At 50.7% G+C, this 115,343-nt stretch carries 124 protein-coding genes, 1 tRNA gene and 1 pseudogene (2 of these 126 running past the window's edge); 13 read left to right on the top strand and 113 right to left on the bottom strand.

The window, feature by feature from the left end; genetic code table 11:
• The 11 genes from EXW96_RS09495 to EXW96_RS09445 form a co-directional block, all read right to left on the bottom strand.
• Positions 1-144: the 5' portion of an acyl CoA:acetate/3-ketoacid CoA transferase gene (locus EXW96_RS09495; RefSeq protein WP_137669744.1), read on the bottom strand. The gene continues 1,452 nt to the left of window position 1, outside the view; only the first 144 of its 1,596 coding nucleotides appear in the window; the start codon lies at positions 142-144; its stop codon lies beyond the left edge, outside the window.
• Positions 141-608: a MaoC/PaaZ C-terminal domain-containing protein gene (locus tag EXW96_RS09490; RefSeq protein WP_054817808.1), complete on the bottom strand. Its 468-nt coding sequence runs from the start codon at positions 606-608 to the stop codon at positions 141-143. Before EXW96_RS09490 ends, EXW96_RS09495 begins: the two co-directional genes overlap by 4 nt.
• 24 nt (positions 609-632) lie before the next feature.
• Positions 633-1,343 (bottom strand): ABC transporter ATP-binding protein, encoded by a 711-nt coding sequence (locus EXW96_RS09485; RefSeq protein WP_054817807.1) that lies wholly within the window; start codon positions 1,341-1,343, stop codon positions 633-635.
• On the bottom strand, positions 1,336-2,070 hold the full coding sequence (locus EXW96_RS09480; protein ID WP_062408810.1) for an ABC transporter ATP-binding protein: 735 nt from the start codon (positions 2,068-2,070) through the stop codon (positions 1,336-1,338). The genes EXW96_RS09485 and EXW96_RS09480 overlap by 8 nt, the downstream gene beginning before the upstream one ends.
• 79 nt (positions 2,071-2,149) lie before the next feature.
• Entirely contained in the window at positions 2,150-3,169 is a 1,020-nt protein-coding gene (locus EXW96_RS09475) for a branched-chain amino acid ABC transporter permease (protein WP_174350404.1), read from the bottom strand.
• A 1-nt stretch (position 3,170) separates the two neighbouring features.
• Entirely contained in the window at positions 3,171-4,040 is an 870-nt protein-coding gene (locus EXW96_RS09470) for a branched-chain amino acid ABC transporter permease (protein WP_062408812.1), read from the bottom strand.
• A gap of 94 nt (positions 4,041-4,134) precedes the next feature.
• Positions 4,135-5,394 carry an ABC transporter substrate-binding protein gene (locus tag EXW96_RS09465; RefSeq protein WP_062408813.1) on the bottom strand — a complete coding sequence of 420 codons (1,260 nt, stop codon included), beginning with the start codon at positions 5,392-5,394 and terminating at the stop codon, positions 4,135-4,137.
• 96 nt (positions 5,395-5,490) lie between these two features.
• Positions 5,491-7,017 (bottom strand): acyl CoA:acetate/3-ketoacid CoA transferase, encoded by a 1,527-nt coding sequence (locus EXW96_RS09460; protein ID WP_254611297.1) that lies wholly within the window; start codon positions 7,015-7,017, stop codon positions 5,491-5,493.
• Entirely contained in the window at positions 7,014-7,754 is a 741-nt protein-coding gene (gene fabG / locus EXW96_RS09455) for a 3-oxoacyl-ACP reductase FabG (protein WP_174350403.1), read from the bottom strand. Before fabG ends, EXW96_RS09460 begins: the two co-directional genes overlap by 4 nt.
• Before the next feature lie 65 nt (positions 7,755-7,819).
• Positions 7,820-8,998, bottom strand: a complete 1,179-nt coding sequence (locus tag EXW96_RS09450) for a thiolase family protein (protein WP_174350402.1) — start codon at positions 8,996-8,998, stop codon at positions 7,820-7,822.
• A gap of 42 nt (positions 8,999-9,040) precedes the next feature.
• Positions 9,041-10,045 carry a LacI family DNA-binding transcriptional regulator gene (locus tag EXW96_RS09445; protein ID WP_054817801.1) on the bottom strand — a complete coding sequence of 335 codons (1,005 nt, stop codon included), beginning with the start codon at positions 10,043-10,045 and terminating at the stop codon, positions 9,041-9,043.
• 593 nt (positions 10,046-10,638) lie between these two features.
• On the opposite strand from EXW96_RS09445, the gene EXW96_RS09440 reads away from it, so the two are divergent.
• Positions 10,639-10,857, top strand: a complete 219-nt coding sequence (locus tag EXW96_RS09440) for a hypothetical protein (protein WP_054817799.1) — start codon at positions 10,639-10,641, stop codon at positions 10,855-10,857.
• Between the two features lie 108 nt (positions 10,858-10,965).
• On the opposite strand, the gene EXW96_RS09435 is transcribed toward EXW96_RS09440, so the two are convergent.
• The 6 genes from EXW96_RS09435 to glgB all read right to left on the bottom strand — a co-directional run bounded on the left by EXW96_RS09435 (position 10,966) and on the right by glgB (position 18,124).
• On the bottom strand, positions 10,966-11,403 hold the full coding sequence (locus EXW96_RS09435) for a DUF2203 domain-containing protein (RefSeq protein ID WP_174350401.1): 438 nt from the start codon (positions 11,401-11,403) through the stop codon (positions 10,966-10,968).
• A 21-nt stretch (positions 11,404-11,424) separates the two neighbouring features.
• A complete protein-coding gene (locus EXW96_RS09430; protein ID WP_309225052.1) occupies positions 11,425-12,186 on the bottom strand; it encodes an NRDE family protein in 762 nt (253 codons plus the stop codon).
• Positions 12,187-12,337: 151 nt separating this feature from the next.
• Positions 12,338-13,765, bottom strand: coding sequence for a glycogen synthase GlgA (glgA, locus tag EXW96_RS09425; protein WP_074726827.1), 1,428 nt, complete (start codon positions 13,763-13,765; stop codon positions 12,338-12,340).
• 144 nt (positions 13,766-13,909) lie between these two features.
• Positions 13,910-15,019: a glucose-1-phosphate adenylyltransferase subunit GlgD gene (glgD, locus tag EXW96_RS09420; protein WP_074726826.1), complete on the bottom strand. Its 1,110-nt coding sequence runs from the start codon at positions 15,017-15,019 to the stop codon at positions 13,910-13,912.
• Positions 15,016-16,191, bottom strand: coding sequence for a glucose-1-phosphate adenylyltransferase (locus EXW96_RS09415; RefSeq protein WP_174350400.1), 1,176 nt, complete (start codon positions 16,189-16,191; stop codon positions 15,016-15,018). The genes glgD and EXW96_RS09415 overlap by 4 nt, the downstream gene beginning before the upstream one ends.
• Positions 16,184-18,124 carry a 1,4-alpha-glucan branching protein GlgB gene (gene glgB / locus EXW96_RS09410; RefSeq protein WP_217437319.1) on the bottom strand — a complete coding sequence of 647 codons (1,941 nt, stop codon included), beginning with the start codon at positions 18,122-18,124 and terminating at the stop codon, positions 16,184-16,186. Before glgB ends, EXW96_RS09415 begins: the two co-directional genes overlap by 8 nt.
• Before the next feature lie 424 nt (positions 18,125-18,548).
• Between glgB and EXW96_RS09405 the strand changes: the two genes are divergently transcribed.
• On the top strand, positions 18,549-19,412 hold the full coding sequence (locus EXW96_RS09405; protein ID WP_054817796.1) for a class I SAM-dependent methyltransferase: 864 nt from the start codon (positions 18,549-18,551) through the stop codon (positions 19,410-19,412).
• Between the two features lie 3 nt (positions 19,413-19,415).
• Positions 19,416-20,105 carry an RluA family pseudouridine synthase gene (locus tag EXW96_RS09400; RefSeq protein WP_174350399.1) on the top strand — a complete coding sequence of 230 codons (690 nt, stop codon included), beginning with the start codon at positions 19,416-19,418 and terminating at the stop codon, positions 20,103-20,105.
• Positions 20,106-20,363: 258 nt separating this feature from the next.
• Here the strand turns inward: EXW96_RS09400 and EXW96_RS28045 are convergent, their stop codons facing one another.
• Together EXW96_RS28045 and EXW96_RS09395 are read right to left on the bottom strand one after the other, a co-directional pair.
• A complete protein-coding gene (locus EXW96_RS28045; RefSeq protein WP_256380597.1) occupies positions 20,364-20,447 on the bottom strand; it encodes a putative holin-like toxin in 84 nt (27 codons plus the stop codon).
• Between the two features lie 151 nt (positions 20,448-20,598).
• Positions 20,599-21,012, bottom strand: coding sequence for a MarR family winged helix-turn-helix transcriptional regulator (locus EXW96_RS09395; protein WP_054817795.1), 414 nt, complete (start codon positions 21,010-21,012; stop codon positions 20,599-20,601).
• Positions 21,013-21,212: 200 nt separating this feature from the next.
• Here EXW96_RS09395 and EXW96_RS09390 point away from each other — a divergent pair, with 200 nt between their 5' ends.
• Positions 21,213-21,380, top strand: a complete 168-nt coding sequence (locus EXW96_RS09390; protein ID WP_171005809.1) for a hypothetical protein — start codon at positions 21,213-21,215, stop codon at positions 21,378-21,380.
• Here EXW96_RS09390 and gyrA read toward each other — a convergent pair.
• The 17 genes from gyrA to EXW96_RS09310 form a co-directional block, all read right to left on the bottom strand.
• Complete coding sequence (gyrA, locus tag EXW96_RS09385) at positions 21,377-23,812, bottom strand: DNA gyrase subunit A (protein ID WP_062408821.1); 2,436 nt, start codon at positions 23,810-23,812, stop codon at positions 21,377-21,379. The two genes, EXW96_RS09390 and gyrA, sit on opposite strands and share 4 nt — an antisense overlap.
• A gap of 76 nt (positions 23,813-23,888) precedes the next feature.
• Entirely contained in the window at positions 23,889-25,856 is a 1,968-nt protein-coding gene (gene parE, locus EXW96_RS09380) for a DNA topoisomerase IV subunit B (RefSeq protein WP_174350398.1), read from the bottom strand.
• Between the two features lie 62 nt (positions 25,857-25,918).
• Complete coding sequence (locus EXW96_RS09375; RefSeq protein WP_062408823.1) at positions 25,919-26,911, bottom strand: ABC transporter permease; 993 nt, start codon at positions 26,909-26,911, stop codon at positions 25,919-25,921.
• Positions 26,904-27,908: an ABC transporter ATP-binding protein gene (locus tag EXW96_RS09370; protein ID WP_054817794.1), complete on the bottom strand. Its 1,005-nt coding sequence runs from the start codon at positions 27,906-27,908 to the stop codon at positions 26,904-26,906. Before EXW96_RS09370 ends, EXW96_RS09375 begins: the two co-directional genes overlap by 8 nt.
• 21 nt (positions 27,909-27,929) lie before the next feature.
• Positions 27,930-28,847 (bottom strand): GDSL-type esterase/lipase family protein, encoded by a 918-nt coding sequence (locus EXW96_RS09365; RefSeq protein WP_174350397.1) that lies wholly within the window; start codon positions 28,845-28,847, stop codon positions 27,930-27,932.
• Between the two features lie 307 nt (positions 28,848-29,154).
• A complete protein-coding gene (locus tag EXW96_RS09360) occupies positions 29,155-30,570 on the bottom strand; it encodes a peptidoglycan DD-metalloendopeptidase family protein (RefSeq protein ID WP_254611296.1) in 1,416 nt (471 codons plus the stop codon).
• A gap of 315 nt (positions 30,571-30,885) precedes the next feature.
• Positions 30,886-31,434, bottom strand: a complete 549-nt coding sequence (locus EXW96_RS27410) for a hypothetical protein (protein WP_254611295.1) — start codon at positions 31,432-31,434, stop codon at positions 30,886-30,888.
• Positions 31,398-34,586, bottom strand: coding sequence for a dynamin family protein (locus tag EXW96_RS09355; protein WP_254611294.1), 3,189 nt, complete (start codon positions 34,584-34,586; stop codon positions 31,398-31,400). Before EXW96_RS09355 ends, EXW96_RS27410 begins: the two co-directional genes overlap by 37 nt.
• A gap of 57 nt (positions 34,587-34,643) precedes the next feature.
• Positions 34,644-34,916 (bottom strand): hypothetical protein, encoded by a 273-nt coding sequence (locus EXW96_RS09350; RefSeq protein WP_054818310.1) that lies wholly within the window; start codon positions 34,914-34,916, stop codon positions 34,644-34,646.
• 21 nt (positions 34,917-34,937) lie between these two features.
• Entirely contained in the window at positions 34,938-35,630 is a 693-nt protein-coding gene (nth, locus tag EXW96_RS09345; protein WP_174350396.1) for an endonuclease III, read from the bottom strand.
• Positions 35,631-35,804: 174 nt separating this feature from the next.
• Complete coding sequence (locus tag EXW96_RS09340) at positions 35,805-38,567, bottom strand: S-layer homology domain-containing protein (RefSeq protein WP_174350395.1); 2,763 nt, start codon at positions 38,565-38,567, stop codon at positions 35,805-35,807.
• Positions 38,568-38,613: 46 nt separating this feature from the next.
• Positions 38,614-39,198, bottom strand: a complete 585-nt coding sequence (locus tag EXW96_RS09335; protein WP_054818309.1) for a GerMN domain-containing protein — start codon at positions 39,196-39,198, stop codon at positions 38,614-38,616.
• Positions 39,199-39,211: 13 nt separating this feature from the next.
• A complete protein-coding gene (locus EXW96_RS09330; RefSeq protein ID WP_254611293.1) occupies positions 39,212-40,867 on the bottom strand; it encodes an N-acetylmuramoyl-L-alanine amidase family protein in 1,656 nt (551 codons plus the stop codon).
• 213 nt (positions 40,868-41,080) lie between these two features.
• Positions 41,081-42,580: an AAA family ATPase gene (locus tag EXW96_RS09325; RefSeq protein WP_062408830.1), complete on the bottom strand. Its 1,500-nt coding sequence runs from the start codon at positions 42,578-42,580 to the stop codon at positions 41,081-41,083.
• Positions 42,573-43,106 (bottom strand): hypothetical protein, encoded by a 534-nt coding sequence (locus tag EXW96_RS09320; protein ID WP_174350394.1) that lies wholly within the window; start codon positions 43,104-43,106, stop codon positions 42,573-42,575. Before EXW96_RS09320 ends, EXW96_RS09325 begins: the two co-directional genes overlap by 8 nt.
• A gap of 192 nt (positions 43,107-43,298) precedes the next feature.
• Complete coding sequence (locus EXW96_RS09315; RefSeq protein ID WP_309225051.1) at positions 43,299-43,796, bottom strand: cell wall elongation regulator TseB-like domain-containing protein; 498 nt, start codon at positions 43,794-43,796, stop codon at positions 43,299-43,301.
• 32 nt (positions 43,797-43,828) lie between these two features.
• Entirely contained in the window at positions 43,829-45,127 is a 1,299-nt protein-coding gene (locus EXW96_RS09310) for an amidohydrolase (protein WP_174350393.1), read from the bottom strand.
• 273 nt (positions 45,128-45,400) lie between these two features.
• Between EXW96_RS09310 and EXW96_RS09305 the strand changes: the two genes are divergently transcribed.
• From EXW96_RS09305 to EXW96_RS09300, 3 genes are read left to right on the top strand one after another with little or no spacing between them, the layout of a single operon-like run.
• Entirely contained in the window at positions 45,401-45,853 is a 453-nt protein-coding gene (locus EXW96_RS09305) for a DUF47 domain-containing protein (RefSeq protein ID WP_254611292.1), read from the top strand.
• Positions 45,854-45,866: 13 nt separating this feature from the next.
• On the top strand, positions 45,867-46,019 hold the full coding sequence (locus EXW96_RS27405) for a hypothetical protein (RefSeq protein WP_254611291.1): 153 nt from the start codon (positions 45,867-45,869) through the stop codon (positions 46,017-46,019).
• 51 nt (positions 46,020-46,070) lie between these two features.
• Positions 46,071-47,072: an inorganic phosphate transporter gene (locus EXW96_RS09300; protein WP_174350392.1), complete on the top strand. Its 1,002-nt coding sequence runs from the start codon at positions 46,071-46,073 to the stop codon at positions 47,070-47,072.
• A 46-nt stretch (positions 47,073-47,118) separates the two neighbouring features.
• Here the strand turns inward: EXW96_RS09300 and EXW96_RS09295 are convergent, their stop codons facing one another.
• The 14 genes from EXW96_RS09295 to EXW96_RS09230 all read right to left on the bottom strand — a co-directional run bounded on the left by EXW96_RS09295 (position 47,119) and on the right by EXW96_RS09230 (position 60,377).
• On the bottom strand, positions 47,119-47,742 hold the full coding sequence (locus tag EXW96_RS09295) for a redox-sensing transcriptional repressor Rex (RefSeq protein WP_174350391.1): 624 nt from the start codon (positions 47,740-47,742) through the stop codon (positions 47,119-47,121).
• A complete protein-coding gene (gene dinG / locus EXW96_RS09290; protein WP_174350390.1) occupies positions 47,742-50,591 on the bottom strand; it encodes an ATP-dependent DNA helicase DinG in 2,850 nt (949 codons plus the stop codon). The genes EXW96_RS09295 and dinG overlap by 1 nt, the downstream gene beginning before the upstream one ends.
• An 87-nt stretch (positions 50,592-50,678) precedes the next feature.
• Positions 50,679-51,320, bottom strand: a complete 642-nt coding sequence (locus EXW96_RS09285; protein ID WP_174350389.1) for a tetratricopeptide repeat protein — start codon at positions 51,318-51,320, stop codon at positions 50,679-50,681.
• Positions 51,321-51,440: 120 nt separating this feature from the next.
• Positions 51,441-51,824, bottom strand: a complete 384-nt coding sequence (panD, locus tag EXW96_RS09280) for an aspartate 1-decarboxylase (RefSeq protein ID WP_054818304.1) — start codon at positions 51,822-51,824, stop codon at positions 51,441-51,443.
• 28 nt (positions 51,825-51,852) lie between these two features.
• Positions 51,853-52,722, bottom strand: a complete 870-nt coding sequence (panC, locus tag EXW96_RS09275; RefSeq protein WP_062408836.1) for a pantoate--beta-alanine ligase — start codon at positions 52,720-52,722, stop codon at positions 51,853-51,855.
• A gap of 21 nt (positions 52,723-52,743) precedes the next feature.
• Complete coding sequence (gene panB, locus EXW96_RS09270; RefSeq protein ID WP_062408837.1) at positions 52,744-53,610, bottom strand: 3-methyl-2-oxobutanoate hydroxymethyltransferase; 867 nt, start codon at positions 53,608-53,610, stop codon at positions 52,744-52,746.
• A 272-nt stretch (positions 53,611-53,882) separates the two neighbouring features.
• Positions 53,883-54,854 (bottom strand): biotin--[acetyl-CoA-carboxylase] ligase, encoded by a 972-nt coding sequence (locus EXW96_RS09265; protein WP_062408838.1) that lies wholly within the window; start codon positions 54,852-54,854, stop codon positions 53,883-53,885.
• A complete protein-coding gene (locus EXW96_RS09260) occupies positions 54,851-56,161 on the bottom strand; it encodes a CCA tRNA nucleotidyltransferase (protein ID WP_254611290.1) in 1,311 nt (436 codons plus the stop codon). Before EXW96_RS09260 ends, EXW96_RS09265 begins: the two co-directional genes overlap by 4 nt.
• A gap of 14 nt (positions 56,162-56,175) precedes the next feature.
• Complete coding sequence (gene bshA, locus EXW96_RS09255; RefSeq protein ID WP_062408839.1) at positions 56,176-57,342, bottom strand: N-acetyl-alpha-D-glucosaminyl L-malate synthase BshA; 1,167 nt, start codon at positions 57,340-57,342, stop codon at positions 56,176-56,178.
• Between the two features lie 36 nt (positions 57,343-57,378).
• Positions 57,379-58,077, bottom strand: a complete 699-nt coding sequence (bshB1, locus tag EXW96_RS09250) for a bacillithiol biosynthesis deacetylase BshB1 (RefSeq protein WP_054818303.1) — start codon at positions 58,075-58,077, stop codon at positions 57,379-57,381.
• A complete protein-coding gene (locus EXW96_RS09245; protein WP_174350442.1) occupies positions 58,074-58,493 on the bottom strand; it encodes a methylglyoxal synthase in 420 nt (139 codons plus the stop codon). Before EXW96_RS09245 ends, bshB1 begins: the two co-directional genes overlap by 4 nt.
• A 100-nt stretch (positions 58,494-58,593) precedes the next feature.
• Positions 58,594-59,394, bottom strand: coding sequence for a 4-hydroxy-tetrahydrodipicolinate reductase (gene dapB, locus EXW96_RS09240; protein ID WP_054818302.1), 801 nt, complete (start codon positions 59,392-59,394; stop codon positions 58,594-58,596).
• Positions 59,395-59,431: 37 nt separating this feature from the next.
• Positions 59,432-59,950 (bottom strand): tetratricopeptide repeat protein, encoded by a 519-nt coding sequence (locus EXW96_RS09235; RefSeq protein ID WP_062408841.1) that lies wholly within the window; start codon positions 59,948-59,950, stop codon positions 59,432-59,434.
• Between the two features lie 97 nt (positions 59,951-60,047).
• Entirely contained in the window at positions 60,048-60,377 is a 330-nt protein-coding gene (locus tag EXW96_RS09230; protein WP_054818300.1) for a nucleotide pyrophosphohydrolase, read from the bottom strand.
• Between the two features lie 166 nt (positions 60,378-60,543).
• Between EXW96_RS09230 and EXW96_RS09225 the strand changes: the two genes are divergently transcribed.
• On the top strand, positions 60,544-61,413 hold the full coding sequence (locus EXW96_RS09225) for a YitT family protein (protein WP_062408842.1): 870 nt from the start codon (positions 60,544-60,546) through the stop codon (positions 61,411-61,413).
• Positions 61,414-61,424: 11 nt separating this feature from the next.
• Here EXW96_RS09225 and EXW96_RS09220 read toward each other — a convergent pair whose 3' ends face one another.
• From EXW96_RS09220 to EXW96_RS09180, 9 genes are all read right to left on the bottom strand, one after another.
• A complete protein-coding gene (locus tag EXW96_RS09220; protein WP_174350388.1) occupies positions 61,425-62,300 on the bottom strand; it encodes a sporulation protein YpjB in 876 nt (291 codons plus the stop codon).
• A gap of 45 nt (positions 62,301-62,345) precedes the next feature.
• Complete coding sequence (locus EXW96_RS09215; RefSeq protein ID WP_062408843.1) at positions 62,346-63,029, bottom strand: DUF1405 domain-containing protein; 684 nt, start codon at positions 63,027-63,029, stop codon at positions 62,346-62,348.
• Between the two features lie 62 nt (positions 63,030-63,091).
• Positions 63,092-63,985 (bottom strand): c-type cytochrome, encoded by an 894-nt coding sequence (locus tag EXW96_RS09210; RefSeq protein ID WP_062408844.1) that lies wholly within the window; start codon positions 63,983-63,985, stop codon positions 63,092-63,094.
• Positions 63,986-64,047: 62 nt separating this feature from the next.
• Positions 64,048-64,719 (bottom strand): menaquinol-cytochrome c reductase cytochrome b subunit, encoded by a 672-nt coding sequence (qcrB, locus tag EXW96_RS09205; RefSeq protein WP_054818297.1) that lies wholly within the window; start codon positions 64,717-64,719, stop codon positions 64,048-64,050.
• A 19-nt stretch (positions 64,720-64,738) separates the two neighbouring features.
• A complete protein-coding gene (locus EXW96_RS09200) occupies positions 64,739-65,284 on the bottom strand; it encodes a Rieske (2Fe-2S) protein (protein WP_174350387.1) in 546 nt (181 codons plus the stop codon).
• A gap of 244 nt (positions 65,285-65,528) precedes the next feature.
• On the bottom strand, positions 65,529-65,984 hold the full coding sequence (locus tag EXW96_RS09195) for a DUF2487 family protein (protein ID WP_174350386.1): 456 nt from the start codon (positions 65,982-65,984) through the stop codon (positions 65,529-65,531).
• Positions 65,985-66,099: 115 nt separating this feature from the next.
• On the bottom strand, positions 66,100-66,291 hold the full coding sequence (locus EXW96_RS09190; RefSeq protein ID WP_054818294.1) for an IDEAL domain-containing protein: 192 nt from the start codon (positions 66,289-66,291) through the stop codon (positions 66,100-66,102).
• Between the two features lie 45 nt (positions 66,292-66,336).
• A complete protein-coding gene (locus tag EXW96_RS09185; RefSeq protein ID WP_137669754.1) occupies positions 66,337-66,855 on the bottom strand; it encodes a gamma carbonic anhydrase family protein in 519 nt (172 codons plus the stop codon).
• A gap of 111 nt (positions 66,856-66,966) precedes the next feature.
• Complete coding sequence (locus EXW96_RS09180; RefSeq protein WP_062408845.1) at positions 66,967-68,085, bottom strand: hypothetical protein; 1,119 nt, start codon at positions 68,083-68,085, stop codon at positions 66,967-66,969.
• Between the two features lie 325 nt (positions 68,086-68,410).
• Between EXW96_RS09180 and EXW96_RS09175 the strand changes: the two genes are divergently transcribed.
• A complete protein-coding gene (locus EXW96_RS09175; RefSeq protein ID WP_254611176.1) occupies positions 68,411-69,280 on the top strand; it encodes a transposase in 870 nt (289 codons plus the stop codon).
• 46 nt (positions 69,281-69,326) lie between these two features.
• The gene (locus EXW96_RS09170; RefSeq protein WP_054820364.1) at positions 69,327-69,833 is read left to right on the top strand and encodes a hypothetical protein; all 507 of its coding nucleotides are present in this window, start codon (positions 69,327-69,329) and stop codon (positions 69,831-69,833) included.
• Between the two features lie 80 nt (positions 69,834-69,913).
• Here EXW96_RS09170 and EXW96_RS09165 read toward each other — a convergent pair whose 3' ends face one another.
• The 24 genes from EXW96_RS09165 to mtrB form a co-directional block, all read right to left on the bottom strand.
• A complete protein-coding gene (locus EXW96_RS09165; RefSeq protein WP_174350385.1) occupies positions 69,914-70,516 on the bottom strand; it encodes a histidine phosphatase family protein in 603 nt (200 codons plus the stop codon).
• 82 nt (positions 70,517-70,598) lie between these two features.
• Entirely contained in the window at positions 70,599-71,234 is a 636-nt protein-coding gene (locus EXW96_RS09160) for a zf-HC2 domain-containing protein (RefSeq protein ID WP_174350384.1), read from the bottom strand.
• Complete coding sequence (locus tag EXW96_RS09155) at positions 71,231-71,824, bottom strand: RNA polymerase sigma factor (RefSeq protein ID WP_062408848.1); 594 nt, start codon at positions 71,822-71,824, stop codon at positions 71,231-71,233. The genes EXW96_RS09160 and EXW96_RS09155 overlap by 4 nt, the downstream gene beginning before the upstream one ends.
• Before the next feature lie 443 nt (positions 71,825-72,267).
• Positions 72,268-73,356, bottom strand: coding sequence for a prephenate dehydrogenase (locus EXW96_RS09150; RefSeq protein WP_174350383.1), 1,089 nt, complete (start codon positions 73,354-73,356; stop codon positions 72,268-72,270).
• Positions 73,353-74,453 (bottom strand): histidinol-phosphate transaminase, encoded by a 1,101-nt coding sequence (gene hisC, locus EXW96_RS09145; protein ID WP_137669757.1) that lies wholly within the window; start codon positions 74,451-74,453, stop codon positions 73,353-73,355. The genes EXW96_RS09150 and hisC overlap by 4 nt, the downstream gene beginning before the upstream one ends.
• 45 nt (positions 74,454-74,498) lie before the next feature.
• A complete protein-coding gene (trpA, locus tag EXW96_RS09140; RefSeq protein ID WP_174350382.1) occupies positions 74,499-75,311 on the bottom strand; it encodes a tryptophan synthase subunit alpha in 813 nt (270 codons plus the stop codon).
• Positions 75,298-76,503: a tryptophan synthase subunit beta gene (trpB, locus tag EXW96_RS09135; protein ID WP_174350381.1), complete on the bottom strand. Its 1,206-nt coding sequence runs from the start codon at positions 76,501-76,503 to the stop codon at positions 75,298-75,300. Before trpB ends, trpA begins: the two co-directional genes overlap by 14 nt.
• Positions 76,496-77,173: a phosphoribosylanthranilate isomerase gene (locus EXW96_RS09130; protein WP_174350380.1), complete on the bottom strand. Its 678-nt coding sequence runs from the start codon at positions 77,171-77,173 to the stop codon at positions 76,496-76,498. Before EXW96_RS09130 ends, trpB begins: the two co-directional genes overlap by 8 nt.
• A gap of 8 nt (positions 77,174-77,181) precedes the next feature.
• On the bottom strand, positions 77,182-77,991 hold the full coding sequence (gene trpC, locus EXW96_RS09125) for an indole-3-glycerol phosphate synthase TrpC (RefSeq protein WP_174350379.1): 810 nt from the start codon (positions 77,989-77,991) through the stop codon (positions 77,182-77,184).
• A complete protein-coding gene (trpD, locus tag EXW96_RS09120; protein WP_375256443.1) occupies positions 77,981-79,051 on the bottom strand; it encodes an anthranilate phosphoribosyltransferase in 1,071 nt (356 codons plus the stop codon). The genes trpC and trpD overlap by 11 nt, the downstream gene beginning before the upstream one ends.
• A gap of 11 nt (positions 79,052-79,062) precedes the next feature.
• Entirely contained in the window at positions 79,063-80,604 is a 1,542-nt protein-coding gene (trpE, locus tag EXW96_RS09115) for an anthranilate synthase component I (RefSeq protein WP_174350377.1), read from the bottom strand.
• 305 nt (positions 80,605-80,909) lie between these two features.
• Positions 80,910-81,287: a chorismate mutase gene (gene aroH / locus EXW96_RS09110; RefSeq protein ID WP_062408854.1), complete on the bottom strand. Its 378-nt coding sequence runs from the start codon at positions 81,285-81,287 to the stop codon at positions 80,910-80,912.
• A gap of 3 nt (positions 81,288-81,290) precedes the next feature.
• Positions 81,291-82,388: a 3-dehydroquinate synthase gene (gene aroB / locus EXW96_RS09105; RefSeq protein ID WP_054818287.1), complete on the bottom strand. Its 1,098-nt coding sequence runs from the start codon at positions 82,386-82,388 to the stop codon at positions 81,291-81,293.
• A gap of 15 nt (positions 82,389-82,403) precedes the next feature.
• The gene (gene aroC / locus EXW96_RS09100; protein ID WP_174350376.1) at positions 82,404-83,567 is read right to left on the bottom strand and encodes a chorismate synthase; all 1,164 of its coding nucleotides are present in this window, start codon (positions 83,565-83,567) and stop codon (positions 82,404-82,406) included.
• Between the two features lie 200 nt (positions 83,568-83,767).
• Complete coding sequence (locus EXW96_RS09095; protein ID WP_171005810.1) at positions 83,768-83,938, bottom strand: hypothetical protein; 171 nt, start codon at positions 83,936-83,938, stop codon at positions 83,768-83,770.
• 88 nt (positions 83,939-84,026) lie between these two features.
• Entirely contained in the window at positions 84,027-84,806 is a 780-nt protein-coding gene (locus EXW96_RS09090) for a CheR family methyltransferase (RefSeq protein ID WP_062408856.1), read from the bottom strand.
• A gap of 150 nt (positions 84,807-84,956) precedes the next feature.
• Positions 84,957-85,931 carry a polyprenyl synthetase family protein gene (locus EXW96_RS09085; RefSeq protein WP_174350375.1) on the bottom strand — a complete coding sequence of 325 codons (975 nt, stop codon included), beginning with the start codon at positions 85,929-85,931 and terminating at the stop codon, positions 84,957-84,959.
• The gene (locus tag EXW96_RS09080; RefSeq protein ID WP_054818285.1) at positions 85,928-86,791 is read right to left on the bottom strand and encodes a menaquinone biosynthesis protein; all 864 of its coding nucleotides are present in this window, start codon (positions 86,789-86,791) and stop codon (positions 85,928-85,930) included. The genes EXW96_RS09085 and EXW96_RS09080 overlap by 4 nt, the downstream gene beginning before the upstream one ends.
• Positions 86,788-87,384 carry a UbiX family flavin prenyltransferase gene (locus EXW96_RS09075; RefSeq protein ID WP_054818284.1) on the bottom strand — a complete coding sequence of 199 codons (597 nt, stop codon included), beginning with the start codon at positions 87,382-87,384 and terminating at the stop codon, positions 86,788-86,790. Before EXW96_RS09075 ends, EXW96_RS09080 begins: the two co-directional genes overlap by 4 nt.
• Positions 87,381-88,253 (bottom strand): UbiA-like polyprenyltransferase, encoded by an 873-nt coding sequence (locus EXW96_RS09070; protein WP_174350441.1) that lies wholly within the window; start codon positions 88,251-88,253, stop codon positions 87,381-87,383. The genes EXW96_RS09075 and EXW96_RS09070 overlap by 4 nt, the downstream gene beginning before the upstream one ends.
• 7 nt (positions 88,254-88,260) lie before the next feature.
• Positions 88,261-88,995: a demethylmenaquinone methyltransferase gene (locus EXW96_RS09065; protein ID WP_174350374.1), complete on the bottom strand. Its 735-nt coding sequence runs from the start codon at positions 88,993-88,995 to the stop codon at positions 88,261-88,263.
• 13 nt (positions 88,996-89,008) lie between these two features.
• Complete coding sequence (locus EXW96_RS09060; RefSeq protein ID WP_174350373.1) at positions 89,009-89,872, bottom strand: heptaprenyl diphosphate synthase component 1; 864 nt, start codon at positions 89,870-89,872, stop codon at positions 89,009-89,011.
• 90 nt (positions 89,873-89,962) lie between these two features.
• Positions 89,963-90,484, bottom strand: coding sequence for a hypothetical protein (locus EXW96_RS09055; RefSeq protein ID WP_062408861.1), 522 nt, complete (start codon positions 90,482-90,484; stop codon positions 89,963-89,965).
• Between the two features lie 101 nt (positions 90,485-90,585).
• The gene (mtrB, locus tag EXW96_RS09050; RefSeq protein ID WP_137669762.1) at positions 90,586-90,807 is read right to left on the bottom strand and encodes a trp RNA-binding attenuation protein MtrB; all 222 of its coding nucleotides are present in this window, start codon (positions 90,805-90,807) and stop codon (positions 90,586-90,588) included.
• Positions 90,808-91,105: 298 nt separating this feature from the next.
• Here mtrB and EXW96_RS09045 point away from each other — a divergent pair, with 298 nt between their 5' ends.
• Positions 91,106-91,330, top strand: coding sequence for an antibiotic biosynthesis monooxygenase family protein (locus tag EXW96_RS09045; RefSeq protein ID WP_174350372.1), 225 nt, complete (start codon positions 91,106-91,108; stop codon positions 91,328-91,330).
• A 24-nt stretch (positions 91,331-91,354) separates the two neighbouring features.
• Here the strand turns inward: EXW96_RS09045 and EXW96_RS09040 are convergent, their stop codons facing one another.
• Together EXW96_RS09040 and EXW96_RS09035 are read right to left on the bottom strand one after the other, a co-directional pair.
• Positions 91,355-92,275, bottom strand: a complete 921-nt coding sequence (locus EXW96_RS09040; protein ID WP_074726809.1) for a phosphatase PAP2 family protein — start codon at positions 92,273-92,275, stop codon at positions 91,355-91,357.
• Between the two features lie 212 nt (positions 92,276-92,487).
• Positions 92,488-92,561 (bottom strand) — tRNA-Pro (locus tag EXW96_RS09035).
• A gap of 262 nt (positions 92,562-92,823) precedes the next feature.
• Between EXW96_RS09035 and EXW96_RS28040 the strand changes: the two genes are divergently transcribed.
• Both EXW96_RS28040 and EXW96_RS27400 read left to right on the top strand, forming a co-directional pair.
• Positions 92,824-92,958 carry a hypothetical protein gene (locus EXW96_RS28040; protein WP_302621111.1) on the top strand — a complete coding sequence of 45 codons (135 nt, stop codon included), beginning with the start codon at positions 92,824-92,826 and terminating at the stop codon, positions 92,956-92,958.
• 103 nt (positions 92,959-93,061) lie between these two features.
• On the top strand, positions 93,062-93,265 hold the full coding sequence (locus EXW96_RS27400; RefSeq protein WP_254611289.1) for a YbaK/EbsC family protein: 204 nt from the start codon (positions 93,062-93,064) through the stop codon (positions 93,263-93,265).
• Positions 93,266-93,302: 37 nt separating this feature from the next.
• On the opposite strand, the gene EXW96_RS09025 is transcribed toward EXW96_RS27400, so the two are convergent.
• The 28 genes and pseudogenes from EXW96_RS09025 to EXW96_RS08890 form a co-directional block, all read right to left on the bottom strand.
• Positions 93,303-93,452, bottom strand: a complete 150-nt coding sequence (locus tag EXW96_RS09025; protein WP_174350371.1) for a hypothetical protein — start codon at positions 93,450-93,452, stop codon at positions 93,303-93,305.
• A gap of 96 nt (positions 93,453-93,548) precedes the next feature.
• Entirely contained in the window at positions 93,549-93,998 is a 450-nt protein-coding gene (locus tag EXW96_RS09020) for an AAA-type ATPase lid domain-containing protein (protein WP_483874537.1), read from the bottom strand.
• Positions 93,899-95,410: a sigma-54-dependent Fis family transcriptional regulator gene (locus EXW96_RS09015; protein ID WP_174350369.1), complete on the bottom strand. Its 1,512-nt coding sequence runs from the start codon at positions 95,408-95,410 to the stop codon at positions 93,899-93,901. The genes EXW96_RS09020 and EXW96_RS09015 overlap by 100 nt, the downstream gene beginning before the upstream one ends.
• Positions 95,411-95,918: 508 nt before the next feature.
• The gene (locus EXW96_RS09010; RefSeq protein ID WP_174350368.1) at positions 95,919-96,686 is read right to left on the bottom strand and encodes an alpha/beta hydrolase; all 768 of its coding nucleotides are present in this window, start codon (positions 96,684-96,686) and stop codon (positions 95,919-95,921) included.
• A 228-nt stretch (positions 96,687-96,914) separates the two neighbouring features.
• Complete coding sequence (locus tag EXW96_RS09005; protein ID WP_074726807.1) at positions 96,915-97,391, bottom strand: flavin reductase family protein; 477 nt, start codon at positions 97,389-97,391, stop codon at positions 96,915-96,917.
• 124 nt (positions 97,392-97,515) lie between these two features.
• Entirely contained in the window at positions 97,516-98,586 is a 1,071-nt protein-coding gene (locus EXW96_RS09000) for an LLM class flavin-dependent oxidoreductase (RefSeq protein ID WP_074726806.1), read from the bottom strand.
• Positions 98,587-98,943: 357 nt separating this feature from the next.
• Positions 98,944-99,219 (bottom strand): HU family DNA-binding protein, encoded by a 276-nt coding sequence (locus tag EXW96_RS08995; RefSeq protein ID WP_062408868.1) that lies wholly within the window; start codon positions 99,217-99,219, stop codon positions 98,944-98,946.
• 196 nt (positions 99,220-99,415) lie between these two features.
• Complete coding sequence (spoIVA, locus tag EXW96_RS08990) at positions 99,416-100,894, bottom strand: stage IV sporulation protein A (RefSeq protein WP_062408869.1); 1,479 nt, start codon at positions 100,892-100,894, stop codon at positions 99,416-99,418.
• 256 nt (positions 100,895-101,150) lie between these two features.
• On the bottom strand, positions 101,151-101,879 hold the full coding sequence (locus EXW96_RS08985) for a hypothetical protein (protein ID WP_074726804.1): 729 nt from the start codon (positions 101,877-101,879) through the stop codon (positions 101,151-101,153).
• Positions 101,879-102,229 carry a 2Fe-2S iron-sulfur cluster-binding protein gene (locus EXW96_RS08980; protein WP_054818273.1) on the bottom strand — a complete coding sequence of 117 codons (351 nt, stop codon included), beginning with the start codon at positions 102,227-102,229 and terminating at the stop codon, positions 101,879-101,881. Before EXW96_RS08980 ends, EXW96_RS08985 begins: the two co-directional genes overlap by 1 nt.
• 45 nt (positions 102,230-102,274) lie before the next feature.
• Positions 102,275-102,889: a nucleotidyltransferase domain-containing protein gene (locus EXW96_RS08975; protein ID WP_137669765.1), complete on the bottom strand. Its 615-nt coding sequence runs from the start codon at positions 102,887-102,889 to the stop codon at positions 102,275-102,277.
• Positions 102,890-102,905: 16 nt separating this feature from the next.
• Entirely contained in the window at positions 102,906-103,085 is a 180-nt protein-coding gene (locus tag EXW96_RS08970) for a DUF2768 family protein (protein ID WP_062408872.1), read from the bottom strand.
• Between the two features lie 98 nt (positions 103,086-103,183).
• Positions 103,184-103,507: a stage VI sporulation protein F gene (locus EXW96_RS08965; protein WP_171005811.1), complete on the bottom strand. Its 324-nt coding sequence runs from the start codon at positions 103,505-103,507 to the stop codon at positions 103,184-103,186.
• 67 nt (positions 103,508-103,574) lie between these two features.
• Positions 103,575-104,624, bottom strand: coding sequence for an NAD(P)H-dependent glycerol-3-phosphate dehydrogenase (locus tag EXW96_RS08960; protein WP_174350367.1), 1,050 nt, complete (start codon positions 104,622-104,624; stop codon positions 103,575-103,577).
• A 25-nt stretch (positions 104,625-104,649) separates the two neighbouring features.
• Complete coding sequence (gene plsY / locus EXW96_RS08955; RefSeq protein WP_174350366.1) at positions 104,650-105,246, bottom strand: glycerol-3-phosphate 1-O-acyltransferase PlsY; 597 nt, start codon at positions 105,244-105,246, stop codon at positions 104,650-104,652.
• A gap of 14 nt (positions 105,247-105,260) precedes the next feature.
• Positions 105,261-106,583, bottom strand: a complete 1,323-nt coding sequence (der, locus tag EXW96_RS08950; RefSeq protein ID WP_062410956.1) for a ribosome biogenesis GTPase Der — start codon at positions 106,581-106,583, stop codon at positions 105,261-105,263.
• Positions 106,584-106,824: 241 nt separating this feature from the next.
• Positions 106,825-107,016 (bottom strand): capping complex subunit for YIEGIA, encoded by a 192-nt coding sequence (locus EXW96_RS08945; protein WP_174350365.1) that lies wholly within the window; start codon positions 107,014-107,016, stop codon positions 106,825-106,827.
• On the bottom strand, positions 107,009-107,233 hold the full coding sequence (locus EXW96_RS08940; protein WP_174350092.1) for a hypothetical protein: 225 nt from the start codon (positions 107,231-107,233) through the stop codon (positions 107,009-107,011). The genes EXW96_RS08945 and EXW96_RS08940 overlap by 8 nt, the downstream gene beginning before the upstream one ends.
• A 61-nt stretch (positions 107,234-107,294) precedes the next feature.
• Positions 107,295-107,795 carry a YphA family membrane protein gene (locus EXW96_RS08935; protein WP_483874536.1) on the bottom strand — a complete coding sequence of 167 codons (501 nt, stop codon included), beginning with the start codon at positions 107,793-107,795 and terminating at the stop codon, positions 107,295-107,297.
• A 191-nt stretch (positions 107,796-107,986) separates the two neighbouring features.
• Positions 107,987-109,042 carry a type 2 isopentenyl-diphosphate Delta-isomerase gene (gene fni, locus EXW96_RS08930; protein WP_174350363.1) on the bottom strand — a complete coding sequence of 352 codons (1,056 nt, stop codon included), beginning with the start codon at positions 109,040-109,042 and terminating at the stop codon, positions 107,987-107,989.
• Between the two features lie 48 nt (positions 109,043-109,090).
• Entirely contained in the window at positions 109,091-110,293 is a 1,203-nt protein-coding gene (gene rpsA / locus EXW96_RS08925) for a 30S ribosomal protein S1 (protein ID WP_174350362.1), read from the bottom strand.
• A gap of 84 nt (positions 110,294-110,377) precedes the next feature.
• Positions 110,378-110,959 carry a lysophospholipid acyltransferase family protein gene (locus EXW96_RS08920; protein ID WP_062408878.1) on the bottom strand — a complete coding sequence of 194 codons (582 nt, stop codon included), beginning with the start codon at positions 110,957-110,959 and terminating at the stop codon, positions 110,378-110,380.
• Positions 110,960-110,961: 2 nt separating this feature from the next.
• A complete protein-coding gene (cmk, locus tag EXW96_RS08915; RefSeq protein WP_054818268.1) occupies positions 110,962-111,642 on the bottom strand; it encodes a (d)CMP kinase in 681 nt (226 codons plus the stop codon).
• A gap of 108 nt (positions 111,643-111,750) precedes the next feature.
• Positions 111,751-111,990, bottom strand: coding sequence for a hypothetical protein (locus EXW96_RS08910; RefSeq protein WP_054818267.1), 240 nt, complete (start codon positions 111,988-111,990; stop codon positions 111,751-111,753).
• Between the two features lie 58 nt (positions 111,991-112,048).
• Positions 112,049-112,702: a flagellar brake protein gene (locus EXW96_RS08905; protein ID WP_174350361.1), complete on the bottom strand. Its 654-nt coding sequence runs from the start codon at positions 112,700-112,702 to the stop codon at positions 112,049-112,051.
• 144 nt (positions 112,703-112,846) lie between these two features.
• Complete coding sequence (ypeB, locus tag EXW96_RS08900) at positions 112,847-114,202, bottom strand: germination protein YpeB (protein ID WP_174350360.1); 1,356 nt, start codon at positions 114,200-114,202, stop codon at positions 112,847-112,849.
• A 330-nt stretch (positions 114,203-114,532) separates the two neighbouring features.
• Positions 114,533-115,225 carry a glutamic-type intramembrane protease PrsW gene (gene prsW / locus EXW96_RS08895; protein ID WP_174350359.1) on the bottom strand — a complete coding sequence of 231 codons (693 nt, stop codon included), beginning with the start codon at positions 115,223-115,225 and terminating at the stop codon, positions 114,533-114,535.
• Between the two features lie 16 nt (positions 115,226-115,241).
• Positions 115,242-115,343, bottom strand: a pseudogene (locus tag EXW96_RS08890) (glutamate dehydrogenase) (its annotated part continues 147 nt past the right edge of the window); the annotation flags it as partial.

Below are 115,343 nucleotides of genomic sequence, written 5' to 3'. Positions count from 1 at the left end.
CGGATGTCCCGTCTCCAGAAAGCTGCGCTCGATCTCGTTCAGAATGGTCCCGCAGGCCCCCATTAACGTGAATCCGACCGTGGCGAGCGTCGAACCGTCTTTCAAATAAGTCAGTACGTCGTTGGCTTTTACCACTTTATTCATGCGATCACCCCTTCGCTTGCGTTTCTTCTTACCATCACCGTTTGGATGCCTTCCTGTGTGACCGTACCGTCCTGATTAACCAGCTTCACAAAAAAATGAATAATCCCCCGGTCTGGTTTGCTCTTGCTTTCGATTTTCTCCTGCACCGTAACGATCCCGTGAATCGTATCCCCGAAAAAAATAGGCGCTGTAAATTTCCACTGATCAATGTTAAGCAGGGCAATGCCGGTGCCGTCGAATAAGCCCAGGCGAAACATCAGACCATGGGAGATCGACAATCCCAGCAGGCCTTGAGCCAACCGCTTGCCGAACGGGCTCCCTTTGGCAAATTCTTCACTCGTATGCAGCTCGTTCATATCCCCCGACATGGCGGAAAAATAAACGACATCCGTTTCCGTGATGGTGCGTGTGGGCGTACGAAAGGTTTGCCCTATTTGATATTCCTCGAAATAGATGCCAGGCATGATGCGACACTCCTTCCATACCTGTCAATGAAAGCCAAGATAGGCGGCCTTCACTTCGGGATCGACCATCAGCTCATTGCTGGTCCCCGACAGGTTGATCGATCCGTTCTCCAGTACATATCCCCGGTCCGCAATGGATAACGCGATCGGCACATTTTGTTCGACAACAAGCATGGCCATGTCGGAAGAACGGTGGATTTCACCCAGTTTCTCGTACATTTGTTCCACGATGATAGGCGCCAGGCCCGACGATGGCTCATCCAATATAAGCAGCTTTGGCCTTAGCATTAACCCCCGGGCTACGGCGAGCATTTGCTGCTCCCCTCCGGACATCGTTCCCGCCAACTGATCCTTCCTTTCCGCCAGGCGGGGAAAAAGACTGAAAACATAATCCAGGCTTTCCTTACGGCGGGCTTTCGCTTCCTTCACATAGGAACCCAGAATCAGATTATCCAATACCGACATCTCGGCAAACACTCTGCGGCCTTCCGGGACGTGGGCAACCGCCATATTCGCAATATCGTAGGCGTGTTTGCCGATCAGATTGACTCCTTCCAGCTCAACACGTCCCTGAAGCGGAGCCAAGAGACCGCAAATCGTTTTGAGGAGCGTCGTTTTACCCGCACCATTGCTTCCAACAATCGCCACGCACTCCCCTCGCTGTACATTCAAGGATATGCCTTGGAGAGCTTTAATCGCACCGTAGGATACATGCAGATTTTCCACATTAAGCATGCTGTGCAAACCCCTTCCCCAAATAGGCCTCGATGACGGCCGAATTGTTCATGACCTCTTTCGGAACGCCTTCCGCCAGCTTGGCGCCGAAGTTTAAGACGACAACCCGATTCGAGATGGTATTAATGACTTTCATCACATGTTCTATCACCACAAGCGTAACGCCGGCGTCTTTGACCTTCCAGATCAATTCGATCGCTTCCTCCACTTCCATGGCGTTTAATCCGGCCAAAGCTTCATCCAAAAGCAATAATGCAGGTTCGGTAGCTAAGCTTCTGGCAAATTCCAGTCTGCGTTGATCAATGATCGAAAGCGTGCGGGCTACAGCGTGTTTTTTATCGCCCAGTCCTACAAATTCGACCATCTCCAGAGCCTGCTGCTCGGCACGCCGGGGATTCGGCGTGTTCAGGAAAGCGCCCACCATCACATTCTGCAGCACAGTCATATCCCCGAAAGGGCGGGTCACTTGAAACGTACGGCTGAGCCCTTTTTTGCAGATTTCATTGGGAGATAACCCGGTAATGTTCTGGCCGTTCAGCTTCACCTCTCCTGTATCCGGGGAATATACTCCTGTGATGAGGTTAAAGGTTGTGGATTTCCCTGCACCGTTAGGCCCGATCACCCCCAGGATTTCGCCTTTATTGACATGAAAGCTCAAATCATTAACAGCCAGCAGCCCCCGAAACCGTTTCGACAAGTGGTTTACCTCCAGAATCGGTTGACTCATCTTTGACTGCCTCCCTTCGCTGCTTTTCCGCCCGGAAGAATATCAAGAAGCTTCGTGTACAATTTGGCCAGGGGGCTGATTAAACCGTTGGGCAGTACGATAACCACGATAACCAAGATAATACCGTACAAAAGTAATTGAGTCCTTGAACCGAGCTGAAGCCCAGCCAGTCGGTGATCGTAATTGCAATCTCAATGAAAGGCTTCATGACGATAGCGCCGATGACCGGCCCCATGACCGTACCTAAGCCGCCAATAATCGATACCATGGCAAACTCAACGGACAAAGGAATGTCAAACACCGATTTGGGCTCGATGAAATACATATACTGCGCGTACAATGTGCCGACCATGGACATCGTAAACGCACTGATCGCCAATGCGATATGCTTCACACGCGGAATATTCACGCCTACCGCTTTCGCCGCCTGATCGTCCTGCCCCATGGCCACCATATAATAGCCCAGACGGGAGCGTTCGATTTTTTTCACAAGGAAGAGCATCCCCACAAGAAACGCGAGAAAAATATAGAAATAAGGCAATTTGGTGGAAAACTGGAGCATCAGAAAGGATTCCATGTAAGGAACGGACAGACCCTCCGCTCCCCCGGTAAAGCCACGGAATTTGGTTACCAGCAGCAAAGCGACCTGGGAGAACACGATTGTTGCAATCGCAAAGTAATGGCCTCTTAGCTTCATTAGGCTCATTCCCATCACAAAACCGACAATAACCGAAAAGATTCCGCCGACCAGCATCCCGATCCATGGACTCACATTCAGCTTGACTAGCAATAACGTGGACGTATAAGCGCCAATCCCGAAGAAAAGCGCATGTCCGATCGAAACCTGCCTAGCATATCCGCCGAATATATTCCAGGAAACACCCGCTATGGAGAAAATCAAAATCATATTCAGTATATTTTGATAGTATTCGTTCACCGCCAAGGGGACCAAAGCGAACAGAATAAGTGCGATAACGGGTACGTACACCCTGGGCTCCGTAAGAGAAAACCGTTTCAAACCGGCCGTATCGGCCAGGTTGATTGACGCGTTTGATTTCATCGCCACGGCATCATTGAATTGCTCTTTTTGAAGGCTCATCTTATGTCGCTCCCTTTGAAGAGAATAGTCCATTGGGTTTGATCATCAATACAACAAGGAAAAGGATAAAGGCTGCAAGAAGACCGGAGTTTGCGCTAATATACTGAATGCCCATCGATTCGGCGATCCCCAGAATGAGTCCGCCTACAAAGGCTCCTTTTAAATTCCCCAGCGCGCCAAGAATGACAACAATGTAGGCCATGAGCCCAAAATGCGCTCCGGCAAGCGGCTGTACATACTGAAAAGTACCGATGGCCGTGCCGGCCGCACCTGTGAGAGCCGCCGATATGCCTGCTGCGATTAAGAAAATACGGTTCGTATTGATCCCCATCAGCATGGCGGTTTCACGATCCAATCTTGCCGCCTTCATCGCCTTGCCCAAATCGGTTTTGGAGAGGAAGAGGAACAGCAGCGCAGCCATGACGATCGAAAGCACGAAAGCGACCAGCATATTGACGGGAACAACGAACTCGCCGAACCGGATTACACTCTCTCTCCAGCCGAAATTAATGGCGCGGGTCGTTGACCCGAACATCATCAGGGCACCATTCTGTAAAGCCAACTGCAGTCCTACGGTCAAAAAGATTTGCGTTAGCGGGGGCGCCTTCATGATGTGCGTAAACAAATATTTCTGAATGACGACCCCGACGATAAACATGGCCGGAACCGAAATAAATAAGGTGACCAGCGGATCCATTCCGCTAAAGACCCAAACCCAGTAAGACGTGTACATCCCTAGCATAACGAATTCGCCATGAGCGAAGTTTACAATATCTACGACTCCAAACAGCAGCGTTAATCCGATACTGATCAGGGCATAGATTCCGCCGATTAATAGTCCATTGATCAGCACCTGCACGAATAATTCCATGATCTCACCGCCTGTACAGTTTCAGTTTCGTTTCATCTGGCCGGTCATCTTCCTTGCCTGACGGGGAGAGGAAAGTCCCCCTCCCCCGGTTTCCTTACTTAAATTGGGCCTTTGCATCGGATTCAGGATAAATCGTTTTGGGAATTCCTTCCTGCCATTGAATCAACACCGGATACACATTCTTATTCCATCCGGTCTGGTCAAATTCGATATTGCCGCCCGGCATGATGTTCCCTTTGTCATCTTCTTTTAATTGCAGAGAAGCTAAGGCTTCACGGATTTTTTGCGGGTCTGTGGACGCCGCTTTTTCAATCGCATGTGCGATGACCCACGTAGCCGAATAAGCTTCACCGGAATGTTCTGTGATAAACTCGCCGTTCTTTTCGGTGTAGCGCTTGTTGATATCCTCAATACCCGGTTTGTTCAGGTCCAGGTTCCAAGAGGCTACGGAAACAACGCCTTCTGCATCTTTGCCTAATTCCTTGTAGAATTCAGGCATCAGATAGCCGGCCCCTCCGCCAACGGTCGTAATGTTCAGGCCCAATTGTTTAACCGTTTTTTGGATCAGAATCGCATCCTGCAGATAAGAGACCGGGAACAATATTTCCGCTCCAGAAGCTTTGATTTTGTTTACCAGAGGAGCAGCGTCGGCGAAATTGGCATGATACGGCTCGGAAAGCACGACCTCAAGCCCTAATTCCTTGGCGGTTTTGCTTAGTCCCTCTGCAGTCGATGTGCCATAGCTGGTTTCTTCGAATACAATGGCAACTTTGGGTTGCTTGCCAAGCTTTTCTACGAGATACTCCTTCGCAAACTTCACCTGGGTGTTTCCGAACATGGAGCCTTTCGGTGAAATCTGGAACAAGTATTTCATTCCGCGGGATGTTAAATTATCCGATACGGAAGCGGTTACAAAAGGGATTTTTGCTCTCTCCGCCACTTCGGATGTGACCAGGGATAACGAACTGGAGTAATCTCCTGTCAGCGCCGATACCTTTTTGTTTTGAATCAGACGCTCCGTTGCCGATTTTGCCGTTTCCGGTTTGTCACCCGGATCTACGATTTCCAATTTAATTTTGGCGCCGCCAAGCGATTTAATTCCTCCGGCCGCATTAATATCTTCGGCAGCCAGTTCAACCGCCTTCAAGGCTGCGCCGCCTAAACGGGCCAAGCTTCCCGATGTGGGATAAAGCACCCCAATCAACACTTCATCCGCTTTCGCGCCTTCATTCGACGCCCCTCCGGCAGCATTCGGAGCGGAAGAACCCGAGCTCCCGGCACCGCATGCCGCCAAGCTTGCTGCCAACAGACCGGCAAGCGATACTGCCGTTGCTTTCTTAAACCACATTTTCATTCAGAACCCTCCCCAATTTTTGGTCTGCTTGATCTTTATCTTTATTACATTGGGCTGCGAGATGCATAAGACCCAAAGAATAAATTCGTTCATCCATTAATCTAAGATTGGGAGAAACCTGAGGAGCGAATTCCATTTGATCCAATACATTTTTTTCAAATCGATCCCCGGAGCAATCTCGATGAGCTCCATTCCCTGATCCGTCAGCTGAAACACCGCTCTTTCCGTTACAAAGAGAACCGGTTGTCGATGAGCCGTTGCAAACTTCCCGTTGAAGGTAATCTGCCGGACCATGTGAACGAACTTTTTCACTCTTCCTTCGCGCTTGATCCGGACCAGGCCGTTCTCCACTTCTATGACAAGCCCGCCTGTGGTAAAGGTGGAACAAAATACGACCTTTTTAGCGGTTTGGGTGATATCGATAAACCCCCCGCACCCCGGAGAACGATGTCCAAACTTGCTTACATTCACATTCCCCTCACGGTCGATTTCACCCGCCCCCATAAAGGTGATATCTACGCCACACCCGTTGTAATAATCGAACTGGTATGAATTGTCAATGATCGCTTCGGCATTTTTAGCTACGCCGAAATCGCCTCCGCCAATGCTTATCCCGCCAATGCTTCCCACTTCAATGGACAAAGAGAGCTGGCTGTCCAGCTTCTCCTCTCCAATGATGGCGCCAATCGAATCTCCGGGAATACCCACGCCCAGGTTCACGGTATCCCCGGCGTTCATCTCCAGCACGGCTCTTCGACCGATCAGCTTTTTCATATCGAGGTCCGTTACAGGATGAGAACTGCTGTAAGGCTCTTGTATTGTTCCTAACAAGTACGGATTATAATAGTCGGATGAAGTCATCCGGTGATTCTCCAACGGATTTTGGCAAACGACGACTTCATCAACCAGAATACCAGGGATAACCACTTCCTTCGGTGGCAGCGAGTGGCCTTTAACGAGCCGCTTTACTTGAAAAATGACCCTGCCGCCGGATGCTTTTACGGCTTGAACAGCCGGCATCACTTCCAGTTTGACGCATTCGTCTTCCATTGTGATATTGCCGAACTCATCTGCCGTGGTCCCCCTGCCAATGTACAAGTCAAAGGTCAGGCTTGGATAAAAGAGATACTCTTTTCCATGCAGCGTATAATTCTGAACGACTTCAAAACCGCTATCCCGGGCCTTCCGGTTCATCTTCCCTCCCTCAAACCGGGGATCGACGAAGGTTGCAAGTCCAATCCTGGACAGTACCCCCGGCTTTCCTGAAGCGGCCGCCTTGTACATGGAGAGGATCTGGCCCATAGGAAGGCAGAAGGCCTCCACCTGGTTTTGATGGATGAGATGTTCTAATTTTGGGGATAGCCCCCAATGAGAACCGATAATTCTCTTGAGCAGCGGGACGTGCGCCAAATGCTCCATGCCTCGCTTTGTATCGCTTTGGCCGGCCGAATGAACGAAGGTCAAATCCCTTGGAGAGCCTGTGTCCAGAAAGCGCTCCTCGATTTTTTGATAAATTTCCTCCGCCACTCCGATTAAACTGAAACCGGTGCTAAGGATCGTGCTGTTGTCTTTCAAGCTCGCCGCCACTTCCGCAGCGGTTGAAACTTTCACCTTCCGGGTCAAAGCACCATGCCACCTCCGATATTGATCACTTCACCGGTAATATAGGAAGCCGTGTCCGATGCCAAGAAGGCAATAAGGTTGGCTACATCTTCAGGAGCGCCCGCACGGCCCATTGGAATTTTGGAGATCATCAAGTCCCAAACCTTATCCGGTACGCCCCGGGTCATATCGGTATCGATGAATCCGGGGCAGATGGCATTCACGGTTACGTTATATTTGGCCAGTTCCCGGGATGCCGTCTTCGTCAAACCGATTACCCCTGCTTTGGAGGCAGCATAGTTCGCCTGCCCGATATTGCCCATCCAGCTGGACGAGGAAATATTGATGATGCGACCGCTTTTTTGTTCTCTCATCTGAATGCTCGCAGGCTGCATCGTGTTGTAGGTTCCTGTCAGATTTACGGCAATCACCTCATCCCACTGCTTGCGCTCCATTTTGTGAAGCATGGCATCCCGGTTAATGCCGGCATTATTGACGAGAATATCCAGCTTTCCGCGCTTTTCTGCGGTTTTCTCAATCAAGGCGCGTGCCGCATCCGCATTCGCGACGTCTAGCACGAAATAGTCGGCTTCCAATCCTCTTTGGCGAAGCTCGGACACCGTCGCGGACGCTATTTCTTCGCTAATATCGCAAATGGTTACTGCTGCACCCAGCTCGGCAAGCTTCACCGCGATCGCTCTTCCGATGCCTCTGCCCGAACCGGTTACAATTGCTGATTTTCCTGTTAAATTAATCATGCCTATCTCTCCTCTATCGATTTTTTATTTAGTATTGTAAACGGTTGAGGCCGGCCTTCTTGAAATCAGGCCCTCTCGAATAGCGTAGCTACCGCCTGGCCTCCGCCGATACACATGGTTACCACTCCGTATTTGGAGGCGCGCCGTTCCATTTCGGCCAGTATTTTCACTGTCAGGATACAACCGGTTGCTCCAATCGGATGTCCAAGAGCAATGGCTCCGCCGTTCACATTCACTTTGAGCGGATCGATCTCCAAATCCTTGATCACGGCCACCGCTTGTGATGCAAAGGCCTCATTCAGCTCCAGCAAGTCGATATCCTGCAAGCTTAATCCCGATTTTTGAAGCAGCTTCTTCACAGCGGGAGCCGGTGCAAAGCCCATGATTTCGGGCTCAACGCCAGCCATTGCCTGCTCGCGTATGTAGGCCAGCGGTCGCAGCCCTAACTCTTTTGCCTTATCGGCGCTCATCACGACGACGGCTGCTGCGGCATCATTGATGCCGGACGAATTGCCTGCGGTGACGGTTCCGCCCTCCTGGAAGGCCGGTCTTAACGCAGCCAGCTTTTCCAGCGTCGTCCCTCTTCTCGGATGCTCGTCGGTATCAAAGACAATCGCTTCGCCTTTGCGCTGCGGAATTTGAACCGGTACGATTTCCCCCCTGAATTTCCCCTGGTCGATGGCTGCTGCGGCCTTCATCTGGCTTTCAAACGCAAACTGATCCTGCTCCTCACGGGAAATATTAAAGCGCTTGCTGACAATCTCTGCCGTCATGCCCATGGGGTAATTCCCGAAAGGATCGGTTAAAGCGGTTAATAATCCGTCCTCCAATTGAGAGTGGCCGAAGGTGTAGCCATATCTCGCTTTTCTTACATAATATGGCAATTGGTCCATGTTCTCCGTACCGGCGGCGACAATAATTTCCGCTTCTCCCGCACGGATCGCTTGAGCGGCACTATTGATCGCCTGCAGGCCCGACCCGCATAAGCGGTTTACGGTATAGGCATTGCTATGGGTCGGCAGCCCGGCCCGAAGTGCGGCCATCCTTGCTATAAAAGCGCTTTCAGCAACCTGACCGACACATCCGACGATCACATCTTCAACCCATTCAGGCGACACCTGGGCACGCTTTAATGCTTCCTTGATTACGATAGCTCCCAGGTCCGCGGCGTGAACATCTTTCAGCGAGCCCCCAAAGGTTCCTATCGCCGTACGCGCTGCACCTACGATAACAACATCCTTCATTTTTTTCCCTCCAGAAAGTTTATTATGAAGCGACAGCCAGCTTTAAGCTGAGCTGCCGCAGCTTTCGCGTACAATCAATGACGGAGTTAATATAATTTGCCGGTGATGAATTTCATTCTGATTCTCGATCATCTGCAGCAGGAACTCCATCGCATTTTTCCCCATCTCATAGGTAGGGTGAGCAATGGTGGACAAGGGAACAATAAAGTTTTCAGAGAACGGGTTATTGTCGTTTCCCATCACCGCTATATCATCGGGAACCCGGATACCGGCCTCCCTCAAAGCCTTTACCGCACCGAAGGCCACGAGATCGCTTGCGGCACAGATGGCGTCCGGAAGCTCTTTCACTTCGCCAAGCATTTTCTTTACATTGGCATAACCGGATTCCTGGGTATAATCCCCATGAAAAATAAGGGTATCGTCGATCGGGAGCCCGTTCTGGTTCATTCCGCTGACAAAGCCTTCCCATCGTTCCCTTGCTGTTGAAACCTGTAAATCACCGGATAAATAAGCGATCCTTTTATGCCCCTGCTTAGCTAAATGTTTTACGGAAAGCTCGGTGGCCAGCGGATTGTTGATTCCCACATAATTTTTATCATAAGCAGGCGGCTTCCGGTTAAGCAGCACATATTTTAACCCCGTGCTCTCCACTTTTTGCAAGTCCTCTTGACTCGAGATATTGGCCAGAAGCAAACCGTCCACCCGCTTTTCCACCATCAGGTCCAGATAGGTGAGGAACCTTCCTTGCTCGTTGGAGGTGTTGCAAAGAATCAGACTATAGTTATTTTGGATGGCGGCATCATCCATCCCTTTGATGATTGTCGGATAGTAAGGGTTTAAAATATCCGACATGATCACGCCTACCGTGTTGGTGCTTTTCAATTTCAAGCTTCGCGCCACTGCATTCGGCCTGTAATTTAATTCCTCGATTGCTTTATTGACTCTATCCGTAAGCTCGGGGCTGACATATGCGGATTTATTGATTACTGCCGATACGGTCGCAATGGAAACCCCGGCCATTTTTGAGATATCTTTCATCGTCGCCATCGCCTAACCCTCCGATCAACCAGCTAAACGTTTAGCTAAACGTTTAGCTAACAAATTAAAAAATCAAACAAAATAGCGTCTTTTCACCCTATAACTTTCCATGCCCTATGGCAAATTAAGCGTAATCAATCCCATATTTATCGATCGTATAAAACCTGAATATAAACCTGTAAAAAAACTAATAAAATTGTTAACCAGCCCGGAAACGCTGCCCGAATAAAACCGCTGATAGATTTGAGCTCTTCTCAGCGAAACGTTTAGCTGATTTCTACTGCCATTATAATCAATCCCTTTATAAAATACAACATGTTTTTTCCATATTTTTTTTGCAATTGAACGTTTCAACCGAACGCAAAAAGAAGGATTCCTCCGAACCCCCCGGTTTGACTGGTTTTCGTTTAGCTTCATGCCTGCAGGTTTCCTCCGTCATTCGCTCCACTCCTTGCTGCAAGGATTTTACTATCGCTCCCTCTTTCCATGCAAAGTAAATACCGATGTGCTGTCATCATCTCCGCAGCGCACGCATATATTTATTCGTGTTCAACAGACGGGGTTACCGTAGAATGCAAAAGGAAAGGGATGGGTGATATTTCATGTGGGAAAGCGTGCTGAAGAAGGATCAGCTGGAATTACAAATGAACTCGAATGACAAATCGATCCGGTTTCGAGTATCCGAACAGAAAGAGACGGCAGAACGCATCGAGCTGGAGCTCAACCAATCGGAAATGTTTGAACTTCTTCATGCCTTTTTAACCATTAACCGCTCCTTCAACAAGGAGACGATGTATTATGACGAGGCCGTTCAGGCCTGATTTCCTATGCCGCCGCAAAGGCAGTCCGGGACGGGAGAGCCATTCCGGGCTGCCCGTTTTTTAGATTTACACCGTTCAGGAAGCCGGCCCGCAATGGGGATATCATCATCAGCTTATCCGGCTTTCAAATGCCCGTCGGGCTTCAGGATGCTTTTTCCGGCCGATAAACCCCTCATGCCAGCCGTGGTAATGTGTAATGCGCTCTTCCCCCTGCTTCCAGCAGATCAGCACTTCCTTCCCGTCCACTACCGCTGGAAAGTCAAGCAAACCGGGATTGATCATCTTCAGAAGAACGCCTTGCCGGGTGAAGTTCTCTATGAAAAGATCCACTTCGATCCGCATAAATTCAAGCTGACTTTCATCCTCGAAAAACGGGTCCTTCTCATCCTCCGTATGTATGAAATGTTTGTGCAGCGCCTTTTTCTTCTGCAGCTCCTGAAACTTGTCCTCAAACTGTCTTGTTAATGCCTGCAGCCGCAGCAGATCCTCGACCAATCGCGGCAGCATCGCGTTCGCCTCGCTCAAGGTAAATCGTTTATTGATCATAGCGTCTTCACTCCCCATCCCTTATCGTGTAATCGTATATTGCCGGTCGTTCGTTCCTTCCGTCGAATAGACCCGCTCCTTGACATAAATTTCTTTATCCGTCATCAATAAAACGGTGGAGCTCCTGGTTCCATAATGTTCACTTTGAATAAAAATAGGAGAAAGTAGGCGTTCCCATTCCAGGGAAATTCCTGTATCGGGAAGCAGGTCATCCGAAACGGGATCATCCTGCCGGAGCAAAGCCAAGATCCGTTCTGCCATATCCCCCCGGCCTCCGTTTATGATTTCAGCCAACCCTTCTTTCCCGCGCCGAACCTTGGGCCAATCGGTATTTAACAAGTGATTGCTGAGACCATAAATACCCGGACCCACCTTTTTTACCTTATTCTCGATATTGGAATAGTAATACAGCTCATCCGCATCCCCAGCCAGCAAATTGTAGCCCGGATAACGATCGCGCTTTTTCGCTGCTTCAAGCATGTAAGACTCAGGGGCCTGATGATCCTTCAAAAAATCGGCAACCAGCTCCCCACGCGAGCGTTTCCCCTCCAGCACTTCCTTCGGGTCGCGATAATTCGTTAAAGCCGCAAAACGTCCGGCGGTGGTCACCCCCATCCACGTCCCCATTTTGGACAAATCCCGGCCGGCAAGGATATGAGGATGGTCCTCCCAATAATGAACGGGACTTGTCGGCCGATCGTAAAATTCATCCCGATTGGCGGCAACGATCAGCTTGTAGGTTTCGTGTGCATGATAAGCAAACAAAATTAAACACAATGTCAAATCCCAGCTTTCATCTTTGTTGTTTCTTCTGTATCTTCAGTTTAATAAAGATAGGGTTATTTTACAATGAACCTTCCCTATTCCATCCTCCTGCCCTGCATATGCAAAAAAGAGACCTTTGAAGGTCCCTTTTTCCCGCAGCCGGTAACGCTTAATTCACCAGGCTTTGGTATAAGCCGGCGTACTGCTGAGCCGATTTGCGCCAGCTGAAATCTTTCTTCTTGATATTGCTTATCAAATTCGCCCAAACGTTAGGGTCGCGGTACAGCTTGACTGCACGCTCCACCGTATACAGCATGTCATGCGCATTATAATGGGTGAAGCTGAAGCCTGTACCCTCTCCCGTCTTATCGTTGTAAGGGATAACCGTGTCGCGCAGTCCGCCGGTTTCACGAACGATCGGAACGCTGCGGTAGCGCATGGCGATCAGTTGGCCGATGCCGCAAGGCTCGAACAGCGACGGCATCAGGAAGAGATCCGAACCCGCATAAATTTGCCTCGCAAGTCCTTCATCGAATAAGATTTGCGCGGACAGCTTGTCTTCAAAAGCATTGGCGGCCCAGCGGAACAATTGTTCAAAACGAGGCTCTCCCGTACCTAGAATGACCCACTGGGCATCCAGCGACATCAGCTCGCCGATGACCCGGTCGATCAAGGCAAGCCCCTTTTGATCCACCAGCCTCGTCACAAGCGCAATCAGAGGAATCTCTTTGTTTACAGGAAGTCCGAGCCGTTCCTGCAGCTTTACTTTATTTTGCTGTTTCTTCGCTAACGAATCGCGGTAGTTGATCTCCACATGAGGGTCCGTCATCGGATCGAATTCCTCATAATCGAGCCCGTTCAAAATCCCCGTCAGCCGGTGCGACTGGCTGCGCAGCAGACTGTCCAGATGTTCGCCGTAATACGGCGTTTGGATTTCTTCGGCGTAAGTCGGGCTGACCGTGGTAATGAAGTCGGAGTACAGCAATCCGCCTTTGAGAAAGCTTGCCCCTCCGTGCTGCTCCAGCGCATATCCATGGAAATGCTCGTCCCCCAAAGAAAAGTAATCCTTACATTGTTCTTTGCCGAACACGCCTTGATATTTCAAATTGTGAACCGTTGCAACGGTCTTCAGATGGGCATACGGCGGCTGGTAGCTGAAGTGGGCCCGGTACAGCACGGGGATCATCCCGGCTTGCCAATCGTGGCAGTGGATAATGTCCGGCATAAAATCGATGTGCTGCAAGGCATCCATCACCGCCCGGCAATAAAAGGCAAAACGCTCGGCATCGTCACCGTAGCCATAACAGCCATAACGCTTGAAATAATATTCGTTATCGACAAAGTAAAAAATAATGCCCTCGTGCTCCAGCTTCAAGATACCGCAAAACAACGATCTCCAGCCCATCTGCAGATCAAAGACGGCGACGGACTCCATCTTTTGCACGAAATGCTGCGGAATACCCTCATATTTGGGCAGGATGACACGAACATCAAGACCTTGCTTTGCAAGTGCCTTGGGCAGCGAGCCGATGACATCGGCCAGTCCTCCCGTCTTGATAAAAGGTACGGCTTCAGATGCGGCAAATAACACTTTCATGGCTTCCTCCCACTCCTTTAATTTTAGGCGGTCCGGAAAATAGGGCGAATCGGAGGTGACGCCTTATCCGGCAGCAGCCGCTGTAAAGTACGCTCCTGTCGAGCAACCGGCATCACGCCCATCAACCGGACACGCCGCAATATCCTATATCACCTTGGTTTTGGAAGCAATAAACGGTGCTTGTTTGTCACCCGTTAGCACACGGCCTCTGCTGATAAACACATCTTTGTCGAGAATGGCATTCTCAATGATGACATTCTCTTCAATCTCGCAGTTTTGCAGAATGATGCTGTTCTTGACGTATGCGCCCTTGCGGATTTTGACTCCGCGGAACAAAATGCTGTTCTCCACTTTGCCCTCGATCACGCAGCCGTTGGCAATAAGCGAATTCCGGGCATGAGCGTTCTCTGCGTATCTGGCAGGCGGTTCGTCTTTGACCTTCGTGTAGATCAGATTTTTCTGGAAAAACAGCTCCCGCCAGACCTTCGGATTCAGCAGCATCATGCTGTGTTTATAATAGCTTTGAATGGTGTTTACGATGCCGGTATACCCCTCGTGCAAATAGCCGTAAACCCGCAGCTTGCCGATATTTTTCATAATGCCGTCCCGCACAAGATGGTCATACCCCTGGGCAAGGCAGGATTCGACCATGTCGAGCAGCAGCTCTTTGCTCATCACATACGTTTCCATCGAGATGTTGTCGGTCCGAAGACGTCCCGAATAATCCTCGATCACCGTCACCTGCCCGTCATCCTTGACGGCCAAACGGCGGTGTTTGGCATACTCATCGCTCGCCGTTTTTGTATAGATAACCGTGACGTCAGCGTCCTTCTCCAGGTGAAAATCCAACACGGTATTATAATCGATATTGCATACAATATGGCTGCGGGAAATCACCACATATTCCTCACGGCCACGGTAAAAGTAATCGCGATGACTGTAAAACTGGAACAAATCCCCCCGGGACATTCCAGTGGTCTCATGAAGTATGGCCGGTAAAATAAACAAACCGCCGCGCTTCCGATCCAGGTCCCATTCTTTGCCCGAACCCAGATGGTCCATCAAAGAACGGTATTTGTGCTGTGTGAATACAGCTGCATTCTCAATCCCCGAGTTCACCATGTTCGATAAGGTAAAATCAATCAACCGGTATCTCGAACCGAACGGCACCGAGGCAACGCAGCGGGAATAGGTCAGTTCCTCCAAATCATCCGGTTCGTTGACCAGATTAATCACGCCCATCATTCGCTTCATGCAAAATCACCTCTCACCGAAGAAGTAGTCATCCTGATGCGTTCGTTACTGCCGATCAGAATGATGTCCTGATCGCCTTCCTCCTGAGGTTGCCCGATGATGCAGCCGTCCTCCACCAGCGTTCCTTCACCAATAATGGATTTATAAATCTTTACGTTATTCCCGATCTTGACGTTCGGCATAATGACCGAATCCTTAATCAAACTGCCTTCTCCTATCTCCACTCCATAGAAAAGCACAGAATGATCCACTTCACCGAATACACAGCAGCCTTCGTTCACCAGCGACCGTCTGATCTGCGCCGTCGGCGCTACATACTGCCCGGGCTGAAGCGGATTGACCGAGTAGATGCGCCACTCCCTGTCGTTGAGATTGAATTCGGGTTCATTCTCAAGCAGATCCATATTGGCTTCCCACAAACTTTGAACGGTACCGACATCTTTCCAATACCCCGCAAAAGGGTAAGCCATCATCCTCAAATTGTCGCGCAGCATAGCGGGGATGACATCCTTGCCGAAATCTTTGCTGGATCCGGTATCCGCCTCGTCCTTGATTAAGTATTCCTTTAACACCTGCCAATTGAATATGTAAATGCCCATAGAAGCGAGATTGCTCTTCGGCTCCTCCGGCTTTTCAACGAATTCGATAATGCATTGATCCTCATCCGCGCTCATAATGCCGAAGCGGCTGGCCTCCTCCCATTTAACTTCAATCACGGCAATGGTCACGTCCGCGCCCCTGCGCTTATGGAAATCCAGCATCACATCGTAATCCATCTTGTAGATGTGGTCTCCTGAAATGACCAGGACATACTCGGGATCGTACTGCTCGACAAACGAAATGTTGCGGTAAATCGCGTTCGCGGTACCTTTGTACCAATCTCCTCCGCTTTGCTCCATATAGGGAGGGAGCACGGTAACCCCGCCGTTCTTGCGGTCGAGATCCCACGGCGTTCCGATACCGATATAAGTATTCAGCACAAGCGGCTGGTACTGCGTCAGCACGCCGACGGTATCGATGCCCGAATTCGTGCAGTTGCTCAATGTGAAGTCGATAATCCGGTATTTTCCCCCGAAATGCACCGCCGGCTTGGCCAGCTTGTTCGTCAACAATCCTAGACGCCTTCCTTCGCCGCCTGCCAGCAGCATGGCTACACACTCTTTTTTACGCATCGGCTCTGCTCCTTCCTCGATTGGCTTTCGAACGCTTCCGCTTGATTTTGATCGGTTTGAAAATCACCGTAGCCAGCGGCGGCAAACCTATATGCAGACTGTCCGGGCGGTCATGCCAAGCAATTTCCTCGGTTTTCAGCTTGCCGGAGTTGAGCTTGCCGGAGCCTCCGTATTCGCCCGCATCGCTGTTGAACAATTCCACATATTCACCGGCATAAGGAACGCCGATTCGATAGTGTTCATGGTAAACCGGGGTAAAATTGCTCACGATGACAAGCACATCCTCAGGATCACTGGACTTCCGCATAAACGTGGCGACACTTTGCTTCTGATCGTGCGGATCGATCCAGGCGAATCCTTCAGGCTGATGATCTAGCTCCCATAAGGCCGCTTCCCGCAAATACAGGTGATTGAGGTCACGAACATAGCGGTGCATGCTGAGATGGCTGTCATAGCCGAGCATCTCCCAATCGAGATCTTCTAAATCCTTCCATTCGTCAAATTGACCGAACTCACCTCCCATGAAAAGTAATTTTTTGCCCGGATGAGACATCATATAGCCGTATAACACCCGCAAGTTGGCAAACTTCTGCCAGTAATCGCCCGGCATTTTGTTAAGCAGCGATTTTTTGCCGTGCACCACTTCGTCATGAGACAGCGGCAGCACATAATTTTCGGAGAAAGCGTACATAAAGCTGAATGTCAGCAATGAATGGCTGCCGCCCCGGAAGTACGGATCCATTTCCATGTACTTCAGCATATCGTTCATCCAGCCCATGTTCCATTTATAGTTAAAACCCAGGCCGCCGTCATGAACGGGAGCTGTAACGAGCGGCCAGGCGGTGGAATCCTCAGCCATCATCAGCGCATGCGGATCATAACCAAAGACGGTACGATTCAATTTTTTTATAAATTCGATCGCTTCGGGGTTCTCGTCCCCTCCGTGGGTATTCTTCACCCACATTTCGCGCGGTTTACCGAAATTGAGGTACAGGAGGCTGGCCACGGCATCCACCCGCAAGCCGTCTATATGATAGATATCCATCCAGAACAAGGCGTTCGAGATCAGAAAGCTGACCACTTCCGGCTTGGAGAAATCGAAGGAGAGCGTTCCCCACTCCGGTTTGTCGGCGCGTGCAGGGTCATTGTATTCGAAAAGCGGTTCTCCATCGAAGCGGCGAAGGCCATGGTCATCCTTCACGAAGTGCCCCGGCACCCAATCCATAATTACCCCGAGCCCCGCTTGGTGGCAGCGGTCTATAAAATACATGAAATCCTTCGGCGTTCCGAACCGGCTCGTCACCGAGTAGTAACCTGTCGCCTGGTAGCCCCAGGAACGATCATAGGGATGCTCGGCCAGAGGCAGCAGCTCGATGTGGGTATATCCCATATCTTTTACGTATTCGACCAGATCCTCGGCCAGTTCGCGATAGGTATAGTAGCCTCCGTCCGGCTTTTTCTTCCATGTGCCCAGGTGAACCTCATAGATGTTCATAGGGCCACGAAAGGCCGATGTGGTCTTTCTTTTCTCCCTCCACGCCTGATCCGCCCATTCGTAACCTTCGAGAGATGCGATGCGTGATGCGGTTCCCGGCTTCACTTCAGACCAGAAGGCATAAGGGTCTGCTTTGTGCAGCGTCGCGCCTCCCGAAGTCGCAATTTCGTACTTGTAATAATCCCCCTCTTTGACAGCGGGCACAAACAAGGACCAGACGCCCCAGAGGCTGATTTTTTGCATAACGTGTTTGGAGCCGTCCCAACGATTAAAATCGCCAACCACCCTCACTTCCCGGGCATGCGGCGCCCAAACGGAGAAGCGTACCCCCGAAACGCCTGCCTCTATCGTCAAATGGGCGCCGAGCATGCGGTAGCTCTGGAATAAATTGCCCTCATGAAATAAATACAAATCCTCCGGACCGGGGATCAAGCTCATTACCATTCATTCATCCCCTTTTCGTTTCATTTCTGTGTTCGATAACACCCCTACTGCATCTTTGAAAAATCACTTTCCTGATTTCGATTATCCTGCATAAAGATTGATAAAATGTAAGGAAATGTTTACGTAAGGAGCTGCACCTGCTGATGAATCCGCGGCATGGGCTTGCCGATTCAAACGATAAGTGAGAGGAACTCAGATTGAAGTATATTGCAACAAGCTCAAAGATATGTTTGAAGATGCGCTGAACGAAACCATGATAAAAAAGGAGAGGGATTCATGAGATACAGATATTTTCCCGGAAACGCTTCTTTTTTTACGCTCCGATGGATTCGGCCGTCCGAATCGTGTAGAATGTGAAAATGGATAACGGCTCAGGCCGGTTAAGCATAAGAACATAAACAAAGGATGGTCGCAATTTATGTATGCAGCACAAGATTGGAAAGATTACGAGCTTATCGATACCGGCGGAGGCGAGAAGCTGGAACGGTGGGGCAGCATTATTCTGAGACGTCCCGACCCGCAAATCATATGGCCTTTGGCCAAGGAAACCGGCGTTTGGCGCAATGCCGACGCACACTATCACCGCAGCTCCAGCGGCGGCGGCCGTTGGGAATACAAAAACGACATTCCGGAACGCTGGACCATATCTTATCACGGACTTTCCTTTCACATTAAACCTACAAGCTTCAAGCATACCGGTCTGTTTCCTGAGCAGGCGGTGAACTGGACCTGGATGATGGATAAGATACGCAGCGCCGGAAGACCGATCCGCGTGTTGAATTTATTCGCCTATACCGGAGGGGCATCGGTAGCGTGCGCTTCAGCGGGGGCTGAGGTATGTCATGTGGATGCATCCAAAGGCGTCGTGCAATGGGCCAAAGAAAATTTGCAGCTTTCAGGCCTCGGCCATCGTCCGGTTCGCTTCATCACCGATGACGTGTTCAAATTCGTGCAGCGGGAGCAGCGGCGCGGAAGCAAGTACGATGCCATCATCATGGATCCTCCTTCCTACGGCCGCGGCCCGAACGGCGAGACGTGGAAGCTCGAAACGAACCTGTACCCGTTTGTTGAATCGTGCATGAACATATTGACGGACAAGCCGCTTTTTTTCCTGATCAACTCTTATACGACAGGCCTCTCGGCTACCGTGCTCCATAACATTTTGTCGTTGTCGCTCGGACGTTCTTACGGGGGAACGATATCGTGCGGCGAAATCGGTCTGCCGATTACCGCCACCAAGCTTACGCTCCCCTGCGGAATTCTTGGCCGATGGGAGGCGTAACGAATGTCCGGCGCTTCTCATCCCTTACAGGTGCTGTATGAGGATAATCATGTGATTGTCGTCATCAAGCCGCCAAACGTGCCTACGCAGGAGGATGACTCCGGGGATCCCGATATGCTGACGCTGATCAAAGCCGATCTGAAGCAGCGTTATCAAAAGCCGGGCAATGTTTACCTCGGGCTGGTCCACCGGCTTGACCGCCCGGTCGGAGGCGTCATGGTATTCGCCAAAACCTCCAAGGCGGCATCGCGCCTCTCCGATGCCGTTCGCACCCGCTCGATTCGCAAGGTGTATACGGCGGTGGTTCACGGGCGTCCGCTGCCGCCGCAAGGTACGCTGAGACACCATCTGTTGAAGGACACGAAGACGAATACGGTAACCGTCGTTCCGCAGACCAAACCCGGTGCCAAAGATGCGATTCTTGACTATCGGGTTCTGGATCATCAGGACGGTCTTTCGCTTGTACAGGTTGAGCTGCAAACCGGCCGTCCGCACCAAATTCGCGTACAGTTTGCGGAGATCGGCTGCCCCTTGGCGGGAGATCAGCGGTACGGGGGACGCTTCGCGCGACCGGGACAGCAGATCGCGCTGTGGTCCACGATGCTCAGCTTCGAGCATCCGGTGACCAAAGAATCCCTGAGTTTTTCCTCCCGCCCTCCCGGTACGTATCCCTGGAGCTTATGGGATTATTGAGGCCAAGGTTATACGTTCGTCCTTCTCAACGCCTGCTTCATAGTACAATAGGTCGAACAAAATAGCCGAACGTCTTTTCAAAGCAGTCCAAAATGTGTTAATATAATCTTACATAACACCCTAACTGATAAATCTAAGAAGGACCGAAGATGTTCGCAGCATCCACGGTCCGGGGTACAATAGATTGCCCCAAGGGCGATCGGCACAAGGTCAAACCAAGAATGCTGGACCTCCTGGCTACCAAGGCTCAAGGGAGGTCTACTTCTTTTTCAAGTAGGAAAGCAAGGCGAGGATGAACATGCCGAACATGAACATCATGGTTACCGCATCCTTTACTTCCATGGCATCACCTCCTTCCAAGCCCGCTTTACGCGAGCCGGTAAGCTGCGAGGATCTGCCAACCGCCCTTGAGTGCCTATTCTATTGTCACCACATTATACCATATGGCGCTATAAATGAGAACATATTTTCGTATTTTACGAATGTAAACACTTTATGCATTTGCAACTTTTCCGAGCAAATAGACGAGAAGCTGCTGGTTATGCGACGAAATGCGGCTGAGATAAGCCTGAAGAAAGCGCTCCCGAATCTGTATGCCGCGTTCGCATTCCTCCCGCCCTTTATCCGTCACCAGAACCCATACGATTCGTCGGTCTTTCTCATCTCTTTCCCTGGAAATCAACCCGGATTTTTCCATGCGGTCAAGAAGCGTCGTCACCGCGGCCGGCGTTGTCGCCAAAACGTCGGTAAAATCCGATGGTTTCATTCGCTGCTGTCCGGAGAACATCAAAAGCTCCAGAACCGTAAGCTGCCCTTCCGTCAAGGTGGGGGCCAACTCCGTTTCCATATGCGTTCTCAGATCTTTTGACAATTTCCACCAGAGCTTTGCAAACTCTTGGGTTACCACATTCATCACTCCCGCAGAGCCATTTCTTACCTAAAATTATAACACTTCCGCTTGTGATTTTAAAGGTTAATATCATAAATATTTTAGGACATAAAACGATAAAAACAGGTACCATTTGACCTAGTTCAACATATAATGCACTAGGGACGTTCACCTATCGGCGGAGCTTGTCAAACCGTGTAAAAAAGGAGTGAGCTTCATTGGAAGATTGGAAGAAGAAAATCGGGGAAACCGCCTTGCAGAAGGGCATAATCAACGACCCACAATGGCTCGAAAAGCTGGACGATTCGATACCGGTGTGGGCCGTATTACAAATGATGCTGGAGCTGCTCGAAAAAGTGGAGCCGAACTACACCAGCTATGATTAAGTAAATTTGAGCAAAACGTTGACCGTATCGTTCTTGCCTAATGGAATGATCTGCTTCCCTGTGGACTTGCGCTCCTCAATCGGAGCTTGTTCTGTCGAGAATTCGGCTCTATCGCCGCTGCTTAAAACCGCGGTAATGTCGAACGGTTCTTTGACTACAAAAGCGCCGCGGATTCCTGTGCCGTTCGGCTTCACCCGCTTGCCTTCCTTGAATTCAAATGTAAAGACGCCTTTCCCCCCGCGGCCCTGCACGGGATAGTCGACAACGAGCGAGCGCTTGGCGTATCCCAAATCGGATACAACCAATACTTCTCCTTCGTCTCCATCCAGCCACTCGGCGGAGACCACTTCATCGTCTTCCTTCAATTGAATGCCGCGAACGCCTGCCGCGGCGCGCCCCATCGGGTTAACCTCGTCTTCATTGAAGCGGATCGCCATTCCGAGCCTGGTGACAAGCAGCAGCTCCTTGGAGCCGGTGCTCAGCTTGACATCCAACAGTGCATCCTGCTCCCCAATCTTGCAGGCAACAATTCCGGTGGAACGGTTCGTTGCATACTCTTTGAGCTCCGTCCGCTTGACTTGTCCTCTTCGCGTAATGAACAGGAGCGATTTGCCCGCTTCTTCAAAATCCTTCACGGGAAGCACATGAACAATCCGGTCATCTTTGGGAATCGGGATGATATTGACAATCGCCGTACCGTTCTCTTTCCACTTGAACTCCGGAATTTGATGTACCGGAAGCAGGAAGTATTGGCCCTTTTGCGTAAAAATCAGAAGGTTTTCCAGCGTATTGACATCCAGCAGGCTGCGGAGGTAATCGCCCTCTTTCAGTCCCGTTTTGTCAATTTCCCCGCCCGAACGAATAAAAGAGAGCTTACCGGTGCGCTTGATGTATCCCTCGTTCGAAAGCGTAACGAATACGTCCTCGGCGGTCACCATGACTTCCAGGTTGACCTTCAGTTCTTCTACTTCATCCTGAATTTTGGAACGCCTGTCGATTCCGTATTTATCCCGGATTTGCGAGATCTCCTTTTTAATCACGCCAAGCAGCTTTTTCTCGCTCCCGAGAATGCCCTGCAGATATTCAATCGTTTTTTGCACATCCGCGAGCTCTTTCTCCAGCGAATGAATTTCCAAATTGGTCAAACGGTACAATTGAAGCGTCAGAATAGCGTCGGCCTGGCGTTCTGTGAAGCCGAACTTCTCCACCAGATTGTTTTGCGCGTCTTGACGGTTCTTCGACGCCTTGATCGCAGCGATGACCTCGTCGAGAATATTCAGCGCCTTAACCAATCCTTCGAGCACATGCGCGCGGTCCGACGCTTTCTCCAACTCAAATTGAGACCGGTGTGTCACGACTTCTTTCTGGTGCTCGATGTAAGCCTCCAGCATTTCCTTCAAGCCGAGCTGCTTTGGCGTCTTGTTTACAATCGCGACCATGTTGAAGTTATAAGTGACCTGCAAATCCGTTTTTTTCAGCAAATACGCCAAAATCCCCTGCGCATCCGCATCCTTCTTCAGATCGACAACAATCCTCAGACCCTCACGGCCGCTCTCGTCACGCACCTCGGCAATGCCTTCGATTTTTTTCTCCAGACGGATGTTTTCCATCGCTGTGACAAGCCGGGATTTGACCACTTGATAAGGAATTTCCGTAATGACGATTTGCTGGCGCCCGCCGCGCACTTCTTCGATTGATGTAAGCGCCCTGACATAAATGCGGCCCTTGCCGGTCCGATACGCTTCACGGATGCCCTCCGAGCCCATGATGATGCCTCCGGTAGGAAAATCGGGCCCTTTGACGATACCCATCAGCTCGTCCAGCGTAAGGTCCGGCCGGTCGATCAGCGCAATGCAGGCATCGATCACTTCGCGCAGATTGTGCGTCGGAATCTCGGTTGCAAAACCGGATGAGATCCCGCTTACCCCGTTTACCAGCAGGTTGGGATATCGGGAAGGCAGCACTACCGGTTCCTTTGTCGTATTATCGAAGTTATCCTTGAATTGCACCGTACGCTTCTCAATATCTCGCAGCAGTTCCATCGCAATTTCGGACAAGCGGGCTTCCGTATAACGCATCGCCGCAGCCGGATCGTCATCCAGCGAGCCCCAGTTGCCGTGGCCGTCGACCAGCACATGACCCATTTTCCAGGGCTGCGCCATACGCACCATGCCCTCGTAAATCGACGAATCCCCGTGCGGATGGTAGTTGCCCATGACGTCGCCAACGGTCTTGGCCGACTTGCGGTATGGTTTATCCGGCGTATTGCCTGCATCGTACATCGCATAAAGTATGCGCCGCTGCACCGGCTTCAGCCCGTCGCGCACATCCGGAATCGCCCGGTCTTGAATAATATATTTAGAATACCTGCCGAACCGATCACCTACAACCTCTTCCAAAAAGGCCGGCAAAAAGTTTTCGAGTATGCTCACTTAAGGCCCCCCGTATACGCTTATATTATTTTCTCAGGATGGCCGTCAGCCGCGTTTCATAAACGGGATGGCATCCTTATTCTTCAAATTCCGTAAAATCCACATTCTCGATAATCCAGCGCTTACGCGGATCCACCTTATCCCCCATCAGCGTGGATACACGGCGTTCGGCTTTGGCCGCATCCTCAATCCGAACCTGCAGGAGCGTCCGCGTAGCCGGATCCATTGTTGTCTCCCACAGCTGATCGGGATTCATTTCTCCCAGACCTTTGTAACGCTGTAGCTCAATGTTCTTGCCAAGCTCCTTGGTCAACGCCTGAAGCTGCTCATCGGTCCAGGCGTATTTTATCGTGCTCGACTTGCCCGATTTCTTGGTCACCTTATACAGCGGAGGCTGGGCTATGTAAACTCTGCCGGCGTCGATTAACGGCTTCATGTAGCGATAAAAGAAGGTCAGCAGCAGGACCTGGATATGCGCGCCGTCGGTATCCGCATCGGTCATAATGATGATTTTGGCGTAATTGCTTTCCGATACATCGAATTCTGGTCCGACGCCTGCCCCGATCGCGGCGATAATCGCCTTGTATTCCTCATTTTTCATAATGTCGAGAAGCTTGGCTTTTTCCGGATTCATCGGCTTGCCCTTGAGCGGCAGGATGGCCTGGTGGCGCGAATCGCGTCCCTGTTTGGCTGAACCGCCCGCCGAATCCCCCTCGACGATGAACAGCTCGTTGCGGGTAAAATCCTTCGACTGCGCCGGTGTCAGCTTGCCTCCAAGATTGGAGCTCTCGCTTTTCCCCTTCTTGCCGCTGCGGATTTCTTCACGGGCTTTACGCGCCGCTTCGCGGGCTTTCGCCGATTGAATCGCTTTTTTCATGATCAATTGCGCAACATGCGGATTTTCCTCCAGGAAAACGGCCATTTTCTCGGATACGACCGAATCGACCGCACTGCGCGCCGAAGCGCTCCCGAGCTGGTCTTTCGTTTGGCCTACGAATTCGACCTCGCCCATCTTGATGTTGATGACCGCCATCATGCCTTCGCGCAGATCTTGTCCGTCAAGATTTTTTTCTTTTTCCTTCAGCATCCCGTTTTTGCGGGCATAGTCGTTCATCACCCGTGTGTATGCGGTCTTGAAGCCGGTCTCGTGCGTTCCGCCGCCGCGCGTCGGGATGGAATTGACGAACGAAACCAAGGTCTCGGTATAGCCGTCGTTGTACTGAAGGGCAACCTCGACCTCAATCTCGTCTTTCTCCTGATAAAAATGAATCACGTCGTGCAGCACCGCTTTGTCCTCATTCAAAAATTGGACGAACTGGCTGGCGCCGCCTTCGTATTGAAACGTCTCCTGCTTGCCTGCACGCTCGTCGGTCAATGTGACCTTGAGACCCGAGTTCAGGAACGCGATTTCCTGTAAGCGTTCATATAGCGTATCGTAATTGATCGCAGTGCCGCCCTGAAAAACGCGTTTGTCCGGCTTAAACGTCACCTTCGTCCCGCTTTTGCGGGTCGTGCCGATGACTTCAAGTCCTGTAACCGGCTCTCCGACGTGCTCTTTGCCCTGCTCGTCCACCCAGTATTCGAACCGCTGACGGTGAATTTTGCCTTCACGGTAAATTTCCACTTCGAGCCATTCGGACAGCGCATTGGTGACGGAAGCGCCGACGCCGTGCAAGCCGCCGGATTTTTTGTACCCTCCGCCTCCGAACTTGCCGCCCGCATGAAGAATCGTAAACACCACCTGCGGTGTGGGAATGCCTGTCTTGTGCATACCGGTAGGTATACCGCGGCCGTTATCCTGTACCGTCACCGATTGGTCCTTATGAATGATGACGTCGATCTCCGAGCAATACTTGGCCAGATGCTCGTCCACCGCATTGTCCACAATCTCCCAGATCAAATGATGCAATCCCGATGAACTGGTACTGCCGATATACATCCCCGGCCGTTTGCGGACCGCTACAAGTCCCTCCAGCACCTGAATATCGTCAGCACCGTAATCCGTCGGCGCTGCATTTCCAAACAAATCCAGTTGTTCCGCCATTAAAGCCTCCTACACACCTTTTGTCTCCATTCAGCTAACATGCATTATAACATTTGAAAGGATTAGTTCAATACATCTTTTTTCGTAAACACTACAAAAGACACAAGTACGGATACCAGACCCCATACCGTCAAAACGGCTAAGGAAAACGGCAAATCCATGCCTTTAATGGGCGGAAGCGAGCCCGCCAAATAATCGGTAAGCTCCAGATTGACCATGAAAAAATATTTTGCCGTTTCCCATGAGGACACCATATTGCTCAAAATCGTACCTGAGATCAGCACCGCCAGCATGATCCCCATCCCCGCCGCCGTGCTGCGAAATAATACGGATACCATCAGCGTCATCAAGGCCACAATCAGCGCGGAATACCATACCAGCCCGAACTGCATGAACAGATAAAGCCACTGCTCGACCGGACGGACCAGGGAGAAATCGATCTCCGTTCCCGATAGCTGAAAACCGAAAAAGACGGGCATGTCCCAGCCCCCGTAACCGAAGACAGCGCCGGAAATCAGATAGGCGAGCAAGCCTGTGGCAATGACGATAATGGAAGTAAACAGAATCAGCGCAATCAGCTTGCTCAGCAGGATTTTCCACCGCTGAACGGGCCTGGTCAACAGCAGCTTGATCGTTCCGGACGTGTGCTCTCCGGACACCAGATCCGCCGCAATCACCATCACCATGAGCGGGATGAACAGGCCGACCGCATTTTTCACAAACTCTCTTGTAAAGGTTACCCCGTTCGGGGAGGCCGGATTCACATCTTTATCCAAATAATATTGCGCGAGGCTGACCTCGACCCTGCGCCACTGCTTCCACTCCTCGGGCATCCGGTTGCTGCCGAGGCTGCGGGTATAATCAACGATTTTCTGACGCTGCTCCGCCCGCCAGTCATTGGTCCCGAACTGCTTGAGGTGGTTTTGGGTCACTTTCAACTGGGCATAGGTAAACATAGGAATAATCGCAGCAAGGATGAGCAGCACGACCAGAAGTCTCTTTTTCTTGACAATCTTGATGCACTCGTTTTTGACAAGCGGATACAAACTAACCAATGCGCTCTCCCTCCGTCAGCTTCAAGAATAGATCCTCCAGCGTCGGATTTTTGATCTCAATACCGTACAGCCGCACCCCGGCTTCCACCATGCGCCGCGATACATCCGGTATGGCGTCCAGATTCATTTGTGTAACGATCTGCGGCTGAATGGCTCCAGTCCCGGTTTCGCCTGCAGACGAAGCCTGGTTACCGCCGGGGAAAATCACGACCTCCGGCTCGGCCTTCAAGATGTGCAGCGCCCGGTCTATCGGTTGAACGCTCCAAACGACGGTACTGGCCGACTCATCCACTAACGCGGACACCTCGCCGACCTTGATGACCTCTCCCTGACTGATAATGGCGACACGATCGCACATCTGCTGGATTTCGCTAAGCAAATGGCTCGATATGAAAAGGCTGAGACCCGAATCCGCCAGCTTGCGGATAAATTCGCGCAGCTCCTTGATGCCCTGCGGATCGAGACCGTTGGTAGGCTCGTCGAGAATCAGCAGCTTCGGGTCGTTCAACAGCGCCTGAGCAATGCCAAGCCGCTGCCTCATCCCCAATGAATAGGTCTTCACTTTGTCGTGAATACGCTGGTCCATCCCGACAATGTCAACGACCTCCCGGATACGTTGGTCGGTAATGCCGGGCAGCATCCGGGCAAAATGCTCCAGATTCTCCCAGCCGCTCAAATACCCGTAAAGCTCAGGGTTTTCCACGATACAGCCGACATACTGAAGCGCCTCGTTATGCTCCTTTTGCACGTCATAGCCGCAGATTCGGATCGATCCTTCCGTAGGGCGGATCAAATCGACCAGCATGCGGATTGTCGTCGTCTTCCCTGAACCGTTCGGACCGAGAAACCCGAAGATTTCACCGGCATACACGTCAAACGAAATGCCTTTGATAATCAAACGATTGCCGATTTTCTTCTTCACGTCGTTTACGGACAAAACCAGCTGCGCCTCTCTCCCCTTGGCGTGCGCTTTATCCTGGGCATTCACCGTTATCATATCTGCAGCCCCCTCCTGATCCTAATTCAAAATATCGACGATCCGCCGCGCAATCCGCTCATAGCCTTGCTGATTCGGATGGAAATGATCGGTATATAAGTACTTGTTCACATTCAACTGAAACAAATCGTAGGTCGGTACGACCGTAATGTTCGGATAACGGCTGGCCAAGTCGAAAGCGCCCGTGTTCCAGCTTTGAATAACCGGGGCTCCCGCACGGTTCGAATCCAGATCCAGAAACGGGTGATACAAGCCTACGTACATGATTCTTGCGCCGGGGTTCGCCTTGCTCACCCGGTCGAACACCTGCTCCAGACGCTTCAGCGCCTCCGGAATCCGCTGTGCCGCTGCCGCCGGATTGAACCCTTCCTCCGAATCCGAAGTTCCTTGCGACGTCTGCGGGCTTGTCCCTTGCGAACCCCGGGAGGGATCCGCGGCGCCTTGTGTGTCCTGTCCGCCCTGCGGGTCGAAAATATCCGCCCCGCCCTCAAATAAATCGTTGCCCCCGATCGTCAAAAGCACAAGATCCGCATCTCCGAGCGCTTTCTCCACATCGGCTTTTTTGGCGTCCCAATCCTTCAACAGATCATATGTTCGAAAACCGGGAATAGCAAAATTATTATAAACGAATACCGGTTTGCCCAGCTGCTCCTCCAGCTTGTCCCGGACTTGTCCGACGTACCCCTTGCCGGTCAGATCTCCGGTTCCAGCCGTCAGCGAATCCCCCAGGGCCACGATGCGTATCTGCTCTTTAGCTTCCCAGGCATCCTGCCGGGGCTTAGTCTCTACAGGCGGAGCAACCTCCCCCGGACTCTCCGGTACGGCGGGTTTTGGAAACATAATCTGGTTTACGGCATACGCAAAGCCGCCAACGCACAGGATCGTGGACAATAGCGCCGACAGCCCGACAGTGCGCCATAACCACCGTGATGATTTCACTGCTCTCCCCCATTTCTTTCGTTGAATCAAGTTGCATCTTTTTTTAGAGTAGCGGTTTGAGCAGCGATTTGCAAACTTGAAGCCCGGTTCCAATCGGCTGTACGTCATCGCAAATGGGTTTGCACGCAAAGGTTTAAGCAGCATCACTCCTTGAACGGCTGTAAAATTCATGTGTATCGTATCATGCTTGTATATGGTTTAGTCGGAGGGTTGCAGAGGAAAATGGAGGAATAGCAGGGGATAACCAATACCGTCGAAGGTCCGTCAAGCCGGATCAAAAATAACGGACCGGTCGCGGGGCGAACCATTATAGACTGAAATATTTCATCGGATTTTGCTGGCGGCCGTTTTTGATGATTTCAAAATGCAGATGAACGCCTGTAGAGTTGCCCGTGCTGCCCATGACGCCGATTTTTTCTCCCTTTTTTACGGTCTCGTCCTGGCGGACCCCCAGCTTGCTCAGGTGTCCGTACAGCGTTTCATACCCGTTGCCGTGATCAATAATAATGCAGTTGCCGTAGCCGGATTTCCAGCCGGCAAAAATGACCTTGCCGTTATCCGATGCCAGAATCCCGCGCTCTTCGGACACGAAATCCGTGCCTTTATGATTTTTACCCCATCGAAGGCCAAATTCGCTGGTCACTTTGGCACGCAGCACCGGCAGGGTGAACTTCCCTGTTCCCGTTCCGGGAATCACCTTTGTTCCTTGACGGACGATGCTTTGCACAGGGGCCTCCACGAGCTGCTCGCCAATCTTCTTCTCTTCCTTCAGCTCGCCGTTGACGCGAACGATTTGGTAAGACACCTGCTTTAAGCCGGGCTTGCCATTAGATACAATCTGGATCACGCCGGATTTCAATCCGCTGTCCTTTTCATATTTTACTCCGCTCGGCACCTTCACTTGCTCCGTGCGCGTTTCTCTCGTCACTACAGAGAGCCATGGCTGCTGTACGCTCAAGTTCAGCTTTTGTCCGATACGGATCAAATCATTTTTAATACCGGGATTATTCGCCCGAATCAGATCGGAAGGGATACGATATCTTTGTGCGATGAGGGAGATGCAATCTCCCGGCTGCACCGTATATTCCATAGGCTGAACGTCTCCGGTCACAATCCGGTTCAGCACCGTCTCATAAGCCTCCACTTTGCCGGGAGTCACGGCCGTCTCCAGCAGTTCCACCCTTTGTACAAATTCGGCGGTTGTCCTTCCTTCGGGCGTATTCCCTTCTTGTCCGGCAGACAACACCGAAGCCTCCTTATGCTTTTGGGAAGCCATATAAGGAGCCTTCACCTGTTCCAATATTGCGGCGGCCGTCTCGGGATCCTTGACAATCCCCGCCGTTCTCCCCTCAATCCGGATCTCTACGGCATAGTAAGTAAACATGATTTTCTCGTTCAGAGCGGCCAGGACCGCATCAAGGTCGATCACGTCGCGGCGCGCAGTGCTCTCTTCAAAGCGAAGCCGATCCAAATTGGACGTGAACCGGTAAAAGGAGTGCCGCTGCCCTGCTTCTTCATAACGATCCGCCTTCCACCGCCGGATCTTGTCGGTATCGGATACGGTGCCAACCCATTGGTCATCCAGGAACACATCGTACAAGACGATGCTGTGGGCCTTCACAAACCATCTGCCCGAAATGACGACAGCTATAATCACAGCAAAGGCTGTAAACCATTGAATGAAAGCCAGCGTTTTTCCCATTGCGCTCGTGCGGTTCTTCAATGTCTTTTACCCCCTTCAGACGGTGATACGAGAATATGTAAATAAATGCCATATCGTTTGGCACCCTCACCATATATATGTCGTTCATGCCGAGATAAGACAAGAAAACAAAAAAACTCCCTAAATTCCGCTTTTGAAAGGGAATTCGGGAGGTTTGGCCGGACTGTCTGAAGTTTACTTTCACTATCTGCCGCTTGCTTCGGCGCATCGTATTTTGCTCTCCAAAGCCTGGAACCCTTTTTCGTTGTATGCCTTGGCCCTGGCGCAAAAAAGAAGAAAGCTGTCCACGCATGGACAGCCCGCAATAATTCACGCTCATGACCCGATGCGGTTCAGCAACCGCTCATGCTTGGCCTGCAGCTCATGCAGATCCAGCTTCATCTCAAGCGCTTCGATCAAGCCGGAGGCATGCTCCTCCAGCGCTTGGCGCAGACGGTCCGCAAGCTCAACCGTCGCGCTGCGCAGCTGGGCCTCATATGCTGCTGCCAGCAAAGCGGTCTGTGCTTCTACAAACCGGTCTATCGGGCCGTTTAATCTCGATTCCAGCTCCCGGCGGAGCTGGGATTTCCCGTCACCCTCGAAAAAATGCTTGGGATTCTTATAGTAGCCCGCCAGCCATTTGATTTGAATATCCTCCGCCTCCAGTGAAAGCGACAGCTCCGGAGTCCGCAGCTTCATCGGTTCAAAGGCCGGGGCGTCAAAGGAGGGGATCCCCCTTTCCTGAATGGCGGCCACCCACGTTACCGCCGATTGCCGGACGAGCTTGTTGATTTTGTTCTCAATCCGCAGCGTGGTGGCGAGCACCTCCTGCGTCAAGTCAAACGAAATCATGCGGCGCAAATCTTCCCAGGCCGATTGGAGCACCGTTTTATATCTCTCCCGTCCTCGCGGAACACAGATGGATTGAACGCAAGGTTGAACAACTCGCCGAAGCGGTACTGCGTCCGCTGCTTGACGTAATAGAGCAGCTCCTGAATTTCCTTTGCCAGCTCCCGTGCGTCCGCATCTCCGTCCTGCCTCTCCAGAAGAGAAGCCCCGGCAGCCCATGAGGCACGAAGCGCTTCCGCCTGCCGGCTTCGTTCCGCCGCATCCTCCCTTGCGCTGTCCATCCACCGCTGCAGCGTCTCTGCCGCGCGGCGAATATCTGCATCCCCTGCCTGAATCGCCATTTCCGTCAGCTCTTCGAATGTGAAACGGACAAACTCCTGCTCGAAGCGGAGGATGCCGGATTGGCTGACCGTTTCCTCATCCTTACGCAGCTTGCCTTCCAGTGCATAGTAGCTGGACAGCGGGTAAATCCGCGGCTGCCGAATCCCGTGCTGCAGGAGGTTGTTTTCCACATGGTTCACGACCCCCTCCAGTTCTTCGGCCGAAGACGCCAGATCGGCGGCATTGACGATGAAGAACATTTTGTCCATCTCAAAGCTGTCCTTCACCCGTCCGAGCTGAAGCAGAAATTCTTTGTCCGCATGGGAAAACGCATGATTATAATAAGTCACGAAAAGAATCGCATCGGCATTTTTGATATATTCAAAAGCTACCCCGGTATGGCGGGCGTTGATGGAATCCGCTCCAGGGGTATCCACCAGTACGACGCCCTGCTCCGTCAGCGGATTCGCATAATAAAGCTCGATCAGCTCGACGAAGCACGACCGCGCTTCGTCAGCGGCATAATCGCCGAACTGGTCGGCGGTTACGCGAAGATCCTGCCCAAGGCTCGGGCTCATCTCGTCCCAGCCTTTCTCCACCGCCTTCAGGAAAGCGTAGTGCGGCTTTCCTTTGCCCGGCACCTGATCGGCCTTCAGACGGCGGATGATCTCCAGCGCGTCAGCCAGCGAACCAGCCGGAACTCCAAGTACTTCAAGCGAGTAAAGCAAGTCCGACGTCAGCCTGTCGCGGCTTTTCATCCGGACCCTGGCCGTTCCGTGCGGCCAGCCGGCCTCCGGATCGGGCGGCATGATCTTGTTGATCGCCGCTGTCGTCGGGTTCGGCGATACGGGCAGCACCCGCTCGCCGATCAAGGCGTTGGCGAAGCTCGATTTGCCTGCACTGAAGGCGCCGAACAGCGCGACAGTGAAGCGGTTGTTCGCCAGCCGCTCCGCCTTCTCCTGCAAGGAGCGGCGTATGCTCTGCAGCGCCGCCAAGCCGTCGAGCTCCTGCGCGGCGGCGTTCAGCCGCGCGGCCGCTTCGCGCAGCCGGCCGCGATGGCCGCCCGCGGCGAGCGCAGCGCCGCCGGCGGCCGGGCCGCGGCCCGCCTGCTGCGCGAGCCAGGCGAGGGACTCGCTTGGCTCGCGCACGGCGGGCGCAGCGGCCTGCGGCGCAGCCGCTGCCGCAGGCGCGGGCAGCGCAGGCGCAGCCGCGGCGGGGAGCTGCGCCAGCAGCGCCTCGCCGTAGGCGGCCTCCGCCTGCGCGAGCCGCTCGAGCTCGCGCGAGGCGGCAAGCCGCGCGTCGAGCTCGGCGACCTGCCCGCGCAGCGCCGTGAGGCGCGGCTGAAGCGCCGCCGCAAGGGCGTCGGCCAGCTCGTCGGCCACGGCGAACGCCTGCTTGCGGTAGAGCGCCTTGGCCTCCGCCGCAATCTGCTTCGAATACGTCATCGTGTATTCTCCGCCAAAGACAGCCGCCTCGTTCACTTGAGCGGCCAGCCATTCGGGCGTGATCTCCGCATGAATCCGATCCGCCGCCTCGGCCGCTAAACCGGTCGGCAGACCCTGGCCTTCAAAGGCCGCTTTGACCGACTGCTGAACATGCCGCTCCACCTGCGTCTCCACCTGCGATACAAAATCGCGATGCAGCGCGGCCAGACGCTGCTGCCGCTCCGCCGCCGTCTTCGCCGCCGAGCCCAGCCAGCCTACCTTAAAGCCCGGCCGCCGGCTGTCCAAATAGACATGCGCAAGGTCCCGCGTCACAGCAGGAATGACGTTCGCGGCTTCGAGCACCGCCGTTACGTCTTTACGCAGCGCCGCCACCAGCTCCTGCGGCAGAGCGGTCAGCCGCGCAAGCTCGGCGCTCGCTTCGCGCATTTGCTCCTGCGCGGCCTCATATCCCTCGTCCGCGGCGATCTTGGCGCGCAGCGCCTCCTTGGCCGGCTCGTTCGCCTCGGCCATCTTCGCGGCATGCGCCGCCGCCAAAGCGCGCGCCGACTTCTCGAGGCTGAGCCGCACCAGCGGCTCCCGAAGCTCGATCAGCCGGCCGAGCAGGCTCTCCAGCTCGCCCCACTCGCTGGCCGGATGATCCGGCATCTTCACCGAAGTATAGACGATCCCGGCAGGGGTCACCCCCCAGTTCGCGAACGCCTCGCGCACTCCGGCCTGATAAACATCCAAAGACACTTCATGCTCGCGGTGTTTATCCATCATGTTGACAATCAGATAGAGCGGCTTGCCCCACTCCGTCAACTTTTTCGTAAACGCCAGATTGATTTCCGACTGAACATGGTTGTAATCCATCACATAAAAGACCACATCGGCCAAGTGCAGCGCCGATTCCGTAGCCAACTGATGCGCATCGTCCGTAGAGTCGATCCCCGGCGTATCCAAAAGCGCCGCATGCCCCTTCAGAAACGGAATCGGATAACGGATTTCCACCGTTTCGATCGCTTCACCGTTGCGGCAGTGTTCCGCCAGATCATCCAATGGCACCTGCTCCACTTTCGCGGCGCCGTCCCCGTCAAGGGATTCATGCCGATAAATGACCCGGGCGCCGGCTTCCCCATCCACGATACTGACGATATTGGCGCTTGTCGGAATCGGACTGGAAGGCAGCAGCGTATGCCCGCACAGCTTGTTAATCAAACTTGACTTCCCCGCCGAAAAATGTCCGCAGAATGCCAGATGAAGCCGGCCGCTCTCCGCTTTAGCCAGCAGCTGCTTGAATTTTCGGCCGTTCTCCTGATCGCCGGCCTGTTCGACTTGTGTCAGAAGATGACGGACGGCCTCCTCCATCGTTGCGTCCGGATTCATATTCCCCGCTTGCTCTTGAACCGATATGGCTTCCCCTGAAGTCATTACGCTTTTCATCCGTTTCTCTACCCCTAATCCTCTGTTTGAAAGAAAAAAAACCGAATTGCTTCGGTTTTAGTGTACCATATTTTCGGTCTCAGGGATAAAAATTTCGAATACATCGCGGTGCTGCAAAATGGTAATGTCTTTATCCTTCACCTTCATGACCACAACCTCAGGACGCTGCTTCATTCGGTTCAGATAATTTTCCGGCACGCTGCCGGACTCCGAAACGGTAACGCCGTCCACCTGCTTTTCTTCATTTTCCTGAAGCGGAGTTTGGAGCACCTTCTCATAAATATCTGAAAACACTTCAAAATTACTGGTATATACCGATATGCATTTCACTATTATCCGATCCTTTCTCATTCACACTTTTACAGTTTTTCCCTTTGACATGGATTTACTGCTCGGGTTCGTTTTCGTTTTCAACCGTTTTTTTCCTTCTCGGCAATATTCCAGCAATGGGCACAGCTCACATTTCGGGTTTTGCGCCTTACAGTGGTAACGCCCGAAAAAAATGAGCCGATGGTGCGTCTGCGTCCATTCCTCACGCGGCACCTTTTTCATTAATTTCTTTTCCACTTCCAGCACGGAATCCTTTTCTCCAGCCAGCCCTAACCTTTTGGATACCCGCTCCACATGAGTATCGACGGCGATCGCGGGCACACCAAATGCATTGGAGACTACGACATTCGCCGTTTTTCTCCCGACACCGGGAAGCTCGACAAGCTTCTCATGCTCACGGGGAACTTCTCCATCATACTTGTCCAACAGGAGCGCGCAAAGCGCTTGAATGTTCTTCGCTTTGTTCCGGTAAAGCCCGATGCGCCGGATATCCTGCTCTAATTCCTCCAGCGGCACGGCCAAATAATCCTCAGGTCTCTTATACTTCTGAAACAACGTGGCGGTCACTTTGTTCACGGTTTCGTCCGTACATTGAGCGGACAATAGAACAGCGATCGTCAGCTCGAATGGATTCGAATGGTGAAGCTCGCAATGGGCATCGGGATACATTTTGGCGATTTGATCAAGAATGATTCTGGTCTTCGTTGGTTTCATCGTCTCGCCCCTCTTTCCGCCCATTTCTTACAGTTTACCGAATTGAGCAGGACGAATCAATGACCCGGGCCGACAAAATGCGAACTTTTTACGAAAAAACCGCCTGTGAGTAAGGTTTCCTTACCACACAGACGGCAGATAAGCGAAAAAAGTTTCATCATGGCTTAAAAAAGATTAGGGCTTTTCGATCTCGATAATTTTATCGTCCAGCACATAAATGGTCACTTCTTCATTCTCCATGAAAGCATTCGCGGCCACGGTTTGATTGCCTTTATGCAAATAAGCTTTGGCAAAAAAGCTGTATGACGTTTTGTCATTGTTGCCCGTTGGCTTCAGAATCAACTGGTTTACCGTATACATGTACGATGAAACGACGCGCTTGGAGGCAGTGGCAACATGAATCGTTATTTTATCGTTCACGTCGCGGATCACCTCCACCCGGTCATCCGGCTTCAAAGAGGTAATCGCCGCCGATGTGGTCCCATTCAGCTTGATTGTAAATTGAGACCCGAGCGGCTGCACCTGAACGTTTCCTTGGAAGTCCTGTACCGTTATGGTTCCCAGCGCGGCGTCTACAGCCGTCACCTTGCCGCGCAGTGTATTCAGAATAGTGACATTCGCCAAAGTCACACCGTTAAAGCTGGCTTTTACATACTCGTCCACCTGGATATCCTCGAAAGCGTTCGTCGATTTACCCGGATTGCTGATCTTATCGTTGCTGTCCACCACAAACGTCAGAAGCGTTCCGTTCTCGTCCTTCACACTCACCTGACGGGTAGACGGTGTGGTGTAAAGCACCTTATACACTCCAACCTTTTTCATCACGATATCTGAAATCATCGTCTGATCCCCGAGGTTGATATTAGCGCGGATCGAGTCTCCTACCTTCAGATCAGCCAGCGTGCCGTTCGTTTTGTTCTGCAGCTCCACCTTGGTGCTCGCATACGCTTTGAACGTCAGATTTTGGCCGCTTACCGTCCGGATCGTCATCTCATTGGTTGTACTGTTGATCTGTGCGACGGTACCCTCGATATACTGCGTCATTTCGACCTGAACGATTTTATCCTTGGATACCTTCAGGTCGATTTTTCTCTTATTGTTTCCATTCGAGATGAACATCGATTGGAAGTTGGACACCGGAAGCGTGGCATCTCCAATGCGAACGGCCGTGGAGTCGGTCAGCCGGAACACGCCGAATTCCCCGTTGTCAGCTTCAATCGTAAGCAGTTTCCTATCGGGGTCATAACCGACAATAGAAGCAAAAACATACTGTTTTACCGAACGGCTCGTCACAGTGACCTTGACCACTTTATCGTTGACAAGGTCCAGCTTCAGCGTATCGCCGGTTTCAATATCGTACAGGCTGGCGTTCGGCAATCCGTCGATCGATATGAGTGCATTGTCGGCAATAAAGTAAGCTCCGAGCGCGCTGCCGCCGGCTTTTTTGATCGTCATAATTTTCTTGTCGTTGCTGAGGCTTTCCAGCGTGCCTTCTACCGATTGGGTAACGTCCGCCTGCTTGCGGATCGTGATGGACACCGCCTCGTTAGACTTGATGGTGTAAGCCACCGTATCGCCGACGCGCAGCTTCGACAGGTCGGAAATCGTTCCGTCAGGCAGCGTTACCGTAGCGAGAACCGGGAAGGAATAGGTCTCCTTTTGTCCCGAGGTTTGTTCAAGGAACGTCACCTGCTTTTGTTCCAGATTAATGCTTAGTACCGTACCTTCCGCCGTTTTGTTCAGCGGAACCTGCTTCACGATGATATGGGAGATTTCATTTTCTTTCAGCAGCATGTTCCGCTTTAACTGCAGGATGCTTCCCGGTTCAATAGAGCTCAGGCTGAGCCCCCGGCCCGATGCATCCGTTATCGTTACATTGGACGCAAGCTTATACAAAGTGCTTTGCGTCCCTTGTTGAATCGATACCATCATTTGATCCAGGAAGGTTTGGCCAAGCGTACCTTCGTACGTTTCCATCTGCTCCTGATCGTCTGTCAGCTCGACATACAAAGCTTCGCCTTGATTATGTACAACATAAACTTCATTGGTAAGCTTAATGGACGATAAAGGAATCCGGGTGTCGTCCTTCGCGTTATAGATGACCGTATTCGTCGAGATGGTGTAGCTGTCCGTCGTTCCCTGACTATTCAGCACGCTGATTTTGCGGTCGGTCAGCTCCATCACGTAACCGATGGACACCCGGTCGGAACGGGTGGTCAATTCTTTGTCCGCACGGCTGAGGAACGTGGCCATTTGAGCCCTCGTCACTTTGCCTTGCGGATGGAATCCGTTGTCTTCAAAGCCTTGAACAATCTTGAGCACAGCAGCGGCATTAATGTACCCGTTGGCCCAGTCGGACATGTCCTCGGCATCCGCGAACATAGACGACGAAGCCGCCTCCTGCCTTGCAAGATCTTCTTTTCCGATCGCCCGAATAATCAGCTTCGCCACCCATTCGCGAGTAGCGTCGCGGGATCCCCAGGCTGTCTTGGAGGACGTATCGCCGGCCTCCTCCTGCGTCAGGATCAATCCTCTGTCAAAGGCATAGGCAACATAAGGCTTGGCATAATCGCTTACCTGAACAGGCAACACCGTCTCTGCTTTATTTTCGAGCGCCTGCTTTTCCAGCCCCATCATCCGGATCGCCATCACAATGACATCCTGCTGGGACACGGAGTTTTCGGGACGGTATTCCGCTCTTTCGTAGCCTTGAATAATGCCGATGGCGGCAAGCTTCGTAATATGCTTGATCGCCCAATGCTGCGGACTCACGTCAGAGAACCGCTGAACGTTCCCTGCCGTCGAGGCCGCCGATGTTCCCGTCGTGCCGGAGCCCGTCCCCGTTTGCTCGGCAAAAGCCGAGCCGCTTACCGTAAGAGAGAGCGCCAGTACGGCAGCGGCCAGCCTGCGTGCTTGCTTTTGTTTCTTGCTCTTCATGTATCCAATAGCTCCCCTCAGTTATCTGGTAATCCACATATCAGCATTAATTACGTTTGATCGGGTGCGGCAGATCCATATGGCCCATCAAGCTTTCCACTTGTTTGCCGTCCACCAGCACTTGAATCGATTGAACCTCCGTGAACTGAAACAGCGTGTTTTGCAGCGCAGTCAGGAGCATTTCCTCTCCTCCTGAACCCAAATGAGACTCAGGAGACATGGACAAATCGATCGTCAGCTGACCGTTTGACAATTCCACTTTATGGAACGTAAAGCCTTTAAACAATGGAAGCGTTTGGTTGTCCGGACTCGTTTCCAGCTTTTCCAGCGCCGCTTTGTACTTGTCCTGATCCTGTTTAAAGCTGATCGTCACTTCTTTTTCGACCAACTTCTCAAAATTGGCATCCGTATAATAGGCCTTTACCTTCAATTCCTTATTCTGTTCCTGATTCGGTTGAGGCGTCGCGGTCTGGGGAGGCTCATTCGTCCCCTGCTGAGAGCCCTGCTCCGTAGTTGCAGGGGGTGCTGCTGCCCCCGGGTTCTGCGCGGGCGGTTTACTCTGTCCACAGCCCGAAAGCAGCAAAGTGAAGACGGCTGCGGCTGCCAATCCTTTATGCCATTTTTGATTCATGGTCACCAACTCCTTAGTCAAGATTCAACTGCTTCTTAATGGCAGCAACGATGGATTCGGCAACCCGATTTTGGAATGCATCCTGATACATCAGAGCTTCTTCCGCAGGATTGGACAAAAAGCCGATTTCCAGGAGTACTGACGGCATCGTGGTGTTACGAATCACATAGAAGCGCTCCTGTTTGACCTTCCGGTCGGTAAAACCCGTTGCTTCAACAATAGATTTGTGCATCAGATTCGCAAAATCCAGGCTTTGCGGCGTCCAGTAGAACGTTTCCGTTCCTCCGACGGATTCCTTGTTAATCGTATTGGCGTGAATCGATATAAATAAATCGGCCTCGGACTCTTCCGCTTTGGCTACCCGATCCGCCAGTTCAATGAACGTATCGTCGGACCTTGTCATCACTGCTTCGATGCCAGGCTCCTTCTGAAGAAGATCGGCTACCTTATGGCCAAGAGATAGCACTAAATCTTTTTCAAATCGGTTCGTCACCGAAACCGCACCGGAATCCTTCCCGCCGTGTCCCGGATCAATGACCACCCGGTAGCGGTCTTTACCTTTGGCGAGCTTGGCGGAGATCAGACCGCCAGGCAGCACATCCGATAAGATCAATTCGGATTTTTTTTGCAAATCAATTACTATTCTAACGGTAGACGGTTCTTTTGAAAATAGAGAATAGCGAATTTTTGCCACGATATCATGCGGTTCAGTTAAAGGAATCGTACCTTCCTTGGCTTCATTGACAACCGTCGCCAAGGTCGCATCAAGCTCCGCTCCCGGGATATCCAGTACGATCCGGTCCGGTTCGGCCAGTTTGAACATCGTAGGCTTCACTTCACCGCCGGTCGTCTGAATGCACAGCATCTCGCCATCAAATGTGATCGATTGCACCTTAACCGGCGCTTTTCCATCTTTAACAGCGGGAGCGTTGGCATCGGCCGCCCCAGGCGCCAATGACCTGGTGGCGCTTTGCGGTACGGCGCATCCGGGCGAGGGAGCGTTCGCACCCGGATTAACAGGCTGCTCGCCGGCTTTTACCGGATTGCCCGAGCCGCCTGAAGAAGCTTCCTTATCCCCTGTTTTATCTTTGCTTTCTTGCGGATTTTTGCCGCCGGCAGAGTTATTATTGCCCGCAGAATGATTGCCGGCCGCTGCCGCATCATTTTCCGGCTTGCCTTGTTCTTCCTTGACTTTTCCGTCTTCTGAACCGGTCTGATCAGGTTCAGGGCTATCTTTTTGTTTTTGATACAGGAATACGGAGCGGGTTGGCTCGTCCCATGTGACTTCCACACCCAGATTCTCGCTTACAAAACGAATCGGAAGCATGGTGTTCCCTTCAATAATGGTCGGAGCTGTTTCAAGAATATAGGATTTGCCGTCGACCGTCGCCTGCTTTTTGTCAATAAACAATTGGATGCTGGTGCCTTCTTTGGCCACCGACACCTTGCGCAATTTAGGGTCCCATGACACCTTGGAGCCGAGCGATTCCGCGATAATCCGGATCGGCACGATCGTATTATCGTTGACGATACGGGGGGCAACCTCGGGGACCAGCTGCTTGCCGTTCATGAACAATTGGATCGGCTGAGCCGCGGCCAAACCTATAACGGGCAGCAACAGGAATGACAGGAGCAACATCGTGAACCAGGCAGTGAAAACCTTCATCATGCACCTCAATTTATATTATTGGTTCTATGTAGAATGCCGAAAGATTGTGTTGCTTTCGGACGGCAAAAGGAAGACAGTGGTGAAATCTACCATTATATTAGACTATGAAAAAACAAAAAAGTTGCACTTTTGGCGAAACAAGCAGAAAAACATAAAAAAACGCAAAAAACCGGAGGCCAAACGCCTCCGGTCCATCGATTGCTTCTATATTCTCTATGCAATTTGCTGGTTTATCGACCTCTGCAGCAGTTCCCTGAACTGATTGCCGGACAGCACTTCCTCCGCAATCAAGATGTCGAGCGATTCTTCAAACACTTTGCGGTGCTGCTCCAGCATGTTGCGTGTAGCTGTCATCAACTGATTCAGGATCGCCGCATTTTCCTTCATCAGCTCTTCCTTGGTTACCATGTCTCTGTCAATAATGCCAAGCCTTGTGAGTCCTGAATCCATCATGGTCCGAACCATGTTCAACGCCTGCTCGAAGTCGTTGCGCGACCCCGTGCTGCGGCCGCCGTAGAACATCTCTTCTGCGACCGCACCTCCCAGCGCAATCATGATTTGATGCTCGATTTGTTCTTTGGTATACAAATACTGATCCTGCTGAGGGTTATGCCTTACAAACCCGAGCGCCTTGCCCCGCGGACTTAGCGATACTTGCGATACCGATCCCGGACGTACCAGCTCTGCTGCAATAGCATGCCCAAGCTCGTGCATGGCTACCCGCTCCCGCTCCTCTTTTGTCGACTCGCGGTCCGTTTTCTCGCCGAGCATCACTTTGTCGACCGCCAGAGACAGATGCTCCTGGCTGATCTTATCCGCGTTATCGCGCATCGCATAAATGGCCGCTTCGTTCATGACGCTCTCCAACTGCGCTCCGGAGAAGTGAAAGGTCTCCCTCGCGATCAGCTCCATATCAATATTGTCCGACAGCGGTTTATTTTTGGCATGGATGTTTAAGATATGGAGACGGCCCTTTTTATCCGGCAGATCGACTTCAATGTGCCGGTCGAAGCGTCCGGGACGAAGCAGCGCCGGATCCAGCATTTCTTTGCGGTTGGTTGCGGCCATGATGAGCACGCGCGGCGTTTCGTCGGTATGAATCCCGTCCATCTCGGTCAACAGCTGGTTTAACGTCTGGTCATATTCCCGATGCTGACCGCCGTCCCGCTTGCCTCCGATCACATCGATTTCATCGATAAAGACAATGGCGCTGTTTTTGTTTTCTTTTACCGCCCGGGTTCTGGCTTCTTTAAACAGGTCCCGAATCCGGCTTGCGCCGACGCCCACATACATCTCTACAAATTCACTGCCCGACGCCGCCATAAATACCGAATTCGTATAATGCGCCGAGGCCTTGGCCATTAACGTTTTGCCCGTTCCCGGAGGTCCCGTCAACAATATGCCTTTAAGCGGACGGATGCCGAGCCGCTGAATATCCTCCGCGCGAATCAGAAAGTCGAGCGCTTCCTTCAGCTCCTCCTTTGCCCGTTCTTGACCTCCGATATCATCAAAGGTCATGTAAGCAGGCGTTCTGCTCCTTGCTTTTCGCTCGGAACCGACATTCATGCCGTTGCGCACTCGGGTCATATACACAAAGGCTCCCAGAAAGGCCGCCATAAATACGATCGGAATGATATTCACACCAAGAAATAACAAAAATGCTATAAGAACAGGTACAACGCCAATCACGATTTCTTTACCGTACTTACTCATTAGGCCACACTCCCAATTTGACAGGCGTCCGTGGAAGCATCACATACTTGCTGTCCTTACCGTCCGTAATCGTAATGTATACGAATTTATCGTCCATTTCTGTCGTTGCTTGAATCCCTTCGCTTTTCGCCGTACGATCTTCAAGCGTTTTTGGAATTTGCGCATACTGCTTTGTTTCCATCGCCTGAGCGATCTCGAACAATGCCGACGACCACCACTGCTCCAGCCGTTCGGACGGTGGATTGACCACTTTGAGTTTCAACTCTTTGCTGCCGAGCGTCGAACGCCCTTCGTTCTGAATCCGGTGGTACACTTCCCGGAGACTTGTCCCCGGTGCGACCGCAAGCTCCAATTGTGCTTCGTTACCCGATAATTTTATAGATTCAAGTTCAACGCCGGGAATAGCTGACACGACTTTTTCAAGAGGGCTTTCCATAGCGTAACTTTGATATGCAAAATATCCGCCGAATAATAAGGAGGCTGAAACCAGAACACTCAATACAACAGGCAAAAGACGTAGTTTCATGAATCAACGTCCTCCTTTCGTAAATAGTATATCATAATATCCATACTCGAAGTATATCATATGATATATACTGATGGCGATGCAATGTGTGGAAAATACGTAAATGCTCTGAAAGAAAGCCAAAACACAAGGCCGCGAAAGGCATTGCTTCTTCAGCTTGCTCTCCCGCGGCCTGTATAACATCGCCTGCCGTTACTGTATGGATAACCTCCATGTATCCCGATGCAGTCCGTCTTTAAATGTATAAAAATCGTAAAAATATTGATCCCGCGAAGCGTTTTCCGGTTTCAGCTTGTAGAAAACTTCCCAAACCGGCTGCCCGTCTTGAACGCCGAGCATCACTCTGAGCACATCCGCCTGAGGATGCTTGGTCTTCACCAACGCTTCGGCCTGTCCCGCACTCAAACCGGCCGATCCCATTTCGGTTCGAATTTCATCTTCAGCCACCCACACATAAACCGGCTGTCCGATTTTATCTTCCCCATAGATGACGGTGTATGTTTTGTCGCCGACAAATCGTTCCACTTTGTTTGCCTTTGCCAATATGGTCTTCTCATACGCTGTTTGAACCGCCATTCGCTGAATGCCCCATTCACGTTCCGTCACCGCGCGAAAGGCTATGATCATTCCGATGCATAGGACTGCCGCCGCAAACACCGCAATTGCGGCGATCTTCCAGCTTTTGCTCACCGACGACTCTCCTCCTCTTTATTCCGTCCCCGTCAACCGGCAGTTAGCCGCTCAAAACATTGCTGCGCTTCAAATTTTATTTTTTCTTCATCCAATGTCAAGCACTCATTATTTCTGATAATCCATCGGCCGTCGATGCACACGTCGGTAACATCCCGGGAACTCGCCGCATAAACGACATGAGAAATCACATTCGTCCGAGGATAATAGTGAGGCTGCTGCATATCCAGCGCAATGAAATCCGCCTTCATTCCGGCCTTAAGCGCCCCTACATCCCCAAGCCATATCGATTGGGCGCCGTACAGCGTTCCGAGCTTTAATGCGTCCCAAGCCGGAACAGCTACGGGATCCCCTGACACACCCTTATGAATCAAGGCGGCTAAGCGAATTTCCTCCAGCATATCCAGGTTGTTATTGCTTGCCGCTCCGTCCGTCCCCAGCGAAACAATAACACCGGCCTTCAGCAGTTCAGGCACACGGGCTACTCCGCTCGCCAGCTTCAAATTGCTCCCCGGATTATGAGATACGCGCACGTCATGGTTTTTCAGGACGGCGATTTCCTCGTCTGTCAGGTGTACCGCATGCGCGACAAGCGTCGGCCTGGAGAATACCCCCAGCTTCTCCAAATGAGCCACGGGTCTTGCCCCGTACTGCTTTACATTTTCCTCCACTTCTCTTGCCGTTTCCGACATATGGATATGGATCGGAAGATTCAAGTCGTGCGCGGCCTGTACAATTCTTTCAATATAATCTGGAGGGCATGTATAAGGAGCATGCGGCGACATCATGGTCGTAATCCGACCGCCGGCTTGTCCGTGCCACGATTTGGCGAATTGGATCGCTTCCTCCAGCTTGGCATCCTGCTCCTCACGGGAGCACAAACCGATTACGCCGCGGGTCAGACAAGCACGTATACCGCTTTCCTCCGCAACCTCCGCCACTTCGTTCATGTGGTCGTACATGTCAACGAATGTTGTCGTTCCGCCCTTCAGCATTTCCAAAACCGAAAGCTTGGTCCCTGTCCGTACATCGTGCGCGGTAAATTTTCCTTCCATAGGCCACATTTTCTCCTGCAGCCATACCTGCAAGGCCAAATCGTCCCCATAGCCGCGCAAGAGCGACATGGCGGCGTGACCATGCGTATTGACCAATCCGGGCATATACAGCTTCCCGTTTCCATCGATCCGCTCATCGAATGTCGCCTCTAGCGAGGGAGCCTGCTCTCCTATATATGTAATCCGATTACCTTCCATTGTCATATATCCGTTAATGACAGGTGTTTTCTCATTCATCGTAATAAAAGTGCCGTTCTCAATGATTGTTTTTTTCATTAGACCCTTCCTTTCCCCTGCAAATTACAAGTCCGTTTCCAATGTACAACTTCAGCGCGGCAAAATCAAGGAGTCTAGTACTTATAACCACTTTTACCATTACATATCAGAAACAAATTTTTCATATCCTAACTCAAGAAATCTTCATTGCTTTCCATCAGCCGATTGTGTTATTTTTAATTTTGTGAAAAAATTGACGGCACGTTTCTACATATTTTTTATCTTCGCGATGTGATCTTCATTAATTTTTAACAATTTCGGGAGGCCAAAGCTATGCTTTTCACTAAAAAAAATGATACGGATTTTCTTCTCCTGCTGATTAACGCATCGGAGAACACGCTGCAAGCGGCACAAATGTTTCGCAATGCCGTCATGGGAGATCAGCCTCCGGCTGCCTTCTACCCGCAGTTGAAAGAACTGGAGAACAAAGGCGACCAAATCACGCATCAAATTTTCAAAGGGCTTAACAAAGTGTTTATCACACCTATAGATCGCGAAGATATCATGGAACTGGCCGCCAAGGTTGATGACGTCCTGGACGGGATCGAAGCTACCATTGCACGATTCGATTATTTGAACATCACCGTCTCCGACAAATATATGAGAGAATTCTCGGCGGTCATCGTCGCCAGCTGCCAGCACATCCTGGATGCGTTCAAGCTGCTTTCCAAAAGAAATATATGCAGCTCACGAGCATACGGTTCAAATCAACAGCCTGGAAAATGAAGCCGACCGTCTGATGCGCGAAGGCATCCGTGAAATTTTCACCAATCCAACGGACCCGTACCACGATTTCAAGCTAAAAGAGCTGTACGAGCGTTTGGAACAAACGACCGACGCATGCGAAGACGTAGCCAACATTCTGGAAAGCGTTGTGCTGAGATATTCCTGAACAGCCGTTGTGCCGGCCGCTAAGGAACCCCAGCATGCTTAGGAGGACATTATGTTAACTATACTTATCATCATCGTCGCCTTGGCGTTGATCTTTGACTTTATTAACGGCTTTCACGATACGGCCAACGCTATCGCAACCTCCATATCTACAAGGGCATTATCGCCGCGTTTTGCCGTATTTTACGCAGCGGTGCTGAACTTTATAGGTGCATTGTTTTCTTCAGAAGTTGCCAAAACCGTGGGCGGAAGCGTAGCGAATCCTGCTACGATCGAGAACGGCATGTATGTTGTTATCGCCGCCTTACTATCAGCCATTATCTGGAACCTGCTTACGTGGTATTACGGGATTCCCTCATCGTCATCTCATACGCTTATCGGATCGCTGGCCGGAGCGGTCATCGCCGGAGGCGGGCTTAGCAGCGTCAACTGGTCGGGATTCCAACAAATCGTACTGATTCTCATTTTATCGCCTATCGTTGCATTTGGCACCGGCTTTATCATTATGTGGATTATCCGTCAACTGATATTGGCGAGCGGCAATCAATCACGCTCCAAGCTTAACCGTACTTTCCGCGGCTTTCAGATTTTATCGGCCGGGCTGCTGTCCTTTTCTCACGGGGGGAACGACGCTCAAAAGGCCATGGGGATTATCGTATTCGGATTGGTTGCTCTCGGCTACCAATCGGATTTGGAAGTTCCGCTTTGGGTGAAACTTTCCGCGGCCACCGCTATGGGGCTCGGAACTTCGATCGGCGGCTGGAAAATCATTAAAACCGTGAGCAAAAAGCTGCTGAAGATTGAACCGATCAACGGCTTTGCCTCCGACCTGAACTCATCCATCGTGATTCAAACGTCCACCCATCTCGGGATGCCGCTTTCGACGACCCATGTCATTTCGTCATCGATTATCGGTACCGGTTCAGTCCTGAGATTTCATGATGTCAAATGGGGCACAGTCACCCGGATGGTCATGACCTGGGTCATCACGATCCCGATCAGCATGGTGCTGGCCTTTCTGATTTACAAAATTATTTTCCCCTTTATATCGTAAAAAAAGACAAGCCCGGTGCAACTGGATCATTGCACCGGGCTTCCTTTTATTCCTCCAAATAATAGGCCAGACTTTGCAGATCCGTCGTGAAATCCGCATGGTGTACGCGAACCCCGCTGGGCACCTTGATAATCATCGGAGCAAAGTTGAGAATGGCTTCCACCCCTGCCTCGACAAACTGGTTGGCCACATGCTGCGCCTCCATGGCAGGAACAGTTATGATCCCGATCCGCACCTTCAGCGCTTGAATCGTATCGCAAAGCTCCTCCATCGGTTTTACCTTCAAATTGTTGATCGATTCTCCGATTTTTGTTTTTTGGGAGTCGAACACGGCCACAATTTTCATGTTATCCTTAAGATAAGCGTTATAATTGCATAACGCCCGGCCCAGATTCCCTGCACCGACCAATGCAACCGGGATCACCTTGTCGATCTTTAATATTTGCCGGATTTTTTCAATCAGATAGTCCACATCGTATCCAATGCCCTTTTTCCCGAATTCTCCGAAATAGGCCAAATCCTTGCGGATTTGAGCAGGGTTTAAATCCAGCTTTTGCCCCAGGTCCTGAGAGGATACCGTTTGTACGTTTTTCTTGCTGAGTTCATTCAGAAATCGGAGATAGATCGGAAGCCGACGAACAACCGCTTCGGATATTTTCGGAGTTTTCATTATGCATTTTCACCCATCCACTGCTTTATTCTTGGTACCAACTGATTCGAATTCATGTGCTCGATCTTCGGGCCTGGCAGCGAATATAAGAAATACTTGCCATAGTTCGTATCGATAACGCGAGTGTCGTATATAATCACAATTCCTTTATCCGAAGCCGTTCGCACCAGACGTCCGAAGCCTTGCTTGAAGCGAATGACCGCCTGGGGTACGGACAGCTTCATAAAAGGATTCTGGTTCTTTTGCTTCAGCTTTTCCATCTTCGCTTCAACAAGCGGATGATTCGGAGGCTGAAACGGAAGCCTCACAATCGCCAGACAGCTGAGCGCATCGCCGGGAATGTCCACACCTTCCCAAAAGCTGCTCGTCCCAAGCAGCACACTGGCTGGGTTGCTTTGAAATAACCGGGTCAGCTTGCTTCGGTTGCTGCTGTCTACGCCTTGACCAAGTACGGTCACTCCGAATGAAGAGAGCATGTCCTTCAATCCCGCATGAGCGACCTTGAGCATCCGGTTGGATGTAAACAATACCAGCATCCGGCCGCGCGTTTCGAGCGCCACTTCCGCCAGCGACGGCACCAGCTTGTCCAGAAATTCCTTCTCGCCGCTGGCTCCCCGCAGCGTCGGAAAATCCCGGGGTATGGCGACCAGCGCCTGCTTGCGGTAATTGAAGGGCGATGGCAGCTGAACGGTTTTGAGCTTACCGTCCGGATCCCCGTAAGCCAGCCCCAGCTGCTCGCAGGTGTAATCAAACGATTTGCCGACCGAAAGCGTAGCTGAAGTCATAATCACGCTGTCCTTCACTCCGAAAAAGGTTTGACGCAGCATTTCGCTGACATCTACCGGCACACAGAAGAGCTGAAGCGAACGGTTCTTATTGTACATGCCGCCTTCGAGCCAGTAGACATAATTGTCATCGGGCATCGTCATAAAAAAATGCAGCGCATCCCGATGCCTGTACAGCTCCTTCACGGTTCCGGTCAAATCGGTGATCGAGCTTTGCACATCGTATTCGTCCTGAACCTCTTTGATTTCCATGATCATCCGGTCAAGCCGGTGCAATGCTTCATTGAAATGAAGCTGCATGTTCTCCTCTAAGATCAGCAGCTTGTCCCAGCCGGCGGGCAGCTTGTCCTTCTTCACCCGGTACACGAACGAGCTGCCCTCCGTTTGGCTGCCATCCCCCCCGGAAACAAGCAGTTGATAGAGCAGTTCGGTCAGCTGATCCCATTCCTCTTTTAGCTGCACCAGCTTCTCCACGGCCTGATCGATCATTGCGCACCAGCCTTGCGACCGTTCTTCCTCAAATTTCTGCAGCCGCAAGCGCAAGGAGGACAACTGGCCGGACCGGGAATCTTTATATAACCAATGCAGCGTATTCATCAATCCATGGTAGTGCAGGTCAATGCCCAAATGCTTGCCGGCCACTTCTTCAAAATGATGCGCCTCATCGATCACCAAATGTTTATATGCGGGCAGCAGCCGGTTTTCCGCTTTCGTATCCGTGAACAGCATCGAATGGTTTGTAATGATGACATCCGCCGTATTGGCGTCATGCCGGGCACGATGGTAAAAGCATTTTTTAAACCAGGGACATGCACGGTTCAAGCATGAATCCGCATCGCTTGCCACCGTATGCCAGAACTGTTGGCCTTTGTTTCCAAAATGAAGCTCCTCTTCATCTCCGCGCGCTGTCTCCCCAAGCCAAACCAGCATTTGACCTGCGGTGATCCGGTCGTCCCATCCGTGTTCAAAATCAAGCGAGTTCAGTTTTTGTTCGAATTTGCGCAAGCACAAATAATGGCTTCGGCCTTTGAAAACGGCCGCTTTGAAATGAACCGGAAATAAGCTTTCGAGCAACGGCAGATCCCGTTCCCGCAGCTGCTCTTGAAGATTGATCGTGTGGGTACTTATCAGTATTTTTTTGTCCTGCTTTAAACCGTAATATAGCGAAGGAATCAAATAGCCGAGCGATTTTCCGGTTCCCGTTCCCGCTTCAATAATAAGATGCTTGCCCTGCTCGAAAGCCGATTCCACTTCTCTCAGCATCGTAACTTGAGCTTCCCGGTCCTCATAGGCGTCAAAACGCTGCTTTAGGACCTGCTTCAGCTGATGGTAGAACGAATCAAAGTCTTCCGGCAGTTCGCCCGCCATTTTCTCATCATTTTCCGGCTCCTCCGCCCCCCAATCATTCACATTCAAAGCAAACTGGCGGAAATAGCGGTCCGAGTCCGTATCCAGCGGATTATGCAGTTCCTTATGCTGTCTCATTTCCCGAATAAACCAGCCAAAATCGTTAGCGGAGTCCTCGAAGAGCAATTCTAATCTCTGAAGTGTAAGCAGAGGAAGCGATTGAAAGCGTTCCATGCACTGGAGCCAGATGAGCGCCGTAGCTTCGGCATCGCTGTCGGCTTGATGCGGCCTGTCGTGCTTGATCCCGAAGGCATGACTGACCATGGATAGCTGCAGACTGGACAGGCCGGGATAAAGAATTCGAAGAGCATCTATCGTATCCAGCACTCTGCCGTCGAATGCAAAATATCCGCTTTCATCCAAAGCCCGCTGCAGAAACGCCAAGTCAAAAGGCGTATTGTGTCCCACCAGCACAGCATCCTGCAGCAGCGGCACCATCTCCGCGATCACACTTTCAATGTCCGGTGAATTCTTCACCATCTCGTCATCAATACCCGTTAGCGAGGTAATAGAAGAAGGTATACTCATGCCCGGGTTGACGAGTGAAGTATACCTGTCCGTAATTTCATAATCGTTTATAATAAAGAGCCCGACTTGGATAATTCGATCCGAAGCCGTGCTCCCGGTCGTTTCAAAATCCAAAACCGCAAATTTCATTGGTAGCTAGTCAATCCCTTCGTTCCCACTATTTCTATAGGATAACAAGATTACGGGCAAAAGGGAATAGCAAACTTAACCTGCGGTTTAAGAAGGTACCCGCGAGTTGGAAAAAGCAAATTCCAGCCCGCCCTTTTTCTCGCAACACACGCCCGAATCCAGCAGCGGTTGAACGCTGGCGGGATAAGTACGATAAGCCATATTGAAAAATTCGCAGGCCTTCTCCATATTGCGCTGCTCGGCTTGGATGCATCCCAATACATTATAAGAGATGGCCTTTATCTGCATATTTTCCGTGAGCTGTGTCAAAAAATGAAAGTGTGCATAGCTTTCATTCGTTTCTCCTTTGCGAAGATAAGACATCGCAAGATAGATGCGCGCCAGGGTAAAGTCCGGTTGGTGTTTGACCAGCTTATCGAATTCTTGAATCGCATCATCAAACATATGGAGCTTATAATAGCCCTGGCCGCGAATAAACCAATCCGTTCGTTTACCGGAAAGTTCCGGATCAAGCGGGTCAGCCGTTCCAAAAGAAACCCCCGGAACACTCATGAGCTTGCCCAGCTTTTCTTCGAAAAGCATCCATTCCTCAATGCAATTGTCGCTCATCGCCTTTAGCGCCCGCAGCTTTTCCTGCAATTGTTTACGTTTGTTGCCTGTAGAGGACGGGTATTCCGATATCACGTCATCGAGCATTTCGTTCATGGAAGCAAAAAGATGTTTAAACATTTCTCTAAGCACCCACCTTTACGCTTCTCGCTGACCATAGTCAGGGGCTTATTGATCCCTGCCTCGGCCCTCGACTTATTGTATCTTCATTGTTTGTCTCCCCGCCCTGTTTCATTCTCTCTACAGCACTGTGGAATGAATTTCTTCTTTCAGCACACTGATGACTTTATTCTGATCGCCCATGATCGCAATACGGGGAGTATGCGATCTCGCTTCCTCGTCGGACAGCATTACGTAAGATAAAATGATGACCGTATCTCCCGGATGGACCAGTCTGGCCGCCGCTCCGTTCAAACAGATGACGCCGGAGCCGCGGGGTCCCGGAATGATATACGTTTCGAAGCGCGCACCGTTATTGTTGTTGACGATTTGCACTTTTTCGTTCGGCAGCATATCGACGATATCGAGCAAATCCTGATCGATCGTAATGCTGCCGACATAGTTCAGGTTTGCTTCCGTTACGGTTGCACGGTGAATTTTGGATTTCAGCATGGTGCGAAACACGGCTTCCGCCTCCTGTACATATATGTTCTTACGCCCTCAGGTGAAACAAACGGTTATCGATCAGACGGGTGCTCCCGAATTTTACGGCCAAGGCCACAATGATTCGATCGGCCTCCGACAAAGCGCGGATCGGTTCCAATGCCGGATAGCTCAACACTTCCGCATAATCAATCTCGGCGAGCGGAGCCGTGCGAATGGTTGCGGTCACGGCTTCACGCAGCTCGTCAGCCGAGAGTCCGTCGCGCTTGTCCCGGATCATCCGCTCCGCGGTATCGAGCGCCTGAGACAAGACGACAGCCTGACGCCGCTGCTCCGCAGTTAAGTATACGTTGCGCGAGCTCATGGCCAGTCCATCGCTTTCCCGAACCGTAGGACAGGGTACGATCGTGACAGGGATATTCAGGTCATAAACCATCTGTTCAATGACAGCCACCTGCTGTGCGTCCTTCATTCCGAAATAAGCGTAATCCGGCTGCACGATATTCAACAGCTTGGTCACGACCGTCGCAACCCCGTCAAAGTGCCCGGGACGTGAAGCTCCGCACAGCCGCTGCGTTATTCCGGAGACAGAAACGATCGTTTTGGTGGGAGCAGGATACATCTCCTCTACTTGCGGGAAAAAGACAATATCGGTTCCGGCGGCACGCGCGATAGCCATATCCCGTTCTTCATCCCTCGGATACCGGCTGAAATCCTCATTCGGTCCGAACTGAATGGGATTAACGAAAATGCTGAGCACAACGACATCGCACTCCCGCCGCGCGGTGTCAAGCAGCGATTGATGGCCTTGATGAAGATATCCCATCGTGGGTACAAATCCGATTCGAGCCTCCGGCCGATTCCATCGGGTCTGACGGATGAATTGCCTAAGCTCCTGTATATGCTTTACGGTATGCATAAGTCCCTTTTCTCCGATCTTTTAACTTCTGGGGGAAGCAGCGCTTCCGTACAAGCTTGCCGCAAATTCTTCTTCCATACGGAACGTATGCTCTTGAGCCGGGAAGCGGCGTCCTTTCACTTCATCGACATATTGGCGGATGCCGCTGCGGATCAATTCGCCTATCGACGCGTACTGCTTGACAAAACGTTTCGGATGCAGCTCTCCTCCATACCCGAGCAAATCGTGAAATACTAGGACTTGGCCATCACAGGAAGCGCCTGCCCCAATGCCTATCGTAGGGATGGAAAGCTGTTCGGTGACATGTGCCGCAAGCTGATCGGTGACCAGCTCCAGCACAATCGCAAAGACTCCGGCCTCCTCCAATGCCTTCGCATCATCCATTAACTTTTGTGCAGCCGCGGGGGTTTTCCCCTGGATCTTATAGCCTCCGATTTGATGGATGGATTGGGGAGTCAGACCGATGTGTCCCATAACGGGAATCCCCGCTTGCACCAAGGCTTTCACGGCTGGCACGATTTCCGTGCCGCCTTCCATTTTTACCGCTTTGCTGTGCCCCTCCTGCATTAGCCTGGCCGCGTTCTTCAACGTTTCATCGATACTTCCGTGATAGGTCATAAAAGGCAAATCCGTTACGACAAAGGTCGTCTTCACCGCTCGCGTCACCGCTTTGGAATGATAAATCATGTCATTCAGCGTAACCGGAATGGTCGAATCATAACCAAGCACCACATTGCCCAGCGAATCTCCCACCAGTATCATATCGATGCCTGCCTGCTCCGCCAGCATGGCGGATGGATAATCGTAGGCCGTCATCATGCTGATCGGAACCCGGTCCTGCTTCATTTTTTGCAGTTTCGCCGTCGTTATCGGTTTACGTGTTTCCATAAAGCACCTCCGTCCACCTTTTTGTTCATAGTATTTCAAAGAACGGCCGGATTGTTGCAAAAGCAAAAAACCTTTTAGCCGGGAAAGCAGAGGCTAAAAGGTCACATGTTCTGTGTCATATGATCCTTCTGTCTCGGTCCGGTTAGGCTCAGAGCAGAATCCGACATATAGCATAAAGCAGCTTTTCAGTTGGGAAAACACAAAACGCAGGAGTGCAATTCCGGCCGGATACTGCCTCCGTGTGTTGATTATACCAATCATTACATGAAAAGTCACCTGAATTCGACATCGCCTGAATACATTTTCCTGATCGTCCCGTCCTGCAGTCTGATCGCAAGTGCCCCCAGCTCGTCAATCCCCTCAGCGTACCCGTCGACAAGGCCTTGTGCGGTTTGGCAGCGAATCGGCTTATGAAGCGATACTGACAGTGCCTCCCAAAGAAGCTTTATAGGGGCAAATCCCTGCTCATGGTACAGGGCATACAACTGCTCCCATTCCAGCAAAAAGCGGCAAAGCAGCTCCACTCTGTCAATCCGGTATCCGGCCTCGATAAAGAGCGATGTAGCCACATTACGCAGCTCGGGGGGATAATCGTCCGGTTCCAGGTTGACCCCGATGCCTACACCGGCAATAATATGCTGAAGCGTCTCATTCTCCGCGCTGGATTCGAGCAAAATCCCGGCCGCTTTTCGTCCGCCGATCAGCAAGTCATTGGGCCATTTGATGCCGGCCTCCACAGGGACTATAGCGCGGATGGCACGGCATAAGGCAACGGAAACCAGAAGCGTGAGCTGAGGAGTGAACGATAAGGGGATATGCTTCGGCCTCAGGATCATGCTCATCCAAAGACCTTTGCCCTTCGGAGAGTGCCACTGTCTGCCCATCCGGCCCCGGCCCGCCGTTTGGCGCTCAGCCAGAACAAGCGTTCCTTCAGGGGCCCCTTCCGCTACCAGCGATAAAGCAACCGTTTGGGTGGAATCCACTTCATCGTAATATTTGACATGCTTTCCGAAGCGCTCCGTTTGCAGCTTGCCGATAAAAGCAGGCAGATCGAATATGTCGGGCTTCGCAAGCAAACGGTACCCCTTGCGCGGTGCAGCCTCAAAGCGATACCCCTGCTGCCTCAGTCTTTCGATTTGTTTCCATACGGCGGTCCGGCTGATTTGCAATCGTTCGCTAAGCTCTTCCCCCGACAGAAAAGCTCCATTCGACTGCTCGAACAGCTCCAGTAGTCGATCGGTCATAGGGTCCCCTTCTTCTGCATCGTGACATATTCCCGCTCCGCCGTCTGAAGCAGCGCCTCCGTTTCATTCGGAAGCTCTCCAAGGGCGACTAGCTCCAGCAAACGGTTCAGCAGCTTGCCGGTCCATGGTCCGGATTTCGCCTTCAGGCGCTCAAGTACAGCTTGTCCCGTAACGGATAATTCCGATAACTCTCCTGCAGGCATCGTCTGAAGCCAACCGTGTCCGTGATCGCACCACCGCGTAACCGCCCCGGCGGCCAGCGGACTGCTGCACCTCGCTGCAAACCATAATGCATCAGCAGCCATCAATTCCCGGATGCCTCGAAGCGTTTCACGGCCATACTGTAAAGCGGTACGCAGCCACAGCCGTCTGTACTCTTCCTCTTCAGCAGAAGAGCGGTCCAGCCGCTCAAGCCCGTGTGCCAGCATATCCGCAGCCGCCGCGGTCCGCTTGATCTCCTCCATCATTTGCTTGGAAAAGGTCAAGGTTTTCATATCTTCTGCAGCTTCAGCAGGAGAGACGCCTGCACGGAGATAAAGGTAGGCCCACCGGAGCTCATCACGGGCAATCCGTTTTAAATCGGTGATGCTGTCGGGCCTTATGGCTGCCGCAAGCTTTAGCTCCCGTTTTACATGCTCCAGGGCCCGTGACCGAGAGAGCAGCTCGAGCGCCCGATTCGGATCGTTTCCTGCCAGCATCCGCTCCAGCTCCAAACGCACGCGCTCCATGGCAATGTGCCGCAGAAGAGGCATGCAGGCGATCAGCGCCTCCCAGGTCGGTCCGTCCACCTGCAGGTTATACTCCGCGGCAAAACGAATGCACCGCAGCATGCGAAGCGCATCCTCCCGAAATCTTTCTTCCGCTTCTCCGACACAGCGAAGCACGCCTCGCTGCAAATCGGCTCTGCCGCCAAAAGGATCGATCAGCCGGCCTTCGCGGTCGATAGCCATGGCATTCATGGTGAAATCCCGCCTTTTTAAATCCTCCAGCAAGCTGTCGATGTATTCCACTTCGCTGGGGCGACGGAACGCTTCATAGTCAGCCTCCTTGCGGAAGGTCGTGACTTCAAAAGGCCTTTTGCCGATGATGACGGTGACGGTCCCGTGCTGCAATCCTGTCGGTACGGTCCGCTCGAACAGCGCTATAACCTGCTCGGGTCTGGCCGATGTAGCAATATCATAATCTTTGACAGGACGGCCAAGCTGTTCGTCTCTGACACAGCCGCCTACCAGGCAGGCTTCAAATCCCTTGTCCGTCAGCCGGTGAACAATGGTCATCGCTTTTTCTCTTAACGATTCGGTCATCATTTCCGTTTTCCTTTTCAACATTGCAGAGGTTTTGCGCTCAAGGCCTCAGGTACAGGGCGTTCGAGCACCCGATAATAAAGTTCTTCGTACTGGCGTGTAATCAAGTCGTTACAGAAGGTATATCTCGCACGATACAAACAAGCCTCTCTCATGCGCTGATACATTTCGTTGTTCGTCAGCAGCATACGTGCATAAGAAGCCATCTGCTCCACATCGCCAATGTCCGCCAAATATCCGGTTTCCTCGTGTGTGATGAGCTCGGGGATGCCGCCGGCATTCGATGCGATGGTCGGCACTCCACAGGCCATGGCCTCCAGCGCCACCAGGCCGAAGCTTTCCTTTTCCGAGGGAAGCAGCATAAGATCGGCAAGCGACAGAAGCTGCGCCACATCATCCTGTTTGCCGCAAAATGTGACGCGTTCCTGGAGACCGAACTCCTTCACCTTGCACAGTACTTTGGAAAGCTCAGGCCCTTCGCCGACAAACAGCAATCTGGCCGGTATGTCCCGGTGAACCCGTTCGAATATGTCCACCACATCCATCACCCGTTTTACCGGTCGGAAGTTGGAGATATGGATCAATATTTTTTCATCCGGGTGGGCGAATTCCTTGCGAAGCGCCGTAACCTCCCGCGGATAATACACCCGTTTGTCTACGAAGTTGTAGGCCAGATCAATCGGCTTCTCAATCCCGAGCAGCTGGCGCGTTTCCCGGATTAAATCCTGGGAAACCGCCGTCACCGCATCGCTTTGGTTGATCGCATACCGGATCAAATCACTGAGAGACTCGTCCTCGGCGAGCACGGTAATATCGGTCCCATGCAGCGTCGTGACCACCTTGAGGTGAGAACCCACCATCTGCTTTGCGAGCAGCGCACAGACGGCATGAGGGATCGCATAATGCACATGGAGCAAATCCAGCTCCTCCTGCTTTGCCACCTGCGCCAATTTGCTCGCGAGCGAAAGATCGTAAGGCGGATATTTGAATACATAATAGTCGTTGACTTCCACTTCATGATAAAAAATATTTTTATGGAATTTTCCCAGCCTGAACGGCATGCTGTGGGTTATAAAATGAACCTGGTGCCCTTTCTCCGCAAGCAGCTTTCCGAGTTCTGTGGCTACGACTCCTGAACCGCCCAACGTAGGATAGCACGTAATTCCGATTTTCAACCGTTCCATCCTGCGCGCCTCCCTCGATCACAATCGATATACGTCTTAAAACAAATTCGTCAAGTAAGGCAGTTTGCTGATGAAGCCTTCGGCATAAGGCACCGAACGCTGCTGGCCAAGCAGCTGATCCCTGGCCTCTACCCGCTCCAGGTAGCCCTGATTTAGCGGGGTATGGACGTAATCATTCCCGGCGCCTGCCGCCTCGAATTGCGAGCGGTAGGCTTTCAGTGAAGAGCGCTTCTTCTCATAGACAGCGGTTACGTCTACCATGACATCCGGCGGAATGACATCGTTAATAAAATAAAAGTAGCTCTCCTGAACCGTATGCGCCGGAACATGCGGTATATACCTCCTAAGCTTCGCATTGAACAAAGCTTCCTGCACCAGCTTGCTGCACGCGATGTGATCGGGATGCCGATCCTCCCAATAAGGAGCGAATACGACGCGAGGCTTCCATTTGCGAATTTCCAGCACAATGCGCTCCACATATTCCGGCAGCAGATAAAGACCGCGGTCCGGGAGCTCCAGATTGCTCCTCATCGCAAGCCCAAGCCGCTCCGCCGCTTCCGCCGCTTCTTTACGTCGGGTTTCCACGTTTCCGTTGGAAGACATTTCAGCTGAAGTTAAATCACAAACACCGACACGGAGCCCTTGCTCCGTATGCTTAGCGATGGTGCCGCCCATTCCGATTTCAGCATCGTCCGGATGAGCGCCGAATATGAGCAAGTCCAACGATTCTTTCATCCGTCTACACCCGGCTTATATTTATGTACGAGCTCTCTCCAGGCAAAATCTCCCCGATCCAGTGCCTTGACCAGTATTTCAGCAGTTGCAATATTCGTCGCGCACGGGATTCCCTGCACGTCGCAAAGCCGGAGCAGCGCGATAATATCCGGCTCATGAGGCTGAGCCATCAACGGATCGCGCAGAAAAATAATCAGATCCATCTCATTGGTGGCTACCATGGCTCCGATCTGTTGGTCGCCTCCAAGCGGCCCCGACATAAAACGGTGCACGTTCAGCTTGGTTTTCTCCATAATGCGTGTTCCCGTCGTTCCCGTGGCATAAAGACGATGATGCTCAAAGACAGATTCATAAGCCGTTACAAAATTAACGATTTCATCCTTCTTGCGATCATGTGCAATCAGTGCAATATTCATAGGCATGTCATCCAGCTCCTCTTCTGCTCTGCCGCTTCCCTACAAAACAAGGACACTCGAACGGACCTTGCGGCCTGATCCATGTCCTCCTCATTATTCATTAATCGATAAAATGCTCAAATCCGTACACCATGCCCGCATACTCCATCACTTTTTTGACGGCAACGTTCACCCCGGGCATGTAGCCCGCGCGGTCGTATGAGTCATGGCGGATTTTCAGCGTTTGACCGAAGGCGCCAAAAATGACTTCCTGCTGGGCAAAAATGCCCGGAAGCCGAACGCTGTGAATTCGGAAGCCTTGGTAATAACCGCCGCGCGCGCCTTCAATCGTCTCTTCCTCTTTCGGATTCCCTTGGCGGAGCTCCTCGCGCACTTCGGAGATCAATTCAGCGGTTTTTACCGAGGTACCCGACGGAGCATCCAGCTTCTGATCCCCATGGTACTCGATAATTTCTACATGAGGCATATATTTCGCTGCTTGAGCGGCAAATTTCATCATCAAAATGGCACCGATCGAGAAATTAGGCGCGATAAGCCCGCCAATGCCTTCCGCTTTGCACTGCTTGTCCAGCTCCTCTATATCTTCAGGAGTAAAGCCCGTCGTTCCCATTACAGGGCGAACTTTGTGCTTGATGGCCAGCCTTGTGTTCACAACAGCCGATTGGGGAGTCGTGAAATCGACCAGCACATCCGGCTTTGATTCGACGAGCGCCAGCTCCAAATCATTCGTAACCTGAACGCCGCATGGCTCCAGACCAACAAGTCTTCCTGCATCCATATTTGTCGTAGAGCGTGCAACCGCCGCCACTAATTCCAGTTCGGGATCGCCAAGCACCATCTTTACGACTTCACGTCCCATACGGCCGCTTGCACCGGCCACAGCCACTTTAATTCGAGTCATTTCGTTGTTTCGTTCCTTTCTTCCTGCGATTTGGAGTTCATCCTTTGTTCATATATTGTTTCCATTTTAAATCATAATCTTTAAGCAGTCTTTTGCCTATAGCGTGCTGAGGGTCCAGCTTCAAAAGTTCTTTGACCGCTTTCACCGCCGAACTGTATTCCTCAAGGCGATAATACGCAATACCCAGCAGAAGGAATGCCTCAATGGCCAGGGGGTCAAGCTCCACAGCCTGTTGAAGCAGCGCGACGGCCAACCACAAGCGTTCATCCTGCTCCTCGAACAGCCTTTCAGCATGCAGTATCAATTTCCTGGCCTGAAGATGCTGCAGGTGAAACGAATAATGCTCATCCTCCGGCTCAAGCCGAACGGCCTGCGCCGCATGACCAATCGCTTTATCGAGCTTATTGCTGCGGGCAAATGTGATGGACAGCTTATAATGATACGCCGCACAATGCGGGTCCAGGGCAATCGCGCGTTCAAACCATGCAATCGCCCTTTCGAAGTCGTGCTGTAATATCGATTCATATGCTTTTTTTATGGCGTTCTCCCCGTCCATAATGACCATCTCCTCTCCAAACCGTCCGAAGCATGTTCCCTCCTGGACGAGGTCTGCAGCATATAAGATGATGGTACACTATATGACAAAGATGAAGTTAAGTGTCCACTCGAGTCCACCGATCGGCGTCACGCGTGCGAAACTTATGCATGATTTTGTCATGTGCCTCGGCAAGGTCAATCCCCAGGGAGTTGGCAAAGCAAATCGTGATAAACAAAATGTCGCCCAGTTCGAGCTCGATGGAGTTCTCTTCTTCCGTAGCTTTTTTCGGCTTCTCCCCGAATCGGTGATTCACTTCCCGGGCCAGCTCCCCAACCTCTTCCGACATTCGGGCCATCATGGCCAAGGGACTGAAATACCCTTCTTTAAATTGGGATATGTATTCATGCACCTCCTGCTGGAGGTCCTTTAACGATTTATCGGACATGATCCTAACGTTCACCTGCCTTCATTAAATCATTCTCTATCCATAAGAGCGCATTATCATCATGTTAACGCAAAACACGCCGTCATGACAAATTTTTTTTGAAAAAGAAGGGAACCGTTATATTATACCGAATTTCATGTTCATCTGAAACGAATGGAGTTGAATCATGCGGTTTTCTGAAGCTTCCACCCATGCCAAAAACATCATCCCGATTTGGATCGGGACGGCCGTATATGCCTTCGGGCTTCATTATTTTGTCATTCCGAATGAACTGATGGAGGGAGGGCTGACCGGCTTTGCGCTGCTCTTGAACTACATTTTCAGTTTTCCGCCATCCCTGACCACGCTCTGCATGAATGTTCCGCTGTTTTATTTGGGCTGGCGTATATTAGGAAAATCCTCCATGGCATACACCATCATAGGTACACTTTCTTTGTCGTTTTTTCTCTGGATCATGGAACGGCTAATCGGCAGCGGTTGGCTTGTGCCCTTTCGGACGGAGCACGATTACTTTCTGGTCACCGCTTATGCCGGATTTACACTGGGATTGGGCTTGGGCATCGTCTTCCGTTTTGGAGGAACAACCGGGGGGACCGATATTTTGGCCCGGGTCATCCATAAGCTGAAAGGTTGGCGTATAGGGCAGATTATCCTGACGATGGACGTTATCGTGATTGGTTCCTCTCTCTTTTTCCTGCCGAAAGAGAAAATCCTGTATACGATTGTTGTTGTTTTTATCGCTTCCAAGATGATCGACATTCTGATTGAAGGAGCATACGCCGCCAGGGCCTTCACCATTATTACCCACCAGTCGGAAGCTGTCGCCGCCGCCATTACGGAATCACTCGATCGGGGAGCCACATTATTACCGGCTGTGGGCGCTTATTCCAAACAGCAGAAGCATATTGTTTACTGTGTAGTGGCCCGCAGTGAAATGAAAAGGCTTAAAGACCTTGTCCGTTCCATCGATCCTCTCGCATTCATTATCATAACGGAGGTACACGATGTCGTTGGAGAAGGCTTCAAGCCTAAATAAGTCCTATTGAACTATCGCGTATCGTCATTGCTGCGGCGAACCGGCACAAGACCGTCGTTCTTTTTGGAGAGCCGCCACCCGGCAAAAGCAAGTGAACTCAAAATGATCAACCCGAACGTCAGCGTCCACAGAATCGGATTCTGCGGCTCCGGATAAGGCAGATAGGCTGTCGTTGCCTGTCTCATAAACAGTTTGTCCAGCATTTGCCGCATGGCAGGGACGGCATTGAGCACGTCATCGAACGGTTCGCCCTGAAGCAGGGACTGTGACCGGACGAACGTGACGAGCGAATCCATTTTCTCCACATCGGAGGGCATCCGGCCAATAACCAGGCTGGGCTGCACAATGCTGTAATTATGCTCTAACCGGGAGGAAGCCGATTGTAAATCCGACTGTCTTTGGCTTTTAGCCGCTTGTTCCACACCGGTAACGTCATCCTGAAGCCGGTCGTAATATTGAAGCCATAACGGCTGGGTGGGGTGTGTTAGTGCATCGGCCGCCAGCCGAACCTTTGCCGCGGCGATTTGCCGATCTTCAGGCTGAACCTTGGCCAAACCAAAAATGCGCTGTGCATCGGTAACGGTTTGGGTCAGAGCGGTCATTCCTTCAGCCGAAGTCAATCCCTCATAACGAATTTGAGATATTTGGTCTGTCAGCTGCTGCAATACGATTCGGCTATCCTCTACCTCTCCCTGCAGCAGTTTTTGATACATATCATCGGCAGTACGGTTCAACAGATCGGCCTTCTGAAGCTGCTCCTGGGAAGGCTTTGGCGCCTTCGCCTCATTTTTGTCCTTGTCATTCCCGCTGCAGCCGCCGAGCAAAGCAGCAACGAGCAGCGCCGTTATGATCAGACCGAGCCGCTTCACGTTGTAAGCTCCGAACATTGGTACATCCCCTCCTAAAAACATCGTATGGGAGGATGTCCACATTTAGACCGATTTTGTACCGGTCTCCTTCCGTTCCTTCCGTACCCTCCATCTCCAGAGGAGCAAAGCCACGGCAATGCTGGCCCAGCTTAATAACATCGTAAAAGAGGCGATCGGAGTCAGATCATCCTCCAGCACCTCCGGGAGCCATGGATAAATGCCGACGGCGTAATCCATGATGTCGTTCAGAAGCACCCAACAGGCTGCGAAAAGAACCGCCATCCATCGGAAACGGTAAAAACGGTAGTACAGCAATGCTTCCATCGCCATCCCCAGATGTGAAAACGTCAGCATCCAATCCTGCCAAACCAGCCGGTCCCCTTGGTACGCTCCTGCCATGATCATGGCTACTGCCCATATCCCGTATTTAAATGAAGTAATAACGGCAAAAGCCTCTACAAAACTTCGTAATCCGCCAGACGGCTTCCGTCCGGTATCTTTATCGTTCGCTCTTCTCAGCAGCAAAATCAGCAGAAACCAAGTGAAAAACAAACTGGCCGTAGGGCTGTCCGGGACAAAGGGAAGATAAAGCGGAGACATGTTTTCTGCGGTGAACTTTAATTGATTGCCATACCATATGTATCCGTAAATCGTACCAAGGAAGTTCACCCAAAACAAGGTCCACAGCATCTGCCGGCTGCCCAGAAACTCGCGTGAGAAAAAGTAAGTCCAGCCCCTGATTGACAACAATGACTCCTCCTCTTCTTTCTAAAAAAACCTGACCGCATTAGCGGTCAGGTTTTATCTTGTTATTGTTTTTTCTGTCTGGAGAGCCAATCCGCAAGCTGTTCGATTTCGGCCGGTGTCAGACCTTTGCCAATATTGGCATCATATTGTCCAGGCATCTGACCAATACCGTTATGGATAATTCCCAAAATCTCATCCTTGGAGTGAAGGTCTCCCACTCCGCGAAGCGCCGGGATTTTGGCCGAAGGCATTCCCTTCAAGTCCCCGCCATGACAGGAAAGGCAAGTCGACTTCGCATAAATTTGCGCTGCCGGATCATCAGGAGCTACAATTGCAGCGGCTTGTTGTGCGGGCGGCTTCGCTCCGCCCCCGCCTGCGCCGCCTGATGTGCCTTTGTTGGCGTGCATTTCTTCTTCACGTTTGATATGCTCCGGAATAATATTTTTCTCCTTGAGCTCTGCCTGATAGTGGCTCCAGGACACGACCGTCAAATAGGTGCAAGCGATCAAGCTCAAAAACATTAAAGCAGATGCGATCGGCCGCTTGTAAAAGCGTCTTTCCTTGCCCGTATCCAGAAACGGAGCCAACAGCAAAGCACCGAACGCGATACCCGGAACACCAACGGTACCCAGCACCACGAAATTTTCCGAAGTATACGGGTATTTGAGAAGCTGATACATGAACAGGAAGTACCAGTCCGGCATCGGAATGAACTGTGTATTCGTCGGATCAGCAGGATAGCCGAGCGGAGCCGCATGAGACACGGTCAGAGCCAAAATACCGACCAGCACGACAACGCCGACCATCCATTCTTTCAAAAGGAAGTTCGGAACAAATACTTCCGATTTTCCAGGGTAAGCAGAAAAATCTTGCGGAGTCAATTTCGTCGATTTTACTCGAACGCGTGAATCCCCAACGTAAACGATTTTCTCGTCCGATTTATGACCATGAGCCACGGAACGCTCCTCCTTCTCGTTTTCTTGGTAGAAAACCGTAAGCTGCAAATTTTACGGAAATCTTATAGCGGCCCGGAAATACCTTGCTTGCGAATCATGAAGAAGTGTCCTGCAAGCAGAGCCAATAATGCGCCCGGAAGGAAGAACACGTGCAATGCAAAGAATCTCGTTAACGTTTGCGCCCCTACGATTTCCCCGCCTTGCAGGAGGGTTTTTAAATATGGACCGATATACGGTGCGGATTCAACAATTTTAAGCGTAACGCTTGTTGCGAAGTATGCTTTATTGTCCCAAGGCAGCAAATATCCCGTCAAACCAAGACCCAGCATGACAAAGAATATCAGCATCCCGACAACCCAGTTCATTTCCCGGGGAGCCTTATAGGATCCAGTAAAGAACACGCGAAGCGTATGTAGGAACATCATGACAATAACGAGACTGGCGCCCCAATGGTGCATCCCGCGTACTATCACGCCAAAAGCCACCTTATGCTGCAGATAGTCTACGCTTGCATAAGCGTTGATGATATCCGGCACATAATACATGGTCAGGAACATGCCCGACAGAATTTGTATAACTGTGATAAAGAACGTCAAGCCGCCGAAACAGTATACAAAAGCGGAGAAGTGATGAGCCGGGTTAACGTGCTCCGGCACCTCGTGGTCCGCTACGTCTCTCCACATCGGCGTGATATCCAGGCGTTCATCGATCCAGTTATAAACCGCTTTAAACATCTGATGCTACGCCTCCTTATTACACCCGTTTATTAGGTCCGAGCTGACCAACATACACAAAACCGTTCTCGATCTTCACTTCATATTCGTCGAGCGGCAGTGGCGCTACGGCTAATGCTTTTCCGTCAATTGTGTAATGCGCACCGTGACAAGGACAATAATACTGGTTCTGGAATTGCGGACTGCCATTCCAGTTTACCGTACAGCCCAAGTGCTTGCATGTCGGGTTCAGGGCAAAGATTTTGCCGTCCGGACCTTTTGCAATCCATGCTTCGAGCTCAGGATTGCTTTCGTACCAGCCGTCCACTTGATGCACTTGGAACTTGAAGGATTTCGGCTCGTTCGTAACTTTGGACTCTTCCACAACCTTTACCCATTCAGCTTGCGACTTAGGCTGAAGAACCGGATCCACTGCAAAGCGAACCATCGGAACCAGCATCCCTGCGCCCATGAATGCTCCTGCTCCACCGAGGGTGTAAGAAAGAAACTGGCGTCTGGACATTTCACGACGTTTGACTGGTTTATCGCCGTGATGCTGCGTCTCTTGATTCGTGTGATCGTTCATTCTCGTTCTACCCCCTTTTTGCAACATATATCAGTCGTTCGACATAACTTTACACCATACACTAGGACATTACTAATAATAGCCTACACCTCAATGGGCGTCAAGAATGGAGTCTGCTTATTCCTAGGTGTAATCTGAAGTGTCGAAGCTACATGTAACGAAATTGTCACAACTGGCGATGTTGGGTAATGTGCCAGGCTGTTACATAGAATTCTCAACATTTCCATGAATCATACATGCGTCATTAGGTCAGACTTCCATTCCACAGGTTTGCCATCAATTCCGCCGCTTGGCGCTTCAATTCGCTGCCGGAAACTCTGAGTTCCTCCGGCGTAAAACGCAGAACCAAATCGGCATGTTTCGTTTCAAGGAACCCTTCCCCAAACTCGGGTTCAGACTTGGCCGTTACGATAACAACGAACCGAAAGCCGGTTTTCTTGAGGCCTTCACAGACCTGATCCAGCAGCAAGCTGCCAGACTCCTGCCTTGTGGCGCTTACAAAATGCATGGCGGGATACGTTACGATACGGCCTTTGAACGGAATCTCAATCAAGTCGAGCGCATCGCGTAAATATTCCAGTTCCCTGGTGGCCTCCCAAGGCGTCTCCCCTCCGTTTAATCCCGTAACCGGCAGTACCGCCGTATCCAGATACGGACGGAGCTCGTCCCATGTCTGCTCCTCAATGTCGCTAAATTTCAATGATTTCACCTTCTTTCCCTGTATCACTTTAGCACAGAAAAAAAGACATATGAACTATCTTCATATGTCTTTCAAAAAAATGTCATCATTGGCGCTAGCTCTATTTATTCCGGATTCATTCACCCAAGTCTCTCAGTGTATTCAGTTCGGTCGTTAGGGCAATAAAGGATTGTTCGTCACCATTAGCCAATGCTTGATCTATTTCTTCGTATAATATTTCCTCTTTGTATTTGCGCAGCGCTTCGTCAAGCAACATTTCTGCAAACAAACTCAGCATCATGTCGTTTGTCACGTTCATTTTGCCCATAAGAACCTACCTCCAAACCGGGTCATAATCATCCATTTATACCACTTACTGCTTAAGGCTGCCCCTCAGATACTCAGAACCTCTGACGCAATAGCTCTCCATCGTCCGCTTCATCCGCTCCAGATCCTTCTCTTGCAGCTCCCGAACCACTTTTGACGGCGATCCGAGAGAAAGCGTGTACGAGGGGATTATTTTGTTCTCGGTCACAAGCGTTCCTGCCCCTATTAAAGCATATTCACCGACGGAAGCGCCGTTAAGTACAATCGCCCCCATCCCGATTAATGTGCCTTTGCCTACATGGCATCCGTGAATGATGGCACCGTGTCCTACGGACACTTCATCTTCGATGATCAAGGGCTGATTGGTATTCACATGGCCGATGCAGCCGTCTTGAATGTTGCTTCGCTTTCCGATCCGAATGGGGGCCAAATCTCCCCGAAGCACGGTGTTGTACCAGATGCTCGCCCCTTCTTCGATAATAACATCACCGATAATTTGTACACCGGGCGCCAGAAACACCGTTGGATGAATCTGGGGCTGAATACCGTTATAACTGTGCAGCATGAACCGTTACACTCCTTGGATAGGGCGCTGTGAAGGCCGGATGCTCCGCCGCGATACAGCAGCCTCGATTTTTGGAGTGATTGTAGCAAGACCTTCAAAGATTGTCAATTGTCAAACATCAATGGTAATCTTTTCTTCGTCGGGCACATACGTTCCTTCAATAATGTGACTGCCCAGCTTAGTGACCTGAACGACGCGTCCCCACCTTTCGTCCTCGCCTATCCTCAAAAGTCCAAGATGCATCATCATCTGGATAATCCGCTGGTCCAGGATCGAATCGGCCGTATCGTAGTAGTAAGGCCGAATCAATGGAGTCAACACCTCTCTTAGCGAATGATAGGTAACCCATGATTTGCCTAAACGGCTTAACCAATGGACCAACGATTGAAGGTTGGGAATAGGGCCTTTATACAGCCTTAACCAGAAACGGTAAACTTGGAACGGGTCGTCTTTTTGGCCTTCGTCCACCTTCGCTTCGCCTTTGCTTGTGAGTGCCAGCACCTGGTTGTGTTCCGTAATCAGATCGTTGTAGTAGCAGTAATCGTAAATAAAAGAAAACCGATTGGGGTACTCACGGAACATTCTGCCGTAGCCGAATCTCCACGCGGTTTTGCCCACAGGGTCTTCCCTGACCGCCAAGCGTTCCAGAATCTGCTGGAGATTGCGTTTGTACATGACATTCTCAGCAGTAAGAATGACTTCCTGACTCCGGAGAAAATGAAGAAAGCTCCAGATGTCCTCCGCCAGAAATCTTTGCTCGTCCCGGTAGACGGGCGGCTCTTCGGTCGTTTGAAGCTTTTGCTGAAATTGCCTGGCCAGTACGAGAATAAATCTGCTTTTTAAATCGGCGGGCAATTGAAACAAGTATCGCGTTTGATGGGAATATCCGCTGAACAACCATCCCCTTTGCTTGAAGCGTGAAATCATTTCGCGCGGATTCCAAGCCGTGTTCTCGTCATCCTTCGTAAATCGGCTTTGCTGCACCCGGGCAATCAGCTCCTCCAAGCTGAATGACCCGCGCTGGTCAAACAAGAGCGAGTTGAGAAAACGGATGTCTTCGATCGATAAGGCTTCAACCTGAGTATCGAAAACCTCCCGCCGTCCTACCGCACACAAGATCGACTGGATGAGCTCATTTTTCGAATGGCCGTTGCACTCGCAATGATACGTAACGGCGATGCGGCTCAGCTCATGGATATCCGCATAGCTTAACATGTCGGCTAGATTCATGCGTCTGTCCCTCCAGAACTTCTTAATACCCATTATAGGAAAATGTTCCGGTTTTAAACGCGATATGAAAAAAATTGCAAAAAAAACTACGGCGGCATGAATAACTAACAGGATCTTCCTAACGGTTTGTCGAAGTAATTACGGTCAAAATTTCCAAAGGAGTTGACCCGCATTGCTTTCCAAAAACCGTCTGCGTCCACAACGGAGAATATACTTTAGACCTGAACATAAGAATTGTCCTCACTGCCAACAGAAATTACGTCGTTCACATACAGCATGGAATAAGAAAATCGCCACATTGAAAGAAGTCGTTCACGTTTGGAGCATGGCCTACCATTGCGAAAATCCAGATTGCCCGAAGCCAGGTGTATACTACAAATCGGCGGAAGCAGAAGCAATAAGCATGAAGCATTCTCCTTACGGCTTCGACGTTGTTTGCCTAGTTGGTGAACTTCGCTTCAAACGGCATATGACCCGCAAGGAGATTGCGGATGAATTGAACGCGAGAGGTGTTCAGACATCCGAACGGAGCGCACAAAATCTGTATGAACGGTATCAAACATTGCTTGCTGCTAGTCTTACTGAACATACGAAGAAAGTGCTGGCTGAAGTCACAGAACAAAACGGCGGTATTATCTTGTCTATGGATGGCGTCCAGCCAGAGAAAGGCAATGAGACACTTTATGTAATTCGTGAAGTATTCAGCGGTACTGTCTTAATAGCAAAAAACATGAAAAGTGGTTCATCTGCCGAGTTACAAACGCTCATCCAACCGATCATCGAGCAAGGCTATCCGATCGTCGGTATTGTTAGTGATGGACAGCAATCCATTCGTCTAGCGATGGAGACGCTTTTGCCCGATGTGCCTTATCAATATTGCCAGTACCATTATTTAAAAGACATCGCGAAACCGGTTGTTGATGTCGATCGAAAGTTAAAGACCGAGCTCAAGAAAAGCATGCGCGGCATTCGTGAAGTCGAGCGGAAAATCGAACAGTCGGATTCACAAGAAGCAAGCATCGCGAAGGGTTACGTTGCTGCCGTACGTGCATTGCTCTTGGAAGACGGAAATCCTCCATTAGATTTACCCGGTATGCGTATCTATGAACAGGCCCAAGCCATTCAAGCGTCCCTTCAAAAATGCTTGGATAAAAAAGGGGGCCACCCTACTTCAAAACGTTTTCAGAATATTTAGTAAAGTCGATTCCCTTCAGCAACAATACGAGAAAGTCGCTCGCTGGATGAAGCCAATCCGTCACATTGCAGAAATCCTTGAACCCAGCATGGATAAGACAAGCAAGACAGTTGAATGGGAAATGACAAAGCTGTTGGATTGGGTTCGGCTTTCCTATACCGAAGAGAATGATCTGGAAATGGTTAACAATCTCCTTAGTTACAGCAAGGGATTCTGGAAGGGACTCTTCACTTGCTACGATCATTATCATGTGCCAAGAACGAACAACGATCTGGAACGCTTCTTCCGAGCTACGAAGACACGACACCGTCGGATGACCGGGCTACGCAACTGGAACGAATACATCTTACGGAATGGTGAGATGGTTGTGCTCGTTGATGATGGACTTAAACAGGAAAACCTAATCGCCCGTTTAAGGATGGTCGACTACACAAGCTACAAGAAACAGAAAGAAAAATGGAATAACCGGTTGAGCGATAGTGTTATGCGCAAACGGTTTAAACGCGATCCACAAAATTATCTTAAAAATTTAGAAAACCAATGGCTCAAATAACATGTATGTTATTCATGCCGCCGTAGAAAAAAAAGCGGATTCCCATGCAGCATCTTGCTTTGCATAAGAACCCGTTGGTTTCAAATACTTTGACCTTGCTCCTGCTCCAGCTTCACTAAGTGAGAGGTACAGTTTAAGAGCCGGCAATGCCAGCTTTCTTCTACACGTTCGATGACGGTCAGAGACGTATTTTTTAAATGCTCCTCTATGGCCTGACCCAAGAAAGAAGCAAGAACAGGTGCGATAAATCCCCCGTGGCTGACGATCAGAATCCGTTTCCCCCGATGATCCCGCTCCATATCCAAAAGAAATGACCGCCAACGCGCCAGAAGCGCATCATCACTTTCAAGGCCCAAATCCAGCTCGCGCCAATTCTCCCCCCATCTTAAAAGGCGATCCTCCGTCGTCGTCCCTTCCAGTTGGCCGAAAGCTCTCTCGCGCAATCTCGAATCTACCCCTATAAAAGGCGATCCTGTAATGTCCGCTATCAGCTGCGCCGTCTCCCGTGCCCTGATCAAATCGCTCGAGATAATCGCGTCCCAGTCTTCTCCCTGCAGCCTTTCGGCCAACAAGCGCGCCTGTATCCGACCGAGCTCGGCCAAAGGCGTATCCATTTGACCCTGCATACGACCCGCCAGATTCCACTCTGTCGTTCCATGCCTTACGAATCCAAGTACAGTCATCCTGTCTTCAACATCCCTTCTAAAAGCTCAGTCAAAAAAAAGAAACGGCCCTCGGGGGACGGTAGTGCCAGTCCGAAGTCCGCTAGATTTTGGTGCGTGTCAACCAGTTCATAATCAGTAAAGTACAGGTCAAACCGAACAACGAGACGAACAACATATAATCATTCACCGTCTGAATCGGTCCGACACGATACATGAACGGCTCGTTAAATCCTTTCAGACTGGCTACCGCCGTTGGCATGGCGTGGACATTCAACGATTCCCCCCCGCCGCTAGCCGCCACCACAACCGGGTCCCCCAACCGGCCGAATACGCTGGACTCTTGAGCAAGAGGAGGAGCAGCATCTATGCTCATCTCATGAGATAGAGAAAAGAAAAAAGTGAAGACGAACAGCGCAATACAAAAGGAGATGACCGCCGTAAGGTTGCGGCGGAATTTGTATGAGAATGGATGCAGCCGGTCGTGGGCCGGAATTCGCCAAGACTCATCCTCGTATATCCGCTTCATCACACTGGAGGAAACCGACTTTTCCAATGACACGACAGGCTCATCATTGGCGGTAGAACGAATCAGTTGCGTGCTTTCCTGCCAGATCTCGAACTCTTCCTCACAAGCCTTGCAATGCTTGATATGCTCATCCACCGCCTGCCTTATTAAATCGTGCTCCGGCAAATCCCAATAGACGCCGAACCATTCATGTATGTCTTCGCATTTCATCTTCGATTCATCCCCTCATACTCCTCAAATATCGGTTCAAGAAAGTATGGTTCCAACTGAAGCTTTACGCTAGCCCTTGCCCTGAATAACAAAGATTTGACCGAGCTTACCGTCTGCCCGAGAATATTGGCAATCTCCTGGTAGTCAAGCTGGTCGTATTCACGCAATATTAGTGCGGATCGCTGCTTCTCAGGCAGATTATTTATGGCATCCCTTACCATAGAAACTCTCTCGTTCCGCAGAACGGTTTGTTCCGGGAGCGTGTCCAAAGAAGTCTGAGGCGTATATCCGCTTTGCTCCAAGGAAACCTTTATATTTTTATGTTTGCGCAGCTCGCTTAACACCGTATTGCGCGCGATGGTATACAGCCAAGTGGAGAAGGTCGCCTCGACCTCGCGAAACGAATGAAGGCTTTTATAAGCCTTATAGAACGTTTCGTTGCAAAGGTCTTCCGCCAGAGATTCCATCTGCGAGCTTTTCAGCATGTGAAAGATGAATGCCAAAATCTTACGTTCGTAGCGGCGCATTAATTCATCATATAGCTGGACGTTGCCGTCCTTGATTTCTCTGATCAACTGGGAATCGGTCATGCAATTCGACCCTCCTTGTGATTCCTGCTTACTCCCAGCGATACTACTTGTTTGTACTGTAGGGGGAGTATAAAAGTTGCGGTAGTTTCGAAAAAAAAATGAGAATGATACTTAGCTGCTCTTAGATGCTATACTATTCGTGGTATAAGGCCAAAATTCCTTCTTTATCGACAACTTCATAGGGTCTCCCCGATAAAGATGTACAATATATACTACGATTAGTTTATCAAAATAAGATATGCTGGAGAAGCTTACAACATGAACATGTCCGCCAACTCGTGAAAATTACAAAAAAAGACCGCCTGAATCATCAGGCGGTTGCACATTGTGCCATTATTCGGATAGGAGTGGAGAGAAACCATACTGTACTTTTATTATATGTATCCGTTTACAAAAAGTCAACGTTTTTTTTGAAAACGTTTCCTGCCAGTTTTTAAAAAAGATTACACGTGAACCGTGTAATCTTTTTTCAGCAGCTCCAGCGCTTTATCCATATCGTATTCCTCCCGGAACGATAATCTCAAAACGCCTGGAACGTCTTCCCTGCTTTCGATAATCTGAATGTTGCTCAAGTTCACACGATGGCTGCCGAGCAGCATGGTAATTTGACCGATGACGCCCGGGTGATCCGGAACATCGACATAAATATCGTAAAAGGAGTGGATGACTCCCTTGCGGCGTTCCGGCAAACCTCCGCGGAATTGGTTTGCCTTATGAAACTCCTGCTCGATCCCTTCGCCGTTGCCGGTCTCCAGCAGCTTGATGAATCTTCCGACTTCTTCATTCCAATCCTTGAGCAAATTCAGCATCACGGTTTTGTTGCTGATCAGAATATCCCGCCATATGATCGGATCACTGGAAGCAATCCGGGTAATGTCGCGGAAACCGCCCGCGGCCAAATTCTGATAAAGCTCGTTCGATTCATTGTAGCGCGCCACCTGATTCACGAGAGCAACGGCAATAATATGCGGCAGATGACTGATAGCGCCTACGATTTCATCGTGAAGCCTGGCATCCACCTTCACAATGTGCGCCCGGGTCCATTGGAGCAGGTCGGTCAAGCGGGCATATGCCTCTTCGGGGGTATCCTTGTCCGGTGTCAAAACGTAGAACGCATTCTCGAACAAACGAGAGGTTGCCGCTTCGACCCCGGACTTTTCCTTGCCGGCCATAGGGTGGCCTCCGATAAAGGATACGCCTTGCAGGTTCAGCCTTGACGCATATTCCGCCACAGACGCTTTCGTGCTGCCCACATCGGTGATGACACAGCCCGGCTTTAGAGGAAGCTTGGACAGTCTGGTCAAGTACTCTTCCAAATTCCCTACAGGAACGCACAGAAAAATAAAATCCGCGCCTTCTGCGGCTTCCTCGAAGGAAGTGGTAGCATAATCGACAACTTTACGTTTCAAATACTTTTCTACGGAACTCGGATTGCCGGAATGACCGACGACCGTCAACCCCGGCTTTCCTTTGAAGCACAGGGCGAGCGATCCACCGATCAGCCCTACGCCGTATATTGCAATTTTGGTCATGAAACCGCCACTTCGCTCAATACTTGCTCCAGCGCCTCAAGGAATTTACGGTTTTGCTCCTCGCTGCCTACCGTTACGCGGATCTTGGTCGGATAGCCCCAGCCCGGGTCATGACGAACAATGATGCCTCTCTGAAGCAAGCCCTGAAATACCGCTTGACCCGGACGCTTCACATCGATCATGATAAAATTCCCATGAGCCTCAAAATACGGCAGGCCCAGCTTATCCAATTCCGCTGTCACTTGCCGGATACCGGCGGCGTTCGCCTCACGGCACGTGCGGATAAACTCGTGATCCTGCAATGCGGCAAGCCCCGCCTTCTGTGCAAAGCTCGTGGTATTGAAAGGCTCGCGCACCTGGTTAATCGAACGAACCACATCCGGATGTCCAATGCCGAAGCCGATGCGCAGGGAGGCCAATCCGTATATTTTGGAGAACGTGCGCAGCACCACAATATTTTTGTATTTATTCAGCAGCGAAATGCTGTCCGGATACTCTTCGTTGACGGTGTACTCGGCATAGGCTTCGTCGAGAACGACCATGACATGATTTGGAACGGATTCAATGAAGGATACGATTTCCCGTTCGCTTAACATGGTGCCCGTCGGATTGTTCGGGTTGCAGATCCAAACGATCTTGGTACGTTCGTTTACTTTGGCGAGCATGGCCTTCAGATCGTGCTTTCCGTTTTCATCCACGGGAACTTCGATAAAGGTAGCCCCTTCGATTTCCGCGTTATGCTTGTACTGGGGGAACGTCGGAAACGCGGATATCGTTTCATCATTCGGCGTTAAAAAAGCGCGTGCGATCATCAGAATCACCTCGTCCGAGCCGGCGCCGAATATGATTTGATTCGGCTTTACGCCGTAGTGCTCAGCTACTGCATGCGTCAGGTCTACGGCTCCGCCGTCCGGATATATGCTGACTTGATCGAGTAATGAAACAATGGCTTCTTTCACTTTCGGAGAGCATCCGAATGGGTTCTCGTTGGAGGCCAGCTTGATGACATCAGTAAGCCCCAGCTCCCGCTTGACTTCGCTGATCGGTTTTCCCGGTTGATACACCGGAAGATGTAAAATATTTTGTTTAGGCTGCACTTCGGTAGTCACCTCGTTATAAGATTGATGAGCAGAAATATGAAATCAGTTACCCATCAATTTTCGCACAAATTCATTAATTTGCAAGAGGCCTTGTGATTTTGTTACATCTTGTGTCAGCAGCGGCAGCGCTTCTTCCACTTTTTTCACCAAGGCGCTGCCCACGACAATGCCGTCACAGGTCTTGGCAAATCGGGCATACTGCTCGGGGGTGGAAATACCGAAGCCGATCGCGATGGGAAGATTCGTCGAGGCTTTTACCGTTTGCAGGAACTCATCCACGCCGCTGTGAAACTCCGTCCGCGTCCCCGTCACGCCAAGCGAAGATACACAGTACACAAAACCGCTTGCCCGCGAGGCGATTTTCTGCACCCGCTCCCTGGAAGTCGGAGCTACTAGCGGAATCAAATGAATCCCGTGCTTCTTGGCTAACGCCCGGACCTCTTCATCCTCCTCCATAGGCAAATCCGGAATGATCAGACCGCTGATGTCGCTTTCCTGAAGAAGTGAAAAAATCCGGTCAAGCCCCGTTTGAAGTACAGGATTGAAATAAGTGAACAATATAAACGGCAATTCGCACCCCTCGCTGCGCGCTTGTTTGGCAGCGGAGATGCAATCCAGGATGGTGATGCGGTTCACTTTCAAGGCCCTCATGGAAGAACGCTGAATGACGGGACCGTCGGCAAGAGGATCCGAGTAAGGTACGCCTAATTCCACCATAGCCGCTCCCGCTTTTTCAAGCTCCTTGATCACATCAATCGAGGTCCGCACGTCCGGATCCCCGATCGTCAGGAAAGGAATAAAGGCCGGTTTTTGTTGCTCCCGCAGTTCGGCAAACTTCCGGTCAATGCGATTCATCGGTATTTCCTCCCAAATAACTCATGATGGCTTCGACGTCTTTATCTCCGCGCCCGGAGAGACTGACAACAATAATTTGATCTTTGCCCATGGCCGGAGCCCGCTTAATCGTCTCGGCTATCGCATGGGCGCTCTCCAGCGCCGGTATGATGCCTTCCTTGCGGCTGAGCAGCTGCAGCGCATCGAGCGCTTCCCGGTCGGTAATCGGGATATATTCGGCACGCCCGGTGTCCTTCAGATACGAATGCTCCGGTCCGATCCCCGGATAATCAAGGCCGGCGGAGATGGAATGAGCCTCCTGCACTTGTCCGTACTCATCCTGCAGAAGATAGCTGTAGGAGCCCTGGAATACGCCCTTGCTTCCTTTGGTCATCGTGGCGGCGTGTTTATCGGTCTCCACACCGCGCCCTGCCGCTTCAACGCCGATTAACCGGACGCTCTCGTCATTCAGGAAAGGATAAAACATGCCGATTGCATTGCTCCCGCCGCCTACGGCAGCAATGACCGTATCCGGCAGCCGGCCTTCCCGCTCAAGAATCTGCTTGCGCGCTTCATCGCCGATAATGCGCTGGAAGTCGCGGACCATCATCGGGTATGGGTGCGGTCCTGTTGCCGAACCAAGGATATAGAAGGTATCGTCTACATGGCTGACCCAATAGCGAAGGGTCTCATTGCACGCATCCTTCAATGTTCTCGTGCCCGAGGTGACCGGCACGACTTCCGTGCCAAGCAGATTCATCCGGAATACGTTCAGCTGCTGGCGCTTCATATCTTCTTCACCCATAAACACCTTGCACTCAAATCCCATCAGGGCGGCAACCGTAGCTGTCGCCACGCCATGCTGGCCTGCGCCGGTTTCGGCGATAATTTTGGTTTTGCCCATCCATTTGGCCAAAAGCCCCTGACCGAGCGCATTATTGATTTTGTGCGCCCCGGTGTGGTTTAAATCCTCCCGCTTCAGGTAGATCTTCGCGCCGCCCAAATGCTCCGTCAGACGCCCGGCATAATAAAGCGAGGTCGGCCGTCCGGAATAACGATGAAGCCAATAATTCAGCTCTTCCTGAAATTTCTCGTCTTTGGCATACTTCTTAAAAGCTTCCTCCAGCTCGATCAATGCGTTCATCAGCGTTTCCGGCACATACCGCCCGCCGAATTTGCCGAATCGGCCATACTCATCCGGTCCGTTAAACAATCGATTTCACCCTTTCGACAAAAGTCGTAATTTTTCCGATATCTTTTACTCCGTCGACTTCTACGCCGCTGGACACATCCACACCGTCAGGAGCGTAGCGATCGATCAGCCCCCGTACATTGTCAGGCTGAAGTCCGCCGGCCACCAGAAGAGGAATACCCGCTTCACGGCACCATTGCTGATAGGGAGGAATCGTTTCCCAGGCAAAGGTCTTGCCGGATCCGCCGCCGTACATCGGGTCGAATGTATCCAGCAGCATGCCGTCTACCAAACCGCGATAAGGCTCCAGGCTGCCGCGGACGGACGCTGTTGCATTCTCCGATGACATGGCCGCGGAAATCGCCATCACTTTAAACACTTTGACGCCCGGAAACCATTTTTTCACGGATCGGCAAAACTCCGGGCTCTCCTGGCCGTGAAGCTGAACAACATCAAGCGCCGCCTCGCGGAGCACGGCTTCCAGCTCATCCAGGCCCGGATTGACAAAGACACCCACGGCCTGCGGCCGGTGCTCCGCCGTCCGGATCGCGCGGAGTATCGCTGCGGCTTGGCCCGGAGTGACCTGACGTTTGCTTCTTGCGAATACAAAGCCGATATAATCAACGGGCAGACCGGCAACCTGCTTTGCCATTTCCTCTGTTTGCAGCCCGCATATTTTAACGCTGACCATCGGATACTTCACTCCTTGACCGCTTCTACACCGGAGTAAGCTCCCAGCAATCCGTGAACCGCAGCAGATACATCCGGCTGGCGCATAAAATGCTCGCCCACCAGCACCGCATGGGCACCGGCCGAAAGCAGCCAATCGATTTCCTCCGGCTTGGATATACCGCTCTCGCTAACGACGGTAATCCCTTTAGGAATATGCTTTACCAGCTCCTCCGTCGTTGCCAGATCGGTGACGAAGGTTTTGAGGTTGCGGTTGTTGATCCCGATCATCGTCGGGTTGAGCTCCAGCACACGCTCCAGCTCTTCCCGGTCATGAACCTCGATCAGAACATCCATCCCGAGATCTTTGGCAATCGTATGGAATTCTTTCATTTGCTTCGTCGTCAGTATAGCGGCGATCAGCAGAATCGCATCGGCGCCGATGCAGCGCGCTTCATAGATTTGATGAGGGTCGATCGTAAAATCTTTACGCAATAAAGGCACCTGCACAGCTTCACGTACCCTGGTTAAGTAATCGTTAGCGCCCTGAAAGTACTGAACGTCGGTCAAAACCGAGATGCAATCCGTCCCGGCCTGCTCGTAAGCCTTCGCCAGCCGGACAGGCTCGAAATCATCGCGAATCAATCCTTTGGACGGGGATGCTTTTTTTACCTCCGCAATCAGCCCCATGGAACGCTTGCGTCCGGAGCTCAGCGCCCGCTCAAATCCGAGGCAATCGGGAAGCCCGGCAATGCGCTTCTCCATTGCGGCTATGTTGATGCTCTCTTTCAGCTGTTCAACTTCCTGCTTTTTGGTCATGACAATACGATCAAGAAACATGGCTCACTTCTCCCGTATATTGGACTAACTGCTCCAGCTTTTCCTTCGCTTTGCCGGAATCGATGACTTGAGCCGCCAGCTTCACGCCTTCCTGCAGCGTTTCGCTGAAGCCGGTCACATAGAAGCATGCGCCGGCGTTGGCCAGCACAACATCCCTGCAGGCGCCCGGCGCGCCGGAAAAGATGCCGCGGATGATCTCCGCATTCACCGCTGCGTCCCCGCCTACGACGTCCTTGAGGCTGTATACCTTCAGCCCCAGCTCTTCCGGAGTGATTTCAAACGTACGGATGCCGCCGTCCTTCAGCTCCGTCACCTGGGTCGCATCCGAAATGCTGATCTCGTCAAGCCCGTCCAGGCTGGCGACCACCAAGGAGCGTTTCACGCCCAGGGCCAGCATCACATGAGCGATCGTTTCTGTCTTGCCGCGATCAAACACACCCAGTACCTGCCGGTCAGCACCCGCCGGATTCGTGAGCGGTCCAAGCAGGTTGAACACCGTGCGGAAGCCAAGCTCTCTTCTGGATGCAGCTACATGCTTCATCGATTGATGATACAGCTGCGCGAACATGAAGCAAATGCCGACCTCCTCAAGGCAGCGAGCCGCCTGGGTCTCGTTTAACTGGATGTTGACTCCGAGTGCTTCGAGCACATCCGCACTGCCGCTTTTGCTCGACATCGCCCGGTTTCCATGCTTCGCCACCCGGACGCCCCCCGCCGCGGCTACAATCGCCGCCGTCGTAGAGATATTAAAGGTGTCGGCTCCGTCTCCTCCGGTTCCGCACGTATCCAATAAATTCTCCCGTCTCGTTTGTACACGATTGGCTTTGGCGCGCATGGTCTCGGCGAACCCGGTGATTTCCTCAATCGTCTCGCCCTTCATGCGAAGTCCGGTAAGCATGGCTCCGATCTGCGTCGGCGTGGCCCCTCCTTCCATGATGTGAGACATGACATCCCGCGCCTCCGCCCTTGTCAAGTTCGATTGTCCGACAATTTTATGAATCGCTTGCTGTACAGTCAATTGCTGTTGGTCCAACGTACTCGCCTCCCCATGATGGGTCATCCCCATTATGCTTATTGATAATAATCGTGGTTGATCGGCACATATTCGCTCGACTTGGTTGCGAATGCCGCCTCGGCTGTCCGGATCGACTTCAGCATCCCTTTGGCTTTATTCACCGTTTCCTCGTACTCGTTCTCCGGAATCGAATCCCATACGATGCCCGCTCCCGCTTGTACATAAGCCTTGCCGTTTTTGAAGATGATCGTCCGAATCGTGATGCACGTATCAAGATTGCCGGAGAAGCCAAGATATCCGATCGCTCCCGCATATGCGCCGCGCGCTTCGTTTTCCAGCTCCGCGATGATCTCCATCGCTCTCAGTTTCGGAGCCCCCGACACGGTGCCCGCCGGCAGGCAGGAAATGAACGCATCGTAGAAATCCTTGTCGGCGGCCAGCTGGCCGGAAACGTTGGAAACGATGTGCATGACATGGGAATACCGTTCGATTTGCATGAACGTGTCGCATTTGACTGTCCCGAATTCCGCTACGCGGCCGATATCGTTGCGTCCCAGGTCGACGAGCATCAAATGCTCCGCCCGCTCCTTTTCATCGGCCAGCAACTCCTTCTCCAGCAGTAGATCCTCTTCCGGCGTCCGCCCGCGGGGACGGGTTCCCGCAATAGGACGGGTCTCCACTCTCTCATCCTCGACCCGGACAAGAAGCTCCGGAGAAGTGCCGACAATGACTTCGTCGTCCATTTTGAGACAATACATATACGGAGACGGATTCATTGTCCGCAGGATGCGGTAAACATGAAGCGGAGATACGTCCGTTTCAATCTCAAACCGTTGGGAAAGCACCACTTGAAAAATATCTCCGGCACGAATATATTCCTTCGCCCGATTCACATTTGAAATAAACTGCTCCTTCGTCAGGTTGGACTTCACTTCGCCCAAATCGACTTCGTCCGGTATCGCCCGATTCGTCATGGACATGGCGGGCAAAGGACGCTTCAAACGTTCGATCGTGGCATCAATTTTGGCGCAAGCCGCTTCGTAAGCTTGAATAATCTCGCTATCCGTGCCGTGCGGGGGGACATGAACATTGGCGATGATTTTAAGCTGCTGTTTAAAATGATCAAAGACGATGACCTGGTCGCAGAACATAAACTGGATGTCGTTCATTTGCAGGTCGTCCTCCCGGTGCTTCGGCAGCTTCTCATAATACTGCAGCAGGTCGTATCCGAAAAATCCGACCGCTCCTCCCGTGAAGCGCGGCAGATCCGGCAGCGACGGACTCTTGTAATCACGGAGATAAGCCTTCAATACGTCCACCGGCTTCTCCTTCGACGTGCTCAGGCCCTCCGGGCCCTCAATCTGTGTCACACCGTTCTTGGCCCGGATCATCATAAAAGGGTCCGTGCCGATGAAGGAGTATCGCGCCCATTTGACGCCACCCTCAACACTCTCTAGCAAAAACGCCCGATTCTCCTCATAAAAATGCTGAAACACGCGAATCGGCGTATCCGTGTCCGCAATCAAATGGCGAACGACCGGTATCAGGTTATAATCCTTCGCCAGCCGGATGACTTCCTTCACTTCCGGTGTGTACATATCCATCTCTCCTCTTCTCACCTGAGACTTGCATCTGCTCTAAAAAAACAAAAAAGCCTCTACATGGAGTAGAGGCGGTCATTCAGCCGATGATCGGTCAAGCCCAAAGAAAACAGCTTTTCAGCAGCACTAAAAAAACACGAAGAAACCATGGTTCCCCCTTTAAAACCGTGCCGCAAAAACGCATATTCTTTCTTCGAGCGAAACGCTCACTCATCTCATCTCAACTGAACTCAACTGATCTCTACTCTGCTCTCAAACCAAAACTTACACCTTTTACGTTAATACCAACTATACTACCTCTGTTATGCGTTTGTCAATTTGGACAAATCGGGACGGAGCCTTTTGGCCTCCCTCTGAAATACATGCTTGATCTCCGCCTGGCTCTTCTCCGTATTGACCGTCACCATCAGCCGGACGCATTTGGGTAGGCTGCCTTCCACCGGAATTTCCAGCGAGCACATGAGCGGGACTAACTCCCAGCCTTCCATCTGCCTGATGGCCTTTGCCGGAAACGTCGCCGTTAAATCTTGAGTTACCGTGACAAACACGTGAGCAATCTCTTCAGGAATGATTCCGTTCTCCGCAATAATCTCGTTCAAAAGCTCCGTTGTAGCCGATAAAATTTCGTTCTCATCATTATTTTCTACTGTTGTTGCCCCGCGTATTCCCCGTACAAACATAAGTCAGTCCTCCTGTTTCAACTGATCCACGATGTCTCTGACCCATTCCGCGGATACATTTTTATTGATCTCTACCTTGCCGATGTCCGTAGGAACGATGAAGACCATCTTGCCTTCCTTGAACTTCTTGTCATACATCATGGCCTTCATGATTTCATCCGTATCCATATGCGCAGGCACGGCAACCGGCAGACCGAATTTCTTGAAAATCCGCTTCGTCGTCGTATAGATATGCTCCGGGTTGCCCAATCGGACGGACAGCTTCGCCGCGCCCACCATGCCAATCGAGATCGCCTCGCCGTGCAGAAGCTCGTTATAACCTGCAACCGCCTCCAACGCGTGTCCGATCGTGTGTCCCAGATTGAGGATCGCTCTCAGATCATTCTCGCGCTCATCCTGCGATACGACAGCCGCCTTCACGCTGCATCCCTTGTACAAACCATATTGCAGCGCCTCCGGGTCCAAACCGATCAGCTTTTCCGCATTGTCCTCGCACCAGGACGTAAATTCCGCATCCCAGATTAGACCGTGCTTGATCATTTCGGATAAGCCCGCACGCACATCCCTATCCGGCAGTGTACGCAATGTAGCCGTATCGTACAAAACCATTTCCGGCTGATGGAATGCGCCGATGATGTTTTTCGCCAAAGGATGATTGACCGCCACTTTTCCGCCTACGCTGCTATCATGCGCCAAAATCGTCGTCGGAATTTGGATGAAGCGGATTCCCCGCATATAGCTCGCCGCCGCAAAACCGGCCAAATCGCCGACCACGCCGCCGCCCAGCGCAATCACCGATGAATTCCGGTCAAGCCCTGCTTTGAGACAGGAGGTAATCACCTCCTCCAGAACCGCTAGCGACTTCGATTTCTCCCCGGAAGCTACAATGTGCGAAGCCGTCTTGAACCCGGCCCGTTCCAGCTTCCGGATGACGGGCTCCAGATGCTTCTTCGCCACATGCTCATCCGTTACGATCAGCAGCGCGGAGCGTTTGCTTATTCCATGCTTTTCGAAATACGAGTCAATATTCTCCAAAATCCCTTCACCGATATAGATCGGGTAGGATCGTGCTCCCAAATCAACCGTAAGCTCTTTTATCATATCCGGTTCTCCCGATTAATAGCTTTTCGTTTGTTCCAAATAGCTTTCATAGTTCCTGCGGATTTCTTCGATGGAATCGCCGCCGAACTTCTCCATAAACGCTCTGGCGACTTCCCAAGCGATCACATTCTCCATGATGACGCTCGCCGCAGGCACGGCGCAGGTGTCGGAGCGTTCTACCTGTGCGGTAAACGATTCTTTCGTATCGATATCGACGCTTTGCAGCGCCTTGTACAGCGTCGAGATCGGTTTCATCGCTCCGCGCACGACAATCGGCTCCCCTGTCGTCATCCCGCCTTCAAAACCGCCGGCACGGTTACTGGCCCGGCAGAAGCCGCGCGCTTCGCTGTACATGATTTCATCATGAACCAGGGAGCCTCTGCGCTTCGCCGCTTCGAAGCCGATCCCGAATTCGACGCCTTTGAACGCTTGAATCGACAGCACCGCCTGCGCGATCCGTCCGTCCAGCTTGCGGTCCCATTGGACATGGCTGCCGAGACCGACCGGAACGCCTTCGATAATGCATTCTACAATGCCGCCAAGCGTATCCCCGTCTTCTTTTGCCGCATCGATGGCCGCAATCATCCGGGCTTCCGCTTCTTTATCCGTCACACGCACCGGAGATTCCTCGGTGATCCGGATCAGGTCGTCAATCGGCATGTCTTGGCGCTGCACCTCGACATCGCCGATACGGATCACTTGACCGGCCACTTTGATGCCGAATTCCTTCAACAGCTCTCTGGCTATGCCGCCGATAGCCACGCGCATCGTCGTCTCTCTGGCACTGGAGCGCTCCAAAATATTGCGCAGATCGCGCTGATTGTATTTCAAACCGCCATTCAGATCGGCATGTCCGGGACGCGGACGGTTGACCCGCCGTTTGGTTTCATCCGAGCCTTCGATCGGCTCGATGTTCATGACAGATGTCCAGTGCTTCCAATCGTTGTTCTCTACGACCAGCGCAATCGGAGCTCCGGTCGTTTTGCCATGGCGAACGCCCCCGACAATAGATGCGGTATCTTTTTCGATTTGCATTCTGCGCCCGCGGCCGTAGCCTTTTTGCCGACGGGCAAGCTGATGATTGACCGCCTCGAAATCAATGGACACATTGCTTGGGAAACCTTCGATAATCGCCGTCAGCTGCGGCCCGTGCGTCTCTCCTGCTGTTAAATATCTCACTTATTAGTCCCCTTTCATCCTATCCCATGAAAGCATAAGCCTCAGCGCGCTTAGTCGCTTTAGCGCTTTTATGTACTCCATTCCTGTGCTAATTATAGTATAGGTGTCTGCCTTTGACAAGAAACGCCCCCACAAAAAAAGAAACGCCGTCCTTTGGCATGATGCCAGTCAGACAGCGCCTCTTTCTTGATTCGGCTGGTTTAGCGCCAGCCGTTTGCGGGTTGTTTATTAAGTACGGAAGAGCCGTCCTTATGCTCGGGCTCGCCGACCAATCCCAGAATTTGAACCGAATCGATTCCCAGGATTTGCGCGCATTCCTGCATCGTAATAAATCCACGGCGGTACGCGGTAATGACCTTTCGTTTATCCATGTGTGTCCTCCAGCATGCTTTGCAAGCAAGCGCAGCTTTCAAAAGCAATTTATTCTTAGTATGGAACAACATGGAAGCGATTATTCACTTACGCCATCTTCCGGTAAAAAAACGTATCCGCCGTTTCCAATCCATACTGGCCCGGACTGAAAATTTGCTCGGTGCTGCCTACAAACAGAAGACCGCCAGGCTTCAAAGCATGGGCAAACTTCTGATAAAGCATATGTTTCGCCTCTTCCGTAAAATAAATCATCACGTTGCGGCAAACAATCAAATCAAACTGTGTATCGAACGTATCGACAAGCAAATTTTGCTTTTGAAAACGGACCGCCTTTTTCAGCGATTCGTCAATATGATAGGTCATTTGGTCCTGACGATAATATTTGCGCAAATATTTTTTCGGCACATCCTTCACCGAGCGGTCGGAGTAGATCCCCTTCTTCGCCTTATCCAGCGCGCCTTCGTCGATATCGGTGGCCAACAACTGACTGTTCGAAAGCGCCCCCAGCTCCGAGAGAATCATCGCCAGCGTGTAAGGCTCCTCGCCGGTGGAACAAGCGGCGCTCCAGCATTTAAGCCTATCGGTTTTGCGAAGCATCTCCGGCAAAAAGCGCTGTTCGAGCACCTCCCACCGGTTCGCGTTGCGCCAAAACTCGGATACATTGATCGTCATCCGGTCCAAAAATTCATGGAATAAAGCCTTGTCTTTGCTCATTGCATCAAAGAATGCCGCGAAGGTGGAATACCCTTTTTTCATCCGCAGCGTGGTAAGACGCCGCTTCATCTGAGCTTCTTTATACTGCGCCAGGTCTATGGACGTATAGTCCTTCACCTTCTTGATAAACAGCAGAAAATCCGTATCCTCCATGACGCCATCCCGTCCTGTCAAATCCACTTTTGTATTGATTGATTATAGCTAAGCAATGCTTCCGCCCTGTAAAAATGGGCAATCTCCCGTTCGCCGCTCTCCGGCTAAACCATGGCAAACAATTTTTCCATTTTCCTGTCCCCTCATGCTCTAATAAGAACGGTTCCCCACAAAATGCGCAATGCTGACCAAGTCTTTTTTGGCTTGTATATCGGGCAACCCTTCCAGGGAGCGAATGGCCTTGTTAATGTAGTGAGATACCATCGCCTCTGCACGGGTTACGCCTTCACTGGCGCGTATCATGTTCAGAAAATCGGTGACGTCGGTTTGCCCGTCGGAGGCTTCAATTCTTTCCAATTCACGAAGCAGAACCGGACGAAGCGCGGGATTTTGCAGAGCAAAGATAACCGGAATCGTAATATTCCCCTGCTTGATATCGCTTCCGGGAGGCTTGCCGATTTCCTTTTCGGTACCGCAAATATCAAGTAAATCGTCGCGTACCTGGAAAGCCATGCCGACATTGTAGCCAAAATTAAAAAGCTGCTTGGCCGTTTTCTCTGATGCTTGTGCCGCGATCGCCCCCAATTGGCAGCTGATGGCCAGAAGCAGCGCAGTTTTTCGTTTGATCCGCAGCAAATAATCCCTTACCGTTTGTTCCGTATGAAAGAACATACGGATTTGCTCCATTTCGCCGATACTCATTTCCACGAGAGCTTTGGACATGATCTGATGAATGGACGGTTCGGGAAGCCGGGTCACAATCGTCAAGGCTTTGGCAAAAATGTAATCCCCCGTATACATTGCAATACGATTATCCCACTTCGAGCGCACCGTCAGTTGACCCCGTCGCGTTTGGGCATCGTCAATCACATCATCGTGCACAAGCGATGCCATATGAATCAGCTCCAGCGGTACCGCCACATGTTTGACCCGCTCCAGATCGTAATTTCCGAACTTGGCTCCCAGCAGGACAAATACCGGACGAATCCGCTTTCCCCCTGCCTTAAGCAGATGTAAGGAAGCCTCGCGAAGGATCGGATGCTCCACGTCGATGCTTCGCTCCAGCTCTTTCTCGATAAAGCTGATATCTTTTTGAAATTTTGCATAGATATCCAAAAGTCTCATTCCGTCACCCGTACTACAGAATTGTCATTCCAAATGTTCAGCGACACCTCCCGATCCAAAAAACCGAGCTCCGCCGCATAGCGATAATATAATTTAAGTCCCTCCTGCTGCTTAGGGCCGAACTCATAGCTGAGCGTAGAAAAATAATGCCGCCAATAAGCTTCCGTACCCCCGATTAACGCCTGCGCGTCTTGCACAAGCCTTGTCAAATCGGCCAGCGATTTGCGTTTGCTTTCCATAAAAGCATCAAAGATGCGCCGGATCTGCTCAGGCTGCTGCTCAACCGTCTGTCTCCGAATCGTGCAAACGGCAAAAGACATCCATTGGCCGGTTAATCTCGTCCATTCCGCCCCCAGATCGGTAACGAGATACCCGCTGTCTTCCCAACTGGCGCGAATCGCATGATCTCCGATAAGCAGCGCGGCATCGGCCGTTCTCATCATCGGCCTCAATTCGGGTGACGCATAAACGTAATTCGGTTCGAGCCCGTAAAATTTGGTCAAAATGATTTTGAGCAGGTTCACCGATGTAGCCGATGTCGTAGGAAGCGCGATCGTCGCTTTCCCGAGCTCTTCCAAAGGCTTGCGGTGAAACAGCAAAATGGAATTTACATGACTGAATGCGCTGACGGACATATGGGGAAACAGCATATAATTCTCGAAATTTTCCCCGTAAGCAAACGAAGAGATCGGACCGATATCGATTTCCCCTTTTGCCATGGCACGGTTCAGCTGAGTCGGAACTTGCTGAATAACCTCCAGCTCGCTGCCGAAAGAGGAGAACGGGAAATAATAAAAGAGCGGCCATACATTGGTAAAGTCAATGCGGCCGATACGGATCGCCCGATGTTTCTTTGTCATGTCTGCATACCCCATCTTTTATACAATTGATGTTCGATTTCCATCGTGTCCAATATTTTTCCTACAACAAAATCAATCATGTCGTCAACCGTTTGCGGACCTTGATAGAACGCCGGCATCGCCGGAATCATTCGTACGCCCAGCCGGGACAGCTTCAGCATATTTTCCAGGTGAATCGCATGCAAGGGGGTTTCCCTGGGCACCAAAATCAACTTGCGGCCTTCCTTCAGCATCACATCGGCCGTCCGCTCCAGCAGATTGTCCGATGCGCCGTTGGCAATACCGGATAGCGTCCCCATCGAACAGGGGACAATCACCATGCCTTTGGTCAGGAACGATCCGCTCGCCGTCTTGGCGCCGATATCCTGGTTAGGAACGTATTCATAGGAACCGGCAGACCCGCCCAAATGTTTCTTCAGGCTTTCCTGCCTGCGCCCCGCATCCCAGCCCAACTCCTCTTTCAATACCCGCCATCCGGCATCCGTAATCACGAGATGCAAATGCTCGCCTCGTGACAGCAGAAAACGGCATAACCGGACGCCGTATGCTGCACCGCTTGCGCCCGTAATGCCGATTACCCAAGGTCTGCTCATCCCGTATTCACCACCAAATCGATTAGCGTAAATACAAATAAAACGATGCTCAAGGTGCTGTTCATTGTAAAGAACGCCGTATTCAGCCTTGTCATATCCTTCGGATTAACGATCAGATGCTCGTACATCAAAAGGGCATAGGAAATCAATACCCCGACCAAATACACCCACGTCAATTCGGTCAAAAAAAACAGGCCGATGAAACCTGCCGCAGTGATGATATGAAACCAGCGTGCAATTTTGAGCGCTTTCGGTATGCCGAACCGGCTCGGAATAGAATGAAGCCCTTCCTCCCGGTCGAACTCGGCATCCTGGCAAGCATAAATCACATCGAAACCGGCCAGCCAAAATACGATCGCCACATAAAATACCAAAGACGTCAGCGTAATTTCACCGGTTACCGCCACCCATCCGCCCAAAGGAGCAAGCGCAACGGTCATGCCCAATATAATGTGGCATGCCCAAGTGAACCGTTTCGTATAAGAATAAATGACAAGAAAAAAAACAGCGACCGGAAGCAGCTTAAAAGCCAAAGGACTCAATTGCGAAGCCGCCCAAAACAGCAAAATAAATGAAACGAGAACAAACAAAATCGCTTCCTTCGAGGAAATAAGCCCGGCCGGAATCGCCCTCATCGCTGTACGCGGGTTTTTGCCGTCAAATACTTTGTCGATCACCCGGTTGAGTCCCATCGCTGCGCTTCTGGCTCCGATCATCGCAAGCAGAATCCAACCGATCTGCCCCCATGTCGGAAGCTTGCCCAGCATGACCACAGAACCAAGCAGCGCCCCCATGAAAGCGAAAGGAAGCGCGAAAAGCGTATGCTCGATCTTGATCATTTCCATATAAATTTTGGTCTTTCTCCACAGCATGTCGTTATTCTCCCCCAGCTCCGATTGCCGCTTGCGGCTTCTTGCCCATATGAAGGGCCGCAATGCCCCCGGTAAGAGGATAAACCTCAACGTCCGTTAGACCGGTTGTCCGGAATATCTCTGCGAGCTGCTTATGATCCGGAAAGTGAACCAGGGACTCCGGCAGCCATTTATACTGCTCATAGCGTTTTACAATCAATTTTCCGAGCAGCGGCAAAATCTTTTGAAAATAAAAATAATAAATCGATTTGAACGGCTGCCAAGTCGGTTTGGAAAGCTCCAGCGAAACGACCAGCCCTCCGGGCTTGACCACCCGCTGCATCTCTTCAATGACCTTAACCAGATCCGGCACGTTCCGAAGCGCAAAGCCGATGGTCGCATAGTCGAATGTGTTGTCCTCAAACGGAAGTTCCATCGCGTTGCCGCGAACAAGACGGATCTGCTTGTCCAGACCCAGCCGTTGGATTTTCTCCCGGCCCACATCAAGCATATTTTGGCTGAAATCGAGTCCGACCATTGCCCCCGTCCCGCTTGCTTCCGCCAAACTTATCGTCCAGTCACAGGTGCCGCAGCATAAGTCAATCGCCGTGCTTCCCGCCCGCACATTCATCTTTTTCATGGTAAAGCTTCTCCATGCTTTATGCCGGCGAAAGCTTAATATGTCGTTCATCAAGTCGTACTTGGGCGCGATGCTCTCAAATACGGAGTGAACGAATTGTTCTTTGGATTTGCTTTGCATTCCGCTTGTCACCTCAAATTTCCTGCGTCGCCCGCGGTCCTGATAAGTAGCTGCGAAAAGATTCGCCAATCGAGCTGAGTTCCTTCCCGAGATTCTCCGGCTGAATCCCCTGCAGCTTTTCCTGCAATTCCTTAAAACAGGCGTCAAGCAATTGGTACAGCTGGGAGGTCACTCTGTATTTCAACCAAATCGAACGAAGCTTCGCCTGATCTGCTTCCCCATGCTCAAGCAGCTTTTTCTCTTCCTTCGTCCCCCATTGCAGCACATGCCAAAAGCCCCAGCTCTCTCTGTAATGCTGGGACGTTTCGGAGCGGATGATCTCTTGCAGCAGCACTTCGCAGCGGGTAAACAATCTCAGAATCTCCGGCCAAATACCGTAAAACCGCTCTTCAAGCAGAGAAGAAAAGGATAAGAACAATTGTGTTTTTACTTCAACCATTTGGCGGATGTATTCATCAGCCGTCAGCTTGAGCTGCTTTTTCATCAAGTACAAATTCATTTTTAACCGGTTCACTTCACAAATCCCCCTGGAAAGCATACCGATCAAATCGATTTGTCCTGCATGCGACAGCAAGTAATAAAACCGGCTGCTGAAATAATCACCGGCCAGCACTTTAAGCTGTCTGGAACGGCTCTCCGCCTGTTCCTTCACATCATTGTTGACGCTGACCATGTCGTGTGTATCCATTCCGATTTGAACAAGTGAGGTCACCAGCGTAAACAGTTCGCTTTGTTGGGCCAACGCACTGTGTTTATCAAGAAAAGCATACAGCAGCCGACTGCGAAATTCGGGAAAACGAGGCAGATCCGTATGCTTTTGAATCATGTCGTACTCCAAATATTTTGCAGCGATCTCCGGAATCCGATAAGAGTTCATATGTAAGCCTCCGAACGAACGAAAAATAACTCAATCTTTCTTCATCTGAATTAGTATAGCATAAAGTGTTTTTTTTCGCATGTTCCAGGATCAGCTTTTTTCTAAAAACCGTGCCTTCCATTTCGGAGCATAGGTCATTCTATAATGCGCATCGAGAAACTGCTGCAATTCATTCGCGTTTTGCGGACGAAGCCCCGATTCGTTCGCAAGCCATTTCTCACGTCTTGCATCGGCGGCAACGAGCAGACCGGGACTTCCGCTTCCCTCCTGCGAGCCGTCCAATACCCGAATCAACACCTGATATATATTGGTTGACGAACCGAACATCACCTTGGGAATTTCATACAAATCTTCGAAAATATCTGCTTTCTCCGTCGATTTAACGGAAAGCAGATCAATGGAAACGATCGCATGGTTAAGTTCCACACGCCGGATTCTCTGATGCAGCTGCATTTTGGATACGACATCCACAATGTTGGCCTCGGAGACCGGCTGTGCCTGTACAGAACGAAACACGCTGACGGTGGCATCCAGCTTGGACAAGTAAGACAACCCGGCGGCAACTGCGACCGATACCGCTGTCATGAGCAACAGACGAGGAATCCATTTCACTATGCCTTCTTCCTCCTTTAGACGGCAGCCCCGTCCAAATCCATGTCTGTTATCATTGTACAACGAAAAAAAGCAGGCTATGCCTCCGCCTGCCCGAAAAATTATTCCTCCGTATCAATTACGCCGTACTTTGTCATAATCTTAGCCTTGCCGCGGATTTTGACCGCCGACGTATGGTCTGTAAACTGGGCAATCATGACCTCGCCTTTGTCCAGCTTCTCCGTATGATGAAACCGCGTATCCTGCCCTCTCGTAAGTCCAATCACCTGCACTCCGTTTTCCATTGCTTTCACGATAAAATAATCATTGTGGTTCGTTTCCATCCGCCATGTCCTCCCGCACTTATGCTTAGATAACCCTAATCATGCAGAAAAAACTTGCCAATGTCAACTTTTTAAGAGAAAGGCTGTGTTAAATTACATGGTTGATATTCGGCAGGCACAACATTTGTCCTATTGTCCTATTGACCGGCCGTTTTAATGAGGCTGCAACGAAGGAGTTGCAGAGCATTATTGGGGTTGGTTCTGTTATTTTGACAGCAAGAAATAGAGAATACAACGTCGAATAAGAAAAGTATGCGGTCGCGCTAAACATGCTTTTCCTTCTAAGTTAACAAACAGAATGGCTCTGCAAATTTCTGAACGAACAGAAGGAGATCATGGTTATGCTGAAATGGCAGACGAAATGTTAAAGCTTGCATCAATCCAGCCCGGATTTCTGGGAGTGGAAAGTATCCGGGAAGGTTTAGGCATCACGGTGTCTTATTGGGATTCTCTCGAAGCTATACAGCAATGGAAACAAAACGAGAGACATCTAATTGCACAAAGTAAAGCAAGCACGAATTGAGTCTTGCAGTTGGGCTGCCTTTATTCAGGCAGCCATCGTTTTGTTTTGAAAGGGGTCTTTATTCGTGTAAAATCCTTTGAGACGGCCCGGAACCAGCCTGACCGCCAAGTGAATCAACAGATCCGCCAGCTTCACCACCCCATATGCAAAGGCCATTCCGGCAATGACGTCGAGCACCCAATGTATCTGAAGGTACATGGTAGAGAAGATGATCGCCGAACAATAAGCAACCATCGTATATTTGAACAGGCGGTCCTTCTCGCGGAGGGCCAGAAGCAGCATTGCAAACGAAATCGAAGTATGCATGCTCGGAAAACAGTTCATGACGTTCATAAGCAGGTCATTTTGCGTTGCAAACTGCCGGCTGAGCAAATCGGGCTGGCCTTTGACCCACCATACTTCCCGAAGCAGAATCAAATTGTAGAACGGCAGGATCAGCGGGAACTGCAATAAATGGCCGGAAAGTGCATACGACAGCATTTTTTTAACACTTCTCGTCCAGAAGCTGCGGACAATGCAAATCCATAGGGAAAGCACAAATCCGTAATTATAGATCCACACCATAATCCGATCTGCAGCCGGGTGGTGAAAGTGTCTGGCCCATGCGGCGTCGTTCAGCGGAATACTTCGCATAAAGGCATCCCAATTCCATGGATGACGATTGTTTTCAAACATCCAGTTGGCAATTTTCCACCACAATCCATTCCCGGATCCATAGAAATAATAGAAAATGCCAAGCAAAGGAATCCCCACAACAAAAAAACGCTTCCAATCCATGTCCACTTGATCTTTGCGTACACCCATCAAGCAAATGAGAAGAAGTACCCAACAGCCGAAGCTCCAATTGCCTATCACCCCGATTCTCCATACCAAAAAAATCGAGGCCAGAATACCGTACATTTCCCAATCTTGTGATGCCATCCATCGCTTCCACTTTACTGACATATTGTGGTCTTCCCCTCTTGCATGTGCTATGAAATTGTTTGTGTTTAGTCCTGAACTAAGACGAGATTAGTATACCAAAAAGAACAAACAGTGTCTTCATGAAATTTTAATAAATGACCGTTGTTATTACGCTATTTCTCCTGCAGCTGAAAACTTTTTTGGGAAGAAAAAAAGATCGCTCCAACATCATTGGAAACGATCTTTGCTAATAATCGGAGTAGCGGGATTCGAACCCACGACCTCACCCACCCCAAGGGTGCGCGCTACCAGACTGCGCCATACCCCGGCATCATCGCGCTGCCTTACGTTCAAAAACGCTTGTCGGACAAGGTATTCTGCATTTTCATATTCACCCGCCCTTTATTCGGCGAGATTCATTATAGCACGTAGCCGCACACCCATGCAATACTAAAACGCGCACTCATGCGAAATAAATATTATTCTGCGAAACATGGCGCAATCCACACTAGTGACCCTCATGAATGTGGCGCGGCGGGTAAGTTATGGTAAAATATGACTCGAAGAGATTCTAAAGGGGGAGCCTTCTTATGGACAATTTAAGAACCTTTTTGCAAGAAAGCGGAGTTCAATTTGAAATCATTCATCACGAAAAACAGATTCGTACTGCACAGGAAGGCGCGGATTTTTTGGAATTGAAACAGGTCAGACAGCACCTGCATTAGTTCTCAAGTCGGAAAAAGGCTACTTTGCGATGATTGTTTCCGGAAGTCGTGGGCGTGTAGATTTAGAAGAAGTGTCGGGAATTCTAGGATGCCATCAATTGAAATGGCTAGCCCAAAAGAAGTCCGAGAGATAACTGGATACACTGTTGGCAGTGTCTCTATCGTGCTTTCTTTGCCTTGTATCGTTGATAGAGGACTTTTCCGTTATCCATTTATTTATGGTGGTACGGGAGAGCCGACGTCGACACTGAAAATAATCCCAAGTGCTTTGGAAAAACTAAATCAAGTTGTTGCTTATTTGGATTAAGGTGGTGGCAATTCCATGAAAAATTTCACTTCTATCTTTAGTAGCGCGGTGCTGTATAACGGACAAAGATTTCGTAATAAATCGTACTGGTCTGTTTCTCATTTGAACAATCCGTTTGATGACTGGAAGCCGTTTTTCCTTCTTGTTCACCGTCTGCTCTGAAGCCGCTATTGCCGATTTCAAGCATAGCGATGCCCTCCATTCATTTTCAATACATCGGAGATGGAACATCACACTTAAGGAATAAGGATGATGTTCTTATTCACCGATTCAAACCGCAAATCTATAGCTGGTCAAGTTTAAACGTACGTAATCTGCGGTAAAACGTACTCCGCGGCAGGGCCAGCAGCTTCGCGGATTTGGATACATTTCCTCCCGTCTGTTCCAGCGCCCATATTATCTGGTCTTTTTGAACACGCTTCTGGTAGTTTAAAGCCGCCGGGTCACGATTCGGCGATTCCGCAAAATCCGGGTTTTCTCCGCAGTCGGATGCATTTCCGAACAAAGAACGGATATCCAGGCCGGAAAGATTCTCTCCCCTGGACAAAACGGATAACCGCTCCAAAACATTGACTAGCTCTCTGATGTTGCCCGGCCAATGGTATCGCATCATCGTTTGCATCTGGTCCTCAGTCAACTGAATGGACCAACGGTTATTTTTACAAATATAGCTAACCAGATGAGGGATATCCTCCCGCCGGTCGCGCAGCGGAGGTATATTGATGGAATACACAAACAATCTGAAATACAGATCTTCCCGAAATGCTTTTTTCTGACCAGTTCCCGAAGATCCTGATGCGTTGCTGTGATCAATCTGAAATTTAACGGGATCACTTTATCACCGCCTACCGGTGTAATCTCCCGCTCCTGCAAAACACGTAAAAGCGCGACCTGCACTGCGGGCGAAATCTCCCCGATTTCATCAAGAAACAGCGTTCCGCCATTGGCCTGCTCGAATTTTCCTTTGTGTCCATTGCGTTTTGCCCCGGTGAACGCTCCTTCCACGTAACCGAAAAGTTCGGCCTCCATCAACTGCGGCGCAATGGCGCCGCAGTTTACAGCAATGAACGGAGCATCCTTGCGCAAGCTGTTCTCGTGTATAGCGCGGGCGATGACTTCCTTCCCTGTTCCGGTTTCGCCGTTCAAAAAAACCGAGGTATCGGTGGGTGCAACTAATTCCATTTCCCGCAGCGTACGCGAAAACGCTTTGCTCGAGCCGGATTCCCCCCGGAAAATAAAGCCTGTTCTCCGTTGGTTCTCGACCGTGAACTGCTGATGACCAACCGCAAAATAGACGGAATATCCAATGATTCTGCCGTGGTTCGCAGAGGATATGGGAGTCCTGTATAGCTCCTTGTAGCCTTCCTGAAGGATATCGTCCACCTTCAACCTGCTGTGAGGAGGAACGGAAAATTGAAGTTCATTACTGGTTAAAACGATTTCCTGCTTATTCGTGCACACGGCGACCAACCCGCCGCTTTGAATGCGGCCAATAGAATGTTGAAGCAGCTCGATCTCATCGTTTTGTTCTGCTATTTTACATTGCTGTTCAATGTTATAGGCTATCGATACGACCAGCCCAAAAGTGTAGTGGTGAAAACGATGCACGGGGCTTGTAACGTTCAGGATGCCGATTAGCGTACCCCCTCCATCATATATCGGGGCAGCGGCACAGCAGCAATGGTGGTAAGCACTCGAGTAATGCTCGGTACCGTTTACCAATAAAGCCTCCCCCGTGCACAGTGCGGTAGCAACGGCATTCGTGCCAACATCCTCCGTCCATCTTACGCCTCTAACGATGTTGGACTTCTTTGCCATTTGCAGGGTTTCCGGGTCTCCCTCAAGCTCAAGAACGCAGCCGCTAGAATCGCTTAATAATACGATGGAGCCCGAACCTTCTATGATCCTGCATATTTTCTGCATATACGGTATCGCAATGTCGATCAAGGCCGCATTCTTTTCCTGCTGTTGGATGAGTAAATCACCGGCAAGGATCGTCTTGCATTCGGCTGTAGACGGATTCACTCCTGCTTGTTGACAGCGGAACCACGATTCCGAGATGCGCTTGCTTATTCTGGACCTATCCATTACTCCTTCTCTGACAAAGCGATCCCATATATGGGTTGTGACTTTATCGTTAATCATTGACCATCCCCCTACCTGGTATAATTAGACTCCCGTCAGAAGCCGGAATAAATTCTGCTTGCTTTGAGCTTTCATAATGTATTCATTTATCAAAGAAACTGCGAAAAACCCACAATTCCTCCAGCTTTGCTATCATATCCGGTTGGTTTTGCCGGAATTCGGAGAGCCTCCCCGTGGCCCGATTCCATTCTTGGGGAAACCGGTTTTGCCACCATCAATTAATAATAGCGCTGTCATTTTGCATTGAATCATCTCTTCAATAAACATACTTATGGCGTTATGCAATTATTAGTATTTTGGATACTATGGGATGAATCGTGTTTTAGTTGATTCAACGTTGTTAGGGCAGCCTAGCCCGAATAATTCTCTTCAGGAAAACGCAAAAACTCCTAATGTCGGAAGGTAGGGGTTCCCATGGACATAAGGAGCTGCTTTTCATGTAATGCGGATATTGATATTTGTATTCCCGGATCAAACTGCTGAGGAGTAACCCCGGCCTTTCGGGTTGTCAAAGGTTGTGCAGCCAATTCAGAATCACGGTTTGCAGCTGTTGGATGCGGCCTGTAAACACATGGTCGGCGTCCGGCAGCACATGAAGTTCAATCCCGCTGCCGGATACGCGCTGCAGCGTCTGTGAACCTGCGACAGGAACAGCAATATCCGCTGCACCATGCACGATTAAACATCGTCCCTGCAGACCAGGCTCTGTTGTCAGATCAGGCTGCTTGAGCAAGTCCCGTACAAAGCCTCCGTCCAAGGTGAAGCCTTTTCCGTAAAAATTAGCGATGGTCTCTCCACGTAACGCTTGTTCCCACAGTTGAGGTCCAAGGATGATCTGCTGAAAATTTTCGACCGGCCGGACAACAGGCGCCAACGCAATTTTTCCGGCCGCCTGGCCCTCTGAATCGTCATAGGAACACGCTAAATAACCTCCCAGACTATGGCCCAGCAAACAGACCTTCAATCCGGCCAGCGTCGGCTGCTGTCCGGCCCATGCGATAACGCTGCGCAAATCCTCCTTCCACCCTGATACCGTGGTATCAGAAGCAAACTCGCCCTCGCTTTCTCCGGAGCCGGCAAAATCAAAGCGCACCACATGGATTCCGGCAGATTCCATGGCAAGTGCAAGGCGAAGGAGAAGCTGATTCGCGCCGATTTTGTCTCCTGTAAACCCATGGCACACCACAACCAGCAGGTCACCTGCGGGATGCTCGGGTGTATGAACTATCGCTGACAATCGCCTGTTACGGCTTGGGATCCAATAGTGTTCTTTCATCGTCTTACTCCCCTCCTTTCACATCTTCGGTCATCCGGTTCATTGAGCGTGTACATCGAGCACCCGGCTCTGACAAAAAACAATTTTATATCCGGATGGCTTGCCCTTGACGGGACGCGGTTCTTTCAGTTTCTATGATATCACTTATGTTTAAAACCGGGAATCCCGCGGAAGCAATGGAGCAAGCATCGCCGTAATTCGACAGTTCAGCGTTCCGCAAAAACATATCTATATTATTTTTTTGTAGGCCCCCTTATAAAACAACAACGGATCCCCGTCATCCATTTGTATGGCCTTGACCTCCCCGACAAACAGGGTATGGTCGCCGCCGTCGTATGTTCTCCATAACGTGCAGGCTAAGGAGGCCAGGCAGTCTCTGATGATAGGAATATCTTCATGATAGTCATATTGGATCTGCTCTTCTACGGAGTCTTTACATTTCCCGGCAAAATGACCGGACAGCTCCTGCTGGCTTTCTCTCAGGATGTTGATGCCGAATGTTTTATTCTTTTCGAGATAAGCATGCGTTTGCGCCTTTTTACCGACACACACCAATACTAACGGAGGCTCCAACGAGACAGACGTAAACGCATTGGCCGTCATTCCTTTAACGGCATATCCGTCCGATGTAGTTATAACCGTCACCCCTGTGGAGAACATCCCTAACGCCCCCCGAAAATCTTTGCTGTCAAAATGGGTATTCATCGTATGCCTCCTTGTTTTATCCTGGTACGGGCACTTCACAAAGGCGGTGTCTAAAAGACGTACCGGATACGGCTATCGGTCTTCTAGACACCCATGAGCATAAGGCTTATTCACAAAGGTTGTTTCACTTTTGGATGCGCGGCAGCACTTCTTCCATCAACAGCTGCATGGACTGCTTCCACTGTTCCGGCGCATCCAGGTAATCATAGGTAGTAACCAGGAGCGTCCCAAAGCCTCCCACGGTGTCGTAAAGCGCTTGCAATTTTCTGGCTACCGTATCCGGAGAACCTACAAGCCAGCTGGTTCGCGCCATGTATTCAGGCGTTACCTCATCATCTGTGACCGAGGAATCCTGCTTAAGAATATCTAAGGCGCCCAACTCCTTGAACGTAGGCAGCCAATATTCTTTATGCTGACGTCCCATCATTCCGCCAAGCGACCATTCCAACGCTTCTTCATCCGTCCGGGCAACAAATACTTCCCTGGTAATCCGCCATTCCTCGCGGTTCGGCGTACGCCCTGTGCGTGCGGCCCCTTCGACTACCGAGTCCCAATGGCTGGCAATATACTCGTTTTTAAAGCCGAGACTCATCGGAATGTACCCTCGCTCGCCGCAAAGCTTCAGTGTCGGAGAGCCCGGGCTAAGCCCTGTAATGCCGATCGGCATATGCGGCTTCTGATAAGGGTACATGTGAAATTTCAGCAAATTTCCGCCGATGTGCGTGTTCACGTTCCAGTATTGACCCTCAAATCTAAACGGCTCTTGTTCGGTCCAAAGCTTCAGCATGATGTCAAAAGCTTCATTCATCATTTTCCGGTTTTCTCCAGCCGGTATGTCTACATCGAACAGCGTACCGTCACCGAGCAGTCCGCCTGCGCCTACTCCTAACATAAGTCTTCCTTGCGCCAAATGGTCAAGGTAGGCAAGACGGTGGGCCAGTTCGATTGGATGATGGTATGGCAGCAAATGAGCCCCCGGAGCCAGTTTGATCCGTTCTGTACGCTGCAATGCCTGAGCTATAATAAGATCGGGAGAAGGCACGGGTTCCCAGGGCGAGGAGAAATGTTCCCCTATCCATACTTCTGAAAATCCTAATTGATCCGCCCACTGGATGACATCTAAATCCCATTGGGCTGCATCGTACCGGTTTCTTTCCGGGGGATGGGAAGGCATTAGAAACAATCCGAAATTCATACAAATTCCTCCTTAAGGGCTTGGGATGTTTGCTCTACGGGAAGGAAGATCTGTAGATGGACTCCCGCTTGCTTAATTTTAGTGAGCAATATTCGTGCCAAAGCATTCAGCCCGTCATCCGCCGGATAAATCAACTGCCTGATGCAGCTGCCATTGTCATGTTGATACAAAAAATGGCTTAGCCGTCCCATTGTGTCCCATAATGTTCATGTATGGAAAATCACCTTAAGGGATCAACCATGGTAAAAAACAAAAAGAGCAACAAGGCATCAGCCTGTCGCTCTTTTTCTGAAGAAGAATTTTACTGCAATTCTACACTCTTTACAGTATGTACATTCACTTGATATGACTAAATTATTAATTGTTTGCTAAGTCTTTCAAAGCTTTACCTGGCTTGAAAGCCGGAATTTTGCTGGAAGGGATTTCGATTTCTTCACCAGTTTGCGGGTTGCGACCTTTGCGGGCGGAACGCTCACGAACTTCGAAGTTACCAAATCCGACCAATTGTACCTTCTCCCCGTTTTGCAACGCTTCGGAGATGGCCTCAAATACAGCTTCAACAGCTTTGGTTGCGTCTTTCTTAGACAACTCGCTTGTTTCAGCTACCTTGTTGATCAAATCGGATTTATTCATGCGATTCACCTCCTCCCGAAATCATCGATTATGCCGTTACTCTCTTTGTTAACCGTTTCATTAAAAAATATACGTAGATTACGTTTACAACAAGGAAATCAAGATTTATATTAATACAGCACTAAGGTATTTTCAAGTAAAAAGACAAAAAATGCACCCTTTGGAGTGCATTTTTTAGCGAAAATAGTCAAATTCGTTACAGAATGATGGCAATCAGACCGCCCGAGCCTTCGTTGATAATACGTCCAAGCGTTTCTTGAAGCTTGTAACGGGCATTGTCCGGCATCATCGCCAGCTTGCCTTGGATGCCTTCCCGTACGATGGAATGAAGAGAACGGCCAAAGATGTCGGACTCCCAAATTTTGAGCGGGTTGTCTTCAAAATCCTGCATCAAATAACGGACCAGCTCCTCACTCTGCTTTTCTGTCCCGATGATCGGCGAGAATTCCGACTCCACATCCACACGAATCATATGAATCGACGGCGCGGTGGCCTTAAGCCTTACCCCGAACCGGGAGCCTTGGCGAATCAGCTCCGGCTCGTCAAGCGCCATCTCCTGAAGCGTCGGCGGAGCAATACCATAGCCGGTCGTTTTGACCATCTCCAGCGCCTCGGCAAAATGATCGTACTCCCGTTTGGCATGAGTGAATTCCTGCATCAGCTGGAGCAAATGGTCCTTGCCGCGGATTTCCACACCGACGACTTCCATCAGGATACGGTCGTACAGCTCATCCGGAGCGTACAAATCAATCTCTGCCACGCCCTGCCCCATATTCATTCCAGCCAAAGCGGCTTTATCAATAAATTCATATTCCTCGAAGCCCGCAACGACACGATCCACGTCACGCAGCCTGCGAATGTCCTGTACCGTTTCACGAACGGAGCTTTCAAAGCTCGTGCGAAGCCAGTGATTATCACCCAGAACCATAACCCAGCCCGGCAGATTGACATTCACTTCATGTACCGGGAACTCATACAGCACTTCACGGAGTACGGACATCATATCATCTTCATTCATATTGGCTACGCTCATGGCTACGACAGGCACGTCATGCCTCGCCTGCAGCTCGCTGCGCAGCTCCAGCACCGCTTCGCTCTGCGGTTTGGTGGAGTTGACAATGACAATGAACGGCTTTCCGACTTCCTTCAGTTCATTGATGATACGCTCTTCCGCTTCTATATACGAAGCCCGGGGAATTTCGGCGATGGAGCCGTCTGTCGTAATCACAACGCCAAGCGTCGCATGCTCTTGGATCACTTTGCGCGTCCCGATTTCCGCGGCTTCCTGAAACGGGATGGCCTCGTCGAACCAAGGCGTGTTGATCATACGAGGTCCATTCTCATCCTCATAGCCTTTTGCCCCCTCGACTACATACCCGACACAATCAACCAGACGAACGTTAACATTCAGCCCTTCCGCAACATGCAGCTGCACCGCATTGTTTGGTACGAATTTCGGCTCCGTCGTCATGATGGTACGGCCCGCTGCGCTTTGCGGCAGCTCGTCGGTTGCCCGGGCACGATCGGCTTCGCTTTGAATGTTCGGCAGCACGATCGACTCCATAAAGCGCTTGATGAACGTTGATTTTCCCGTACGGACCGCTCCAACGACCCCCAGGTAAATATCCCCGCCAGTACGCTCTGCAATGTCCTTAAAGATATCCACTTTTTCCAATGAGAATCCCTCCTACAGGTTGTTTAAGACGAAACTCGTACATGCTACGGTCTAGTACAAATATATGTATGACAGAGCAAAATATGATGGCAAGAGCATAAAATATTTTCGTCACTCTTTGGCCTGCCTTGTTTTCCGCAAGACGCCACAGCTTTCATTCCTGAAAAATATATGTTTGCAGGAGAGTCTTTATTCTATCTTTTTGGAAAAAGAAAAACCTCTATGACCTTTTATAAAAGGTTCATAGAGGTGATAGTCAAAAATGCGCGGCTGTGGGAACAGGACGACCGTTTTTCCATTGATAAGCAACAGAGCGGGCGGGGACGAAATAAGAATCCTGTACCAACAGCACTCGAAGATCCTGTATACCGTCCAGTTGATTCTGCAGCTGTTTGCTGTCAATCAGCCGCATAATTTCAATCGCGTAGTCAATCCAGACTTGTCCGGAATCCTGGATGATAAAAGGCAGCTTAATCGCGGGTGAATACATGCTTGCCGTTTCTTCCGCCTTGCGGTTTAATATTTTGTAATCAATGGTATAAAAGCCCGGAGAAATTTCTTCCCCCAGCGGAAGCTTGCCTCCTGATTTGATCTTGTATTCGTCAACGGCCTTCTGAAGATCCAATGTTTTTTGAAATGAAGGAATATCCATCATTTTTACCGCAGGCTTTGTTTCCACATCGACAAGAACATAGGCAGCGGTGCCGCCGTTCTCAAAGGCATTAACCGGGATAGAGCTGAGATAGGGACCCTGAAGCTTTCTAAAATCAACCGGATATTTCTCATAGATCGGTGTATTTTCGGTGCTGTTTTTGATAGGCAGTACCCCTGTCTTCGCTTTGTATTGATCAATCGCGTTCTGTACAACCATGACGTATTCACCGCTCGCCATCTGGTTTTCCTTACGCAGTTCCTTAGGGTACAAGCAGCCGCTAAGCAAGACGGCCGACAGCAGCAGCGTCCCAAAAAGACGCCATAATCTCATTACCATTCCTCCTCCTGCTGTTTTTCCAACTGACGGCGTATCGCACTTTTCAGCGGATCCTCCGGGACAAAGACGGTTACGGGTTCCTGGCCGCTTAATTTGGCCTGACAGGCTAACCGATATCCTTCTTCATAAAGGCTTCCCAGCTTCAAACGTTCATTTACGTTCATCGCCTTCAAACCCGTTTCGCCGCCTGCAATGACTCTTACCTTGCACATCAGGCAAGCGGCTTTGCCGCTGCATCGAGTTCGAATGTGCACACGAGCCTTCCGGGCCGCATCGAGAACCGTGGTGCCGGGCCTCGCTTGAATCGACTTGTCATCCGGCATAAAAGTGATTTCCGATGCCATATCACGGCCTCCTTCATTGAGTTAGAACACGGCCTAAGAACTTTCTTATTCCCCAGTATATTCTAATAGCTGCTTTAAACGCGCAATCAGCTCGGCACTGAACTGATTGCGTTCCGCCAGCTTTTCCAAAACAGTCCTGTGAATGTCCAATCCACTTTTACGGCAAATGTCTGCAATCGCATGATAGCGGTCCGGACGGTTTCTCAGCATATTAAAAATCATTTCGTGCATAAGCGGCATAAGATGGATGACGGTCCCGTCGTGTAATGACCCCCTCACCGCATGCTCCGCCGCCAAGTAACCGGCTTCTACCCGATATACGCTGTCCATGGCCCGCACTTCGAATGCGCCTACCAATTCCACCTTGACTCCCGCGACCTCATAATGACTCAGAATCGAGCTGTAGATCGCCGTCTCGCTTTCGATCTGCTCATCGGTGGAAAAATGCGCCAACGCCTTGTGCATGACAGGCGCCTGCTCGCGATCAATATACAAATCCAAATCCCGCGGAGCGGCTGACAGGGCAGCACCTTGCAGCATCAGCCCCGTACTTCCTCCGACCAGCCATGTCAGGTTCATATGACGGGTGGATGCAACAAGCTCTTTAAGAGCACTATGAAGCGGCTCCGGTGCGGTTATGACGTTCTGATATTTTATCACGGCTTCCGTCTCTCCCCTACATTATGGATACAAACATGTAGAGCAGGATCGGGATAAACATTAAAAAAGCAATAAGCGATAAAATAAACCGGACCACGCCGGTCGTTTTGTTTCTTGCATACGTGATCAGCAGTGAAGCAACTACCATCAAGCCGATGGCAACAAAAGATGCCCACATCTTGTCCAATGGCGACATATCAATTCCTCAACCCCCAAAAATGCTGCATAGATAATTACATCATAACACAAAAAAAGCACAAGCGCCCTTGTACGGCAGCTTATGCCATAAAACTGTTACTTTTTCATGATGTTTTTCATGAGCTGTTCCATATTATTCGGGTCCATCTTACTGCTTTTGATCGCTTGAATGAGTTCTTTCGTGGTTTGTTCCGATACAGGGATGTTCACCAAGCCCGCTACCTGTTTGATCAGCTTTCTCAGTTGAGCTTCACTTTGCATGGTTGACGGTTTAACGCCGCTGGCCAGCTTATATATATCCTTTTCCGAAACACTTTTACCGGTCTTCTTTTTCACGACATTGAGCACTTCTTTGGGCGTGTTCTTGCCAGTCAATAATTTCGACCTCCTCAGACAGAAAATGACCACAATAGTCCGCATGGCCGGACTAAAGTTTCAGTCTGAGGTATTATATGTATCTTTTGCTAGACCCGTGTAGGCGGAAGCCTCAACACAGCCAATCCGTTTGCAACTGCTTGGCCACTTCCTCGATTTCATGTGTAGGACCGCGGCCCATCAGATCCTCTACCGCCGTCTTGGGGTCTTTACCGTCAAATAAAACCTGATGCAGCTCATCTGTAATCGGCATGGTAATCCCGTGTTTGCGAGCCAACAGATAGGCAGCTTGCGTCGTCTTTACTCCTTCTACCACCATCCCCATCTGCGCAAGAACCTCCTCAAGGGAAAGCCCCTTGGCCAGCATCGAACCGGCCCGCCAGTTGCGGCTGTGCCGGCTGGTACAAGTCACTACCAAATCCCCGATCCCGGCTAAACCTGCAAACGTCAGCGGGCTTCCGCCCATAGCCGTACCAAGTCTTGCGATTTCGGCCAGTCCGCGGGTAAGAAGCGCCGCCTTCGCATTATCCCCGAAGCCAAGGCCGTCGGAGAGACCGGCTCCCAATGCAATAATATTTTTGAGTGCGCCTCCTACTTCAACCCCTACCACATCCGGATTCGTATAGACGCGGAAATACGAGTTAATCAGCAGGTCTTGAGCTTTTTCAGCCGCTGCTTTATCATGCGCAGCCACGACAACCGTAGTCGGACAACGCTCTATCACTTCTTCCGCATGGCTCGGCCCGGACAATACAACGATCCGATTTGGGTCATACATTGGCAGCTCATCCTTCAGAACCTCGCTCATCCGTTTCAAGGTACCTGACTCAAACCCTTTGGTTGCGTGGATTAACAACGTTTCTTCATTTACATAGGACTTCAAAGCGGAGGCAATCTCCCTCATCGCCGATGATGGAGAAACAATGAACACGGCCTCCGCGCCGTTTACCGCTTCCTCCATGGAGTTCGTTGCCCGAATGAGAGGGGATAGCTCCACGTCATGTAAAAAACGGCGGTTGCGATGCTCCGTGTTAATCTCCTCCACCTGGTTCTCGTTTCGGGACCACAGGCAGACCTGACGGCCGTTCTCCGCAAGCACCGAGGCAATCGCGGTTCCCCAGCTTCCTGCGACCAACACCGCAACTTTGCCGGAATCAGGCATGTACGAACACCTCTTTAGCATAGGATTAAAGTTGCTTTTTGGCACCAAGCTTATTTTCATTTCCTTTTAGCAGCTTCACGATATTGCTCCGGTGTTTAAACCACGCAAAAACAAAAAGAAGCAAACTGAGCACTAATATTTCATTAGGCAGGCCCATAAACCAGATAAAAATCGGTAAGAGAGCAGTAAACAAAAGCGAGCCTAATGAAACGTATCTGGTCAATACGATGGATAATATGGCAATGATTCCGGCATAGAGCGCTGGAAAAAAGGCAAGCGTCGCCATCACTCCGATGGTTGTCGCTATTCCCTTGCCGCCGCGGAAGCCAAAAAAGATCGGCCAGTTATGTCCGACGATGACGCTGATTCCTGCCAGTACTTCGAATAGGGAACTGCCGCCGCTTAAATAGCTGCCGATCCATACGGCGCTCATCCCTTTGATCACATCCAGCAGCAGCACGGTAATTCCCGGACCTTTGCCAAGAACACGCATCGTATTGGTGGCCCCGGCATTCCCGCTCCCGTGCTGACGGATGTCAATTCCCTTCAGCAATTTGCCGGCTAAACAGCTGAAGCTTACCGAGCCAAGCAAATACCCGATCACAAGTGACAATAAGCTCATCAAGACACGTTCTCCTACCCTTCTTCAGACTTGCGCCGAGTAAACATCCGAACGGGTGTTCCTTCAAAACCGAAAGCACTGCGGATTTTATTTTCCAAATACCGTTGATAAGAAAAATGCATAAGCTCGGGATCATTGACAAAAAAGACGATCGTCGGAGGCTTAACCGCCACCTGGGTAGCGTAATTAATTTTCAGGCGCTTTCCTTTATCCGTCGGAGGCGGATTAATGGCAACGGCATCCGATACCACATCGTTGAGGACATGGGTTTGAATCCGAAGCGTATGCTGCTCCGCAACATGATTCACCATGGGAAACAGCTTATGCAATCTTTGTTTGGTTTTGGCCGAAAGGAACACGACGGGCGCATAAGTCATGAATAAAAAGTGATCGCGGATTTTCTGGGTAAACTGGTGCATCGTTTTGTCATCCTTCTCGACGATATCCCATTTATTCACTACGAAAATCGCCGCTTTCCCCGCCTCATGCGCATATCCTGCGATATGTTTGTCCTGCTCGATAATTCCTTCCTGCCCATCGATCACGATCAGAACAACATCGGCCCGTTCAATGGCTTTCATGGCCCGCATCACGCTGTACTTCTCCGTCGTCTCGTATACCTTGCCTCGTTTACGCATACCCGCCGTGTCAATAATGACGTACTTCTGCCCATCCTTCTCGAATGGCGTATCGATCGCATCCCGTGTCGTGCCGGCCACATCACTGACAATAACCCGCTCTTCCCCAAGAATCGCATTGACCAAAGAAGACTTGCCGACATTCGGACGGCCGATCAGCGCCACCCGGATGACGTCCTCTCCATACTCCTCATCCGAGGTATCCGGAAAATGTTTAGTCACCTCTTCCAGCAAATCGCCGATGCCTGTGCCGTGAGAACCGGAAATGCCCACGACTTCTCCGAATCCGAGACTGTAAAACTCATAGATATCGTCCATGCGCTGTAAATTATCTACTTTATTCACGGCGACGACGACAGGCTTTTTCGCCCGGAACAACAGTTCTGCAACCTCGCTGTCAGCCGGGGTGATCCCTGCTTTCGCATCGACCATAAAGATAATGACGTCCGCTTCCTCAATAGCGAGCTCCGCTTGCGCGCGAACGGAGCGCAAAATATGATCTTCGCCATCAATTTCAATCCCGCCGGTATCGATGACGCTAAATTCCCTGTTCAGCCATTCCCCTGTACCGTACAGGCGATCGCGGGTTACCCCTGGCTTATCTTCAACGATCGCCAGCTTATCGCCGATGATACGATTGAATATCGTCGATTTTCCTACATTAGGCCGCCCGACGATGGCTACGATTGGTCTTGCCATGCACTTCATTCCCTTATATATAATGTGATACGCGTATAGCGGTAGTTTTTGGCGCAATATCATAGCATGCGAGCCATTCTGCAAACTTGGGTCATTAAGCCAAAAACCATCGATGCAATTCGAAGATGAGCGACCGCGTATAGCGGTAGTTTTTGGCGCAATATCATAGCTTCCGAGCCATGCTCGCAAGCTATGATATTATAACAAAATATAGCAAGCAAGTAAATGAAATGAGACATCGCTAATCATGATAAGCTTTATGATCGACGATGATGAATGTCCCATTCTGCAAATCATGAGCGGAGGCATCCAACATTTTCTCCAGCTTAAACGCTACATCCTGTTGTTCATCCGGATTATCTACAATAAAGATCGGAGCTCCTCCGCCTACCTTATTTTTGTACATCGTCACCACGCCCACGATTTTACCCATTGTTCGCGCTCCCGCCTTCCCATTCGTCTTTCCTATCCGCTTCACTCGGCATCCGTACAGCACACTCCAAAATTGGCGAGCTCATGGCCACCCTTCGCGCTTTCTCGGGATTCCGTTCTTGAGGAAGGAGTAGCACGGCAAGCCGGGCGGCTACCCCAAACAATACGCCCAAGACAATCCCTACGGTATACTTTTGCTCAACGATCCAAGCCCACATTTCAATCCACTTCCTTCCGGATTTTTTGACCGGCCCAGATTCACCAATGTGTTGAAGTCCCTTACTCCTTGCGCTCCCGTATAGCATTCCAAACATAATAATACGCTTTTTTGCATCCTGCAGCCGCTGACTCCAACACAAGCGAGCTTCCTCTTGCCGCATAGAGGGTCAACCACCATACATCCTGAAACCCCGCATGACCTATCACCATATCCGTTTGTTCCCGATGGGAATAGGCGTACATTCCCTCTCCAATAAGCAGCCCCAGAGACAAAGCGGCTACCTGGAAAGCAGGCCAGCGCACCAGTGCAGAAACGAGCAAACCATTGATTATCGCCATCGTCCACTCTGGATTAAGAATGATCATCGCCGGCATCAGATGGATGGTTTCCTTCAAAAAGAAAAAAACCGACCCGAGCAATAGTCCTACGGAGAATAGATGAAAACGCAGCAGCATTCCCCGGGTTCGCATAATAACCAGAAACGACACCGCCAAAAGTAAAGGAACGCAGCCGAATATCCGCCATTGATCCAGCGTAAAGCTCCAGCCCAGTAAAAGCAGCCAAGCAATAAAAAAAGAAGTAGACTCAGATGAGTAATACCTCTTAATATAATCTCTTTCCAGCCACTGGCGAACAAAATCAGCGATACAACAATCAATAATAAGGACAGATAGCCCGCGTTCATTCGCACCACCCCAAATGTAAACACCCAGCTCTTTACCTTAGTATGGCTTTCCATATTTGGTTTTAATCAAACTTTTCGGTATCCCGTACGCAAAGCGTAAGAGCTTATATCCACCCCGCGAGCGGCGCACCACTCCGCCGTTTCTCCCGTTATCACTACCGGCATCTCATGCAAACGTTCTATGGAGTCTGCACCCATCGCCGTCATCAGGAGACGAAGTTCTTCATGGAGCGTCACGATGTGGGTCACAAGCGCCTCCGTTCCTTGTTCGCGCAGCACTTTCAAGAGAGATCCTGCCATGCCTACAGCGGATGCGCCAAGGGTTAAAGCTTTGCAAACCTCCAGCGTCCGGGAGATCCCTCCCGCGGCAATAATAGAGGCGTCAATTTGATTCCGATGCTTAGCTTCCAACACTTCAAGAAGTGCGATCGTTGTCTTGCAGCCCCAATCATTCAGCCAATCCATAGGAACACGGCGTCGTGCATTCTCTATGGCAGCGAAATTGGTACCGCCTGCACCCCCTACATCGATTATTCGTACACCGCATTGAAACAAAGCCTCCGCGCTTTCCTTGACCATGCCGAAGCCGACTTCTTTTACCATGACAGGCACGCCGACTTGATCGACAATCGTTCGGATCCTTTCCAGCACCCCGCAGAATTCCCGGTCACCTTCCGGCATAATCAGCTCCTGCATCACGTTCAAATGAATCTGCAGAGCGTCTGCCCGAAGCATGTCCACAGCGCGTAAAGCTTGCTCCAGCGTCGCTTCGCTCCCTAAATTCCCGAAAACGATTCCTCCCGGATTTACCTTGCGGACAACACGGTAACTGGATTCCACTTCCGGATTCTTGATCGCCGACATTTGAGAGCCGACGGCCATAGCGAGTCCCGTCTCTCTCGCCGCCGCTGCCAGTTCCCTGTTAATTTCTTCCGTCTCATGAGCTCCTCCGGTCATCGCATTAATGACAATCGGCGAGCTCAAATTGAGTTCGCCGATTGAGGTTTGTAACGATATCTGGTCCGAAGAAATGCCCGGGAGACAATTATGGATCAGCTTGATATCGCGAAAGCCATGCTCATCGCTATGACCAAGCTGCAGAGCATGATGTACATGCTCCATCTTCCTTGATATGCGCACCCGTATTCCTCATTTCTTGAGATAAATGGCTTATTTGAATTTGCTTAATTTATCACCAAAACGCTCACCCAGCGTTAAGTTCAAGCTTTGAAGCTCTTCATGGGAAACCGATTCTCTTTTGGATCCTCTTTCTCTATCCGCTTTCGGTTCACGAGCCGGCGCTTCTTCCGTTTCTTTAATGCTCAAGGAAATGCGCTTTTCATCAGGATTCATATCAAGCACTTTCGCCTGAACCTCTTGACCCTCCTTCAGCACTTCAAACGGAGTAGCGATGTGACGATGAGCAATTTGGGAAATATGAACCAGTCCTTCAACACCTGGAGCCACTTCGATAAATGCGCCGAATTGAACAAGACGCTTGACGGTCCCCGTTACGATATCGCCAATTTTAATTTTGTCCTGCACCTGCTGCCAAGGTCCCGGCTGAGTAGCTTTGATGCTCAGGGAAATACGCTCATTCTCGGGATCAACCTTCAGCACCTGAACTTTAACCTGTTCGCCTTCCTTTACAACTTCAGAAGGGGTTTCAACATGGTGCCAAGCCATTTCAGAAATATGAACCAGACCGTCTACTCCGCCGATATCGATAAATGCACCGAATTGCGTCAGACGCTGAACCGTACCGGTCAACTCTTGACCGACGGAAATTTTAGAAAGAACTTCCTTCTTCCGGGCTTCGAATTCTTCATCCAACACATCTTTTTGAGAAAGAATCACTTTGTTTTTTTCGCGATCCATTTCTTTCACGCGCAAACGCAGCGTGCGGCCCTTGTAATCGCTGAAATCCTCAACAAAATTGCGCTCCACCATGGAAGCCGGCACAAAACCGCGAAGACCTACGTCAACGACCAGGCCGCCTTTCACCACTTCAGCAACTTTTGCCTCCAGGATCGTTTTATTTTCCATATCGGCCGCCAGCTTATCCCACGCTCTTTCATTATCGATAGCGCGCTTGGAAAGCACCAGCTTTTCCTTGTTGTCGTCAATGGTCAATACCTTTAATTCCACTTCCTGACCTACTTCAACACCTTCAGCGGCATTTTCCAATTGAAGGGAAGATAATTCACGCACAGGAATGACGCCGTCATATTTGTAACCTACATCGACGATGGCTTGGTCGGAATCGACTTTAATCACTTTACCTTTAACGATATCGCCTTTCTTAAGAACGACGACATTCGCCATGGATTCTTCTTGAGATGCCTCTTGCTGTACATTTGTTTCTTCTGTCATATCAATTACCTCCTTAACAACCTAACCACAGTAATGTATTTTAGAAAAAATTTCATCATCGTTTTTTAAGTATGCCACAATTTCTCATTTCGATTCGTGCTGCTTCACCATAGCGCGAATGACGGTCATAATTTTGTCGGTAGCCTGCTCCAATCCTTCCGGACCTCCGTCGGCAAATTCACTGATGTCAACCGGCGGGCCGTAGACTACCTTCATCCGTCTAAAAGGCTTGTAGCTGCCGATGATGGCTGCAGGAATAACGGTCGCTCCCGATTTCATCGCCAAGCTGGCCGCACCTTTCTTCCCTATGCCTCCGGCGTTGCTTCGCGTGCCTTCCGGGAATATGCCCAGCATATGGCCGTCTTTCAGAAGCTGCAGTGAAAGTCGAATCGATTCTTTGCTGACGCCGCCGCGCTTGACCGGAAAAGCTCCGATTCTCGGAAGAATATAACCCAGGACCGGGACTTGAAACAGCTCGGCTTTGGCCATGTAATGAACCTTGCGGTCAAGCGGCGTGCCCAAAACCGGCGGATCCCAGTTGCTTCTGTGATTGGCGCATAGCACCACGGCGCCTTCCTTGGGAATGTTTTCTCTCCCTTCGGCCTGCAATCGGAATAAAATACGGAACAAAAGACGGAAAATACCGCGAAAAAAAGTGTAAAGCAATCTTAGTTCACCCCACTTACACGGGTCTTGCAGAGCTCCAATATGCGATCCACCACTTCGGGTATCGTCATTTCGGTGGTATCCATCCATACGGCATCCGGCGCTTTCACAAGCGGCGAGGCCTCGCGCTGTTCATCCATCCGGTCCCTCTCCGCAATTTCGCGTTCCAATTGCTCAAGCGTAATATCCGGTCTGTCGCCGCTGATTTCCTTGAGTCGTCGTTCGGCACGGACTCTGACGCTTGCGGTCAGAAAGATTTTCAATTCGGCATCCGGCAATACATGACTGCCGATGTCTCTGCCGTCCATAACAACACCTTTCTTGCTGGCCAGTTCCTTTTGCTTAGCGGTTAGAATACTGCGGATTTCGGCAATGGATGCAATCCTGGACACATTCCCTGTCACCTCTGCCGAACGAATCATGCCCGTAACGTCTTTGCCGTCCACAAAAACCAATTGTCCGTGCTCGCCGGGTTCCAAACGGATATCCAATCTTTCCGTCAGCGCAATCAAATCCGCCGTTTGCTCCAGTGGAAGGCCCTGCTGCAAAATACTCCAAGTAACGGCCCTGTACATCGCGCCTGTATCAACATATACAAAACCAAGCGCATTTGCTACGAGACGAGCTATGGTGCTTTTGCCTGCCCCTGCCGGACCGTCGATGGCGATGTTAAACTTCTCCAAGATGAGGCCTCCTTAATACAATGAAGCGGACGAGCATTTTGAAAAAAAAACAGGCCGAAGCCTTAAGCAATCAAAATTATACCATAGTTTTCCCTATGAAGCAAAACTCTAGTGCCTAATCCGGTTTATAGCCGGAGAGGAGGCTGACGGATAGGGATTGCCTTCGAGCTGTTCCACTTTTACTAAGAGATGCCGAATCTGCGGATGCTGCAGAAGCAGCTGCGATACGGCCAATGCCATCATAAGTATAACGAGCATGACGATCAGCGCTTTTTCCACCCTTTGAGCAAACAGCAAAAACAAGTCTTCGTATCTGCCCGTCGTTTCGTTATGATTCTTAGGCTTCATGAGCATGCCACCCTGTTATTTTGGATGGTAGTATACCCTATGACAGGAAAATATCCCTTTAATTTTTACGGATTTCGAGCTGCCTTTCGAAGCAGAAGCGGATAATCTTTTGCCGGTCGCGGTCGCTGATTTCGGCGTAACGCAGGATGACCTGCTGCTTTCCCGTTTCCACGGGCTTTACGCGCACGATTTCGCTTTTGAACGGCACATGCTCGATTTGCCCGTTCTTATAGTGAATCAGCAGCCAGCAGCTTGCTGTTTGCCCGGTATGAGCGGGAATGTAACCGTCGCAATAAAAGGAAATGCCGCCGCCGCTGACATCCTCCGTCAACGTAACGAACTGCAGCTGCTCAGATAATTTCACGGCAATCTCAAGTTCGGCAGGCACACGCAAAAAATTTCTTCTCTGTGCCTTTGTTATGGATTCGGGCTGCGGTTTTTTGATGCGCACCAATCTGATGACATCATCTGAAAAACCGGTAACGGAAGTGTTAAAATAATTTTTCACTCCGTCTTCGGTAATGAAATAAACGGAAAGCTCGTCCCCTTGGTATAATCGCTTGAAACGTCCTGTTTTATCCGACATCGGAATCTCCATGCTGATATGGGATTCCGTGATATCGGCTATCCTGGATTTATACTCTTGTTTCGCTTCTTCCTCATCGATGGAGTTGATTTGTATGTACAAAATTTGGTTTATTTTTGGAAGCAAAGCCCGACCCCTCCCTGTGTGCTTACCGCCAAGTCTTTTTGTGCTGTGCAGCCTACTTGATTATTATAGCATTCCAGGTGCATATGGAAAGGGGACAACGAAAAAAAGCCCTTACTGTTGAAGTAACGGGCTTTTCCACACGAATTATTGACTTACAGCGGCGGCTTCCTCCGCTCCCAAATGGTCGATTTTTTCTTCGGCACCGGAGTCCGCATTAATGTAAACACGGTACACGCCTCCATTCACGCGTCCGACATACTGATAGCACAAGACCTCTTCATCAATATCGTTGCGAATCAGCGCTTTATCCACACTCGTAACCTTGAAGTTCGGACTTAACGTTTTGAGCGCTTCTTCGTTCGTCAGCTTGGGTGCCGGAAGCTGGCGGTCTTTCTTATCGAACACATAATCGCTTGCCTCAAGTCCGGTCACTTCCCCATTATCCAGCGCCACTCTAACGGCTACCTTCTCCAAATAATTGATCACATCATTCGTCCGGGCGGCGAAGGTCAAGTTGGCTGTATTGTAGTATTCGTCATAACTTACGGCTGTCATATCCTTATAGTCATGTTCGTCCAGAAATTGTGCCGCAATATCTCTGGCTTGGCGCAAATCCAGCTTCTTTTCAGGAACATCGCGCGGGGCCGAAAACCATAGCAGCTGTCCGCCTTTGCTGGAGAAATCCATCTGAATTCCGTCCGGCGAACCGTCTCTCGGCGCGCTTACGCTAAACGAATGGTTCTCGGTACCCGCCCCGTTCTCGACCACCTTCAGCGCGGATGCATCAATCCCCAGGAATTTTGCCGCCTTTTGCTTTACGTCCTCCGCCGTTACCTCCGGTCCCGAGAGCATGCTGATATCCCGTCTTTGATACATGCTCATCACGGCGGGACTCCAACTGATCTCCGGATATTCACCTACCTTTTTGTCCATGGTGGAGAAGCCGTCAATAATGGCGTTGTCTTGGTTTTCTTTGTTGGAAGCCAGAGCGAGCTCCACATCCATCCAACGTAAATTGTTCTGAAGGACTTTCGTCTGGACGTCGCGCAAATCTTTCGCAATTTCGGTGGAATGCTGGTAAAGTGCGTTCATCGTCTTGATCTCCTGCTCATCCAGCGGATGCTTGCTCAGGTCGCGGACGGCAGCGCGATAAGCGAAATTGGAGATTTTGGACAAAAAGTCTTCAGTCTTGCTGAACGGAAGCATGGTCAACGGCAGCTGGCTGATCTCATTCTGCGCCTGGCTGGTAATGCGCCAAACGTTGATCAACCCTTTTTTGTATGCATCCTGTGAGGTGGAATTCACTGCGAGCGTATTGCCGAGCTCGGTGTGCAGCTTGTCCAGATGAAACGATAAGTCATGGAAAGCACGTTGATATTGATTTTCCGCCTTCATCAAGATCGTGTTTTTTTCCTGATGCTCGAGGTACCCCCACACCCCGGTCCCGATGAGCGCCAGCAAAAGAAACGGAAACATGACGATGCTCAATCTTTTGTACATTTTCGACAGATCTCCCTTCATCAGAAAAACTTGGGCTTAGTTTGCGCTTGAAGGTAGATCCTTTATGCAATCAACAAAAGAAAAAAGTCGGCTTCCGCCGACCCTGACACTTCAGAAATCATGTGTTTCGATGTCAAAATCCATTTCATTATTGCAGATGCACTGCTTAAAGCCGGTATCAATCTTTCCTTTTTCCTTCCGGCCCCTCAAAATAAATTTCTCTCCGCATCTTTTACAGCGGATCGTTACTTTCACGCGCGGGCTTGCTGCGGTCATGGCTTCCCTCCGGTATGCGCAATCGTTATTGTACTCCCATTATGGGCAAACCGGCTATATTTTAATCCGTTCTTCCCGTGTTATCCTCCCGAGAGGCGACTTGGCGTTGGCCCGGTTCACTTTCCACAGGCTCCGCAGCCACAAGAAGCACATCAGCGGCGCCATAAACCAAACCCAATACGATTTGGTGGCAAGCAAAATATAGTCAAAAATGCCGTGCCAGAAAAACGGCAGCGCGAAAGCATAGAACAAATGCCGGTTGGTCCGTTCCGGAGTAAATCTCGCTTTGCCGAAATGAAAACCCATCATGACACCGAACATGGCGTGACCCGAAACGGGCAGGAATGCCCGCATCATCAAATCCGCAAAATGAAGATTGCTCAAAAAAGCGTAAATGACATTCTCCAGCGTGGCGAACCCGAGAGAAACGGCCACGGCATATACAATGCCGTCGTAGGGTTCGTCAAAGGAGGTATGCTTGAATATAACAAAATAAATGATGAACCATTTAAAAAACTCTTCTGGAAATGAAGAGGCGACAAATGAAAAGACAAACGGATCTTCACCGAGCCCCTGCAGCAGCGCATGTTGAAGCACCATGACAGGAAACACAAGGAGCATCCCGAACAAAAAAAGCTTCAACACCTGAGAGATCGGCTCGGGATCGTAACGGTCTTTTAAATAAAAATACGACAGCAGAGCGACACCAGGCGCAATAGCCATCGTAAGGATAGATAAGACGCTCAAAGCGGCCCTCCCATCTTTACGCCCAGCCGCGGAAACGCGCAGCCTCCGCCATTTTGCGGACGCCGGCCATATAAGCAGCCAAACGCATATCGACATTTCTCGTCACATGAATATTATA

The sequence above is a fragment of the Paenibacillus sp. JMULE4 genome, from assembly GCF_013337105.1.
Lineage (GTDB): Bacteria > Bacillota > Bacilli > Paenibacillales > NBRC-103111 > Paenibacillus_G > Paenibacillus_G naphthalenovorans.
The sequence above is the reverse complement of the archived record's forward strand: the minus strand, read 5'-3'. Positions and strand labels throughout refer to the sequence as shown.

Coding starts and splice junctions, on each gene's coding strand:
- EXW96_RS09040 (WP_074726809.1), bottom strand. CDS start 92,275: ATGTCAGTAAAGTGGAAGCGATGGATGGCATCACAAGATTGGGAAATG.
- EXW96_RS09340 (WP_174350395.1), bottom strand. CDS start 38,567: ATGAAGAGCAAGAAACAAAAGCAAGCACGCAGGCTGGCCGCTGCCGTA.
- EXW96_RS09475 (WP_174350404.1), bottom strand. CDS start 3,169: ATGAGCCTTCAAAAAGAGCAATTCAATGATGCCGTGGCGATGAAATCA.
- EXW96_RS09155 (WP_062408848.1), bottom strand. CDS start 71,824: ATGACCGATTCCCAGTTGATCAGAGAAATCAAGGACGGCAACGTCCAG.
- EXW96_RS09325 (WP_062408830.1), bottom strand. CDS start 42,580: ATGAGTAAGTACGGTAAAGAAATCGTGATTGGCGTTGTACCTGTTCTT.
- fabG (WP_174350403.1), bottom strand. CDS start 7,754: ATGATTAATTTAACAGGAAAATCAGCAATTGTAACCGGTTCGGGCAGA.
- EXW96_RS09300 (WP_174350392.1), top strand. CDS start 46,071: ATGTTAACTATACTTATCATCATCGTCGCCTTGGCGTTGATCTTTGAC.
- EXW96_RS09320 (WP_174350394.1), bottom strand. CDS start 43,106: ATGAAACTACGTCTTTTGCCTGTTGTATTGAGTGTTCTGGTTTCAGCC.
- EXW96_RS09230 (WP_054818300.1), bottom strand. CDS start 60,377: ATGTCCGATAAATCGTTAAAGGACCTCCAGCAGGAGGTGCATGAATAC.
- panC (WP_062408836.1), bottom strand. CDS start 52,722: ATGCATACCGTAAAGCATATACAGGAGCTTAGGCAATTCATCCGTCAG.
- EXW96_RS09245 (WP_174350442.1), bottom strand. CDS start 58,493: ATGAATATTGCACTGATTGCACATGATCGCAAGAAGGATGAAATCGTT.
- glgB (WP_217437319.1), bottom strand. CDS start 18,124: ATGAGCTTGATCCCCGGTCCGGAGGATTTGTATTTATTTCATGAGGGC.
- EXW96_RS08960 (WP_174350367.1), bottom strand. CDS start 104,624: ATGCCTGATTCCGGCAAAGTTGCGGTGTTGGTCGCAGGAAGCTGGGGA.
- EXW96_RS09165 (WP_174350385.1), bottom strand. CDS start 70,516: ATGACTGTACTTGGATTCGTAAGGCATGGAACGACAGAGTGGAATCTG.
- parE (WP_174350398.1), bottom strand. CDS start 25,856: ATGGCGGAACAACTGGATTTGTTTGGAAATGCAGCGCCGACGGATTAC.
- EXW96_RS09000 (WP_074726806.1), bottom strand. CDS start 98,586: ATGAATTTCGGATTGTTTCTAATGCCTTCCCATCCCCCGGAAAGAAAC.
- mtrB (WP_137669762.1), bottom strand. CDS start 90,807: ATGGAAACGAACCACAATGATTATTTTATCGTGAAAGCAATGGAAAAC.
- panB (WP_062408837.1), bottom strand. CDS start 53,610: ATGGAAACACGTAAACCGATAACGACGGCGAAACTGCAAAAAATGAAG.
- EXW96_RS09465 (WP_062408813.1), bottom strand. CDS start 5,394: ATGAAAATGTGGTTTAAGAAAGCAACGGCAGTATCGCTTGCCGGTCTG.
- EXW96_RS09095 (WP_171005810.1), bottom strand. CDS start 83,938: ATGGATAAACGAAAGGTCATTACCGCGTACCGCCGTGGATTTATTACG.
- EXW96_RS09480 (WP_062408810.1), bottom strand. CDS start 2,070: ATGAGTCAACCGATTCTGGAGGTAAACCACTTGTCGAAACGGTTTCGG.
- EXW96_RS09485 (WP_054817807.1), bottom strand. CDS start 1,343: ATGCTTAATGTGGAAAATCTGCATGTATCCTACGGTGCGATTAAAGCT.
- EXW96_RS09370 (WP_054817794.1), bottom strand. CDS start 27,908: ATGATAACGGTGAATGCCCAGGATAAAGCGCACGCCAAGGGGAGAGAG.
- EXW96_RS09160 (WP_174350384.1), bottom strand. CDS start 71,234: ATGAAATGCGAAGACATACATGAATGGTTCGGCGTCTATTGGGATTTG.
- aroH (WP_062408854.1), bottom strand. CDS start 81,287: ATGTTTGTACGGGGAATACGCGGGGCAACAACAGTAGAAAATAATGAT.
- trpA (WP_174350382.1), bottom strand. CDS start 75,311: ATGAATCGCATTGACCGGAAGTTTGCCGAACTGCGGGAGCAACAAAAA.
- trpC (WP_174350379.1), bottom strand. CDS start 77,991: ATGTTTCTTGATCGTATTGTCATGACCAAAAAGCAGGAAGTTGAACAG.
- EXW96_RS09085 (WP_174350375.1), bottom strand. CDS start 85,931: ATGAGACTTTTGGATATCTATGCAAAATTTCAAAAAGATATCAGCTTT.
- EXW96_RS09235 (WP_062408841.1), bottom strand. CDS start 59,950: ATGGACGGGGAGAACGCCATAAAAAAAGCATATGAATCGATATTACAG.
- dapB (WP_054818302.1), bottom strand. CDS start 59,394: ATGACTCGAATTAAAGTGGCTGTGGCCGGTGCAAGCGGCCGTATGGGA.
- EXW96_RS08985 (WP_074726804.1), bottom strand. CDS start 101,879: ATGAGATTATGGCGTCTTTTTGGGACGCTGCTGCTGTCGGCCGTCTTG.
- EXW96_RS09435 (WP_174350401.1), bottom strand. CDS start 11,403: ATGATCAATAAACGATTTACCTTGAGCGAGGCGAACGCGATGCTGCCG.
- EXW96_RS09310 (WP_174350393.1), bottom strand. CDS start 45,127: ATGAAAAAAACAATCATTGAGAACGGCACTTTTATTACGATGAATGAG.
- aroB (WP_054818287.1), bottom strand. CDS start 82,388: ATGATAAAAGAGCTTACGGTTGATTTGGGAGCACGATCCTACCCGATC.
- trpD (WP_375256443.1), bottom strand. CDS start 79,051: ATGACCCATCATGGGGAGGCGAGTACGTTGGACCAACAGCAATTGACT.
- EXW96_RS09265 (WP_062408838.1), bottom strand. CDS start 54,854: ATGACCGATCGACTACTGGAGCTGTTCGAGCAGTCGAATGGAGCTTTT.
- EXW96_RS09225 (WP_062408842.1), top strand. CDS start 60,544: ATGCGGTTTTCTGAAGCTTCCACCCATGCCAAAAACATCATCCCGATT.
- EXW96_RS09065 (WP_174350374.1), bottom strand. CDS start 88,995: ATGCAAAGCAAATCCAAAGAACAATTCGTTCACTCCGTATTTGAGAGC.
- glgD (WP_074726826.1), bottom strand. CDS start 15,019: ATGAAGCGAATGATGGGCGTGATTAATCTGGTCAACGAACCGGATGAT.
- EXW96_RS09220 (WP_174350388.1), bottom strand. CDS start 62,300: ATGTTCGGAGCTTACAACGTGAAGCGGCTCGGTCTGATCATAACGGCG.
- EXW96_RS09170 (WP_054820364.1), top strand. CDS start 69,327: ATGAAGCCAATCCGTCACATTGCAGAAATCCTTGAACCCAGCATGGAT.
- EXW96_RS09075 (WP_054818284.1), bottom strand. CDS start 87,384: ATGAGCAGACCTTGGGTAATCGGCATTACGGGCGCAAGCGGTGCAGCA.
- der (WP_062410956.1), bottom strand. CDS start 106,583: ATGGCAAGACCAATCGTAGCCATCGTCGGGCGGCCTAATGTAGGAAAA.
- EXW96_RS09470 (WP_062408812.1), bottom strand. CDS start 4,040: ATGGAATTATTCGTGCAGGTGCTGATCAATGGACTATTAATCGGCGGA.
- ypeB (WP_174350360.1), bottom strand. CDS start 114,202: ATGTACAAAAGATTGAGCATCGTCATGTTTCCGTTTCTTTTGCTGGCG.
- glgA (WP_074726827.1), bottom strand. CDS start 13,765: ATGAAAGTGTTATTTGCCGCATCTGAAGCCGTACCTTTTATCAAGACG.
- EXW96_RS09330 (WP_254611293.1), bottom strand. CDS start 40,867: ATGATGAAGGTTTTCACTGCCTGGTTCACGATGTTGCTCCTGTCATTC.
- EXW96_RS27405 (WP_254611291.1), top strand. CDS start 45,867: ATGCGCGAAGGCATCCGTGAAATTTTCACCAATCCAACGGACCCGTAC.
- EXW96_RS09005 (WP_074726807.1), bottom strand. CDS start 97,391: ATGAATACCCATTTTGACAGCAAAGATTTTCGGGGGGCGTTAGGGATG.
- EXW96_RS09180 (WP_062408845.1), bottom strand. CDS start 68,085: ATGAATCTAGCCGACATGTTAAGCTATGCGGATATCCATGAGCTGAGC.
- EXW96_RS09130 (WP_174350380.1), bottom strand. CDS start 77,173: ATGGTCAGCGTTAAAATATGCGGGCTGCAAACAGAGGAAATGGCAAAG.
- EXW96_RS28040 (WP_302621111.1), top strand. CDS start 92,824: ATGGACAATTTAAGAACCTTTTTGCAAGAAAGCGGAGTTCAATTTGAA.
- EXW96_RS09355 (WP_254611294.1), bottom strand. CDS start 34,586: ATGAAAAGCGTAATGACTTCAGGGGAAGCCATATCGGTTCAAGAGCAA.
- EXW96_RS27400 (WP_254611289.1), top strand. CDS start 93,062: ATGGCTAGCCCAAAAGAAGTCCGAGAGATAACTGGATACACTGTTGGC.
- EXW96_RS09405 (WP_054817796.1), top strand. CDS start 18,549: ATGTATGCAGCACAAGATTGGAAAGATTACGAGCTTATCGATACCGGC.
- trpE (WP_174350377.1), bottom strand. CDS start 80,604: ATGTACACACCGGAAGTGAAGGAAGTCATCCGGCTGGCGAAGGATTAT.
- EXW96_RS09295 (WP_174350391.1), bottom strand. CDS start 47,742: ATGAAAACTCCGAAAATATCCGAAGCGGTTGTTCGTCGGCTTCCGATC.
- EXW96_RS08965 (WP_171005811.1), bottom strand. CDS start 103,507: ATGCGGACTATTGTGGTCATTTTCTGTCTGAGGAGGTCGAAATTATTG.
- EXW96_RS09490 (WP_054817808.1), bottom strand. CDS start 608: ATGCCTGGCATCTATTTCGAGGAATATCAAATAGGGCAAACCTTTCGT.
- EXW96_RS09200 (WP_174350387.1), bottom strand. CDS start 65,284: ATGAACGATCACACGAATCAAGAGACGCAGCATCACGGCGATAAACCA.
- EXW96_RS09400 (WP_174350399.1), top strand. CDS start 19,416: ATGTCCGGCGCTTCTCATCCCTTACAGGTGCTGTATGAGGATAATCAT.
- dinG (WP_174350390.1), bottom strand. CDS start 50,591: ATGAAATTTGCGGTTTTGGATTTTGAAACGACCGGGAGCACGGCTTCG.
- EXW96_RS09080 (WP_054818285.1), bottom strand. CDS start 86,791: ATGACAAAGAAACATCGGGCGATCCGTATCGGCCGCATTGACTTTACC.
- EXW96_RS08970 (WP_062408872.1), bottom strand. CDS start 103,085: ATGTCGCCATTGGACAAGATGTGGGCATCTTTTGTTGCCATCGGCTTG.
- EXW96_RS08995 (WP_062408868.1), bottom strand. CDS start 99,219: ATGAATAAATCCGATTTGATCAACAAGGTAGCTGAAACAAGCGAGTTG.
- EXW96_RS08945 (WP_174350365.1), bottom strand. CDS start 107,016: ATGGGTAAAATCGTGGGCGTGGTGACGATGTACAAAAATAAGGTAGGC.
- EXW96_RS09440 (WP_054817799.1), top strand. CDS start 10,639: ATGTGGGAAAGCGTGCTGAAGAAGGATCAGCTGGAATTACAAATGAAC.
- EXW96_RS09445 (WP_054817801.1), bottom strand. CDS start 10,045: ATGGCGACGATGAAAGATATCTCAAAAATGGCCGGGGTTTCCATTGCG.
- EXW96_RS09025 (WP_174350371.1), bottom strand. CDS start 93,452: ATGCTTGAAATCGGCAATAGCGGCTTCAGAGCAGACGGTGAACAAGAA.
- EXW96_RS09185 (WP_137669754.1), bottom strand. CDS start 66,855: ATGCTGCACAGTTATAACGGTATTCAGCCCCAGATTCATCCAACGGTG.
- EXW96_RS08980 (WP_054818273.1), bottom strand. CDS start 102,229: ATGGCATCGGAAATCACTTTTATGCCGGATGACAAGTCGATTCAAGCG.
- EXW96_RS28045 (WP_256380597.1), bottom strand. CDS start 20,447: ATGGAAGTAAAGGATGCGGTAACCATGATGTTCATGTTCGGCATGTTC.
- EXW96_RS09015 (WP_174350369.1), bottom strand. CDS start 95,410: ATGATTAACGATAAAGTCACAACCCATATATGGGATCGCTTTGTCAGA.
- plsY (WP_174350366.1), bottom strand. CDS start 105,246: ATGAGCTTATTGTCACTTGTGATCGGGTATTTGCTTGGCTCGGTAAGC.
- EXW96_RS09190 (WP_054818294.1), bottom strand. CDS start 66,291: ATGGGCAAAATGAACGTGACAAACGACATGATGCTGAGTTTGTTTGCA.
- EXW96_RS09150 (WP_174350383.1), bottom strand. CDS start 73,356: ATGACCAAAATTGCAATATACGGCGTAGGGCTGATCGGTGGATCGCTC.
- EXW96_RS09415 (WP_174350400.1), bottom strand. CDS start 16,191: ATGCGTAAAAAAGAGTGTGTAGCCATGCTGCTGGCAGGCGGCGAAGGA.
- rpsA (WP_174350362.1), bottom strand. CDS start 110,293: ATGACAGAAGAAACAAATGTACAGCAAGAGGCATCTCAAGAAGAATCC.
- bshA (WP_062408839.1), bottom strand. CDS start 57,342: ATGGAACGGTTGAAAATCGGAATTACGTGCTATCCTACGTTGGGCGGT.
- EXW96_RS09450 (WP_174350402.1), bottom strand. CDS start 8,998: ATGAAGGATGTTGTTATCGTAGGTGCAGCGCGTACGGCGATAGGAACC.
- EXW96_RS09260 (WP_254611290.1), bottom strand. CDS start 56,161: ATGATGACCGAATCGTTAAGAGAAAAAGCGATGACCATTGTTCACCGG.
- nth (WP_174350396.1), bottom strand. CDS start 35,630: ATGAAACCAACGAAGACCAGAATCATTCTTGATCAAATCGCCAAAATG.
- bshB1 (WP_054818303.1), bottom strand. CDS start 58,077: ATGAAAGAATCGTTGGACTTGCTCATATTCGGCGCTCATCCGGACGAT.
- EXW96_RS09010 (WP_174350368.1), bottom strand. CDS start 96,686: ATGAAAGAACACTATTGGATCCCAAGCCGTAACAGGCGATTGTCAGCG.
- EXW96_RS09060 (WP_174350373.1), bottom strand. CDS start 89,872: ATGAACTCTTATCGGATTCCGGAGATCGCTGCAAAATATTTGGAGTAC.
- EXW96_RS09305 (WP_254611292.1), top strand. CDS start 45,401: ATGCTTTTCACTAAAAAAAATGATACGGATTTTCTTCTCCTGCTGATT.
- EXW96_RS09045 (WP_174350372.1), top strand. CDS start 91,106: ATGGCTCTGCAAATTTCTGAACGAACAGAAGGAGATCATGGTTATGCT.
- EXW96_RS09335 (WP_054818309.1), bottom strand. CDS start 39,198: ATGAATCAAAAATGGCATAAAGGATTGGCAGCCGCAGCCGTCTTCACT.
- EXW96_RS09090 (WP_062408856.1), bottom strand. CDS start 84,806: ATGGAGGATACGGATTTTCTGCTGTTTATCAAGAAGGTGAAGGACTAT.
- EXW96_RS08940 (WP_174350092.1), bottom strand. CDS start 107,233: ATGTGGGCTTGGATCGTTGAGCAAAAGTATACCGTAGGGATTGTCTTG.
- fni (WP_174350363.1), bottom strand. CDS start 109,042: ATGGAGCATGTACATCATGCTCTGCAGCTTGGTCATAGCGATGAGCAT.
- EXW96_RS08910 (WP_054818267.1), bottom strand. CDS start 111,990: ATGAAGCCTAAGAATCATAACGAAACGACGGGCAGATACGAAGACTTG.
- qcrB (WP_054818297.1), bottom strand. CDS start 64,719: ATGTTTAAAGCGGTTTATAACTGGATCGATGAACGCCTGGATATCACG.
- EXW96_RS09175 (WP_254611176.1), top strand. CDS start 68,411: ATGGCCTACCATTGCGAAAATCCAGATTGCCCGAAGCCAGGTGTATAC.
- EXW96_RS09285 (WP_174350389.1), bottom strand. CDS start 51,320: ATGTTTAAACATCTTTTTGCTTCCATGAACGAAATGCTCGATGACGTG.